102 protein-coding genes, 1 tRNA gene and 6 pseudogenes are annotated in these 101,841 nt (G+C 64.0%); 41 read left to right on the top strand and 68 right to left on the bottom strand.

Going from position 1 to position 101,841, the window contains the following annotated elements:
* Positions 1–25 precede the first annotated feature (25 nt).
* The 5 genes from queA to coaD form a co-directional block, all read right to left on the bottom strand.
* Positions 26–1,123, bottom strand: coding sequence for a tRNA preQ1(34) S-adenosylmethionine ribosyltransferase-isomerase QueA (gene queA / locus ALC15_RS31095; protein ID WP_050630583.1), 1,098 nt, complete (start codon positions 1,121–1,123; stop codon positions 26–28).
* Between the two features lie 136 nt (positions 1,124–1,259).
* Positions 1,260–1,724, bottom strand: a complete 465-nt coding sequence (locus ALC15_RS31090; protein ID WP_016846097.1) for a peptidylprolyl isomerase — start codon at positions 1,722–1,724, stop codon at positions 1,260–1,262.
* Positions 1,700–2,140, bottom strand: coding sequence for a hypothetical protein (locus ALC15_RS31085; protein WP_050630582.1), 441 nt, complete (start codon positions 2,138–2,140; stop codon positions 1,700–1,702). The genes ALC15_RS31090 and ALC15_RS31085 overlap by 25 nt, the downstream gene beginning before the upstream one ends.
* A gap of 6 nt (positions 2,141–2,146) precedes the next feature.
* Complete coding sequence (locus ALC15_RS31080; protein WP_050630581.1) at positions 2,147–2,710, bottom strand: peptidylprolyl isomerase; 564 nt, start codon at positions 2,708–2,710, stop codon at positions 2,147–2,149.
* A 48-nt stretch (positions 2,711–2,758) separates the two neighbouring features.
* The gene (gene coaD / locus ALC15_RS31075; RefSeq protein ID WP_050630580.1) at positions 2,759–3,256 is read right to left on the bottom strand and encodes a pantetheine-phosphate adenylyltransferase; all 498 of its coding nucleotides are present in this window, start codon (positions 3,254–3,256) and stop codon (positions 2,759–2,761) included.
* Between the two features lie 267 nt (positions 3,257–3,523).
* Between coaD and ALC15_RS31070 the strand changes: the two genes are divergently transcribed.
* The 4 genes from ALC15_RS31070 to ALC15_RS31055 all read left to right on the top strand — a co-directional run bounded on the left by ALC15_RS31070 (position 3,524) and on the right by ALC15_RS31055 (position 7,880).
* A complete protein-coding gene (locus ALC15_RS31070) occupies positions 3,524–3,781 on the top strand; it encodes a hypothetical protein (RefSeq protein WP_050630591.1) in 258 nt (85 codons plus the stop codon).
* 204 nt (positions 3,782–3,985) lie between these two features.
* The gene (locus tag ALC15_RS31065) at positions 3,986–5,884 is read left to right on the top strand and encodes a potassium transporter Kup (RefSeq protein WP_050630590.1); all 1,899 of its coding nucleotides are present in this window, start codon (positions 3,986–3,988) and stop codon (positions 5,882–5,884) included.
* A gap of 320 nt (positions 5,885–6,204) precedes the next feature.
* Positions 6,205–6,963 (top strand): SDR family oxidoreductase, encoded by a 759-nt coding sequence (locus ALC15_RS31060; protein WP_050630579.1) that lies wholly within the window; start codon positions 6,205–6,207, stop codon positions 6,961–6,963.
* Positions 6,960–7,880 (top strand): sigma-70 family RNA polymerase sigma factor, encoded by a 921-nt coding sequence (locus ALC15_RS31055; protein WP_050630578.1) that lies wholly within the window; start codon positions 6,960–6,962, stop codon positions 7,878–7,880. The genes ALC15_RS31060 and ALC15_RS31055 overlap by 4 nt, the downstream gene beginning before the upstream one ends.
* A gap of 141 nt (positions 7,881–8,021) precedes the next feature.
* Here the strand turns inward: ALC15_RS31055 and gyrA are convergent, their stop codons facing one another.
* The 3 genes from gyrA to ALC15_RS31040 all read right to left on the bottom strand — a co-directional run bounded on the left by gyrA (position 8,022) and on the right by ALC15_RS31040 (position 12,106).
* Positions 8,022–10,751 (bottom strand): DNA gyrase subunit A, encoded by a 2,730-nt coding sequence (gyrA, locus tag ALC15_RS31050; protein ID WP_050630577.1) that lies wholly within the window; start codon positions 10,749–10,751, stop codon positions 8,022–8,024.
* A gap of 212 nt (positions 10,752–10,963) precedes the next feature.
* Entirely contained in the window at positions 10,964–11,362 is a 399-nt protein-coding gene (locus ALC15_RS31045) for a DUF2306 domain-containing protein (protein WP_050630576.1), read from the bottom strand.
* Positions 11,363–11,614: 252 nt separating this feature from the next.
* Entirely contained in the window at positions 11,615–12,106 is a 492-nt protein-coding gene (locus ALC15_RS31040) for a single-stranded DNA-binding protein (protein ID WP_021081257.1), read from the bottom strand.
* Between the two features lie 448 nt (positions 12,107–12,554).
* Here ALC15_RS31040 and ALC15_RS31035 point away from each other — a divergent pair, with 448 nt between their 5' ends.
* The 5 genes from ALC15_RS31035 to ALC15_RS47990 all read left to right on the top strand — a co-directional run bounded on the left by ALC15_RS31035 (position 12,555) and on the right by ALC15_RS47990 (position 19,245).
* A complete protein-coding gene (locus ALC15_RS31035; protein WP_050630589.1) occupies positions 12,555–13,298 on the top strand; it encodes an outer membrane protein in 744 nt (247 codons plus the stop codon).
* 405 nt (positions 13,299–13,703) lie between these two features.
* Positions 13,704–14,363 carry an outer membrane protein gene (locus ALC15_RS31030; protein ID WP_050630588.1) on the top strand — a complete coding sequence of 220 codons (660 nt, stop codon included), beginning with the start codon at positions 13,704–13,706 and terminating at the stop codon, positions 14,361–14,363.
* 329 nt (positions 14,364–14,692) lie between these two features.
* Positions 14,693–17,680, top strand: coding sequence for an excinuclease ABC subunit UvrA (uvrA, locus tag ALC15_RS31025; RefSeq protein ID WP_050630587.1), 2,988 nt, complete (start codon positions 14,693–14,695; stop codon positions 17,678–17,680).
* A 2-nt stretch (positions 17,681–17,682) separates the two neighbouring features.
* Positions 17,683–18,201: an AlbA family DNA-binding domain-containing protein gene (locus tag ALC15_RS31020; RefSeq protein ID WP_094194215.1), complete on the top strand. Its 519-nt coding sequence runs from the start codon at positions 17,683–17,685 to the stop codon at positions 18,199–18,201.
* Between the two features lie 321 nt (positions 18,202–18,522).
* Positions 18,523–19,245 (top strand): cytochrome c oxidase assembly factor Coa1 family protein, encoded by a 723-nt coding sequence (locus ALC15_RS47990; protein ID WP_094194214.1) that lies wholly within the window; start codon positions 18,523–18,525, stop codon positions 19,243–19,245.
* Between the two features lie 138 nt (positions 19,246–19,383).
* On the opposite strand, the gene ALC15_RS31015 is transcribed toward ALC15_RS47990, so the two are convergent.
* Together ALC15_RS31015 and ALC15_RS31010 are read right to left on the bottom strand one after the other, a co-directional pair.
* Entirely contained in the window at positions 19,384–19,752 is a 369-nt protein-coding gene (locus tag ALC15_RS31015) for a VOC family protein (protein ID WP_050630574.1), read from the bottom strand.
* A 129-nt stretch (positions 19,753–19,881) separates the two neighbouring features.
* Entirely contained in the window at positions 19,882–20,214 is a 333-nt protein-coding gene (locus ALC15_RS31010; protein WP_050630586.1) for a PRC-barrel domain-containing protein, read from the bottom strand.
* A 218-nt stretch (positions 20,215–20,432) separates the two neighbouring features.
* Here ALC15_RS31010 and ALC15_RS31005 point away from each other — a divergent pair, with 218 nt between their 5' ends.
* Both ALC15_RS31005 and ALC15_RS31000 read left to right on the top strand, forming a co-directional pair.
* The gene (locus ALC15_RS31005; protein WP_050630573.1) at positions 20,433–20,993 is read left to right on the top strand and encodes a hemerythrin domain-containing protein; all 561 of its coding nucleotides are present in this window, start codon (positions 20,433–20,435) and stop codon (positions 20,991–20,993) included.
* 153 nt (positions 20,994–21,146) lie between these two features.
* Entirely contained in the window at positions 21,147–21,551 is a 405-nt protein-coding gene (locus tag ALC15_RS31000) for a c-type cytochrome (protein WP_244486335.1), read from the top strand.
* Positions 21,552–21,805: 254 nt separating this feature from the next.
* Here the strand turns inward: ALC15_RS31000 and ALC15_RS30995 are convergent, their stop codons facing one another.
* The 3 genes from ALC15_RS30995 to ALC15_RS30985 form a co-directional block, all read right to left on the bottom strand.
* A complete protein-coding gene (locus tag ALC15_RS30995; protein WP_050630572.1) occupies positions 21,806–22,744 on the bottom strand; it encodes a YVTN family beta-propeller repeat protein in 939 nt (312 codons plus the stop codon).
* A 2-nt stretch (positions 22,745–22,746) separates the two neighbouring features.
* Positions 22,747–23,286: an SRPBCC family protein gene (locus ALC15_RS30990; RefSeq protein ID WP_050630571.1), complete on the bottom strand. Its 540-nt coding sequence runs from the start codon at positions 23,284–23,286 to the stop codon at positions 22,747–22,749.
* 133 nt (positions 23,287–23,419) lie between these two features.
* Complete coding sequence (locus tag ALC15_RS30985) at positions 23,420–24,184, bottom strand: AAA family ATPase (RefSeq protein ID WP_050630570.1); 765 nt, start codon at positions 24,182–24,184, stop codon at positions 23,420–23,422.
* 82 nt (positions 24,185–24,266) lie between these two features.
* On the opposite strand from ALC15_RS30985, the gene ALC15_RS30980 reads away from it, so the two are divergent.
* Positions 24,267–24,590: a hypothetical protein gene (locus ALC15_RS30980; protein ID WP_094194213.1), complete on the top strand. Its 324-nt coding sequence runs from the start codon at positions 24,267–24,269 to the stop codon at positions 24,588–24,590.
* A gap of 243 nt (positions 24,591–24,833) precedes the next feature.
* Here the strand turns inward: ALC15_RS30980 and ALC15_RS30975 are convergent, their stop codons facing one another.
* The 4 genes from ALC15_RS30975 to ALC15_RS30960 form a co-directional block, all read right to left on the bottom strand.
* Entirely contained in the window at positions 24,834–25,709 is an 876-nt protein-coding gene (locus ALC15_RS30975; RefSeq protein ID WP_050630568.1) for a PCC domain-containing protein, read from the bottom strand.
* Positions 25,710–25,713: 4 nt separating this feature from the next.
* Positions 25,714–27,372 carry an acyl-CoA synthetase gene (locus ALC15_RS30970; protein ID WP_050630567.1) on the bottom strand — a complete coding sequence of 553 codons (1,659 nt, stop codon included), beginning with the start codon at positions 27,370–27,372 and terminating at the stop codon, positions 25,714–25,716.
* A 211-nt stretch (positions 27,373–27,583) separates the two neighbouring features.
* Positions 27,584–27,985, bottom strand: coding sequence for an SPW repeat protein (locus ALC15_RS30965; protein ID WP_050630566.1), 402 nt, complete (start codon positions 27,983–27,985; stop codon positions 27,584–27,586).
* A 182-nt stretch (positions 27,986–28,167) separates the two neighbouring features.
* A complete protein-coding gene (locus ALC15_RS30960) occupies positions 28,168–29,112 on the bottom strand; it encodes a tetratricopeptide repeat protein (protein ID WP_050630565.1) in 945 nt (314 codons plus the stop codon).
* A 101-nt stretch (positions 29,113–29,213) separates the two neighbouring features.
* Between ALC15_RS30960 and ALC15_RS30955 the strand changes: the two genes are divergently transcribed.
* On the top strand, positions 29,214–29,486 hold the full coding sequence (locus ALC15_RS30955; protein WP_050630564.1) for a GNAT family N-acetyltransferase: 273 nt from the start codon (positions 29,214–29,216) through the stop codon (positions 29,484–29,486).
* An 11-nt stretch (positions 29,487–29,497) separates the two neighbouring features.
* Here the strand turns inward: ALC15_RS30955 and ALC15_RS30950 are convergent, their stop codons facing one another.
* The gene (locus ALC15_RS30950) at positions 29,498–30,289 is read right to left on the bottom strand and encodes a fumarylacetoacetate hydrolase family protein (protein ID WP_050630563.1); all 792 of its coding nucleotides are present in this window, start codon (positions 30,287–30,289) and stop codon (positions 29,498–29,500) included.
* Between the two features lie 102 nt (positions 30,290–30,391).
* Entirely contained in the window at positions 30,392–30,805 is a 414-nt protein-coding gene (locus tag ALC15_RS30945) for a DUF3597 domain-containing protein (RefSeq protein WP_050630562.1), read from the bottom strand.
* A 288-nt stretch (positions 30,806–31,093) separates the two neighbouring features.
* On the opposite strand from ALC15_RS30945, the pseudogene ALC15_RS30940 reads away from it, so the two are divergent.
* Positions 31,094–32,004: pseudogene (locus ALC15_RS30940) on the top strand (DUF2189 domain-containing protein).
* 233 nt (positions 32,005–32,237) lie between these two features.
* Entirely contained in the window at positions 32,238–33,053 is an 816-nt protein-coding gene (locus tag ALC15_RS30935) for a lytic murein transglycosylase (protein ID WP_050630561.1), read from the top strand.
* 34 nt (positions 33,054–33,087) lie between these two features.
* On the opposite strand, the gene ALC15_RS30930 is transcribed toward ALC15_RS30935, so the two are convergent.
* On the bottom strand, positions 33,088–33,402 hold the full coding sequence (locus ALC15_RS30930; protein WP_162240526.1) for a DUF3574 domain-containing protein: 315 nt from the start codon (positions 33,400–33,402) through the stop codon (positions 33,088–33,090).
* Positions 33,403–33,499: 97 nt separating this feature from the next.
* Positions 33,500–33,682: a hypothetical protein gene (locus tag ALC15_RS42310; RefSeq protein ID WP_128089631.1), complete on the bottom strand. Its 183-nt coding sequence runs from the start codon at positions 33,680–33,682 to the stop codon at positions 33,500–33,502.
* A gap of 222 nt (positions 33,683–33,904) precedes the next feature.
* Between ALC15_RS42310 and ALC15_RS30925 the strand changes: the two genes are divergently transcribed.
* On the top strand, positions 33,905–35,038 hold the full coding sequence (locus ALC15_RS30925; RefSeq protein ID WP_210168611.1) for an AraC family transcriptional regulator: 1,134 nt from the start codon (positions 33,905–33,907) through the stop codon (positions 35,036–35,038).
* 133 nt (positions 35,039–35,171) lie between these two features.
* Here the strand turns inward: ALC15_RS30925 and ALC15_RS30920 are convergent, their stop codons facing one another.
* On the bottom strand, positions 35,172–35,453 hold the full coding sequence (locus ALC15_RS30920; RefSeq protein WP_050630559.1) for a hypothetical protein: 282 nt from the start codon (positions 35,451–35,453) through the stop codon (positions 35,172–35,174).
* Between the two features lie 732 nt (positions 35,454–36,185).
* On the opposite strand from ALC15_RS30920, the gene ALC15_RS42305 reads away from it, so the two are divergent.
* The 4 genes from ALC15_RS42305 (at position 36,186) to ALC15_RS30905 (ending at position 39,369) form a co-directional block, all read left to right on the top strand.
* Entirely contained in the window at positions 36,186–36,338 is a 153-nt protein-coding gene (locus tag ALC15_RS42305) for a DUF1127 domain-containing protein (RefSeq protein ID WP_016846063.1), read from the top strand.
* Positions 36,339–36,448: 110 nt separating this feature from the next.
* Positions 36,449–37,882, top strand: coding sequence for a methylenetetrahydrofolate--tRNA-(uracil(54)-C(5))-methyltransferase (FADH(2)-oxidizing) TrmFO (gene trmFO, locus ALC15_RS30915; protein ID WP_050630558.1), 1,434 nt, complete (start codon positions 36,449–36,451; stop codon positions 37,880–37,882).
* A 5-nt stretch (positions 37,883–37,887) separates the two neighbouring features.
* Entirely contained in the window at positions 37,888–38,991 is a 1,104-nt protein-coding gene (locus ALC15_RS30910) for a serine/threonine protein kinase (RefSeq protein ID WP_050630557.1), read from the top strand.
* Positions 38,992–39,084: 93 nt separating this feature from the next.
* Positions 39,085–39,369 (top strand): DUF1488 family protein, encoded by a 285-nt coding sequence (locus tag ALC15_RS30905; protein WP_050630556.1) that lies wholly within the window; start codon positions 39,085–39,087, stop codon positions 39,367–39,369.
* Here the strand turns inward: ALC15_RS30905 and ALC15_RS30900 are convergent.
* From ALC15_RS30900 to yajC, 5 genes are read right to left on the bottom strand one after another with little or no spacing between them, the layout of a single operon-like run.
* Complete coding sequence (locus ALC15_RS30900) at positions 39,366–40,229, bottom strand: phytoene/squalene synthase family protein (RefSeq protein WP_050630555.1); 864 nt, start codon at positions 40,227–40,229, stop codon at positions 39,366–39,368. The two genes, ALC15_RS30905 and ALC15_RS30900, sit on opposite strands and share 4 nt — an antisense overlap.
* Positions 40,226–40,609 (bottom strand): Mth938-like domain-containing protein, encoded by a 384-nt coding sequence (locus ALC15_RS30895; protein ID WP_050630554.1) that lies wholly within the window; start codon positions 40,607–40,609, stop codon positions 40,226–40,228. The genes ALC15_RS30900 and ALC15_RS30895 overlap by 4 nt, the downstream gene beginning before the upstream one ends.
* A gap of 5 nt (positions 40,610–40,614) precedes the next feature.
* Complete coding sequence (gene secF / locus ALC15_RS30890) at positions 40,615–41,643, bottom strand: protein translocase subunit SecF (protein WP_050630553.1); 1,029 nt, start codon at positions 41,641–41,643, stop codon at positions 40,615–40,617.
* 10 nt (positions 41,644–41,653) lie between these two features.
* Complete coding sequence (secD, locus tag ALC15_RS30885) at positions 41,654–43,258, bottom strand: protein translocase subunit SecD (RefSeq protein ID WP_050630552.1); 1,605 nt, start codon at positions 43,256–43,258, stop codon at positions 41,654–41,656.
* A gap of 41 nt (positions 43,259–43,299) precedes the next feature.
* A complete protein-coding gene (gene yajC, locus ALC15_RS30880) occupies positions 43,300–43,656 on the bottom strand; it encodes a preprotein translocase subunit YajC (RefSeq protein ID WP_050630551.1) in 357 nt (118 codons plus the stop codon).
* Between the two features lie 191 nt (positions 43,657–43,847).
* On the opposite strand from yajC, the gene ALC15_RS30875 reads away from it, so the two are divergent.
* From ALC15_RS30875 to ALC15_RS30865, 3 genes are all read left to right on the top strand, one after another.
* A complete protein-coding gene (locus tag ALC15_RS30875) occupies positions 43,848–44,831 on the top strand; it encodes an ATP-binding protein (RefSeq protein ID WP_050630550.1) in 984 nt (327 codons plus the stop codon).
* Between the two features lie 64 nt (positions 44,832–44,895).
* Positions 44,896–45,369 carry a CxxCxxCC domain-containing protein gene (locus ALC15_RS30870; protein ID WP_063781897.1) on the top strand — a complete coding sequence of 158 codons (474 nt, stop codon included), beginning with the start codon at positions 44,896–44,898 and terminating at the stop codon, positions 45,367–45,369.
* A 225-nt stretch (positions 45,370–45,594) separates the two neighbouring features.
* Positions 45,595–47,220, top strand: a complete 1,626-nt coding sequence (locus ALC15_RS30865) for a porin (RefSeq protein ID WP_050630548.1) — start codon at positions 45,595–45,597, stop codon at positions 47,218–47,220.
* Positions 47,221–47,346: 126 nt separating this feature from the next.
* Here ALC15_RS30865 and ALC15_RS30860 read toward each other — a convergent pair whose 3' ends face one another.
* Entirely contained in the window at positions 47,347–48,723 is a 1,377-nt protein-coding gene (locus ALC15_RS30860; protein WP_050630547.1) for a LysM peptidoglycan-binding domain-containing M23 family metallopeptidase, read from the bottom strand.
* Positions 48,724–48,831: 108 nt separating this feature from the next.
* Positions 48,832–49,488: a protein-L-isoaspartate(D-aspartate) O-methyltransferase gene (locus tag ALC15_RS30855; protein ID WP_050630546.1), complete on the bottom strand. Its 657-nt coding sequence runs from the start codon at positions 49,486–49,488 to the stop codon at positions 48,832–48,834.
* 372 nt (positions 49,489–49,860) lie between these two features.
* On the opposite strand from ALC15_RS30855, the pseudogene ALC15_RS30850 reads away from it, so the two are divergent.
* Positions 49,861–50,237, top strand: a pseudogene (locus ALC15_RS30850) (response regulator).
* An 81-nt stretch (positions 50,238–50,318) separates the two neighbouring features.
* On the opposite strand, the gene surE reads toward ALC15_RS30850, so the two are convergent.
* The 12 genes and pseudogenes from surE to ALC15_RS30790 all read right to left on the bottom strand — a co-directional run bounded on the left by surE (position 50,319) and on the right by ALC15_RS30790 (position 62,999).
* Entirely contained in the window at positions 50,319–51,086 is a 768-nt protein-coding gene (surE, locus tag ALC15_RS30845; protein WP_050630545.1) for a 5'/3'-nucleotidase SurE, read from the bottom strand.
* Between the two features lie 79 nt (positions 51,087–51,165).
* Positions 51,166–52,197, bottom strand: coding sequence for a hypothetical protein (locus tag ALC15_RS30840; RefSeq protein ID WP_050630544.1), 1,032 nt, complete (start codon positions 52,195–52,197; stop codon positions 51,166–51,168).
* Positions 52,198–52,213: 16 nt separating this feature from the next.
* Complete coding sequence (serS, locus tag ALC15_RS30835) at positions 52,214–53,545, bottom strand: serine--tRNA ligase (RefSeq protein ID WP_050630543.1); 1,332 nt, start codon at positions 53,543–53,545, stop codon at positions 52,214–52,216.
* Positions 53,546–53,741: 196 nt separating this feature from the next.
* Entirely contained in the window at positions 53,742–54,542 is an 801-nt protein-coding gene (gene tatC, locus ALC15_RS30830; RefSeq protein ID WP_050630542.1) for a twin-arginine translocase subunit TatC, read from the bottom strand.
* Positions 54,539–55,039: a Sec-independent protein translocase protein TatB gene (gene tatB / locus ALC15_RS30825; RefSeq protein WP_050630541.1), complete on the bottom strand. Its 501-nt coding sequence runs from the start codon at positions 55,037–55,039 to the stop codon at positions 54,539–54,541. The genes tatC and tatB overlap by 4 nt, the downstream gene beginning before the upstream one ends.
* A 161-nt stretch (positions 55,040–55,200) precedes the next feature.
* Complete coding sequence (locus ALC15_RS30820; RefSeq protein ID WP_050630540.1) at positions 55,201–55,434, bottom strand: twin-arginine translocase TatA/TatE family subunit; 234 nt, start codon at positions 55,432–55,434, stop codon at positions 55,201–55,203.
* A gap of 344 nt (positions 55,435–55,778) precedes the next feature.
* A pseudogene (gene scpB, locus ALC15_RS30815) lies at positions 55,779–56,484 on the bottom strand (SMC-Scp complex subunit ScpB); the annotation flags it as partial.
* A 22-nt stretch (positions 56,485–56,506) separates the two neighbouring features.
* Complete coding sequence (locus tag ALC15_RS30810) at positions 56,507–57,328, bottom strand: segregation and condensation protein A (RefSeq protein ID WP_050630538.1); 822 nt, start codon at positions 57,326–57,328, stop codon at positions 56,507–56,509.
* A complete protein-coding gene (gene nagZ / locus ALC15_RS30805; RefSeq protein ID WP_050630537.1) occupies positions 57,325–58,347 on the bottom strand; it encodes a beta-N-acetylhexosaminidase in 1,023 nt (340 codons plus the stop codon). The genes ALC15_RS30810 and nagZ overlap by 4 nt, the downstream gene beginning before the upstream one ends.
* Before the next feature lie 46 nt (positions 58,348–58,393).
* Positions 58,394–59,866, bottom strand: a complete 1,473-nt coding sequence (locus ALC15_RS30800; protein WP_050630536.1) for an SPOR domain-containing protein — start codon at positions 59,864–59,866, stop codon at positions 58,394–58,396.
* Positions 59,867–59,984: 118 nt separating this feature from the next.
* Complete coding sequence (argS, locus tag ALC15_RS30795; protein ID WP_050630535.1) at positions 59,985–61,781, bottom strand: arginine--tRNA ligase; 1,797 nt, start codon at positions 61,779–61,781, stop codon at positions 59,985–59,987.
* Positions 61,782–61,790: 9 nt separating this feature from the next.
* Positions 61,791–62,999, bottom strand: coding sequence for a deoxyguanosinetriphosphate triphosphohydrolase (locus tag ALC15_RS30790; protein WP_094194210.1), 1,209 nt, complete (start codon positions 62,997–62,999; stop codon positions 61,791–61,793).
* A gap of 139 nt (positions 63,000–63,138) precedes the next feature.
* Between ALC15_RS30790 and erpA the strand changes: the two genes are divergently transcribed.
* The gene (erpA, locus tag ALC15_RS30785) at positions 63,139–63,468 is read left to right on the top strand and encodes an iron-sulfur cluster insertion protein ErpA (protein ID WP_021081206.1); all 330 of its coding nucleotides are present in this window, start codon (positions 63,139–63,141) and stop codon (positions 63,466–63,468) included.
* 61 nt (positions 63,469–63,529) lie between these two features.
* On the opposite strand, the gene ALC15_RS30780 is transcribed toward erpA, so the two are convergent.
* A complete protein-coding gene (locus ALC15_RS30780) occupies positions 63,530–66,652 on the bottom strand; it encodes an efflux RND transporter permease subunit (protein ID WP_050630533.1) in 3,123 nt (1,040 codons plus the stop codon).
* A gap of 3 nt (positions 66,653–66,655) precedes the next feature.
* A complete protein-coding gene (locus tag ALC15_RS30775) occupies positions 66,656–67,786 on the bottom strand; it encodes an efflux RND transporter periplasmic adaptor subunit (RefSeq protein ID WP_050630532.1) in 1,131 nt (376 codons plus the stop codon).
* 169 nt (positions 67,787–67,955) lie between these two features.
* Between ALC15_RS30775 and ALC15_RS30770 the strand changes: the two genes are divergently transcribed.
* The gene (locus tag ALC15_RS30770) at positions 67,956–68,381 is read left to right on the top strand and encodes a GNAT family N-acetyltransferase (protein WP_050630531.1); all 426 of its coding nucleotides are present in this window, start codon (positions 67,956–67,958) and stop codon (positions 68,379–68,381) included.
* A gap of 43 nt (positions 68,382–68,424) precedes the next feature.
* A pseudogene (xth, locus tag ALC15_RS30765) lies at positions 68,425–69,221 on the top strand (exodeoxyribonuclease III).
* A 33-nt stretch (positions 69,222–69,254) separates the two neighbouring features.
* Here the strand turns inward: xth and ALC15_RS30760 are convergent.
* From ALC15_RS30760 to ALC15_RS30750, 3 genes and pseudogenes are all read right to left on the bottom strand, one after another.
* The gene (locus ALC15_RS30760) at positions 69,255–70,091 is read right to left on the bottom strand and encodes a tetratricopeptide repeat protein (protein ID WP_050630530.1); all 837 of its coding nucleotides are present in this window, start codon (positions 70,089–70,091) and stop codon (positions 69,255–69,257) included.
* Positions 70,078–71,801, bottom strand: a pseudogene (gene ilvD / locus ALC15_RS30755) (dihydroxy-acid dehydratase). The gene ALC15_RS30760 and the pseudogene ilvD overlap by 14 nt, the downstream one beginning before the upstream one ends.
* 510 nt (positions 71,802–72,311) lie before the next feature.
* A complete protein-coding gene (locus ALC15_RS30750; RefSeq protein ID WP_050630529.1) occupies positions 72,312–73,937 on the bottom strand; it encodes a sensor domain-containing diguanylate cyclase in 1,626 nt (541 codons plus the stop codon).
* Positions 73,938–74,306: 369 nt separating this feature from the next.
* On the opposite strand from ALC15_RS30750, the gene ALC15_RS30745 reads away from it, so the two are divergent.
* The gene (locus ALC15_RS30745) at positions 74,307–74,489 is read left to right on the top strand and encodes a hypothetical protein (RefSeq protein ID WP_050630528.1); all 183 of its coding nucleotides are present in this window, start codon (positions 74,307–74,309) and stop codon (positions 74,487–74,489) included.
* Between the two features lie 244 nt (positions 74,490–74,733).
* Here ALC15_RS30745 and ALC15_RS30740 read toward each other — a convergent pair whose 3' ends face one another.
* The 4 genes from ALC15_RS30740 to ALC15_RS30725 all read right to left on the bottom strand — a co-directional run bounded on the left by ALC15_RS30740 (position 74,734) and on the right by ALC15_RS30725 (position 80,528).
* A complete protein-coding gene (locus ALC15_RS30740; protein ID WP_050630527.1) occupies positions 74,734–75,648 on the bottom strand; it encodes a hydroxymethylglutaryl-CoA lyase in 915 nt (304 codons plus the stop codon).
* Positions 75,645–77,654: an acetyl/propionyl/methylcrotonyl-CoA carboxylase subunit alpha gene (locus tag ALC15_RS30735; protein ID WP_050630526.1), complete on the bottom strand. Its 2,010-nt coding sequence runs from the start codon at positions 77,652–77,654 to the stop codon at positions 75,645–75,647. The genes ALC15_RS30740 and ALC15_RS30735 overlap by 4 nt, the downstream gene beginning before the upstream one ends.
* Before the next feature lie 15 nt (positions 77,655–77,669).
* Complete coding sequence (locus ALC15_RS30730; protein ID WP_050630525.1) at positions 77,670–79,274, bottom strand: carboxyl transferase domain-containing protein; 1,605 nt, start codon at positions 79,272–79,274, stop codon at positions 77,670–77,672.
* Between the two features lie 81 nt (positions 79,275–79,355).
* Positions 79,356–80,528, bottom strand: a complete 1,173-nt coding sequence (locus ALC15_RS30725) for an isovaleryl-CoA dehydrogenase (RefSeq protein ID WP_050630524.1) — start codon at positions 80,526–80,528, stop codon at positions 79,356–79,358.
* Positions 80,529–80,720: 192 nt separating this feature from the next.
* On the opposite strand from ALC15_RS30725, the gene ALC15_RS30720 reads away from it, so the two are divergent.
* Together ALC15_RS30720 and ALC15_RS30715 are read left to right on the top strand one after the other, a co-directional pair.
* The gene (locus tag ALC15_RS30720) at positions 80,721–81,374 is read left to right on the top strand and encodes a TetR/AcrR family transcriptional regulator (RefSeq protein WP_050630523.1); all 654 of its coding nucleotides are present in this window, start codon (positions 80,721–80,723) and stop codon (positions 81,372–81,374) included.
* 2 nt (positions 81,375–81,376) lie between these two features.
* Entirely contained in the window at positions 81,377–81,877 is a 501-nt protein-coding gene (locus ALC15_RS30715; protein ID WP_050630522.1) for an Lrp/AsnC family transcriptional regulator, read from the top strand.
* A gap of 48 nt (positions 81,878–81,925) precedes the next feature.
* On the opposite strand, the gene ALC15_RS30710 is transcribed toward ALC15_RS30715, so the two are convergent.
* Positions 81,926–82,231, bottom strand: coding sequence for an ETC complex I subunit (locus tag ALC15_RS30710; RefSeq protein ID WP_021081192.1), 306 nt, complete (start codon positions 82,229–82,231; stop codon positions 81,926–81,928).
* A 257-nt stretch (positions 82,232–82,488) separates the two neighbouring features.
* Here ALC15_RS30710 and ALC15_RS30705 point away from each other — a divergent pair, with 257 nt between their 5' ends.
* Positions 82,489–83,652: an OpgC domain-containing protein gene (locus tag ALC15_RS30705; protein WP_050630521.1), complete on the top strand. Its 1,164-nt coding sequence runs from the start codon at positions 82,489–82,491 to the stop codon at positions 83,650–83,652.
* Between the two features lie 36 nt (positions 83,653–83,688).
* Here ALC15_RS30705 and ALC15_RS30700 read toward each other — a convergent pair whose 3' ends face one another.
* Positions 83,689–85,509, bottom strand: a complete 1,821-nt coding sequence (locus tag ALC15_RS30700; protein WP_050630520.1) for a carbamoyltransferase family protein — start codon at positions 85,507–85,509, stop codon at positions 83,689–83,691.
* A gap of 377 nt (positions 85,510–85,886) precedes the next feature.
* On the opposite strand from ALC15_RS30700, the gene ALC15_RS42300 reads away from it, so the two are divergent.
* The gene (locus ALC15_RS42300; protein ID WP_094194207.1) at positions 85,887–86,153 is read left to right on the top strand and encodes a hypothetical protein; all 267 of its coding nucleotides are present in this window, start codon (positions 85,887–85,889) and stop codon (positions 86,151–86,153) included.
* Between the two features lie 350 nt (positions 86,154–86,503).
* On the opposite strand, the gene ALC15_RS30695 is transcribed toward ALC15_RS42300, so the two are convergent.
* The 5 genes and pseudogenes from ALC15_RS30695 to ALC15_RS30675 form a co-directional block, all read right to left on the bottom strand.
* Complete coding sequence (locus ALC15_RS30695) at positions 86,504–87,280, bottom strand: cyclase family protein (protein WP_050630519.1); 777 nt, start codon at positions 87,278–87,280, stop codon at positions 86,504–86,506.
* 334 nt (positions 87,281–87,614) lie between these two features.
* Positions 87,615–87,691 (bottom strand) — tRNA-Pro (locus tag ALC15_RS30690).
* A gap of 115 nt (positions 87,692–87,806) precedes the next feature.
* Positions 87,807–88,286 (bottom strand): DUF192 domain-containing protein, encoded by a 480-nt coding sequence (locus ALC15_RS30685; protein WP_050630518.1) that lies wholly within the window; start codon positions 88,284–88,286, stop codon positions 87,807–87,809.
* 177 nt (positions 88,287–88,463) lie between these two features.
* Positions 88,464–89,125, bottom strand: a pseudogene (locus ALC15_RS30680) (cold-shock protein).
* Between the two features lie 199 nt (positions 89,126–89,324).
* Positions 89,325–90,041, bottom strand: coding sequence for an SIR2 family NAD-dependent protein deacylase (locus tag ALC15_RS30675; protein ID WP_050630584.1), 717 nt, complete (start codon positions 90,039–90,041; stop codon positions 89,325–89,327).
* 249 nt (positions 90,042–90,290) lie between these two features.
* On the opposite strand from ALC15_RS30675, the gene ALC15_RS44945 reads away from it, so the two are divergent.
* Positions 90,291–90,452, top strand: coding sequence for a hypothetical protein (locus tag ALC15_RS44945; RefSeq protein WP_167350181.1), 162 nt, complete (start codon positions 90,291–90,293; stop codon positions 90,450–90,452).
* A 139-nt stretch (positions 90,453–90,591) separates the two neighbouring features.
* Here ALC15_RS44945 and ALC15_RS30670 read toward each other — a convergent pair whose 3' ends face one another.
* From ALC15_RS30670 to ALC15_RS30660, 3 genes are all read right to left on the bottom strand, one after another.
* Positions 90,592–90,882, bottom strand: coding sequence for a hypothetical protein (locus tag ALC15_RS30670; RefSeq protein ID WP_050630517.1), 291 nt, complete (start codon positions 90,880–90,882; stop codon positions 90,592–90,594).
* Positions 90,883–91,178: 296 nt separating this feature from the next.
* Positions 91,179–91,364: a hypothetical protein gene (locus ALC15_RS43595; RefSeq protein ID WP_050630516.1), complete on the bottom strand. Its 186-nt coding sequence runs from the start codon at positions 91,362–91,364 to the stop codon at positions 91,179–91,181.
* 243 nt (positions 91,365–91,607) lie between these two features.
* Positions 91,608–91,955 carry a GrlR family regulatory protein gene (locus tag ALC15_RS30660; protein WP_050630515.1) on the bottom strand — a complete coding sequence of 116 codons (348 nt, stop codon included), beginning with the start codon at positions 91,953–91,955 and terminating at the stop codon, positions 91,608–91,610.
* Between the two features lie 167 nt (positions 91,956–92,122).
* Here ALC15_RS30660 and ALC15_RS44285 point away from each other — a divergent pair, with 167 nt between their 5' ends.
* The 5 genes from ALC15_RS44285 to ALC15_RS30645 all read left to right on the top strand — a co-directional run bounded on the left by ALC15_RS44285 (position 92,123) and on the right by ALC15_RS30645 (position 94,878).
* Positions 92,123–92,296 carry a hypothetical protein gene (locus ALC15_RS44285; protein WP_157860955.1) on the top strand — a complete coding sequence of 58 codons (174 nt, stop codon included), beginning with the start codon at positions 92,123–92,125 and terminating at the stop codon, positions 92,294–92,296.
* Positions 92,297–93,001: 705 nt separating this feature from the next.
* Complete coding sequence (locus tag ALC15_RS30655) at positions 93,002–93,250, top strand: hypothetical protein (RefSeq protein WP_050630514.1); 249 nt, start codon at positions 93,002–93,004, stop codon at positions 93,248–93,250.
* Positions 93,251–93,437: 187 nt separating this feature from the next.
* On the top strand, positions 93,438–93,890 hold the full coding sequence (locus ALC15_RS30650; protein ID WP_050630513.1) for a VOC family protein: 453 nt from the start codon (positions 93,438–93,440) through the stop codon (positions 93,888–93,890).
* A gap of 218 nt (positions 93,891–94,108) precedes the next feature.
* Positions 94,109–94,237 (top strand): hypothetical protein, encoded by a 129-nt coding sequence (locus ALC15_RS47335; protein WP_283806313.1) that lies wholly within the window; start codon positions 94,109–94,111, stop codon positions 94,235–94,237.
* Positions 94,237–94,878 carry a glutathione S-transferase family protein gene (locus ALC15_RS30645; protein ID WP_050630512.1) on the top strand — a complete coding sequence of 214 codons (642 nt, stop codon included), beginning with the start codon at positions 94,237–94,239 and terminating at the stop codon, positions 94,876–94,878. Before ALC15_RS47335 ends, ALC15_RS30645 begins: the two co-directional genes overlap by 1 nt.
* Before the next feature lie 56 nt (positions 94,879–94,934).
* Here ALC15_RS30645 and ALC15_RS30640 read toward each other — a convergent pair whose 3' ends face one another.
* Together ALC15_RS30640 and ALC15_RS30635 are read right to left on the bottom strand one after the other, a co-directional pair.
* The gene (locus tag ALC15_RS30640; RefSeq protein WP_050630511.1) at positions 94,935–95,186 is read right to left on the bottom strand and encodes a porin; all 252 of its coding nucleotides are present in this window, start codon (positions 95,184–95,186) and stop codon (positions 94,935–94,937) included.
* A 32-nt stretch (positions 95,187–95,218) separates the two neighbouring features.
* Positions 95,219–95,386: a PilZ domain-containing protein gene (locus tag ALC15_RS30635; protein ID WP_347336336.1), complete on the bottom strand. Its 168-nt coding sequence runs from the start codon at positions 95,384–95,386 to the stop codon at positions 95,219–95,221.
* A 429-nt stretch (positions 95,387–95,815) separates the two neighbouring features.
* Between ALC15_RS30635 and ALC15_RS30630 the strand changes: the two genes are divergently transcribed.
* The 3 genes from ALC15_RS30630 to ALC15_RS30620 are packed head-to-tail and all read left to right on the top strand — an operon-like array spanning position 95,816 to position 98,404.
* Positions 95,816–97,117 (top strand): site-specific integrase, encoded by a 1,302-nt coding sequence (locus ALC15_RS30630; RefSeq protein WP_244486333.1) that lies wholly within the window; start codon positions 95,816–95,818, stop codon positions 97,115–97,117.
* A gap of 12 nt (positions 97,118–97,129) precedes the next feature.
* Entirely contained in the window at positions 97,130–98,092 is a 963-nt protein-coding gene (locus tag ALC15_RS30625) for a hypothetical protein (protein ID WP_128089629.1), read from the top strand.
* A 45-nt stretch (positions 98,093–98,137) separates the two neighbouring features.
* On the top strand, positions 98,138–98,404 hold the full coding sequence (locus ALC15_RS30620) for a hypothetical protein (protein WP_050630508.1): 267 nt from the start codon (positions 98,138–98,140) through the stop codon (positions 98,402–98,404).
* Positions 98,405–98,793: 389 nt separating this feature from the next.
* On the opposite strand, the gene ALC15_RS30615 is transcribed toward ALC15_RS30620, so the two are convergent.
* The 6 genes from ALC15_RS30615 to ALC15_RS45580 all read right to left on the bottom strand — a co-directional run.
* Positions 98,794–99,768: a hypothetical protein gene (locus ALC15_RS30615; RefSeq protein ID WP_050630507.1), complete on the bottom strand. Its 975-nt coding sequence runs from the start codon at positions 99,766–99,768 to the stop codon at positions 98,794–98,796.
* A 612-nt stretch (positions 99,769–100,380) separates the two neighbouring features.
* Positions 100,381–100,593, bottom strand: coding sequence for a hypothetical protein (locus ALC15_RS30610; protein ID WP_050630506.1), 213 nt, complete (start codon positions 100,591–100,593; stop codon positions 100,381–100,383).
* Positions 100,590–100,841: a hypothetical protein gene (locus tag ALC15_RS30605; RefSeq protein WP_050630505.1), complete on the bottom strand. Its 252-nt coding sequence runs from the start codon at positions 100,839–100,841 to the stop codon at positions 100,590–100,592. Before ALC15_RS30605 ends, ALC15_RS30610 begins: the two co-directional genes overlap by 4 nt.
* On the bottom strand, positions 100,841–101,218 hold the full coding sequence (locus tag ALC15_RS30600) for a DUF1515 family protein (RefSeq protein ID WP_050630504.1): 378 nt from the start codon (positions 101,216–101,218) through the stop codon (positions 100,841–100,843). The genes ALC15_RS30605 and ALC15_RS30600 overlap by 1 nt, the downstream gene beginning before the upstream one ends.
* Complete coding sequence (locus ALC15_RS30595) at positions 101,215–101,541, bottom strand: hypothetical protein (protein WP_050630503.1); 327 nt, start codon at positions 101,539–101,541, stop codon at positions 101,215–101,217. The genes ALC15_RS30600 and ALC15_RS30595 overlap by 4 nt, the downstream gene beginning before the upstream one ends.
* The coding region (locus ALC15_RS45580) for a hypothetical protein (RefSeq protein ID WP_210168610.1) at positions 101,528–101,841 on the bottom strand (314 nt) is incomplete at its 5' end. The genes ALC15_RS45580 and ALC15_RS30595, both read right to left, overlap by 14 nt.

The following is a 101,841-nucleotide window of genomic DNA, read 5'->3' as shown; positions in this document are numbered from 1 at the left end:
CGAAGCCGTAACCCACCCTGCGCCGCTACAAATCTGAGTCTCCGTGCGGCTCACGCGCCCGAAACAACAGGCACGCATCGCCGTAGGAATAGAACCGGTAGCCGTCCCTGATCGCATGCGCGTAGGCGTTCTGCATGGTCTCGAGGCCTGAGAAGGCCGAGACCAGCATGAACAGCGTCGAGCGCGGCAGGTGGAAATTGGTCAGCAGGATATCGACCGCGCGGAAGCGATAGCCCGGCGTGATGAAGATCGAGGTTTCCGCGGCGAACGGCTGGACCTTGCCGTCCGGTGTCGTCGCACTCTCCAGCAGCCGCAGCGACGTGGTGCCGATCGCGACGATCCGGCCCCCCTTTGCGCGCGCGGCATTCAGGGCCGCTGCAGTCTCGGCGGTGATGCGGCCCCACTCGGCATGCATCTTGTGCTCGGAGGTTTCGTCCACCTTCACCGGCAGGAACGTCCCTGCCCCGACATGCAGCGTCAGCCGATGCAGCGTGACGCCGCGATCGCGCAGCGCGGCTTCCAGCGCCGGCGTGAAATGCAGCCCCGCCGTCGGCGCCGCCACCGCGCCCTCATTGGCGGCGAACATGGTCTGGTAGTCGCTGACGTCCTGGTCGTCGGGCGTGCGCTTGGAGGCGATGTAGGGCGGCAGCGGCGTGGCGCCGACATCCGCGATGGCCTGGTCGAGCACCGGGCCATGGAACGAGAATGACAGCGTCACCTCGCCCTCCTGCCCCTTGGCCTCGACCTCCGCATCGAGATTGCCGAGCAGGCAGACCTTGCCCTCATTGCCGAAGCGGATGGTGTCGCCCGGCGCGAGCTTCTTCGCCGGCTTCACCAGCGCCTGCCAGCGCGAGCCGTCGAGCCGCTTGATCAAGGTCGCCTCGATCTTGGGCTCGGTCTCGCGGCCGATGCGGCGGCCCTTGAGCTGTGCCGCGATCACCTTGGTGTCGTTGACGACGATCTGATCGCCCGGCTCCAGCCAGTGCGGCAGGTCGGCAATGGTGGCGTCGCGCAGCACGCCGTCCGGATGCACCACCAGCATCCGCGCGGCATCGCGCGGGCTCGCGGGCCGGAGCGCGATGCTCTCGGGCGGCAGGTCGAAATCGAAGAGATCGGTGCGCATGGCATACCCGCCACGAGGTTCCGGGGCGATGCGCAGCATCGAACCCGGAACCTCGAGATTGCGGCGCGAGATTCTCGGTGCGCAATTGCGCACCTGAGGGTTCACGCTCCGCGTGCCCCGGAATGACGCGAGTGACTTACGCCGCGTCGGCGGCCATGCGCGCCTTGACGATCTTGTCCGGATCCTTGACCGGCTCGCCGCGCTTGATCTTGTCGACGTTCTCCATGCCCTCGGTGACCTTGCCCCAGACCGTGTACTGGCCGTTGAGGAAGGAGGCGTCGTCGAAGCAGATGAAGAACTGGCTGTCGCCGGAATCCGGGTTGGCGGCGCGGGCCATCGAGGCGGTGCCGCGGACATGCGGCTCCTTGTTGAACTCGGCCTTCAGCTTCTTGCCGGAGCCGCCCATGCCGGTGCCCTGCGGGCAGCCGGTCTGCGCCATGAAGCCGTCGATCACGCGGTGAAACACGATGCCGTCGTAGAAGCCCTCGCGCACCAGCTCCTTGATCCGCGCGACGTGACCGGGTGCGAGATCCGGACGCATCTCGATCGTGACCGGGCCCTGGGTGGTTTCGAGGATCAGAGTATTTTCGGTAGCAGCCATGCTCGCTTCTCCTGGCTTCGGGGTGGATATTTCTTATTCCTGAACGGGATCGCGAATGGGCGGCCAGCCACTGCACCGCCCAGGCTCTCGGAAAATGGCATCGGCGTGCAGCGTTGCAACGCCTCCATCACCGCGACCCGGTACGCAATCCGGTCGTTGTCGGTCGCTTCCTGCGATTCATAGCTGATCCTGGGATGTCCGAGGATCGCGCCCTCGCGGTTGAAGCTGACAATGACGGTAATGTCGATCGGGCCTGCCTTGTCCGGCGGCGGCGGTCGCCAGCAGCGGTGGATCGCAAGTACAACGTCCCTGATCGAATTGAGTTGCTCCGGCTCGGCCGCCGCCGCTCCGGACAGCGCGAGCCATGCCACGAGCGGCGCGGCGAACCAGGCGAGTGGCTTGCTGCGCGCCGCCATCGCGGATCACTTGATGTCGGATGCGACCTGCACCTTCACCATCTTGTCGGGATCGGTGACGGCGCCGCCGGGGGAGCCCGCGGACGCCTTCTTCAGCTTGTCGACCACATCCATGCCCGACACCACCTCGCCGACTACGGTGTATTGCCCGTTCAGGCTCGGCCCGTCGGCGAACATGATGAAGAACTGCGAATTGGCGCTGTCGACGCTGTCGCCGCGCCGGGCCATGCCGACGATGCCGCGCTTGAACGGGACCTGCGAGAATTCCTGCTTCAGGTTCGGATATTTCGAGCCGCCGGTGCCGTTGAAGTTCTGGCCGTCGCCGGTCTGCGCCATGAAGCCGTCCATCACGCGATGGAACGGCACGTTGTTGTAGAAGCCCTCGCGCGCCAGCTGCTTGATGCGCTCGGCATGCTTCGGCGCGATGTCGGTGCGCAGCTTGATGACGATGCGGCCCTTGGTGCTGTCGATCACGATCGCATTGGCCTTGTCGAGATTGGCGGGCAGCGGCTGCGCGACCGCGGGCACGACGCAGAGCAGCGCGGCAACGAATGCAAGAATGCGGATCATGGAAACTCCGGATCTCTGTAACGTTCGGGATGTGGCAGGCCGCCGGGATCAGCCGGCGAACTTGGCCTTCAGGCTAGCGGCGACTGATGACGGCACGAATGCAGAGAAGTCGCCGCCCATCTGGGCGATTTGGCGCACCAGTGTGGCGGTGATCGGGCGGACCGCGACCGACGCCGGAACGAACACGGTATGCACCTCGGGCGCCATGGCCTCGTTCATGCCGGCCAGCTGCATCTCGTAGTCGAGATCGGTGCCGTCGCGCAGGCCGCGAATCATCAGTGTCGCCTTGGCCGCGCGCGCCGCCGCGACCGTGAGGTTGTCATAGGTCGCGCTTTCGAAGGCGCAGCCCGCCTTCTGGGCGATGGGGCCGAACACCTCATGGACCATGGCCAGCCGTTCCTCGGTGGAGAACAGCGGCTTCTTGCCGGGATGAACGCCGATGGCGACGATCAGGCGGTCGCAGAGGAAGACGGCCTGTCTCACCACGTCCAGATGGCCGTTGGTGACGGGATCGAAGGAGCCAGGATAGATCGCGATACGGGACATGGTCCCTCCTAACCCGCCCGGCTCGCCCCGGCAAGCCGCCCGGGTTCCCTCGACCGCGCGAAATAAATTCCGGCTCGCCCAGTGAACGAGCCCTGGGATGCCAGCGTCTACGAGGGTGAATGTTTCGTCGGCCGCTGGCGGACGAAACAAAGCCGGCCCGCGACGAAACCATTTTCGACCCTGGCGAAGACACCAGGAAACGCACGGCCGGTAGACATTGGACAACGAAACGACGGGCCCGGGGGGCTCGTTCATATGGGGACCGTCATGATCAAGGCACTTTCCGCTATCGCCGTTGCCGCGTTCATTGCCGCCGCGCTGACCGTTCTGCCGGGCTTTGCGCCGCAGGTCGAAGCCTCCACCCCGCAGCCGCTGGCCAAGGCGGACCGTCTCGACATCCACCCGGTCGGCAAGGACTGCTCGCAGCAGGCCTGGCCGAACTTCGAGGCCTCCTGCCTGCGCAGCGCCGGCAACAAGACGGTGGTCCGCGAGGCCCGTCTCGTCACTGCCGACCGCACCCCGTAGAACAAATTTCCAGGCGAGACGGATAACGGTTCGCGCGGAGACCGCGCGCAGCAACAAATCGTTCAGCCTCGCGTAAGGTCAGGCTGTCACGCAAATCCCATGGTAATTTGCGACGTCCCGTCGCAGACTATCGTCTAACGCGCCCGACCGGATGATCCGGCGGGCGCTAGCCATCGGGGGATTGCCGTGACCAGTACACCCGCCATCGTTTCTTCCGGCCATCCTCCAAGCAGTCCGATCCCTGTTGCCGTCACATTGGGTGCCCTGGGCGTCGTCTATGGCGACATAGGCACCAGCCCCCTCTACGCGCTGAAGGAAGCTGCCAAGGCCGCTGCGCATGGCGGTCCACTCACCCAGAGCGCAGTGCTCGGCGTGGTCTCGTTGATCCTGTGGGCGCTGATCCTCATCATATCAGTCAAATACGCCATGCTGATCCTGCGCGCGGATAACCGCGGCGAAGGCGGCATCGTCGCGCTGCTGGCGCTGCTCTCGGCGCGCAATGCGGCGCCCGGCACCTGGCGCTCCCATCTTCTGGTGGTCGGCCTGATCGGCGCCGCCCTGCTCTATGGCGACGGCGCGATCACGCCGGCAATTTCGGTGCTGTCGGCGATCGAAGGTCTGAAGGTCGACGCGCCCTCACTGACGCCGGCGGTGGTGCCGCTCACCGTCGTGATCCTGATCGGCCTGTTCTTCATGCAGAAGCAGGGCACGGGCTTCATCGGCAAGATATTCGGGCCGGTGATGCTGTTCTGGTTCGCCGTGCTCGCGGCGCTCGGCATTCATGGCATCGTCAAGGCGCCCGGCGTGCTGGTCGCGCTGAGCCCGTTCTATGCGTTCGATTTCCTGATCCATCAGGATTTCCACGTCAGCTTCGCCATCCTCGGCGCCGCATTCCTCGCCGTCACCGGCGGCGAGGCGATGTATGCCGACATGGGGCATTTCGGCCGCTTCCCGATCCGGCTGGCCTGGTTCGCGATCTGCCTGCCCGCGCTGGTGCTGAATTATTTCGGCCAGGCCGGCGAACTGATCAACGACCCGAACTCGATCGACAACCCGTTCTTCCAGCTTGCCCCGGACTGGGCGCATTACCCGCTCGTGCTGCTCGCGACCCTCGCCACCGTGATCGCCTCGCAGGCCATCATCTCCGGCGTGTTCTCGCTGACCCAGCAATCGATCCAGCTCGGCTTTCTGCCGCGGATGCACATCCAGCACACCACGAGCGATGCGATCGGACAGATCTACGTGCCGCTGGTGAACTGGCTGCTCGCGGCGGGAACGCTCGGCGCGGTGCTCGCCTTCGGCACCTCGGACGCACTCGCCGGCGCCTACGGCATCGCGGTGTCGCTGCTGATGGCGATCACCACGCTGCTCGCCGCGCTGGTCGCGATCCAATGGGGCTATTCGCCGATCCTCGTGATCGCGGTGAACGGCTTCTTCTTCATCATCGACGCGATCTTCTTTGCGGCAAACACCGAGAAACTGTTCGAAGGCGGCTGGTTCCCGCTGCTACTCGCCGCTGCGGTGGCGTTCCTGATGATGACCTGGCGCGGCGGCGTGAAGCTGGTCGAGAAGGCACGCGCCAAGCTGCGACAGCCCGAAGAGGATCTGATCGAGACCGCGGTCAACAAATGCAGCGCCCGCCTGCCCGGCACCGCCGTGTTCCTGGCATCGGCCCCCAGGGGAGTGCCGCTCGCGCTGACTCAATTCGTCAAGCACAATCACGTGCTGCATGAGCGCGTGCTGCTGGTCACCGTGCAGATCGAGGAGCTGCCACGCATCTCCGACGAGGACCGCGCCGAGGTCATGGAGATCAGCCCAGGCATCACCCGCATCATCCTGCACTATGGCTTCATGCAGTACCCGACGATCTATGAGGGGCTGCAGCTCACCTGCCGGCAGGGCAAGCTCCCTGGCATCGACCTCTCCGATGTGACCTATTACATCGGCCGCGAGACCATCATCCCGCGCGAGGACGTCCCGGGCATGTGGGTGTGGCGGGAATCGCTGTTCGCGTTCCTGCAGCGCAACGCCGAGCGCTCCGCAGCCTTCTTCGGCGTGCCGACCGGCCAGGTCGTGGAGTTCGGCACGGAGATCGAGATTTAGCACCGGACGCATGTGAGCAGTTCATTGGAGCCGGCGGCGCATGCGCTGCCGCCTCCGGACCAACGCCTGGCCAGGGCGGAACGTGACACTCGGTCTCGCCGCGATGCTGTTGTGGCCGGCCTTCACGTCGCTTTCCTACTGCTGACATTCTAAGCGCCATGTCACCCAGAAGAGGCGCGCTCATCCTGGGCCACAACTGGCTTTCGCGCGTCCCACGATCCGCCACTTCAGCTCAAACGCTGGAGCTCTGGTGCTATTAGTTCTGACTCTTTTCGGTGGTCTCGATCGTCTTGGCTTCATACGGACATGGGAGCCAGCAGATGAGCCTCGAGAAAAAAGTCGCAGTCGTCACCGGTGGGAGCCGCGGTCTCGGCCTAGGCCTGGTCGAAGCGCTTGTTGCCGAAGGCGCGAAAGTCACGGTCGTTGCACGCGGAACGGACTCGCTCAAGGCCGTCCGCGACCGGCTTGGCGTAGCAACGATCTCGGCGGACGTGACCGATCGCGCCGCCGCCAATCGCATCCTCTCCGACATCAAGCCGGATATTCTGGCGCTCAACGCCGGCATCACGCCGCCGATGGGCCGACTGGATCAATTGAGCTGGGAGGATTTTTCCGCCGTTTGGGAAACGGACGTCAAGGCGGGCCTGTTCTGGCTTCAGGCCGCCCTCAATCTCCCGATGAAGCCGGGCAGCACGGTTCTCGTGGGATCGAGCGGCGCCGCTGTCACGGGATCGCAGATGTCGGGCGGTTACGGCGGTTCCAAGCGAATGCTATGGTTCATGGCCAAGTATGCCAACGGTATTTCGCAGGAGCTCAATCTCGGCATCCGTTTTCAGGCCATCGTGCCACGGCAGATGATCCTCGGGACCGGGATCGGAGATGCCGCTGCCGGTGCCTATGCGGGCTCGATGGGGATTACGCCGGAACAGTTCGTCGCGCGCTTCGGCGCCCCCATGCCGCCCCGGAAATTCGGTGATCTGGTGATTTCAATTTTGAAGGACCAGCAATACGCCGACGGCATCGTGTTCGGACTCAACGGCGATGCCGGCGTGACCGTGATGGAGGGAGCGGCAGCTTGACCGGCGGTGAAGACCATTCGAGCACCAATCGGTGGGCCGCGCTTCTTGCACTCGCTGAGGAATTGCGGCCCGAGCTGCACCGCTATTGTTCGCGTCTGGTGGGCTCGGTGATCGAGGGCGAGGACGTCGTCCAGGACACCTTCGCCAAGGCCTTCGTCGCCCTGGAAGCAATGACCGAATTGCCCCAACTTCGCGCGTGGCTGTTCCGCATCGCTCATAACCGTGCCCTCGATGTCTTGCGCAGCAAGGCCATTCGCGCAGCCGAACCGATCGAGGCGGCGTACGATGTTGTCGACGGAGCAAGCCCTGATCCTGTGGAGCAGTTGATGCATCAGGAAGCGGTGCGGACAGCGGTATCGCGCTTTGCGGAGCTGCCAATTCTGCAACGCAGCGTGATCATCCTGAAGGATGTCCTCGATGAGCCCCTCGCCGACATCGCCTCGCTGCTCGATCTCAGCGTCGATGCCGTGAAGGCGCATCTTGCGCGGGGGCGTTCGCGCCTTCGTGAGATCAAAGCAGCCGCACCCCGGCCGCCGGACGCGAGATCGCCCTCCGCAGCGGTCATGCGGTATGTCACCCTGTTCAACCAGAAGGATTGGGACGGGTTGCGCGCGATGCTGGCGGATGACGTGAAACTCAATCAATCGGCTCACGCCGTCCGGACAGGACGGACGGATGTCGGGATGTTCTTCAGCATCTACGCGAAACATGACCGGGTGCGGCTGGCACCCGCCTGGCTGGAGGGCCGCGAAGTTATTGCGGTGTTCGAGGACGGCATGGAGACCAAGCCGAGCTACTTCATGTGGCTCGAGTGGCGCGGCGACGAAATTACGTTCATCCGCGACTACCGGTACGTCCGCTACATCATGGCGGACGCGGAGCTCACAGTCTCAACCGACAGCGGAACGCAAGCGTAGAGCACGGCGCGTCCCGGCCGACGGTCGTGCACAGTATGCGACTGCGGACAGGCCGAGACGCAATGTAACCCGACCCGATTGCTCCGGGGTGTAGCCTTGCAGCCCTCCCCGAAGCTCTTCGCGACCAAATCCGCGCGTCCGCTAGCCGCCGTTGCCGTTCTCGCCGTTTTCCTCTTCCGGAATATGCTCGACCGAGACCACGTGCTCGTCCTCGGCGGTGTCGAACACGATGACGCCCTGGGTCGAGCGGCCGGCGACGCGGATGTCGGCCACCGGGCAGCGGATCAGCTGGCCCTTGTCGGTGACCAGCATGATCTGGTCGGCGTCCTCGACCGGGAACGACGCCACCAGATTGCCGTTGCGGTTGTTGACGCTCATCGCGACGATGCCTTTGCCGCCACGGCCGGTGGTGCGGTACTCGTAGGACGAGGTCCGCTTGCCGTAGCCGTTGACGGAAACCGTCAGCACCACCTGCTCGGCCGCCGACAGCTCGGCATAGCGCTCCTGCGACAGCTGGATCGCATCATTCGCCGTCTCCTCACCCTCGGTCTCGACCGGCTCTTCGGTCGTGGCCTCGCCGGCCACCGCGCGGCGCATCTTCAGATACGCCGAACGTTCGTCCGATGTGGTCTCGACATGGCGCAGGATCGCCAGCGAGATCAGCCTGTCGGCCTCGGCCAGCGCGATGCCGCGCACGCCCATCGATGTGCGGCCGGTGAAGACGCGGACGTCGGGGACCGGGAAGCGGATGCACTGACCGCCGGCGGCGGTCAGCAGCACGTCGTCGCGCTCGGTGCAGATCTGCACGTCGACGATCGCCTCGCCCTCCCCGAGCTTCATCGCGATGATGCCGGAGCGGCGGACATCGACGAAGTCGGACAGCTTGTTGCGGCGAACGGTGCCGCTGGTCGTCGCGAACATCACGTCGAGATTGCCCCAGGAGGATTCGTCCTCCGGCAGCGGCATGATCGTGGTGATGCGCTCGCCCTGCTCCAGCGGCAGGATGTTGATCAGCGCCTTGCCGCGCGCGTTGGGCGCCGCCATCGGCAGCCGCCAGACCTTCTCCTTGTAGACCTGGCCGCGCGAGGAGAAGAACAGCACCGGCGTGTGCGTGGAGGCGACGAACAGGCGGGAGACGAAATCCTCGTCGCGGGTCTGCATGCCGGCGCGGCCCTTGCCGCCGCGGCGCTGCGCCCGGTAGGTCGACAGCGGCACGCGCTTGACGTAGCCGGCATGCGACACGGTGACGACCATGTCCTCGCGCTGGATCAGGTCCTCGTCCTCGACCTCGCCTTCCTGCTCGATGATCTGGGTCTTGCGCGGTGTCGCGAACTGCTGCTTCACCTCGGCGAGCTCGGTCTTGACGATGCCCTGCACCCGCGCACGCGAGCGCAGGATGTCGAGATAGTCGGCGATCTCGGCCGCGAGCTTGTCGAGCTCTTCGGAAATCTCGTCGCGCCCGAGCGCGGTCAGGCGCTGCAGCCGCAGATCGAGGATGGCCCTCGCCTGCTCCATCGACAGCCGCAGCGTGCCGTCCTCGTTGATGCGATGCCGGGGATCGTCGATCAGCGTGATCATCGCCTCGACGTCCCGCGCCGGCCAGTCGCGCGACATCAGGGTGTCGCGCGCGGTGTTCGGATCGGGCGAGGTCCGGATCACGCGGATCATCTCGTCGATATTGGCAACCGCGATGGCGAGGCCGACCAGGATGTGGGCGCGGTCGCGCGCCTTGCCGAGCAGGAACTTGGTCCGGCGGGTCACCACCTGTTCGCGGAACGCGACGAAGATGGTGAGCAGATCCTTCAGCGTCATCGTCTGCGGACGACCGGAATCCAGCGCCAGCATGTTGGCGGGGAAGTTGGTCTGCAGCGGCGTGAACCGGTAGAGCTGGTTCAGCACCACATCGGGCACCGCCTCGCGCTTCAGCTCGATCACGACGCGATAGCCGTCGCGGTCGGACTCGTCGCGGAGATCGCCGATGCCCTCGATCTTCTTCTCCTTCACGAGGTCGGCGATGCGCTCGACCATCGTGGCCTTGTTCACCTGATAGGGAATCTCGGTGATGATGATCGCTTCGCGGTCCTTGCGGATGGTGTCGATCGTCACCTTGCCGCGCATCACGATCGAGCCGCGGCCGAGATGATAGGCCGAGCGGATGCCCTGGCGGCCCAGGATGATGCCGCCGGTCGGGAAATCGGGGCCCGGGATGATGTCGATCAGTTCGTCGATCGAGAGCGCCGGGTTGTCGATCAGCGCCACGCAGGCGTCGACGACCTCGCCGAGATTGTGCGGCGGGATATTGGTCGCCATGCCGACGGCGATGCCGCCGGCGCCGTTGACCAAGAGGTTCGGGAACCGGGCCGGCAGGACCGACGGCTCCTGCTCGGAATTGTCGTAGTTCGGCTGGAAATCGACGGTTTCCATGTCGATGTCGGCCAGAACGGCGAGCGCCGCCTTGGTCAGCCGCGCTTCGGTATATCGGTAGGCCGCCGGCGGATCGCCGTCGATCGAGCCGAAATTGCCCTGGCCGTCGATCAGCGGCACGCGCAGCGAGAAGTCCTGCGCCATGCGGACCATCGCGTCGTAAATCGACTGGTCGCCATGAGGATGGTATTTACCGATCACGTCACCGACGACGCGGGCGGATTTGACGTATTTCTTGTCCGGCGTGTGCCCCTGCTCATGCATCGAATACAGGATGCGCCGGTGCACCGGCTTGAGCCCGTCGCGCGCATCGGGCAGCGCACGCGACACGATCACGCTCATCGCGTAATCGAGGTAGGACTTCTTCATCTCGTCGAGAATGGAAACGGGACGAATGTCAGAGGGCACCGGCGGCTCGCCGGGCTTGTCATCTTCGTTATCGGACAAAGGGGAAATCCGGTCAGTTTTACTCGGGAATCATATAGCCCATCGGGGGCCTGATAACCACCCCAGCGCGGTCCCGGCAAGCCGTTTTTCCCTTCGTTTTTTCATGCACTTACCAGCCGCATCGCAGACTTGCCGCGGGCCAGCTTCGCGCCGCGATCGCCGGCTGGCCGGGACCGGATGGAACCGGCCTCGCGACGCCCTCAATCGCCCAATCAGTGGCCGAAAATCACGGCGTGCATGATCCGCCCGGGCATCAAGGTGAACAGCCCGGCAATGACCAGCGCGCCGAAGAAAATGCCGATCATCGTGAACTTGTGGCTGCGGGCATTGTGGCTCCGCGCAGCCGTCACGCCGAGCACCAGCATGGCCAGCGAGAAGACCGACAGCAGGTGGATCGGGCTCCACGGCCCGACCAGGCGGATCTGATGGATCCAGAACGAGCTCCCGGCGACCACCAGCATCAGGATCACCCAGATCCAGCCCAGCGTCCGGTGCGGCAGCGTGCCCTTGGGTGCGGCGAGCTGGATGGAGCCGAGCACGAAGGCGGCCATCGCGGCGAAGGCATGGAGCGGGATCGCAGGCGCGGCGTCGAGCAGTGGCGCGAGGCTCATGGTGGCGGCCCTCGGGTGAAGCGCGCGGCCAGTCATCACCCGCCGCAGGCCAATGTAAATATCATTTACATCAGCCTGTGTCAAAGTCAGGGGAACTTGCGTCAGCCGCCCCCAGAAATTGAATACTGGACAATCAACTCTGCAGTTATCCTCATAATCCACATCAGGATCATGCCACCGTGCATCACAGCCCCACTCCGGGAAATGAATCTTCACGGAGCGGCGGCATGAGTGCGGGAATGCGACGTTCGATCAGAACGGGATGTCGTCGTCCATGTCGCTGTTGCGGCTGCCGCCGCCGGCGGCCACCGCGCGCCGCGGCGCCGAGCTGACCGGACCGGACGAGCCGAAGTCGCTGCCGCCGTCATCGGAGAAGCTGCCGCCTCCGCCGCCCCGCCCGTCGAGCATGGTCAGGTTGGAGTTGAAGCCCTGCAGCACGACTTCGGTCGAGTACTTCTCGACGCCGGACTGGTCGGTCCATTTGCGGGTCTGCAGCTGACCCTCGATGTACACCTTGGCGCCCTTCTTCAGATACTGCTCGGCGACCTTGCAGAGGCCCTCGTTGAAGATCACGACGCGGTGCCACTCGGTCTTTTCCTTGCGCTCGCCGGTGCCCTTGTCGCGCCAGGTCTCCGAGGTGGCGATGGACAGGTTTGCGATCGGACGGCCGTCCTGCGTCCGCCGGATTTCCGGATCCTTGCCGAGGTTTCCCACCAGGATCACCTTGTTCACGCTTCCTGCCATCGCATCATCTCCACTCAAAAACCGGGCGTCCGGACATCGGCCGCCGCTCTCAACCTTCGCCACTTACATCGCAGGCGTCGTGGATGACCCTATACGCCGGTGCCGGCTCGCCGCCTTTGCCCTCGCGCGGTTATCCACGATATTCGAGATATAGCATCGCAGCCGATCATGTTCCAGTTTTGTTCGCCACAACCTGCCGTAGCAGCGGCGAATGGCGATGGAACGGCGGCCGATTTCGATCCCGGCCGCTCGCGGGTTCGATCACTCGTTAAAAATACAAGACAAATCAATCGCTTGCCTCAACCCCACTTCTTCCGCGAGTGTGGCTTTTGGGAGACGGCGCTTCCGGTTGAATCAGCGTATAGCTACCACCCATGACGCGGGCGCTCGCGTCTGAGATCGGCTTCGGGACAAGTTGGAAGCCGATCGGGGAGCTGGGAGATTGATGATGAAGAAGTTTTTGCTCGGTACGGTTGCCCTGATTGCGTTCGCCGCGCCTGCTGCGGCCGCCGACCTCGCGGCGCGCCCCTACACCAAGGCGCCGCCGATGATTGCCGCCGTCTATGACTGGAGCGGCTTCTACATCGGCGCCAACGGCGGCTGGGGCTCGAGCCACAATTGCTGGGACCAGGTCCCGGGCGGCCTCTTCATTGGATCGGATGGTTGCCATGACGCGACCGGCGGCGTCGCCGGTGGCCAGATCGGCTATCGCTGGCAGGCCGGCGCCTGGGTGTTCGGCCTCGAGGCGCAGGGCGACTGGGCTGACCTGAAGGGCAGCAACGGCAGCGCGATCTTCCCGGGCCTCTTCACCAACCAATCCAAGATCGACGCGTTCGGCCTGTTCACCGGCCAGATCGGCTACGCCATCAACAACGTGCTGCTCTACGCCAAGGGCGGTGCGGCGCTGACCGACAACCGCTTCAACACCTACTTCACGCCGACCGGCGTGCTCGCCGGCAGCGCCAGCGACACCCGTTGGGGCGGCACCATCGGCGCCGGCATCGAAGTCGGCTTCGCGCCGAACTGGACCGCCGGTGTCGAGTACGACCACCTGTTCATGCAGGACAAGACCTACAACCTCACCACCCCCGCCGGCGCGCTGTTCAGCAGCATCCGCGACCGCCAGGACGTCGACCTCGTCACCGTCCGCGTGAACTACAAGTGGGGTGGCCCGGTGGTTGCGCGGTACTGATCGCGCGATCCGGTTTGATCCAGACCAAAGGCCGGCCTCGCGCCGGCCTTTTTGTTTGCCTCGTCTTGTTTGCCTCGCGGGTTTGAATTGCCGGGCCGGCCTGCGTGCGGCCGGCGGATCAACTACCACTTCAGTTCGCCAAGCCCGGTGGTGCCAGCGAAATACTGAGTTACCTGCGGCCGCGCGCCGCACCTGTGCAGCGAACACAAGAGCCGGCCGTGTGTCGGCGCTTTCGTTGCGGACAAGCGCACGGCTCGCATGGGCCGTTTTCCGTGCATTGTGGTTTCACGGATACACAACTTCCAAGATTTCTATGTAGAAACACGTGAGCGTCGCACGACACTGCTGTGACGTTCCCTTCAATGTTTGAAGGGACAACAAGAAAATGGGACTGGGACTTTGAAAATCAGGAATGTTTTGCTGGCCTCGGCCGGCATGTTTGCCCTCAGCGCAATTGCACCGGCAATGGCCGCTGATCTCGCCGCACGCGGCCCCTACGTGAAGGCTCCGCCGCCGGTCGCGATCTACAACTGGACCGGCTTCTACATCGGCGGCTTCGGCGGCTATGCCAGCGAGGATTCCGGCAATCCGAAGATGGAAGGCGGCTTCGCCGGCGGCACCATCGGCTACAACTGGCAGGCCGGCAACATCGTGTACGGCATCGAGGCCGACGGCGGCTGGGCTGACGTCAACGCCTCCGCCTCCGCGTTCGGCATCACTGCGACGAGCAAGATCGACGCGCTCGGCACCGCCCGCGGCCGCATCGGCTTCGCGGTCGACAAGGTGCTGTTCTACGGCACCGGCGGCTATGCCTGGGTCGACAACAAGCTCACCCTCAGCGCGGGCGGCGTGAGCGCCTCGCAGAGCAACTTCCACTCCGGCTGGACCGTCGGCGCCGGCATCGAGGCGTTCATCGCGCCGCAGTGGTCGATCAAGGGCGAGTACCTGTATCGCAGCCTCGGCGGCGAGACCTACTTCGGCGTTCCGTCGGCCGACATCAACCTGCACAGCGTCCAGTTCGGCGTGAACTATCACTTCGGCGGCCCGATCGTCGCGAAGTACTAAGAGAAAGACAGACCACAAGGTCTCGGAAAGGCCGGCCTCGCGCCGGCCTTTTTGCGTCAAAGCGTTTTCGAGCGAAGCCTGTCCCGGACTTGATCCGGGATGGATCCCGGTTCGCGTCAGGAAAACGCGTCAAAACAGAAATCTGGAACCGAACCTGCTGACGGCTGCTGCCAACAGCCAAACTATCCGTTGATGGACGCCATTCAGCACTGGAAATTGTCGGCCGTTCTTCCTACGTTCCAGTCTTCACACCCCATCGGCGCAAGCTCCCGGCATCACCGGCGATGCGCGCCCAAAAGGCGCCCAAGCATGCGCCCGGAACCGTCGCAATGGATGAAGTGCTCAAGGCGAAGCGCCAAAACAACGCCGGCTCCTCATCGCGCGCCATCACCATCCGCGGCGCGCGCGAACACAATCTGAAGAACATCGACGTCGAGATTCCGCGCGACAAGCTCGTGGTGTTCACCGGCCTGTCCGGATCCGGCAAGTCCTCGCTCGCATTCGACACCATCTATGCCGAAGGCCAGCGCCGCTACGTCGAGTCGCTGTCGGCCTATGCGCGGCAATTTCTGGAGATGATGCAGAAGCCCGACGTCGACCAGATCGACGGCCTGTCGCCGGCGATCTCGATCGAGCAGAAGACGACGTCGAAGAATCCGCGCTCCACCGTCGGCACCGTCACCGAGATCTACGACTACATGCGCCTGTTGTGGGCGCGGGTCGGCGTGCCCTATTCGCCGGCAACGGGACTTCCGATCGAGAGCCAGATCGTCTCGCAGATGGTCGACCGCGTGCTGGCGCTGCCCGAAGGCACCCGCCTCTATCTGCTGGCGCCGGTCGTGCGCGGCCGCAAGGGCGAGTACAAGAAGGAGCTCGCCGAATATCTCAAGAAGGGCTTTCAGCGCGTCAAGATCGACGGCACCTTCCATGAGCTGTCGGAGGCCCCCAGCCTCGACAAGAAATTCCCGCACGACATCGACGTCGTGGTCGACCGCATCGTGGTGCGCCCCGACCTCGCCCAGCGCCTCGCCGAAAGCTTCGAGACCGCGCTGAAGCTCGCCGAGGGCCTCGCGGTGATCGAGTATGCGGACGCGCCCGCCGCGGCCGCGCAAGACGAGAAGAAAGAGGACAAGAAGAAGACGGCAAAGATCCACGACAAGAGCGGCCCCGAGCGCATCCTGTTCTCGGAGAAGTTCGCCTGCCCCGTGTCCGGCTTCACGATCCCGGAGATCGAGCCGCGCCTGTTCTCGTTCAACAATCCCTATGGCGCGTGCCCGGCCTGCGGCGGCCTCGGCGTCGAGCAGCATATCGACGAGGACCTGGTCATCCCCGACAAGGAGCTGACCCTGCGCAAGGGCGCGATCGCTCCCTGGGCGAAGTCGTCCTCGCCCTATTACATCCAGACCCTGACCGCGCTCGGCAAGCATTACAAGTTCACGCTCGACACCAAGTGGAAGGACCTGACCAAGAAGGTCCAGAACGCGCTGCTGCACGGCTCCGGCGACGACGAGATCAAGTTCTCCTATGAGGACGGCGTCCGCTCCTACGACACCAAGAAGCCGTTCGAGGGCGTCATCACCAACATCAACCGCCGCTACCGCGAGACCGAGAGCGAGTGGGCGCGCGAGGAGCTCGGCAAGTATTTCTCCGACGTACCCTGCGAAGGCTGCCACGGCCACCGGCTGAAGCCGGAGGCGCTGTGCGTCAAGATCGGCGGCAAGCATATCGGCGAGATCTCGGAGCTCTCGGTGAAGCGCGCCGGCGAGTGGTTCGAGACGGTGCCGGAGGCGCTGAATGCGCAGCAGAACGAGATCGCGGCGCGCATCCTCAAGGAGATCCGCGAGCGCCTGACCTTCCTGCTCGACGTCGGCCTGAACTATCTGACGCTGTCGCGCTCCTCGGGCACGCTGTCCGGCGGCGAGAGCCAGCGCATCCGCCTGGCCTCGCAGATCGGCTCCGGACTGACCGGCGTGCTTTATGTGCTGGACGAGCCCTCGATCGGCCTGCACCAGCGCGACAATGCCCGGCTGCTCGACACACTGAAGCGGCTGCGCGACCTCGGCAACACCGTGGTCGTGGTCGAGCATGACGAGGACGCGATCCGGCTGGCCGACTATGTGCTCGACATCGGCCCCGGCGCCGGCATGCATGGCGGCCACATCGTCGCCGAGGGCACGCCCGACCAGATCATGCGCAACCCGAAATCGCTGACCGGCAAGTATCTGACCGGCGAGCTTTCGGTCCCGATTCCCGACCGGCGGCCGCCGAACCACCGGCGCACCATCAAGGTCGTCAACGCCCGCGGCAACAATCTGAAGAACGTCTCGGCCGAGATCCCGCTCGGCTTGTTCACCTGCGTCACCGGCGTCTCCGGCGGCGGCAAGTCGACCTTGCTGATCGACACACTCTACAAGTCGATCGCGCGCAAGCTGAACAACGCCAGCGAAGGCGCCGCGCCGCACGACCGCATCGAGGGCCTCGAGCACATCGACAAGATCATCGACATCGACCAGTCGCCGATCGGCCGCACCCCGCGCTCCAACCCCGCGACCTATACCGGCGCCTTCACCCCGATCCGCGAATGGTTCGCCGGCCTGCCGGAGGCGAAGGCGCGCGGCTACGAGCCCGGGCGCTTCTCCTTCAACGTCAAGGGCGGCCGCTGCGAGGCCTGCCAGGGCGACGGCGTCATCAAGATCGAGATGCACTTCCTGCCCGACGTCTACGTCACCTGTGACACCTGCAAGGGCAAGCGCTACAACCGCGAGACGCTGGAGGTGCTGTTCAAGGGCAAGAGCATCGCCGACGTGCTCGACATGACGGTCGAGGAAGCCGCCGAGTTCTTCAAGGCGGTACCGCGCGTGCGCGAGACCTTCCAGACCCTGCACCGCGTCGGCCTCGACTACATCCATGTCGGCCAGCAGGCCACCACGCTGTCCGGCGGCGAAGCCCAGCGCGTCAAGCTGGCAAAGGAATTGTCAAAGCGCGCCACCGGCCGCACGCTCTACATCCTGGACGAGCCGACCACCGGCCTGCACTTCCACGACGTCGCAAAACTGCTCGAGGTGCTGCACGAGCTGGTCGCCCAGGGCAACACGGTGGTGGTGATCGAGCACAATCTCGAAGTCATCAAGACCGCCGACTGGGTGATCGACCTCGGCCCCGAAGGCGGCGACGGCGGCGGCGAGATCGTCGCCTGGGGACCGCCGGAGGACATCGTCAAGGCGCCGAGGAGCTATACCGGCAAGTTTTTGGCACCGGTGCTGAAGAAGGCGAACAGCAAGCCGCGGAAGAGCTCAGCGAGCGAGGCGGCGGAGTAGTCGTGGCAATTGAAATAACTTCGATCTCAACTGCACAGTTCGCTGATCTGTTGGATCGTGGTGAAGGGCATTTCCTTGACTTTAAGGCGAAAGAGGTCTCTCCGGCAAAACTGACGAAATCTCTCTCAGCTTTTGCGAATGCGGACGGTGGCGAACTCTTCATTGGGGTGCTGAATAGCGGGGCATTCGCGGCAAAACGCTGGTCGGGATTTTCAGATGCGGAGGCCGCCAACGGGCACATCCAAGCCTTCGAACAGTTCTTCCCACTTGGGACTTACTTCAAGTACCAATTTCTGAAATGCGAAGGCCTACCCGGACTCGTACTCCACTGTGAAGTTCTGAAAACGCCCGACATTCGCGCCGCGAGTGACGGCGTCATGTATCTTCGGAGAGGCGCACAAAATCTGCCACAGACTACTGAGGGGCAGATATCGAGGCTCAAATTCAATAAGGGGATACCCGACCGTCCTCAAGCGAAAACAGGCTATCAGAAAGGACCGAACTTTCCGAAAGCGCGATAGATCAATTTGAAGCCCGGATAAGCGAAGCGACATCCAGGACTGTCGGCGGGACACGTTGGCCGCTCCCGCATGGTGGGTGCTCAGCACGCCGCCGGTCTTGATGATGGGCGTACGCCACCGCTCCTTGTGTTTGGCAAATAGTATACGCCGGTCATTCCGAAGAGCCAACGAAGCAAGTAGCCCGGATGAGCGAAGCGACATCTGGGGAGCAAAATGCGATGGACCGCCAACGAGCGGCAATCCTTGATTACGCTCAATCTAAGGTTACTCTTCCTATAGTTTGGCGCCACCTAGGGCGTCGCTTTGAGACGAGATGCGAAGATGAGTGGACCACGTGTTCCACCTCTCGATCCGAGAGTGGTCCCGCCAGAAATCGACCGCTGGAATTGGGGCGCATTCTTGCTCTCTTGGATATGGGGTGTTGGAAATAACACCTTTATTGCATTCCTAACGTTCGTTCCTTTTGTGGGCGTGGTCATGAGCTTCATGCTCGGGTTCAAAGGGAGCCAATGGGCGTGGCGCAACAAACGATGGGATAGCGTCGAGCATTTCAAGCGCGTGCAACGTTCGTGGGCAAGGTGGGGCGCAGTTCTCTGGATTGGCTCAATAGTGCTAGTCGGCAGTGCCTTGGGCTGGAGCCTCTATTCCCTCGGGCATTCTAAACCTTACGAGCTGGGCGCATTCGAACTACGGTTAAGCGCTAGAGCAGTCGATATCCTCGGCCAACCGATATCCACCGGCTTCCCTGTCGGTTCAATCTCGATCCCTAGTGCAGAGGGGCGCGCTATTCTCAGCTTCTCAGCGACGGGACCAAAGGCCAATGGGCGTGTTTTTCTCGAGGCACTCCAAAAAAGCGGAGTGTGGTCCTTGAGTCGACTCACACTTAAGGTCAACGGACGTGACGGCGTATTAGATCTCCTGGTCGTGCCAACGAGCGGTAAAAATGCGTTGGACCGCGCTCGGCCGGGGGCAGGTGTAAAGTGCGGAGGGTCCTTCTTCCCCGGAGGGCTTGGGGCCGTTCCAGGGATCAATTGCGACAAATAGCAACTAGCCCGCATGAGCGAAGCGATATGCGGGGTTTATCAGCCGGACACGCCGACTGGTCCCGCATGTCGCGAAGCACGCCATCGGGCGCGCGTTCGCGCAACCCGTTGGCTTTTACGGGCGACAACGATCGCTCCTTCACGTGCCCCGGTAGGTGGCGATTTGCCAGATGTTTGCCCAGGCATCCCGGACCATCGCGCGTCTGTCGCCATAGGGCGTATCCGCAGGAGTTTCGATCGATTCAGCGCCTGCAGCGATCGCACGCCGATAGGTCTCGTCCGTGTTCTCAACATAGACGTAGAGGAAGGCCGGCATGGCGTCACGCACGCTTCCGCCGTCGCTGATCAGGATGATCGAGTCTCCGATGCGGACTTCTGTTGGCGCGCCGGACCGGACTTCGCCTTCGGCACCGAAAACATCTCGCAGGAATCCAGCGAGCCCGATGAGGTCACGCGTGACAATTCTCGGGATGACGGAAGGCCAGCCGACGGGTTTGTATTGGGTCATGTGCCTGACTTTGACTCAGTAGGTAGCCCGCATGAGCGAAGCGATATGCGGGTCTATCGGCCGGACAGCTTCACTGCTCCCGCATGTCGCTTCGCTCATGCGGGCTACAACACCGCCCTCGCCTCCGCGCTACACCGCCCAATAGTTCGGGTGCGTATACGACTGCGAGCGGTCGCCCCAGTCGAATTCGTCGCCGTCGAACTCGGACGGCCCGGCGCGCAGATCCTCCAGCGTCACCTCGGCCTCGAACGCCTGCCGCGCCGGATCGAAGTGCAGTGCGGTCCATCTGACGGGATAGTGGTGATGGCTGCTCAGCACGCCGCCGGTCTTGATGATGGCGTAGGCCACCGTTCCGCTCACCTTGTCGAGCATCAGCCGCTCGATCGAACCGAGTTTTGAACCGTCGCGCCCGAAGACGCAGACATGCTCGACCCGGTCACTGGGCACCAAGGTATGATGCATGGCATCCTCCCTGTTTTCCTCGTATTTGCCGCGGATCATACGCCCCTCGGCCTGTTGAGCCAACCGGCAAACCCCGCCGCGGTGACCGGCTCGGGCGCATTCAGGCAGTGCTTTGCGTGAACCATCGAGCAGATTCGGGCTGCGCCTTGATCCAGCGCAAAGTTCGCGACGGTCTTTTCGTCTATTGATTAATCTAGTCTCCTGCCTGGATCAGCGCCATGATCATCGACATTCTGTCCCGGGAACACCGCAACATCGAGCGACTGCTCAACGTTCTCGAGCATGAGCTGGATATTTTCGATCACGCCGCGCCGGACTACGAAGTGATCGGCAGCATCATCGCCTATTTCGAGGTCTACACGGAGCTCTACCATCATCGCCAGGAAGATCTGATCTTCGCCAGGCTCAGGCAGCGCGATCCTGCGGCCGCGGCGAAAATGGGCGATCTCGCGCGCGAGCATCAGAAGGGCTCCGATGGCCTGCACCGCGTCGCCCATGCGGTTGCCAATGTCCGCGCAGGCGGCGAGATTCCGCGCGAGAACGTCGACGCGGTCATCCGCGATTTCCTGGCGTACGAGCGGCGGCACATCATGATGGAAGACCGCGATTTCTTCCCAGCCGCGGTCAAGGCACTGACGCCGCAGGATTGGGCCGACATCGCGTCCACCCTCTCGCCGCACAAGGACCCGTTGTTCAGCGATGCGACCGAGGCGCGGTTCGATGTGCTGCGCGCCCATATCATGGAGCTCGAGAAGGAGGCTGAAGCCGAGCGGCATTAGAGAACCGGAAAAGTCGAAACCGGTTCTCCCGCGCGACAAACGCGGAACGCGTTCGCGCGAAGATCAATGCTCAAACCAGGAAGTTGGATCGACCCGACATCCCGCCACCCGACATCCCGCCAATTGCAATCCAAACTGTTTCCGGAGAAATTCATGATGGGGACGAAATTCGCCGCGGCCTGCGCCGTCGGCAGCATGACGCTCGCCACCGCCCTGCTCGCGACATCGGCTGCGCCGGCCTGGGCCCTCGATGGTGACCCGATCGCGGGCCAGGCCATCTTCCAGCGCATTTGCCAGAACTGCCATTCGATCGATGTCGGCGTGAACAAGGTCGGCCCGAGCCTGTGGCACGTCGTCGGCCGCCAGCCGGCGTCGGTCCAGGGGTTTGACTATTCGGACGCGATGCGCGGCAACAAGACGCCTTGGGACGTGACGGCGCTGGATTCCTATCTCGCCGACCCCCGCGGCGACGTCCACGGCGTGAAGATGTTCTTCAAGGGGCTCGGCGACGCCCGCGACCGCGCCGACGTCATCGCCTATCTGCAAACCAAGCAGTGAGTCTCGGTATCGGGAGGCGGCTGGCAACTCGCCCGGATGCGCGAAGCGATATCCGGGCTGGTCGATCGGACGGATTGACCGCTCCCGCTTGTCGCGAAGCCCTTCCAGCGGGGCGCGCTCGCGTTATTTCGGAATAATAGAAACGTATCGCTGATTTGCCCGACGTGTCAAGCCGCTTGTTGTCCGACTGCCGACGGCAACCTGCTCCTTTGCATGGGGTTGTTTTCGATATTTTCGGGATGCGTAGCTTTGCCCTACTCCGTCCTCCTCAGGAACGCCCCGAAAGCCCTTGGGCCATCGCCGACCTTGATTTCGCCCGTGACCTTCATCTCGGCGGCATCGATCACGCTGAGCGTGTTGCTCTCCCAGTTCGCGACCACGATGTGCTTGCCGTCGGCGGTCGCCTCGATGCCCTCGGGGTAGTCGCCGACAGTGATCCGCTTCACCGGCTGCAAGGTCGCGAGATCGAACACGCTGACCTTGCCGTCATACTGGTCGGTGACGAAGCCGCGGCCCTGCGCCAGCGCCACCGCATAGGGGCGCAGGCCGACATGGACACGGCCGATTTCGTGCGCGGTCGCGATGTCGATCACCGAGACGTCGTTGGACCCGACATTGGCGGTGTAGGCGCGCTTGCCCTCGGCATCGACGGTGATGCCGAACGGACGGGTGCCGACCTTCACGATCCACCGCCGCTCATGCGTTGATGTGTCTGTTATGGAGACGCTGTCGTCATCGCGGTCGGCCGAGAGCAGCAGCCGCCCGTCCGGCGTCAACGCAAGCCCTGACGGCGATGCGCCGACTGCGAGGCTGGCGACGACCCGCTGCTCCTTCGCGTCGATCACCCGCACCGCCGCGGCGTACCAGTCGGCGACATAGACGGTCGCGCCGTCGGGTGCGACAGCGATGCCGAGCGGCCCGCCGCCGACATCGACCCGGCCGACCACCTTTCGCGCCGACGCGTCGACCACCGTGACCGCCTTGGCGTCCGGGCTCGTCACATAGGCGAAGCGGCCGTCATGGCTGACGGCCACGCCCGCGGGCTTGCCGCCGATCGCGATCGTCGCGAGCGGCTTTGCGGTCGCGAGATCGACCACCGTGAGATCGTCGCTGAGCTGGTTGGTGACGAAGGCCTCTTCGGCGCGCGCACCGCCGAGCCCGGCGAGCAGCGCCAGCAGCGCGACCGCGCGCATGCTCAGCTTCCGCTCTCGATCTTCTTCTTCAGCGCTTCCAGGCCGCCCTTGTAGAGCCCGCTCACCGCCTTGATCGCGGCCTCGTCGTTCAGCTCCGGCGGCGGATCGTTGTTCGGAAAGCCGCGGTAGAACGCGCCGGCCCATTCCAGCTTCGCCTTGCCGCCAGGCGCCGGTGACACCGACAGCGTCGAGGAATAATTGGTGACCGGCAGCACCTTCACGTCGACGGCCGTGATCCGGTACGAATAGCTCATCATCTCGGGCTCGTATTTGTAGAGCTCCTCGTCGATGGTGACGCCGGGCGCCAGCGTCAGCCGCCGCGTCGCGCCGATCTCGTTGCCCTTCTCGCCCTCGGTCTTGCTGACGCCGGCGAGCCAGCTCATGTCCTGGAAATTGCCGATCACCGCCCACACCTTGGCCTGCGGCGCGTCGATCTCGATGGATTCCCGCACCTTCTGGCGGGTGGGCCCATGCGCCCACGCGGCCCCCAACACGGCCAGCGCCGCCACCACGACGCCAGCCCTCGCGATCGTCCGCCTCATCCTTGTCTCCCCATTTTCCGGTCACCACGCCAGGCGCGTGCCGAAGCTTGTTTCGGTATTCTGGACCATATGGAAAGCGGCTTCTTGCACCAGAGCGAAGTCTGAACTTCGCCGTGGGACAAGCCTCTCCGCCTTACTGCTCGATCGCCGCCTCGACGAACCCCTTCGGGTCGTCGCAGAACTCCCGCATGACCTTGAAGTGATCCGTGTCCTTCAGGCTCACCGGTTCGAGGCCATACTTCGCCAGCCGCAGCAGTGTCGCGTCCGGATAGGCCATCAGGACCGGCGAATGCGTGGCCATGATCACCTGGCAGTGGCCGGTGCCGTTCATCCGGTGCAACAGCTTGAGGAATTCGATCTGCCGCGAGGGCGACAGCGCGGATTCCGGCTCGTCGAAGATGAAGATGCCCTGCCGCTGGCAGCGCTCCTCGAAGAAGCGCAGGAAGCCCTCCCCGTGCGAATGCGACAGGAAGTCCGGCGGCAGCCCGCCGGCGTCCCGCGCTGCCTCGTCCAGATACCTCGCGACCGAGAAGAAGCTCTCGGCGCGGAAGAACCAGCCGTTGGTGATCTTTGGCAGCCAGCTCGCGCGCAGCGCCGACGCAAGCGAGCCGCCCATTTTCTCCAGCGCACGGCCATGGTCGACCGCGCGATACCCCTTGCCGCCGCCGGCATCGTCATAGCCGGCCATCACGGCGATGCCCTCCAGCAGCGTCGACTTGCCGGTGCCGTTCTCGCCGACGATGATGGTGATCGCCTTGTCGAAGCCGAGCTCGAATTCGTCACGCAGCAGCGGCAGCACGAACGGATAGGCATCGCGATCGGGAATGCGCTCGGGATCGAGCCAGACGCGCTTCAGATACGGCGCGGGCATGTTGATCGGGCGGTTTCGTCTGGCCATGTGCACGGATCCGGGGAAACAACGGCGGGGCGCCCAGTTTATGATAGGAGCCCTCGGCAATCCTAGATGGTTCGATGTCCCAGTGCCCAGCAAGGCCTATGTCCTCCTCCGCGAGGCAATCCTCACCGAGCAACAGGTCGCCTGCACCTATGACGGCCGGCCGCGCGAGCTGTGCCCGCACATCATCGGCCACAACAAGAGCGGTGAAGAGGTCGTGCTGGCCTGGCAGTTCGCCGGCGCGAGCTCCGGCAAACTGCCGCAATGGCGCTGCCTGCGGCTTGCTCATGTCAGCGACATCAGTCTGCGCAGCGGCCGCTGGCACGAGGGTGGCTCGCATCGCTCCGAACAGACCTGCGTGAGCACGATCGACCTCGACATCAACATCCATGTTCGCAAACGGCGGTGATATCCCCTGCCGCCACGTCGCGAGAATGCGGACCTGTGTCTCACAAGCGACGCCACACCCTCAGTGTCGTCCCGGCGAAGGCCGGGACCCATAACCACAGGGGCGAGATGTCGAAAACAGCTGGTGCCCCAGCGTCGCTCAACCACCACCATTTGGGGTATTGGGTCCCGGCCTTCGCCGGGACGACAGCGGAGGACGCGGCGCGATATCGGCTCCAGCAAATGCAGCAATCGAGGCGACACCCTACGGCCGCTCCGCCTCCTCCAGCACTTCGAGCACCAGCTCCATCGTCATCAGCACCGGATTGTCGCCGCGCACCAGCCGGCCCTCGGCGATGCCGCCGAGATAGTCGACCAGCGCGATGTCGAGCTCGGCGTGCAGCAGGCCGTCTTCGTCGGCCGCGATCTGCCCGGCAGTCACCGCGAGTTCGGTCGCGAACGGCACCACGTTGTGGCCGTCGCTGAAGACCGCGCCGATGGTCGAACCGACCCCGCCATGCAGCCGCGCGCGCAGGATACCGTGGTGGCGGCAGAAGCCTTCCAGGGCGCAGGCGAAATCCTGGTTCGGGCGCAGCCGCAACGCGAAGGCATGGCTGGTGGTCTTCGCACCAGCGGGCGCGCGGGCGACCGGACCGAACAGCTTGAAATTGGTCTCGCTGTCGGGCTCGGCCAGGAAGGTCGCACCGTCGATCCCGAACGCGCTGACCTCGAACGGTTCGGCGATGATGGTCTCGTCGGGGAGCATGTGTCCGCCGTTGAAGCGGCCGTCGCCCTCGGTCCACAATCCGTGGCAATGAAAGAACGGCGCGCCGTCGCGTTCACCGAAGGTCAGCGCCGCGAACTTGAGCCGCGTCAAGCCGTCAGGGCGAAACGTGTCGCTGTAGAACGCCGCGTTGACGCCGTCCTTGGACAGCGCCGGCATCACATAGGCGAACGGCCCGAGCGCCCCGCCCGTCGCGCTCAGCACGCCGCCGGAAAAGCCTTCCGCCGCAAAGCCGCGGCGCACCGCTTCGAGCAAGGGAATGCCGGCCTCGAGCATGAAGGAAAAGGCGCGGCCGCGCGCGGCGACCCATTGGATGCGCTCGGGAAGCGGAGCGCCGGGCTGGGCGATGCTGCGCATCGCTCTACGCGCCCGGCGATTTGGCGATCACCTCGAGCAGCCCGCGCGCCTCGAGCTCGTCGCGGATCAGCCGCTTCGGCACCTTGCCATAACCGGACTTCGGCAGCGCCTCCCAGAAGAAGAAGCGCTTCGGCATCTTGTAGCGCGGCACCTTCGGCGCGAGATACGCCGCAAGCTCCGCCTCGGCGACCGCCTCGGTGCCCTCGCGGGCGACGCAGACCGCGATGCCGACCTCGCCCCAGAACGGATCGGGCACGCCGAGCACCGCGACCTCGCCGACCGCGGGATGGGTCAACAGCTTCTCCTCGATCTCGCGCGGATAGATGTTGGAGCCGCCGGAGATGTACATGTCGGAGGCGCGGCCGGTGATGTAGACGAAGCCCTCCTCGTCCATGTGGCCGAGGTCGCCGGTGCGGAACCAGCCGTCGCGGAACGCCTTCGCATTGGCATCCGGGTTTTCGTAATAGCCCGCGAACACGCCGGGCCCGATCACGCAGATCTCGCCGGTCTCGTGCGGCTTCAACTCACGGCCGTCGTCGCCCTGGATCGAGACCTGCATGCCTGTTCGTTCGAAGCCGCAGGTGCCGATCCGCGCATCCGGGCCGTCCTCGGGATCGTGCAGGCCGGGCGGCAGCACGGTGATGTTGCCGGTGACCTCGCCGAGGCCGAAATACTGCACCAGCACGCCGCCGAGTTTTGCCAAGGCGGCCTTCTGGTCCTCGCGATACATCGGCGCACCGGCATAGATGATGTAGCGCAGCGAGGAATGGTCGTGCTGGTCGGCCGCGGGATGCTCGACCATCATCTTCAGGATGGTCGGCACCGTGAACATGTTGCTGACGCGATGCTTGGCGATCAGGCGGAACGCCTCCGCGATGTCGAATTTCTCCGACGGCAGCAGGATGGTCGGCACGCCGCGCGCGCTCTGCACCAGTTGATGCACGCCGGCGCCATGCGACAGCGGCGCCACCACGAGCGAGGCGTCGTCCTCGGTGGTGCCAGGCATCAGGTCGGCGAGATGGTTGGTGATCACGAACGCCATCTGGCCATGGGTCAGCACCGCGGCCTTGGAGCGGCCCGTGGTGCCGGAGGTGAAGAAGAACCAGCAGGGATCGTCGTACTCGACGGCAACGTTCTCGATTGAGGCGCCCGCATGCCTGGCGATGACGTCACCGACGGTCGCCTCGCCGAACGTGCCTTGCTCGCCCAAGCTGTTTTGCTCGCCGATCCGCCAGACGAATTCGAGCGCCGGATTGGCGGCTGCCTTGGCGTGCTCGGGGAAATCGGCATGGCACAGAAACGCCTTGGCGCCGGAGGCGGTCGCCAGATAGGCGACCTCGTCCGGCATCAGGCGGAAATTGGTCGGTACCCAGACCGCGCCGAGCCGGAAGGCTGCGAACATCGACCAGAACATCTCGTCGCAGTTCTTGGAATGCACCAGGATGCGGTCGCCCTTGCCGATGCCACGCGCGGCCAGCGCCGCCGCCAGCGCCGAGACGTTCTGGTCGATATGGCGCCAGGACCAGGCCTTCTCGTTCCAGATGAAACCGGGACGATCGCCGTGGCGGCGGGCGTTCTGGGTCAGGATGTAGGCGAGATTCATCACCCGGCGCGACACCCGCGCGATCCCGCCGCGCGGCGCGGCAGCAGCCGTCCCGCTCATTGCCGCCCCGCCGATACGCACAACAGACAGGGCATGGTCAGGACGGTCATCGTGTGTTTCCTTGGTCAGAACCGGGCGTCTTCAAGCGCCGCAAGGGGTTGGTACCACCCGGTTTATCGCCAAGCGGCGCGCCTCGGCAAGGCCCGCCGGGCCCGGCGCGATGATACCGCGCCGGCGGCAGCGGCCAGCCCGATCTGTCCAGCTCCGACCGCTACTGCGGATACTTGGCCAGGTCCTGCTCGGTCAGGTTCCAGTCCTGCCAGAGCTGCAACGCGCCGATCAGCGCGACCAGCGCGCCGAGCAGGATGTGCCAGAGCTGCAGCGTCTGGTCTTCCGAATAGCCGAAGATACTCGGTGATGCCATCAGCCAGAGGCCGAGCAGGATGCTCGCCACCTCCTCCCAGCGATGCAGCGCGACATATTCGAGCTGGGCAAGGCCCAGCACCAGCATGCCGACTACGAAGCTGTTGAGGACGAGGTGGCTGCGCTCGACATCGACGACGTCGCTGACCTGCAGCGGAAACCAGGGCGAGACCATGATCAGCACGCCAAGCAGCATGCCGAGCCAGTCCTCCCAGGGGCGGTGTGTGCCGAAGAAACGATTGTCCGACATGACGAACCTCCTTGCGACAAGGGGCATACGTCAGCGGCCGGCCTTACCACTCCGTACCAGACGACCATCGGGCCGCATCACGGGCGTATGTCTCGCTCAAGCCTAATCGAATTGCATCGGCCCGCAAGGCCCGATCGGCGTGTGTGCGATGCGGCAGGATTGTTGGCCGCCGGAGCCGTGCATCACCGTGCCCCGTCGAGCCGCGCCAGCGCTTCCCTGGCGGTCTTCAGATCGGGCTGCAACTCCAGCGCCTTGCGGAGATCGGCCGCCGCGCCCTTCTTGTCGCCTAGCCGCAGCTTGGCCTGGCCGCGGTTGTTCCATGAATAGACGTCGGCGGGATCGTATTGCAGCGCCTTGTCGTAATCGGCGATCCCGCCCTTGTTATCGCCCTGAAACAGCCGCATCAGGCCACGGTTGCGCCAGCCGCGCGCATCGGTCGGTGCAAGCTTCGTGGCCTCGCCGTAGTCGGCGGCGGCACGATCGAGCTGCTCGGCATCGCGGTAGACATTGCCGCGATTGATGTAAGCAAGCACGTTGGGATCGAGCTTGATCTCGGCGCTGTAGTCGGCGATCGCATGCGCCGCGTCGTGCTTGCGGTAGTAGACGAAGCCGCGATTGCCATAGGCCGTGGAGAGCTGCGGGTTGTATTTGATCGCGAGATCGAGATCGGCCAGTGCGCGGTCGAGATCACCCTTGTTGAGCCAGGCATCGCCGCGATTGTTGTAGGCCATGGCAAAACCCGGATCGATCCGGATCGCCTCGCCGTAGTCGGCGATGGCATGATCGAGATCATTCTTGAAGGCGTAGACGCGGCCACGGTTGGTGTAGGCGCAGGCAAATGCCGGATCGAGCTTGATCGCCTCGTTGAGGTCGGCGAGCGCGGCGTCGAACTCGCGCTTCTCGGTCAGTCCATGGCCGCGGTTGCAATAGGCACCGGCCAGATGCCTGCCGGTCTGGGTCTTGCCGTCGATGACAGCCGTGCAGGCGGTCACGCGGTCGCCCGGCGCGGTCGTGGGGCCGATGCAGGTCTGCCAGCTCGGATCATCGGCTGCCGCGGCTTGCGGGGGATTTGGCAGCGTCAGGGCGGCGCCGAGCAATACGGCGGTCAGGCAGGCCAGGATGCGCATATCGTCAATCCACAAATGCCAATATGCGGGTTGGTCGCGACTTTGCACCGGCCGGTTCACGCGCTTAGATCAAGGCGGGTGAATCAAGTCAGGATTTTGCGATGGCCGCCGTGCGCGACAACAGGGATCAAAACCGCTTCGAGCTCGACACCGAGGGCGGTCTCGCCTTTGCGAACTACCGGCGGACGCCGGCGACCGTGATCATCACCCATACCGAGACACCGCGCGCCCTGCGCGGCCGCGGCATTGCATCGGAGCTGGTCAAGGGCGCACTCGAGCTGATCCGCGCCGACGGCCGCAAGGTGATCGCCGGCTGCGGCTTCGTGGTGGACTACCTCAACAAGCACCCGGAATATGCGGATCTCGCCGGCTAGCGCCGCTTTGGTCAGACGATCTTGATCGACATGTCGGGCAGGCCCTCGAGCTTGCAGAGCAGCACGTCACCCTTGACGACCGGGCCGACATTCTCCGGCGTTCCGGAATAGATGATGTCGCCGGCCTTCAGCTCGAACGCTTCTGAGAGCTTGGCGATCTGCTCGGCGACGCTCCAGATCATGTTCTTCAGATCCGAGCTCTGCCGCACCGTGCCGTTGACCGCGAGCGAGATCGCGCCCTGCGTGAAGTGGCCGGTCTTGTCAGCCGGATGGATCGGCCCGAGCACCGCCGCATGGTCGAAGCTCTTGCCGATCTCCCACGGCTTCTTCTCCGCGGCCATGCCGTTCTGCAAATCGCGCCGCGTCATGTCGAGGCCGAGCGCGTAGCCGTAGACGTGCTCGAGCGCCTTGTCGGCGGGAATGTTGCTGCCGCCGGACTTCAGCGCGGCGACCAGTTCGACTTCGTGGTGATAGTTCTTGGTCAGCGACGGATAGGGATGGTCGGCGACCGTGCCGATCGCGACATTCTGGATCGCATCGGTCGGCTTCTGGAAGAAGAACGGCGGCTCGCGGGTCGGGTCGGAGCCGCGCTCGATCGCATGGGCTGCGTAGTTGCGCCCGATGCAGTAGATGCGGCGGACCTGGAACACCTCGGTCGCACCGACGATCGGGATCGTCACCGCCGGTACCGGAAACATCGCCTTCGGCGCGGCCTCGGCCTGGGCCGGGGCGGATTGCGCGGCGGCGCCGGCCAGCGCGAGGGCGCCGGTCGCAAGCATCGTCCGGCGATCGAGATCAGTCATGGATGTTCTCCTTCTTGTTGACTGATCTATAGAGGCTTGCCGCTCCATAAAAAAGGGCCCGCGGTGGCGCGGGCCCTTTCCGTGTACGGGATGATGATCCCGTCAGTGCTTGATATCAGGGGGCAGCTTGCCGCCATTGGCCGCGAGCTTGGTCATCACCTGCTTGTGCAGCCAGATGTTCATGCTGGCGGAATCGTTGGTGTCGCCGCTGTAGCCAAGCTCCTTGGCGAGCTCCTTGCGGGCCGACAGGCTCGAGTCGATGTCGAGCGCCTTCATCAGGTCGACGATCGAGGTCCGCCACTCGAGCTTCTCGCCCTTCGCGGCAACCGCCTTGTCGAGGATGGGGGCGACGTCAACGGACTGCGCGGGCGCGGCACCGGCGGGCACTGCGGCGGGAGACGGCGACGCGCTGCCGGAGCCACCGGCGGGAGCTGCGCTTGTGGCCGTTCCGCCCGCGGGCGCGGCGCTGGCGCTGCTGCCGAAGATCGCGCCCATGATTTTTCCGAAAATGCTCATCGTTCGCTCCCAAGAGAGTTGAGATGTGAAGGCCACACGGCAATGCGCCGGCTGACCGCGGTCGCAGTTCAAGTGTATCGCCCCCTCAATACCTTGCCAATGCGACATTCACTTAAGCGTGAGTGCTTTTGGCGCGGTTTGGGAGTACCCTCACACAACAGTTCGCGACACGGCCAGTTCCCTGCTCTGTCTTTCGCGTCTGGCTTGCTCGTGATCGCTTCGAGAGGCGGTACGTTTGTGCCCGCGCGCCGGGCGCAGAATGCGCCCGCCCAGAGGGAGACAACGACCATGGCCACACCATACCAAGGCAATGTCACGTCGATGACGCAGGGCGGAGAAGATGCCGCATCTGCGCCCGTCATCCGCACCATCGGCCTGTCCGATTTGCACCAAGCACTGCGTCTCGGCTGGGAAGACTTCAAGGCGGTGCCGAGCCACGCCATCATCCTGTGCCTGATCTATCCGGTGCTCGGCATCGTTCTCGCGCGCACCGTGCACGGCTATTCCGTGCTGCCCTTGCTGTTTCCGCTGGCCGCGGGCTTTGCCCTGCTCGGCCCGTTTGCCGCGATCGGCCTCTACGAGATGAGCCGCCGCCGCGAAGACGGCGGTGAAGCCTCCGCGTGGGACGCCATTCAGGTATTCCGCTCGCCGTCATTCGGCGCAATGCTTGGCGTCGGAACGATCCTGTTCGCACTGTTCGTGACCTGGATTGCGACCGCGCAGGCGATCTACACGGCGGTGTTCGGTTATGCGGTTGCGGCTGACATTCCCGATTTCGCCGGCCGCGTGCTCACCACCCCGCAAGGCTGGTGGCTGATCGTGGTCGGCTGCAGCGTCGGCTTCCTGTTCGCGCTCGTTGCGCTTTGCATCAGCGTGGTCGCCTTCCCCATGATGCTCGACCGCCAGGCAACCGCCGGCGAAGCATGGTTACGTCGATGCGCGCCGTCGCGCAGAACCCGGTGCCGATGGCGGCCTGGGGCCTGATCGTCGCGGTGCTGCTGGTGCTCGGCACGATCCCGTTCTTCCTCGGACTTGCCGTCGTGATCCCCCTGCTCGGCCACGCCACCTGGCATCTCTATCGCGAGGTCATCGTCAAGGATCCGAACGCTCGGCCGGTATTCCCCGAGCCGCGCGAGCGCAAGCCCGCCGCCGACTTCCCCGCCAACCTGTTCCCCTGGCGGCGCAGCGATCGCGGATAGGCGCCGGTCACCCCTTACTCGTAAACGTCACGGCAACCGCCGGCCGATATGTTTCGGTCGGCGGTTTGTCGTCACGGACCGTCAAATGGATGTGAAATTGGCGTGGCATTTGCAGCGCGACCTGAGAAAAACGGCCCGATCACGAGCCTTGTTTTGGCCGCTGTTGCCGCGAACATACCCGCCGCCTTTCGCGACCAATCGCTGGTATCGCAGATTCCGGAGTGAAATTGCCTATGACCTCTCGCTTGTCCTTTCAAACGCTCGCCGTTGGGGCGTGGCTCCTGACCTCGACCGCGTCCGCGCTCGCCGCCCAATGCGGCACAGGCACGTTCGAGTCCTGGCTCGACGATTTCAAGAAAGAGGCCGCGACAAAGGGCATTTCACAGAACGCGATCCAGGCCGGGTTGAATGGCGTCACGCAGGACAAGGCGATCCTGGCGCGTGACCACTCGCAGCAGGTGTTCAGCCAGACCTTCGAGCAGTTCTCGGGCCGCATGGTGCCGCCGCGGCTCAATCGCGGCTCCGACATGATGAAGCGCTACGGTTCGGTGCTGTCGCGTATCGAGGAAGCCTACGGCGTGCCCGGCGAAATCCTGGTCGCGATCTGGGGCCTGGAAACCGATTTCGGCGTCAACACCGGCAAGTTTCCGACCCTGCGCTCGCTGGCGACGCTGGCCTATGATTGCCGTCGCTCGGACATGTTCAAGGCCGAGTTGATGGACGCGCTGCGCATCGTCGAGCGCGGCGATCTCGCCCCGCAGGAGATGCGCGGCGCCTGGGCCGGCGAGATCGGCCAGACCCAGTTCATGCCGTCGTCCTACATCAAGTTCGCGGTCGACTTTGACGGCAACGGCAAGCGCGACCTGCTGCACAACGTGCCGGACGTGCTGGCCTCCACGGCGAACTTCCTGAAGAGCTACGGCTGGAAGAAGGGCAAGGGCTGGGAGCCCGGCAGCGAGAATTTCGCGGTCATCCAGCAGTGGAATAAGAGCGAGGTGTACGCCAAGACGATCGGTTACTTCGCGACCCAACTCGCCAAGGCGCCATAAGGTATTTCGCCATATTTGCTGTTGCAGCGAGTGGTCAGAACGATGCGCAAGTGGTCGAGAGCGTGAGGCCAACCGACTGTTGGTGAAAGCGCTGCTTGTACGCGGAGCCGATCTCTTTCAAGCGTGCCAAGGTCTCCGGGGTTTCGGCAGCGATGATGCGCACAACAAAGGACTGCTCGCGTGCAATCCGGCCCGTGTCCGGATCCCGCCACTGGCCGGAAGCCCTGAGCAAGGTCAATCCATCTGGAAACCGCGGTGTCACCTCCCTCTTGAGGAAGTCCGACCATTGGGCCTCCGACACGCGGCCACGTCCGGCGATCTGACGTCCAAACATCAGTTCGGCCTGCATCATCGACTTGCCATTGATCAGCTGGCAGGAAGTTGCTGCGTCTTCGGCAGCGGATGGGTTGCTTCCCGCGACGAGGACAAGCCACGCGCGGCGTGGATCAGTGCGCGCATGAGTTTCGAACTGTGAGCTTTGCCATGCCGGCCGGCGACGACTTGGGTATTGCGTTCCGGTACAGGATCCGGGCAAGCGGCAGCATTTCGAGGAACGCGGCCTGCACGCCGACGATGCCCATGGCAACCCTGACGTCGCCGGGCACGACAACACGCAATAGTAGTGCCAAAGTCACCTCTTATCCTACTGCGAGCAGGTCAATCCTGCGCGATGGGTTCTAGTGATTTGTCAGCCCGCCGGCTAGGACAGGCACGACAGCGCATCGGCTGAAAACGACCTGACGGGTCGGCAATTCAATTTGTATGCGTTTCGGCCAATGGGAGGTGCGCTTTCCACCTCGAACTGCACCTGCCGCAGGGGCGGGCCGCGAATGGAACATATGTAGGGCGCTTTGACAGAGCCGAGTCATTGGCTAGAAGCCCTGCGTCGCGTGCGTTTGTTGCCGCCGAACCGGGTCATCCCGGTGAACGAGATGCGGCAATTCGCCGACACATGTTGCGACACCCTGAGTTTCCCGATGACCTCGACGGCTGACGACGTTGCACTTTCCCGGTTCTCCCTGGCGGATTTTGCCGAGCAGGACCGCATGGCCGCATGGCGCGACCTGTACGGCCGGCTGGTGCTGAAGGCCGATCTCGCGCCACTGCCGGATCATTCCTTGCATGCGGACGTGACCGTGCGGATGCTGCCCGGGCTGTCCATCACGTCAGCCAGCATGTCGGCGTTTCGCTACGAGCGGGGCGCCGAACAGTTGGCGGATGGCAACGACGGGCTTGTCCTGGTGATCGGTTCGCACGATGCCATGATGGTGCAGCGCGGACACGAGGTCACGTGGACCGCCGGCGACGGGCTGCTGCTCAGCTCGGCGGATCCGGTCGCGATGGTCTGCCCCTCCCCGGCAAATATTCTGTGCCTTCACGTTCCGCGGCCGGCGCTGGCGCCGCTGGTGAGCAGCATCGATTCCTCCGTGATGCAGCCCATTGCGCGCTCCACCGAAGCGCTGAAATTGCTGGTGGGCTATGTTGGAGCGCTGCAGGAGGATTATGCGCTTGCCACGCCCCAGCTACGGCACCACGTGGCCTCGCATGTGCACGATCTGATCGCTGTGGCGCTCGGCGCAACGAGAGATGCCGCGGCTCTTGCCGATGGGCGGGGCGTCCGCGCAGCGCGGCTGCGTGCCATCAAGGCCGATATCATCGACCATCTCAATCATGGTAATCTCACGGTAGCGGCTGTCGCGCGCCGGCACGGCGTCACCCCCCGCCAAGTGCAGCGGATGTTTGAAGGCGACGGGACCTCATTTTCACAATTCGTGCTTGAGCGGCGTCTCGCGCGAGCGCATCGATTGCTCGTCAATCCGCGCTACGCCGATCGGCCTGTAAGCGCGGTCGCCTTTGAAGTTGGTTTCGGCGACGTATCCTATTTCAACCGTACCTTTCGCCGGCAATATGGGGCGCCTCCCTCGGACGTGCGTGAATCGGCGCGAAGAGGGCTGATCATCGGCCACTCCATCCAGAACACGTGAAGGGCATTCGACCGGCGCTTCAAAGCTTGATCGCGAACGCTGGGTCCTGATTCAATCCCGCCGATCACGCTTGAGCCCAAATAAAAAGGGCCGATTGCCCCAGGCAATCGGCCCTTATCGTCATGATCAAAGCTTACTTCGCCATGCTGGCTTCGGCAGCCTTGCTGAGGTGTGCGCCGCATGCGCCCCACTTGTTGTTCAGCATCGCGTCCTGAGCGAGCGAGACTTCCTTCTCCGCCGCGAATTTGACCTCATTGTCAGCCATGGCTTCGACGGCCGCTTCAGTCTTGCCGAAATTGGCACCGCTGCAGCCGACGCCCATGTGGCGATGAGCGGCCTGAGCGGGAGCGACAGCGTAGACGACTGCAGCCATGGTGGTCGCTGCGATCAATGTCTTGATCATGGGATGTTCCATCTTTTGTTCTTGAACAGAAACCTGCGTGATTGCGGAATCTGCGGAACGATTATTCGCTGTTCCCGGCAGCGTTCAGAATGAACTTCACGCGATACGAATGTGATGAGCGCTGCGCGCGCATCGCGCATGCGTTGCATAGTGTTTTGATTACAAGCCGGTAAGGAAGCAACGCCGCATTAGCGTTGCTCGACGCGTTCACTTCAATCGAAAGATTTCTGATAATCAGCACTCAATGCCGCCCGACGCCGGCACCCGGCCGAAATCCGCGCCGCGCGCCCGTGCCGGATTACCCACCTGTCAATGCGGCTTATTGACACGCCGTCTGCCAAGCGCTCGTGCCGCCATATAGCGAACTAACATTCATTTCTAATGGCAAGACGTTGCATGCGAATCACGCATGGAACACATCGATGTGATGATTCACTCACAACGGCATTTCGGCTTGATCCCACGGTCTGAAATTACCACATAAGTGGCACCGCAGAGGTCAGGGCAATTCCCTTCAACTCACTGATCTGTAGATGATTTTATCAAGGACGACGAGGGCGACGGAACTTCCGTCTCCGGCCCTGCTCTCGATGCTCCAAACGGTTAACCGGAACTTACCTCCGCCATGCGTTTTGAGCTTAGCTGCATCGCAACATTGGAACTACCGCACTGCACTATATCATCTATATTCACTTCAACGATGAGGCTTTGGAAAAGCTGAATCTGAACTACTAGGAGACTACCATGTTGCTCTCGCTCATCCGCATGATCCAGGCTTTCCGGGATTATCAGCGCAATGTCAGCGAACTGTCCCAGCTCAGCGATCGCGAACTGGCCGATATCGGCCTCGACCGCTCGGACATTCCGCGCGTTGCCGCCGGTACCTACAACGGCTAACCGGCCGTAAGCCATCTAGTGAACGGATAACGCCCGCTCCTGCAGCGGGCGTTATCGTTTGTGGTGTGGTTTCAGATGCATATGATCTCGAAACGCGCTAACGCTGCGCGATGACACCGCATCACTCCTCTTCCCAACCCGTGCACATCGTGGGCGCGGGGCTCGCCGGCTCGGAAGCCGCCTGGCAGGTCGCCAATTCAGGCATCCGCTCCGTCCTGCACGAAATGCGCCCGCAGCGAATGACCGAGGCGCACCGGACCGAAGGCTGCGCCGAACTGGTCTGCTCGAACTCGTTCCGCTCCGACGATGCCGCCAACAATGCCGTGGGGCTGCTGCACGCCGAGATGCGGCGGCTGGGCTCGCTCATCATGCGCTCGGCCGATGCCAATCAGGTGCCCGCCGGCGGCGCGCTGGCGGTCGATCGCGACGGCTTTTCCGCCGCCGTCACCAAGGCGCTGAACGACCATCCGCTGATCGAGATCAGCCGCGAGGAAGTCGCAGGGCTGCCGCCGGCCGACTGGAGCAACGTCATCGTCGCGACCGGCCCCCTCACCTCGGCACCGCTCGCCGACGCCATCAGGCAGCTGACCGACGAGAACGCGCTGGCGTTCTTTGATGCGATCGCGCCGATCGTGCACAAGGATTCCATCGACATGTCGGTGGCCTGGTTTCAGTCGCGCTACGACAAGGTCGGTCCCGGCGGCACCGGCGCCGACTACATCAACTGCCCGATGACGAAAGAGCAGTATGATGCCTTCGTCGCGGCGCTGCTCGACGGCGAGAAGGTCGACTTCAAGGACTGGGAGACCAACACGCCGTATTTTGACGGCTGCCTGCCGGTCGAGGTGATGGCCGAGCGCGGCCATGAGACGCTGCGCCACGGGCCGATGAAGCCGGTCGGACTGACCAATCCGCATAATCCGACCGTGAAGCCCTATGCGATCGTCCAGTTGCGGCAGGACAACAAGCTCGGGACGCTCTACAACATCGTCGGCTTCCAGACCAAGCTGAAGCATGGCGCGCAGCAGCGCGTGTTCCGCACCATCCCGGGCCTCGAGAACGCAGAGTTCGCGCGCCTCGGCGGCCTGCATCGCAACACCTTCCTGAATTCGCCGAAACTGCTCGACGGGCAGCTGCGCCTGCGCGCGCAGCCGCGGCTGCGCTTCGCCGGCCAGATGACCGGCTGCGAGGGCTACGTCGAGTCGGCCAGCGTCGGCCTGATTGCAGGCCTCTGCGCCGCCGCCGACATGCGCGGCGCCGCGCTGACGACACCGCCGGCCACCACCGCGCTCGGCGCGTTGCTCGGCCACATCACCGGCGGCCACATCGAAACCATCGACGCCGGAACGCGCTCGTTCCAGCCGATGAACATCAATTTCGGTCTGTTCCCGCCGCTCGCCAGCGCTCCGACCAAGAAGCCGGACGGCTCGCGGCTGCGCGGCAACGAGAAGACCGTCGCCAAGAAGCAGGCGATCAGCGCGCGGGCACTTACCGACCTCGATCACTGGATCGCGGAGCACCTGCGCGTTGCGGCAGCGGCCTGACCATCATGAGCTTGCCGAAAGACGACGACGCCACCCTGTCGGCGCGATGGAGCCAGGGCGTGCTGCTCAAGCGCGATGTGTTCTCCACCGTCGAGCGCGGCCGTTTCCGCACCGATGACGGCGAGGTCGAGGGCGTGCTGCGCCGGCTCGATCAGGTGCCGTTCTGGTCGTTCGCGGTGGCGCTGCATCTGTTCTCGCGTGAACGCCGCGCGCTGACGCTGGCGCGCGACCTCGACGTCGGGCCCAAGCTGTTGTGGGCCGGCCGGCGCGCGCTGGTGCGCGGCTTCATCGACGGCGCGGCGCTGCATCTGGCGAAGCCGCATGGCGACGTCGCCTATTTCCGTTCCGCCAAGGCCGCATTGCGCAAGCTGCATCGCGCCGGCATCTGCCACAACGACCTCGCCAAGGAGCAGAACTGGCTGGTCGGCCGCGATGGCCGCGCCTATCTCACCGACTTCCAGCTCGCCGCCTGCTTCAAGACCCGAAGCCGGCTGTTCCGCATCGCGGCCTATGAGGATCTGCGGCATCTGTTGAAGCACAAGCGCAGCTACGCGCCGGAAGCGTTGACGCCTATGGAGCGCAAGGTGCTGGCGAAGAAGTCGGCGGTCGCCAGCGTCTGGCTCAAGACCGGCAAGAAGGTCTATCAGGCGATCACGCGCGGCATCTTCAATTTCACCGACCGCGAGGGCGGTGGCCGGCGGCTGGTCAACGACGCCCCGGTGCTGGTCGATTTGATTCGCCGGAATCCCGACGTGCGCGACACCGCGATCGTTGCGTTCGCTGACCGGCGCGTCGGCGTCGGGCTGTACGCCTTCGTCGAGGCGGACCAGTCCGCGCTGGAAAAGACGCTGCGCAACGAGCTCGCCGCGGCCAGGGGCGTCAAGCCGCCCGAACACATCCAGATCGTGCACGCGCTGCCGCGCGATGCGGCCGGCAAGCCGCGCACCGAAATCCTGCAGCTCGTCGCCATGAATCAGATCGACCTGATCGAGCCGATGATGCGCAGCGACGCCGATCGCGAGTTCCTCAAGGACATCCTCGAGCAACGCAAGAATCTACGCGACCGCTTCAATTTTGAAGTGGCAGAGATGGATCGGCCCGCCGGCTGATTTGCGCGCATCTCGTTATGTGCGTGGCCCTCGACAAACGCGGTGCGAAGCCCCACTCTTTGCGTGGGCTGGCGCGCTCAAGGGACAAGCTTAATGCCACTCACCCGTGGCCGTATCGGGGGATATGATTCTGAACGCCTGGCGTTCGGCTTCACCATGATGAACGGCGACCAGGAAGTTGAATGCCAAATCAGCGACGCTGCAATGGACGAGCTCGCCGGCACGCGTGGAACAGCGAGCATGGCGCGGCAGGCGCAATTCGTTGCGTTGCGCGACGCGATCGAGCAAATCGCATCCGACATCTATGACAGCGGCCCCATGGTCAGGGGCGTAACGGTCCGGATCTTCACCAAGCACATCTCGAGAGAGAGGAGCTAGCGACCGAACTCCTCGGTGCGCGCGGCTCGCCACAACGTCCAGAGCGTGCGCAGGCGCGAGACCGGCTTCGGCAGGAACGGATCGAAATCGCCCTTCCTCACCCGGTTGAGCTCGCGCCTGACGTGAGCGAGGGGCAGGAAGATCGGCCGAACGCCCGACGGCACATCCGCGAGCAGCCCGAATGCGGTCTTGAGATGGCCTTGTGCCTCGTCAGCAAGCTCGTCGATCGCAGCTCGGATGTTCGGCGTCGGCTTGCCGGCAAACACCTCTTCCTTGCTGCTGCCGTGCTGCTGCAGCAGCTGCAGCGGCAGGAACAGCTGCTGCCGCGATGCGTCGCGGCCGAGCGCCGCGATGACCTGCGCCATGCCCTGGGCAAGGCCGGCATGGCGGGCCAAGTGATCGATCGCCTCCGATGGCCGCGCCGTCACGCGCGTCGCCTGCGAGAACAGCACTGAGGCCGTCGCGTCGAGGTAGTCTTCGAGCGCGGCCAGCGACGGCATCGGGTCGTTGTAGAGATCGAACTGGTGCTCCTCGACCAGCTGTGAGAACGGCGAAACCGGCAAGCGGTGGTTGCGGATCGCATACAACAACTCTGCCGCGACCGGATTGCCTTCGACGCCGCCGTGCCCGGCGCCTGCCAGCATGTCGGTCCACCATTGCAGCCGCATCTCGCCGGGCAGCGGCTGGCTGACCTGCTCGTGCACGCGCGAAACCTCGATGTTGAAGGCGTAGATCGCGAGCAGCGCCCGGCGCTCCGGACCCGGCAGGAACAAGGTCGACGCGTAGCGCACGAAGTCATGGGTCCGCACCAGATCGGCGCAGAAGGCCGCGCCGTCCTTCGGCGCCTCCACCGCGCTCATGGTACCGCGATCAGCGCCGCCGCGACCCGGCGCTGCTCGCCCAGCATGATGTTGTAGGTGCGGATCGCAGGACCCGTCTGCATCGGGTCGAGCACCACGCGGACCGCACGCAAGGCCTCACGCAGGCCCTTGGGCGGCACCCAGACCTCGGTGCCGGTGCCGACGATCAGCGTGTCGATCGCGTTGGCGGCCGCGAACACCTTTTGCAGCGAATATTCGTCGATGTCCTGCGGCCTCGTGACCGGCCAGGCCCAGATCGAGTCCGGCAGGCACAACAGCGAGCCGCGATGCGACATATCGGCGAACGCGAAGCCGCCCTTGCCGTAAGCCTCGATCGGCGCCGACCTCGGAAGATGGGGAGCGTCCGAGGGGTTGCTCATGCCGGCTACTTCTTGGCTGCCGCCGCGTCCGGCTTCTTGGCCGGCGCATCCTGCGCCTCGCCCCGCGTGGTGTGGACGCCGAGATAGATCAGGATCGGCGCGGCGATGAAGATCGAGGTGTAGGTGCCGACCAGCACGACGCCGAACATCATCACGGCCGTGAAGCTGTGGATCGCCTGGCCGCCGAACAGCAGCAGCGCGAGCAGCGCCAGCGTCACGGTGACGTGGGTGATGATCGAACGCGACAGCGTCGAGTTGATCGATTCGTTGAGCAGCTGCGGCATCGGCATTTTCTTGTAGCGCCGCAGCATCTCGCGGATACGGTCGTAGATGACGACGGTGTCGTTGAGCGAGTAGCCGAGAATCGTCAGCAGCGCCGCGATGCTGGTGAGGTCGAAGTCGACCTGGGTGATCGACATGAAGCCGATCGTGAGCACGATGTCGTGGACGTTGGCGATCATGGCGCCGAGCGCGAACTGCCATTCGAACCGGAACCAGAGGTAGATCAGGATGCCGACGATCGCGAGCATCAGGCCGAGCATGCCGTAGGCAAGCAGCTCGCCGGAGACGCGCGGCCCCACCACCTCGACGCGCCGGTAGTCCACGGTCTCGCCGAGCGCGCCGCGCACTTTCGTCACCGCGTCCTGCTGTGCCTTGTCGCCGCCCGGCTGTTCGGCGACGCGGATCAGGACTTCAGCCGGACCGCCGAACTGCTGCAACTGCACCTCGCCGAGGCCAAGGCCGTTCAAGGTCGTGCGCATTGCGGCAATGTCGGCCGTGCCGGACTTCGACCGCACCTCAAGCAGCGTGCCGCCCTTGAAGTCGATGCCGAAATTCAGGCCGTGGGTGAAGAACAGCGTGATGGCGAGGATCGAGAGCAGCGCCGAGATCGGGAAACTGATGCGGCGAAAGCGCGTGAAGTCGAAATGCGTATCGTCGGGGACGATGCGCAGCGACGGCAGCAGGCCGAGCGCCGCGACCACGGTCAGCACGGCAATCAGGATGCCAAGGCCAATGAGAACGGTATGGGTCACGAGAGGCCTCTCAGATCGGCACGGTTTGCGGCCGCTTCCACCGCACCCATGCCGCGACGATCAGGCGCGTCATTGTGAAGGCGGTGAACACCGTGGTGATGATGCCGATGCCGAGCGTCACGGCAAAGCCGCGCACCGGCCCGGTGCCGATATAGAACAGCACGGCGGCGGCGATGAAGGTGGTGATGTTGGAGTCGAGGATGGTCGCGAGCGCCCGCTTGAAGCCGGCATCGATCGCCGAGATCGCATTGCGGCCGCCGCGCAGTTCCTCGCGGATGCGCTCGTAGATCAGCACGTTGGAGTCGACCGCGATGCCGACCGTCAGCACGATGCCGGCGATGCCGGGCAAGGTCAGCGTGGCGTTGAGCAGCGACAGCAGCCCGAAGATCATGGCGACGTTGATGGTCACGGCGATGTTGGCAAACACGCCGAACAGCCGGTAGGTCAGCAGCATGAACACGATGACCAGGATCGAGCCGACATAGGCGGCAAGCTCGCCCTTCTCGATCGAGTCCTGACCGAGGCCCGGACCGACGGTGCGCTCCTCGACCACGGTCAGCGGCGCCGGCAGCGCGCCGGCGCGCATCAGGATCGCCAGATCGTTGGCCGACTGCACGGTGAAACTGCCGGAGATCTGGCCTTGTCCACCGGTGATCGGCTCGCGAATCACGGGCGCCGAGATCACCTTGTTGTCGAGCACGATCGCAAACGGCTGGCCGACATTGTCGGCGGTCGCCTGCGCGAATTTGCGTGCCCCCGACGTGTTGAACTTGAAGCTGACGATCGCCTCGCCGGTGCGCTGGTCGAAGCCGGGCTGGGCGTCGGAGAGTTCGCCTCCGGACACCAGGACCTGCTTCTTGACGACATACGGAACCGGCGGCGGCGACGCGCTCGTCAGGAGTTCGGAGTCAGGCGGTACCCGGCCCTGCTGGGCCTGGTCCGGCGACACCGAGGTGTCGACCATCCGGAAATCCATCTTCGCAGTCTCACCGAGCAGCTTCTTCAGCCGCGTGGGGTCCTGCAGACCCGGCACCTGCACCAGGATGCGGTCGGTGCCCTGACGCTGGATCACCGGCTCGACAGTACCGAGCTCGTTGACGCGGCGCTCGACGATCTGAATCGACTGTTCGATGGTCTTGCGCATCCGCTCGATCATCGCGGGCTGCGACACGGTCATGCGGATCAGGCCGCCCCCGGCATCGGTCACATCGAGATCGCGCTGGCCGCTGGACCCAAGCAACCCGCCAATCGGCTGCGCAATCTCGCGCAGCTTGGTCAGCGCCGCCGGAACGTCGGCCTCCTTCGCGATCCGGGCCTCGACGGCGTCGTTGCGGATCGTGATGCCGCCAGTGAAGCCGATCCTGGCATCACGCAGCGCCTTTCGGGCGTCGTCGCGAACCTGCTCGAGCTTCTCCTTCTTCACGTAGTTGCCGTCGACCTCGAGCAGCAGGTACGAGCCGCCCTGCAAATCGAGACCGAGCACGAGGCGCCGCTGCGCCCAGGCCGGCCAGGTCTTCACCTGCGCTTCGGGGAAGAAATTGGGCACGGCGCACAGGCAGACCACCAGCGCTATCAGGATGATCCCCAGCGCTCGCCACCGCGTGAAATACAACATCGAATTGACCTGTCAGATTCGGCAAAAGGCTTCCGCGGCGATCAGCTCGCGGATGCCTCGTCCTTGGCGTCGCCCTTCGCCGGCTCACCCTTGGTCCGCACGCCCGAAATCATCTGCCGCATCTGCCGCACGCGGACGCCGTCCGAAATCTCGAACTCGATCTGGTCGTCGTCGACCACCTTGGTCACCTTGCCGACGAGGCCGCCCGAGGTCACCACGGTGTCGCCACGGCGGATGTTCTTCACGAGGTCCGCATGATCGCGCACCTTCTTCTGCTGCGGGCGCAGAATCAGGAAGTACATGATGACGAAGATCAGTGCGAATGGCAGCAGCGACATCAACATGCTGCTGGTGTCACCACTTGCTCCAGCCTGAGCAAACGCAGGAGTAATCAGCATTCGGACGATCCTCGGATAAGACGGGAAAGAACCGGCAGCACCCTCGACCTTCGGGGCGGTATGGCGGTCCGGACAAATTCGCGCGGACTATAGCGGCCGCGGTCCCAATTGCAACGTTAACGGACCTTCATTTAGGGCGCTTGCGGGACCGCCGCCAGCCCGATAAGGCTGCGCCGACAGGAACTGGACAAATGCCGAAAAAAGCCAAAAAAACCACCAGTAAAACAACCAGCAAAACCGCCCCCAAAGCTGCCGCCAAGCGTGCCGCAAACGCCGCGACAAAACGCCCGGTCATGCCGCTCGACGGCGCGGCCGCCGAGCGGATCGCGAACGCCCTGGAGGCCATCGCGAGCCGCCTTGCGGCCGCCTCCCCGGCCTCCGATCCGGCCCGCGCGTTCGGCGCCGCGGACGCCTTTGTCTGGCATCCGGACGGGCGCCTTGCCCCGGTGCCGCGCGTCAGCCGCGTCGAGATCGGCCTGCTCAAGGGCGTCGACCGGATGCGCGATATCCTGATGGAGAATACCGAGCGCTTCGCCAACGGATTGCCCGCCAACAATGCGCTGCTCTGGGGCGCCCGCGGCATGGGCAAGTCGTCGCTGGTCAAGGCCACCCATGCCAGCATCAATGTCGATCGCAAGCCGGCCGACCGGCTGAAGCTGATCGAGATCCATCGCGAGGACATCGAGAGCCTGCCCGGCCTGATGGAGTTGCTGCGCGGCTCCTCGTTCCGTTTCATCGTGTTCTGCGACGACCTTTCCTTCGACGGCAACGACGCCTCGTACAAGTCGCTGAAGGCGGTGCTGGAAGGCGGCATCGAGGGACGCCCCGACAACGTCATCCTCTACGCGACCTCGAATCGGCGCCATCTGCTGGCGCGCGAGATGATCGAGAACGAACGCTCGACCGCAATCAATCCGGGCGAAGCGGTCGAGGAGAAGGTGTCGCTGTCGGATCGCTTCGGCCTCTGGCTCGGCTTCCACCGCTGCAGCCAAGACGAGTACCTCGCGATGGTGAAGGGCTATTGCGACCATTTCGGCATCAAGATCGCCGAGGACGAGCTCGAGCGCGAGGCGCTCGAATGGTCGACCACCCGCGGCTCCCGCTCGGGCCGCGTGGCCTGGCAGTACACGCAGGAGCTCGCCGGCCGACTCGGCGTGCGGCTCGGCGGCGCATAGCGCGAGCGGCGCCTCGGGCCGTGCAGGCCTTCTGGATTCGGTGCGGCATGGCTACACTCGGCCCATGCCGGCCGACCCAAGCACGACTGCGAGACGATGTGGCGAGTGCACCGCTTGCTGTGACGGCTGGCTGAAAATCCGGATTCGCGACCACGACGTGCATCCGGGACAGCCGTGTCCGTTCAGCAGCGCGGGCAAATGCACGATCTACGCCGAGCGCCCGGTCGACCCCTGCCGGAATTTCGTCTGCGGCTGGCTGGCGCCGACGAGTCCGCTGCCCGAATGGATGCGTCCGGACAGATCCGATCTCATCTTTCTTCCCGCAAGCTTCGTCTGGCGGGCGATCCCGGTCGACGTCGCGGTTGCCGCCGGTCCGCGGCCGAAGGCAAAGGCGCGCGGCTGGCTCGAAGCCTTCAGCCGCGACATGCGACGGCCCCTCCTGCTGCAATCCGACGGCGAATGGCACGCCTACGGGCCACCGCAATTCTTGCGCGAGATGGTCGAGCAGATATCAGCCGGCCTAGACCCGACGCGGTAATGTCAAACCATCAATCGCATGCATACCTGCTCGAGATTGGCATGCATTATCCCAAGATCGCTGTGTGATGTTGCGTTGCGGTCATAACTTGTATTTTGTCACATGGCGTGTTTATCGTCCTCGGTGTATCCCACACCCGTGTATCTGGTATTTGGTATACCTTAGCATTTCCGCCCGTTTGCAGCCTCAGCACCCCGCCTAGGCGATTGGCAAATGGGGAAATGAATGAAGAAGAGACTTCTCGCAGGAACTGCTTCCGCAGCGATCTGTCTGGCGCTCACGCAAGGCCCGATCCACGCGGCAACACTCGACGACGTCATGGCGCGTCTGGATGCACTCGAACGCAACAACGCGAAACTCGCCAAGGAGAACGCCCAGCTCAGGGATCGCGTGAACCACATCGCGAGCCATCCGGCCCCGCCGGCGGCGGCCGCGTCGACGCCGAAGGGCAATCCGGTCCAGCACGCGGCCGTGGCGCCCTCCCCGACCCCACCTCCCGAACATGCCGTCGTCAGCATCGGTGGCGCACCGCTCTACACCAAGGCGACAGGCACCAATGCCTTCGTCGACAACACCACCGTGACCCTTTATGGCCACGTGGACCTCTCGGGCGACTTCTTCAACGCCGGCGTGTTCGATCAGGGCAACAAGTTCGGCGTTTCGAGCAACCTCACCTATTTCGGCGTTCGCGCCCGGCACAATCTCGAGCCGTATGGCTTCGCCGGATGGGCCGCGGTGGCGCAGTTCGAATCGCTGGTCGAGGTCGCGGCAACGCCAACCGAACGCGCTGCGCTCGGCACGCGCGACAGCTTCATCGGAATGGAAACACCGTGGGGTGCGATCAAGGCCGGCAAGGCCGATACGCCGTACAAGAAATCCACCGCCCAGTTCGATCCGTTCTCGGCCACGCTTGGCGACTACAATTCGATCATGGGCAACACCGGCGGCGACCTCCGCGCCGAGTTCGATTGGCGCGCCGCGCACGCGGTCTGGTACGAGTCGCCGATCTGGAACGGCTTCCAGGCGACCTTGATGGCTTCGCCGGGACAGAATACGGCGCGCGACAACAGCGACTTCGCGCTCGGCGACTTCAACTGTCCGGGCACCTCGGCCCGCGGCAGCGGCAGCGGCTTCCCGTTGACCGCGGCGCCGGAGGGCTGCACCGACGGCTCATACGGCAACCTCTACAGCGCATCGCTGACCTACAATCAGGGACCGTTCACCGCGGTCGCGGCCTACGAGATGCACGAGGGCACCAACCGCACCGGCGACGAGGCGGTGACGCCGCTCAGCAATGGCGGCGTATTGATCGTGCCGCCGGGCGCCGTCGGCATCGCCAACGAATGGGCCGCGAAGCTCGGCGCCGGCTATGGCTTCAACGACGGCATCGGCAAACTGCAACTCTACGGCATCTACGAGATCATGCGTCGCGAGAACACCGTTGCCGACTTCAACGAGCGGTCGCGTGACGGCTACTTCATCAGCGCCACGCAATCGGTCGGCGCCTGGGACGTCAGCGCATCATGGGCTCACGCCAACGCCTCGCCGGGCTCGCCCGGGACCGGCGTGTTCAACAACTACACCGTCACTCCGGCGGCTGGCTCGGCTGACTTCGCGCTCAACAGCGTGGACAGCAGCGCCGATCAGTACGCGGCGGGCGTCAAGTATCACTTCAGCCCGTTCGCGACCTGGTATCTCGTCGGCAGCTATCTGCGCAACGGCCCCGGCGCGCATTACTGCCTCGGCGTCAGCGGTCACGGCTACGGCGTGTGCGGACGCGACGCCAACAACAACGTGGTCGCCGGCAACAAGGCGAGCGCGGTCACGACCGGCATGACGTTCGACTTCTAGAGCACGCCGGAACAGCGCGATGACGATCCAACCTGATCGCATCGCCTCTTAGATCAAACAAAACGGGGGAGGCTTGCGCCTCCCCCGTTGTCTTTGTTGTGAGACTTGGAAGTCCCGGCGCGTAACTTATGCGCCGTTGAGGAACTGGAGCGGATCGACCGGAGACGATCCCTTGCGAATTTCGAAGTGAAGCTGCGGCGAGCCTGCTTCGCCGGTCTGGCCCGACTTGGCGATCACCTGGCCGCGCTTGATGGTATCGCCGCGCTTCACCAGGATCTCGCTCGCATGGGCATAGGCCGTGACGTAGCCATTGGAATGGCGGACGAGCACGAGATTGCCGTAACCCTTCAGCTCGTTGCCCGAATAGGCGACGACACCGTCTTCGGCAGCCTTCACCGGCGTGCCTTCGGGCACCGCAACGTTGATGCCGTCATTGACCTTGCCGTTGGTCTTAGAGCCGTAGGCGGTGATGACCTTGCCGCGCACCGGCCAGCGGAAGGTCGGCAGCGCGCTGGTGGTCTCGGCCGGCTTGGCCGCCGGCGTCTCCGCGACGGCTGCGGGCTGCTCGACAGTGGCGGTCGGCTGAACCAGCCGGGCGCTCTGCTGCGGCAGCGCGCTGGCGACCACCCTCGGGGCCGCCACGGCCGGTGCCGGAGCCAAGGTTGCGACCGGTGCAGCAGCAACAGGTTGCGCAACCGGCGCAGGAGCCGCCATCGCGGTTTTGGCGCCGGGCACCACGAGCTTCATGCCGAGGCTGAGCCGGGCCGACTGATCGAGATTGTTGGCGCGGGCGAGCTCGGCAACCGGGATGTGGTGCTGGCGCGCGATGCTGTGCAGCGTGTCGCCGCGATTGACATAGTGGACGCCGGCAGGCGCGGCCGCCACGGCAACGGGCCGCGTGGCCGGTGCGGCCATCGCAGGTGCCGCGGCAACTGCCCCTGGACGCGGGATGATCAGCTGCTGGCCGGGCGAGAGTGCGCGCGGCCCCTTGTAGCCATTGGCGCGCAGGATCTCGGCGGTCGAGACGTTGTAGCGGCGCGCCAGCACTTCGAGCGTATCGCTGGTGCCGACGATGATGGTGGTGCCGTTATGCGAAGCATGCGCGGCGGCGACCGAATGCGGCACGCTGCCGGTGGCCTCGATCTGCGGGCGCGCCGGCGGCGGCGTGTAGGACGACATCCCGCGCCCGCCTCCGGAGACGCCGGCATTGGCGACCGGGTAGGACTGCGGCGCCGCGACCGGCGGCGGCAAGGGCTGCGACTGATACTGCGAATATTGCGGCTGGGTCCGCGGCCGCGCGTATTGCGGCAACTCGCGCGGCGGCGCCTGCTGCACGGTGCCGGTCGGCTGCGGATCGAACGCAAACGGATTTTGCGAGTAGGAGTTTTGCGAGAAGCGCGACGACATGTCGGCGCTGCAACCGGCAAAAGCCATGGACATCAGCGTCAGCACCGCAACCTGCGGTACGCGACGCGAGCGAAGCAACTCAACAACCCCAGACATGGTTACTCACTCGTACGCAACAAAAGACTGTTTTGAGTAAACACGTCGCGAGTAAATAACCGCTTAACCCTGCGAATAAGGCGTTGGCGCCAAGCAGCAAATCGCCACTTACAATTCGCGCGCGATTCCCGGCAGGGCCGGCACAAAGCGGACGTCGACCAGTTCCTTGCGGTCGAAGCCGTTCTCGGTCCGCACCACGCGGACCAGGGTCTGGGTGCCCTGGTGCGGCCCGACCGGGGCGATCAGGATGCCGCCGGGATCGAGCCGGTCGAGCAGCTTCTCCGGGATCTGCTCCATCGCCGCGGTGACGATGATGCGGTCGAAATCGCCCGCCCCCGCCGGGACGTCGAAGCCGTCGCCGAGCAGCACCTCGATGTTGTAATAGCCGAGCTTTTCAAGGCGCTTGCGCGCACCGTCGGCCAGTGTCCGGTAGCGCTCGATGGTCAGGACCTGCTTGCACAGCCGGGACAGGACCGCCGCCTGATAGCCCGATCCGGTGCCGATCTCGAGCACGCGGTGATCCCTCTGCAGCTGCAACTGCTCGGTCATGTAGGCCACGACGAAGGGCTGGCTGATGGTCTGCCCGCAATCAATCGCAAGCGCGCTGTCGCGATAGGCCTCGTTGCGATCGCGCGGGTCGACGAAGACCTCGCGCGGCACCTCCTCCATGGTACGCAACACCGCCTGATCGCTGACCCCCCGCCGCCGCAGGGTGAGCTGAAACATCATCTTCTCGGTCGGATCGGGCTTCAGGGCCATGTTCATCAGCGTCTCTGGGCAGCAGCGCAGAATCTTGCTCCTGCTAGATGCCATTGAAATCCGAAATACCGCGTTAAGGAAAAATTTCCCGTCACCTTTTGTTCCCGGCCAGGAACCGGCGCTCCGATTTCCTGTTGGCGCCGGTCCGCAAGCTTCCCATATAATCGATTGCGATGCGCGGTTAGCGCCGGGGTGCGCGAACGACGGGTAGAGCCGTTGTCCCCGGTCAGAGGCTGGACGAATCTCGCGCAACGAGTCAGTCAAGACGATCCGGCGATGCAGCGGCGCGCGCCGGAAACCTACTAATTCCCAAACGTTTGCATTGCGCCTCGTAGTGTTATTTGCGAGCCTAATTGAGGGACGGGCAAGGATTCCATCATGACAGCGATACGGCCGGCGGGCTGTTCAGTTTTCCTCGTGGAGGACGAGGTCATGATCCGGATGATGGTCGCCGACATGCTGGAGGAGCTCGGCCATAGTGTCGCGGCCGAGGCCGGCGAAATCGGCGAAGCGTCAAGCTCGCTCAATCGACCGAATTCGACCTCGCGATCCTCGACGTCAACGTCAACGGCAAGGTGATCACCCCGGTCGCCGAGCTGATCAACGCCCGCAACCGTCCCTTCATCTTCGCGACCGGTTACGGCTCGTCCGGCCTGCCTCCGGAATATCGCGACCGTCCGGCGCTGCAAAAGCCCTTCCAGCTGGAAACGCTGGCGCAGGTGATCTCCAGCGCGATGCGGAGCGCGCCGGTTTAGATATCACCTGATCTGCAGGGAAGCCGTCCACGCATTGCGAGCGGCCCGGATTTCGCTTCACTCCATCCGGGCTACAAGAGATCACTTCAACGTATCAGTCAGCGTCTCCGAAAACGCCTCATCGGTGCGATCGAGCCGCAGCGGCGTCACCGAGACGTAGCGCGCGGCAAGCGCGGCAAGATCGGTGCCTTCGGCCGGCGTATCCATCATCGCGGCGCGCTCGAAGCCGATCCAGAAATACGGATTGCCGCGTCCGTCGTGACGGCGATCGATCTTCAGAAAACCCTGATTGCGCTTGCCCTGCCGCGTGATCCGGATGCCCTTGACGTCATCGGGCATGCACGACGGGAAGTTGACGTTGATCACGGTGTTCCTCGGCACGCCGGCCCCGATCACCTTGCGGATGATGTCGGGTCCGAACTTCAGCGCGGTGTCCCACAGCGGCGCGTTACGCGTCTCGATCGAGAATTCCTGCGACAACGCAAATGACGGAAAGCCCAGGATGGTGCCTTCCAGCGCACCGGCGATGGTGCCGGAATAGACCACGTCCTCGGCAACGTTGCGGCCCTTGTTGACGCCGCTCAGCACGAGATCGGGCAACTTGTCACCGAGGATGTGGCGCGCGCCCATGATGACGCAATCGGTCGGCGTGCCGCGCACCGCGAAGTGGCGCGGACTGACTTCGCGCAGCCGCAGCGGATCGTTGAGCGACAGCGAATGCGAGACGCCCGACTGGTCAAGCTCGGGGGCAACGATCCAGACGTCGTCGGAGAGAGCACGCGCGATCTGCTCAATGACTTTCAAGCCCGGAGCGTTGATGCCGTCATCATTGGTGCAGAGAATTCGCATCCGTCAAAGTGCCTTTTGTTCCGATTCGACGCGGGTTTCTTGAGTTGCAGCTTCTTGAGTCGATTGCCGTCTTAACCGGCTAGGGCCGTGGTGGCAAACCCGACGAAGGCCCGCGCCAACGCGCCGACGTCACGCGCCACGGCTGCAGGAATCTGCCGCTGCCGGCGATCTTGCGGACGAATACCGGCCAGGCCGGTCTCGCTCGCCCCGGCGGCGGCGGATTGCGAACGACCGCGACAACGGAGGGTGAAGGCGGCGGCACCGGCATCCCGGGCTTCTCGGCCGGAGCGGCCTCGCGCCGTTCGGACTTGGGAGGTTCAGGCCTGAGGCTGTCTGTTTTCTGAGCTTCGGACTCGAGAGCCTCAGGCGTGGCAAGTTCAGCTCTGGCAGGCTCCGCCTTGGGAGTTTCGACCTTGGGCGGTTCGACCATCCGAACATCAGACCTGGTCGGCTCGGGACCGATCGGTGCTGGTTGGCGAAGCTCCGGCCTGGTCGGCTCCGATCTGGCCAGCTCGGGCCTGATGGGATCGGCTATGCTAGGTGCCCGCGTGCGAGGCTCGGGCGCGATCGAATCCGCTTGGAGTGGTGCAGGCTTCGGTGCCTCTGGAAGCTCTGCATTCTCCGACCTGGGGAGCTCCGACTTGCGAATCTCGGACTCGGGAAGCTCGGCCGCAATGGTTTCGACCTTGCGCGGCTCAGGCCTTGTCGGCTCGGGCTTGAGCGGCGCCGGTGCGGGCGCCTCGGCCGGTTTTGCGACCGGCGCCGGTGCGGCCGATTTCGATTTCAGCCGGGCCAACAGCTCCTCGATCGAGGGCACCGATGTCGGCTCAAGCGGCGCAGCCCGGACTGGAGGCGGCGGCGCGACAGCCGCGGGCGGCGGCAGATCGGCCGGCGCAAGTTGCGCGAACTTGCCGCGCGCGATCTCCAGCGCCTTGTCGAAGTCGGGCCGGTCGATCCACGCCTTCGTTTGCACCTCGACCACGCGGGCTTCCCAGAGCCGCGCGGCCTCGATGTCGTAATAGCCCATCTGCTTCTGGTTGATCAGCTGCAGACCATGGCCGGTAACGGCCCATTGCTTGCCAAGCCAGTGGATGTCACGGTGCAGCGGCATCACACTGGCCCTCGCCTCACATGCCGTGCTCGATGACCTTGAGCCCGCCCATATAGGGCTGCAGCACATCGGGCACCGCGATCGATCCATCCTGCTGCTGATAGGTCTCCATTACCGCGATCAAGGCGCGGCCGACCGCCGTGCCGGAGCCGTTCAGCGTATGCACGAAGCGCGGCTTGCCGTCGGGGCCGCGGTAGCGCGCATCCATGCGGCGGGCCTGGAAGTCGCCGCACACCGAGCAGCTCGAGATCTCGCGATAGGCGCCGCCATCGCCCTGCCCCGGCATCCACACCTCGATGTCGTAGGTCTTCTGCGCGGAGAAGCCCATGTCGCCGGCGCACAGCGTCATCACCCGATAATGCAGATCGAGCTTCTGCAGAACCTGCTCGGCACAGGACAGCATGCGCTCGAGCTCATCCTTGCTGGCTTCGGGCGTCGTGATCGACACCAGCTCCACTTTCGTAAACTGGTGCTGCCGGATCATGCCGCGCGTGTCGCGTCCCGCAGCTCCCGCCTCCGCGCGAAAACACGGCGTCAACGCGGTGAGCCGCATCGGCAGCTCTTTCTCGTCGAGGATGGATTCGCGCGCGAGGTTGGTCAGCGAAACTTCGGCGGTCGGAATTAGGCCGAGACGCTCGCCGCGCAGGTCGGCATTCGGGGTGGAGAGCAATTCACCCTTGATCGCCCAGAACTGGTCATCCTCGAATTTCGGCAACTGGCCGGTGCCGAACATCACGGCGTCGCGCACCAGCAGCGGCGGGTTGATCTCGATGTAGCCGTGCTCGCCGGTGTGCAGGTCGAGCATGAACTGCCCGATCGCGCGCTCGAGCCGCGCCAGTCCCTTCTTCAGTACGACGAAGCGCGCGCCGGACAGCTTCGCCGCGGCCTCGAAATCCATATAGCCGAGCGTGGTGCCGAGATCGTCGTGCAGCTTCGGCGCGAAGCCGTAGTCGCGTGCCTTGCCGAACACATGGTGCTGCACGTTGCCGTGCTCGTCGGTGCCGTCGGGCACCTCGTCGAGCGGCAGGTTGGGAATCGACGACAGCTCTTTCGTCAGCTCGTCATCGGCTGTTTTCGCCGCTGCCTCGAGCTCGGGCATCGTGGTCTTCAGCTCGGCGACTTCGGACATCAGCTTGGCCGCGCGCGCCTCGTCCTTTGCCTTCTTGGCCTCGCCGATCTCCTTCGAGGCCGCGTTGCGGCGAGCCTGGGCCTGCTCGGACGCCAGGATCGCCGCGCGCCGCTTCTCGTCGATCGCCAGCAGCGACGGCGACAGCGCCCCCAATCCGCGGCGCTTCAGGCCGGCGTCGAAAGCTGTCGGGTTGTCGCGGATCGCTTTGATGTCGTGCATGGCAGTCCTGATGGCGGGCTTGCAGATAACGTCTTACGTCAACGCTTGCGTTGGATCTTTCCACTACCACGACCGTCATCGTCAGCGAAAGCGGGTGATCCAGCATTCCAGAGGCGTCGGTGTGTGACCCAAAGGCCGCAGCGTGCTGGAGACCCCGCCTTCGCGGGGTGACACCGGATGTGTGACGTAGACGGCCCTACTCGGCCGGATTGGTCGCCGAGCCCGACGAGGCGTTCGCGGTCGCGGCCTTCTTCTCCACCATGCGCACCGCGATGATGGCACCCTCATAGAGCGCGAGCAGCGGGATCGCGAGCGAGGCCTGGCTCAGCACGTCCGGCGGCGTCAGCACCGCGGCGATGATGAAGGCGATCACGATGAAATAGCGCCGCTTCTCCTTCAGCATCTTCGAGGTGACGATGCCGATGCGGCCGAGCAAGGTCAGGATCACCGGCAGCTGGAAGGCGATGCCGAAGGCGAAGATCAGCGACATCATCAGCGAGAGATACTCGCCGACCTTGGGCAGCAGCTGGATCTGCGCGGTCTCCGCGCCGGCGGCCTGCTGCATGCCGAGCGAAAAGCGGGTCAACATCGGGAAAACCACGAAGTAGACCAGCATCGCGCCCATCACGAAGAAGATCGGCGTGGCGATCAGATATGGCAAGAAGGCATTGCGCTCGTGCTTGTAGAGCCCAGGCGCCACGAACATGTAGACCTGTCCGGCGACGATCGGGAACGAAATGAAGGCGGCCCCGAACATTGCGAGCTTGAGCTGGGTGAGAAAATACTCCAGCAGCGCCGTGTAGATGAATTTCGAATTCTCCGGTCCCGCCACCCAGATGAACGGCCAGACCAGGACATTGAAAATCTGCTTGGCGAAGAAGAAGCAGATGATGAAAGCCACGGCGAAGCCGAGCAGCGCCTTGATCAGCCGCGAGCGCAGCTCGATCAGGTGATCCATCAAGGGGGCCTTGGAGGCCTCGATGTCTTCGGCGCTCATGACGCCCTCGCGTCCTTGAGCACGTCGGGCTCTGCCGGCGTGACGTCTTGAGGTGCCGGCTCGGGCTTCACCTCATTGGTGATCGCGAGCGGCTCGCCGGCGGCTGCGTGCGTCTCGGCTTCGACGAAGGTTTCCGGCGTCGGCTCGGCAGGCGTCGTGGGCGTCACGGGCGCATCGATCGCCGAGGCAACCTGCGCATCGACCGGCTTGTCGATCTGCAGGGCGTCAGTGACGTCCTTCTGCAGCGAGGTCATGATGTTGCCGCTGGTGATGCCGGTCGCGGCTTCCCTGACCTCGTCGAAGCTCTTCTTGAGGTCGGCCATCTCGGCCTCGCGCATGGCCTCCTGGAACTGGCCCTGGAATTCGGCGGCCATCTTGCGGGCCTTGCCCATCCATTGCCCGACCATGCGCAGCACGCCCGGAAGTTCTTTCGGGCCGATGGCGATCAGCGCGACGACCGCGATGACGACCAGTTCACTCCACCCGATATCGAACATGAATTGTTCCGCCTAAGCGCGCCGCCATCGGCCCCATCGCTCCCAACAGGATGTGGGGCTGCCGGCGCCTTTTCTCAATCGGCGTCCATAGCGCGTCTGTGCGACGGCGTCACCGTTTCGCGCGAAGAAAAACGTCGAAAATACACGTCAGTACAAGCGCGTTAGACGGCCTTGCTGCCGACGTCCTGGCGCGTCGCCGACGGCGTCGAATTGTGATCGATCGACTTGGTAGGCTCGGCCTTGTCCGCGACCTTGTCGTCGTCCTGCATGCCCTTCTTGAAGGCCTTGATGCCCTGGGCGACGTCACCCATCAGGTCCGAAATCTTGCCGCGACCGAACAGCAGCAGGACCACTGCGATCACGACGATCCAGTGCCAAATGCTAAGCGAACCCATCCTGCAACCCTCCAGAAATGGCCGGCGGACCGGCCTGAACATGGCCGGAAGTTAGGCCCGCGGGGTGTCAAAAACAAGGACCTCTGCCGCGGCAAATCGCTGTCGCGGCTACGTAATATTGCTAGGCTTAACCGGGAATATTCCGCCCTATTCGCCCTTCTCGGCGTCGTCGTGATCGCCCGCGTCGTCGGCGCGTTCGTCCGGCTCGTCGGCGTCGGGCTCGGCCGCGTCAGGTTCGCCTGCCTCCACCTCAATGATCACCTCGGCTTCCACGGCGATGGCTTCAACCTCGGCAGCGACCTCGGTTTCGGTCTCAACCTCAGACGTCGGTTCCTCGGCCTCCGGCTCGACGGCAGGCGCGAGCAGCAGTTCCAGCGTATCGCCGGGCTCGAGCGGCTCCTCGTCCTCGCGCAGCGTCGCATCGTCAGATGGCGACGGAACGGAGAAGCCGGTCGGCAGACGCGAGTCGAGCAGACCGGTGCCCTTCAGCTCCTCGAGCCCCGGCAGATCGCCGAGCGCTTCCAGGCTGAACTGCGACAGGAAGCCGTCGGTGGTTCCGAAGGTCAACGGACGGCCCGGCGTCTTGCGGCGGCCGCGCGGGCGGATCCAGCCGGTCTCCAGCAGCACGTCGATCGTGCCTTTCGACGTCACCACGCCGCGAATCTCTTCGATCTCGGCGCGGGTCACCGGCTGGTGGTAGGCGATGATCGCCAGCACCTCGATTGCCGCACGCGACAGCTTGCGGGTCTCGGTGCTCTCGCGCGTCATCAGCCAGGACAGATCGCCCGCGGTACGGAACGTCCACTTGTTCGCGACCTTCACCAGGTTGACGCCGCGCGGCGCATATTCCGCCTGCAACTGCGCGAGCGCCTGCTTGATGTCGACGCCGTCGGGCATCCGCTTGGCCAGCGTTGCCTGATCGATCGGGTCGGCCGATGCGAACAACAGGGCTTCCAGGAGCCGCAATTCCTCAGGACGCGCTACCGGATGATCCATAGGAGAAACCTCCTCCTCGGGCTCGTCTCTGCGCACTTCCGCCAAGCTTGCCATGGGCTTGCTCTCCTTCTTCCACTTACTCAACCGACAGGTCCGGCGCCGCCATGGCGGCCTGCGCTGGACGCTTTCGGAAATAGATCGGCGCGAACGCCTGCTTCTGGTTGATCTCCATCTCGCCCTCGCGGACCAGTTCGAGGGCCGCGGCGAAGCTCGATGCGAACACCGTCGCCTTCTGGGTCGGATCGGCGACGTAGTTCATCAGGTACTGGTCGAGGCAGCTCCAGTCCTCGGCAATGCCGACCAGCCGCTCCAGCGAGGCGCGTGCCTCGGCCAGCGACCAGACGGTACGCTTCTGCAGATGAACCGTGGTCAGCACGCGCGACTGGCGCTGCGTGGCATAGGCCGACAGCAGGTCGTACAAGGTCGCGGTGAACTTCGGATGCTTGATCTCGGCAATCGATTCCGGATTGCCGCGCGGAAAGATATCGCGCTGAAACTGGGGCCGGTTCATCAGCCGGTTCGCCGCCTCGCGGATCGCCTCCAGACGGCGCAGCTGGTTGGCCAGCGCGGTCGCCATTTCCTCGGCGCTCGGCCCCTCCGCGGTCGGCGGCTCGGGCAGCAGGAGCCGCGACTTCAGGAACGCAAGCCAGGCCGCCATCACCAGATAGTCGGCGGCAAGCTCGAGGCGAATCTTGCGCGCCGCCTCGATGAACGAGAGATACTGGTCGGCGAGCGCGAGGATCGAGATCTTCGACAGGTCGACCTTCTGCTGCCGCGCCAGCGTGAGCAAAAGATCGAGCGGGCCCTCATAGCCCTCGACGTCGACCACCAGCGCCGGTTCGCCATCAGCGAGGTCGGCCGGCCGCCCGGTATCAAACGATAGAATTTCAGCGGTCATGCCGTCCCTACCCGATCCAACAACGCATCCAGTTCAGCCCGTGCCGCCTGCCGGTCGAGCAGCTGGGGCCGCTTCCGCGCGGCAAGCGCAGCCTTGGCGCGCTCAAGCGCCTTGCCGGTGAGTTCCGGCGTCTCCCGCGCGACCTCGCGCATCTCGTCGATATTGCCGTTGCAGTGCAGAATCATGTCGCAACCGGCGGCGGCGATGGCGCGGGTCCGTTCGGCAATTGATCCGGCCAGCGCATTCATCGACACGTCATCACTCATCAACAAACCCTGAAACCCGATCAGGCCGCGAATCACCTGCTCGATGATTGTCGCAGAAGTCGTCGCCGGATGGACGGGGTCGAGCGCGCTAAACACAACATGTGCAGTCATCGCCATCGGCAGGTCCGCCAGCGGCTGAAACGCGGCGAAATCGGTCCGTTCCAGCTCGGCCCTGGCGGTATCGACCGTCGGCAGGCGGAAATGGCTGTCCGCCGTGGCCCGGCCATGGCCGGGTATATGCTTGAGAACCGGCAGCACGCCGCCCTGTTCCAGCCCCTCCGTGACCGCACGCGCAATCGCGGCGACCTTGTCCGGTTCGGTTCCATAGGCCCGGTTGCCGATGACAGCGTCCGCTCCGGCCACCGGAACGTCGGCCAAAGGCAGGCAATCGACTGTTATTCCGAGGTCGATCAGGTCGGCCGCAATCAGCCGGGAGCTGAGCCGGGCCGCTGTCAGGCCGAGCTCCGGGTCGATGTCGTAAAGCGCGCCAAAACTCGCGCCGGGCGGATAGACCGGCCAATGCGGCGGGCCGAGCCGCTGCACCCGGCCGCCCTCCTGGTCGATCAGGACCGGGGCGTCGTTCGCATCGGCCGCCAACCTGAGTTCCCCAACAAGAGCTGCCACTTGGGCCGGACTCTCGATGTTGCGCTTGAACAGGATGAAGCCCCACGGCCGCTCGGCGCGAATGAATTCGCGTTCGGCGTCGCTGAGGGTCAGCCCGGATATGCCCGTGATGAATGCGCGGATCGTCATTCGGCCGATTAGGCCGTATGCAGCTCACGGGTCAAGGAAACGGCCTTTAATTTCTTTGGATGAGGCACTGCGGCCCACCGGCCGACATCAGGCTCCGGCACAGTTGGTTGGCCTCTTCCGATGATGCGAACGGACCGGCAAAGGCGCGGTAGTAGACGCCCTTCTCACCGAGATCGACGCGCTTCACCACCAACGGCTGCGAACCGAGCACATTGCGATACTTGCCCTGCAGCGTCCGATACGACGCCTGCGCGTCCGCCTCGTTCTTCTGCGACGACACCTGGACCAGGTATCCACCGCCTCCGACCGAAGCTGTCGAGGTCGACGCCACCCGGGTCGGCGGTGCAGCCGGAGCCGCCGCCGCGTCAGCCTGCCCGGGAACCAGCGACATCGGCGCGTTCACGCTGGCATTGGCCGCCGAGGGATTGCCGCGCGACACTTGCTGCTTTGCGGCGGCAGGCGGCTTGGCCGGCACAGTCGCCGTGGCCTGCGTGCCATCGGGCGTGTCGCCCTTGACCGCGAGGGTGCGGATCTTGCGCGGCTCGTTGTTCGGCAGGGTCCCGTTGGCGGTGATCGGCGCCGGCGCGGGCTGCGCCGTCTGCACGCTGGCGGCCGGCGGCGGATTCGTATTGGCGTTCAGCGGCGGAAACACGACGCGCGGTCCGGCGGTCTTCGAATTGACGTCGACCGGGGTCTCTTCACGCGACACGATTTTTTCGGTGCCGTCACCCGTCGCCATGCGATCCGGCGTCTTGGCCGGCGCATCGGCCTGGGCCGGAATCACCTTGGTCGGCGTGTTGTCAGCCTTGATGATCGGCGGCTCACCGGTTCGCGGCGAGCCGACATAGTTGCGGTAGGCGAGCGCGCCGCCGGTGCCGACCACCGCGAGCGCCACCACCGCGACGACCGTCATCAGGCCGCTGCTCCGCTTGCGCGGTTCGGGTTCTTCCTCGTAGGCCTCGTAGGCGTAGGGATCGTCCGGATAGGACGGATCGCGTTGCAGGTCCTGCTCGCCGGCTTCCAACTGGCCGTAGAGCGCGTCGTCATAGCGCGACGAATCCTGCCCCTGATCGCCGTCCTGATAGTGCGGCTCCTCGTCGAAGGCCTCAGGCTGCCGGGGGGGCTCGACCGGCCGATAGGTGGCGACCGGCGCGGGCGCAGGCGGCTGCGCCTGCTGGGCCGCATAGCGGTGCAACGGATGCACCGGCTTCGGCTGATAGTCCTGCTCCGGCTCTTCGTATTCGGTGTGCTGCACGGGCGCCGGCGCGGCAGCTTCCTGCCGTGCGCGCTGCATCCAAGGCGGCGGGCCCGCGGGCGGGGTCTCGTCCTCTTCCGACTGCGGCTCATACTGTTGCGGCCGCGCATTGGCGCGCGACTGCAGCGGCCGCGGCGGCGGCTTGTTGGCGGCGCCGAATGGGTCCGTCTGCCCGATCAGCCGGGCCAGTTCGGCGAGCGGATCGCTCTCGGCCCTGGAGGCCGTGTCGGCGGAAAAATTTCGGTCCTGATATCGATCAGCCATTGTGATGATGCATCCCCTTCGGGACAGCGCCAAGATCGCCGGCACAGCCGGTCCGAACGAGTTGGCCCCTGCCAGATGCCCTCACAAATCCCCACTCGTGAGGGCCTAATGCCCCTGCCTACCGCATCTCGGTTGGAGCGTGGACGCCTAGAACAGCTAAGCCCGATGCCAGAACCGAGACGACGCCCTGAACCATTGCCAGTCGCGCCCTCGTGATCTCTGCATCATTATTGATAATGAAGCGTAAATAGGGCAAATCCCGCCCCTTGGTCCAGAGCGCATGAAATTCACTGGCCAAATCATATAGATAAAAAGCGATTCGGTGCGGCTCATGTGCCACCGCCGCAGCCTCGATCATCCGGGGATAAAGCGCAAGCCGCTTGAGCAGGTCGAGTTCGGCCGGATCGGTCAACCGTTCGACCACGGCGCTCCGCAGATAGGCCAGCCGGGCCTCGTCGGTCTCCGGCAGGTCCGGAACCGCCTCCTCCCGCGCGTTGCGGAAGATCGAATGGCCGCGGGCGTGGCCGTACTGGACGTAGAAGACCGCGTTGTCCTTCGACTGCTCGATCACCTTGGCGAGGTCGAAATCGAGCACCGCATCGTTCTTGCGGAACAGCATCATGAAACGCACGGCGTCGGAGCCGACCTCGTCGACGACTTCGCGCAACGTGACGAACTCGCCCGAGCGCTTCGACATCTTCACGGGCTCGCCGTCGCGCAGCAGCTTCACCAGTTGCACGATCTTGACGTCGAGTGTCGCTTTGCCCGCGGTCACCGCTTTCACGGCCGCCTGCATGCGCTTGATGTAACCGCCGTGATCGGCGCCGAACACGTCGATCAGATTGGTGAAACCGCGCTCGAACTTGTTGCGGTGGTTGGCGATGTCGGATGCAAAGTAGGTGTATGAGCCGTCCGACTTGATCAGCGGCCGATCGACGTCGTCGCCATAGGCGGTGGCGCGGAACAGCGACTGCTCGCGGTCTTCGTAATCCTCGACCGGCTTGCCCTTCGGCGGCGGCAGGCGGCCTTCGTAGATATCACCCTTGGCACGCAGGAAATCGATGGTCTCGGCGACCTTGTTGTTGCCCGAGGTGATCAGCGAGCGCTCGGAGAAGAACACGTCGTGATGGATGTTGAGTGCGGCGAGATCGCCCTTGATCATCTCCATCATCATGGCGATCGCCTTGTCGCGCACGATCGGCAGCCACGCGGCTTCCGTCATGTCGAGCAGCTTCTCGCCGTATTCCTTGGCGAGCGCGTCGCCGACGGGCACGAGGTAATCGCCGGGATAGAGCCCTTCCGGGATCGCGCCGATGTCCTGCCCCAGCGCCTCGCGGTAACGCAGGAATGCCGAGCGCGCGAGCACGTCGACCTGGGCGCCTGCGTCATTGATGTAGTACTCGCGGCAGACGTCGAAGCCCGCGAATTGCAGCAGGCTGCACAGCGCGTCGCCGAACACGGCGCCGCGGCAATGGCCGACATGCATCGGCCCGGTCGGGTTGGCCGAGACGTATTCGACATTGACCTTCTCGGCCTTGCCGATGTCGCTGCGTCCATAGGCTGAGCCAGCGGCCAGCACGGCGCGCAGCGCGTCCGCCCAGACCTGCGGCTTCAAGGTCAGGTTGATGAAGCCGGGCCCGGCGACGTCGACGGAGGCCACCAGCGCATCGGCGCGCAGCCGCTCTGCGATCTTGTCGGCGAGCTCGCGCGGCTTGGCCTTGGCGTCCTTGGCGAGCACCATCGCGGCATTGGTCGCCATGTCGCCGTGGCTGGCATCGCGCGGCGGCTCCACCACGACGCGGGACAGGTCGATGCCCACGGGCCAGTTGTCCTCGGCTCCGACCGCGGCACAGATCGCGTGCACGCGCGTCAGCATGTCGGCAAAAAGGTGTGGTGAAGCAGTGGTGTCGGCCATGGCAGGGCGCTAACGCAAATCCGGGGTCGAGTCAAAAAGCCTTTGGTGCTCGATCAGGGCGAAACGGTCGGTCATCCCGGCAATGAAATTGCCGATCCGCCTGTTCCGCGCGCTCGTGGTCTCCTGCACGCTGCCCTCGATCCATTCCGCCGGCAGGTCGCCGGGCGATTGCCGGTAGCGCTCGAACAGGTTGCGGACCACCTGCTCGGCCTCCCGCATCACAATCATCACCCGCCGGTGGCGGTACATCCGCCGGAACAGGAAGGCCTTGATCGCCGCCTCCTGCTCGGCCACCTCAGGCGGAAATGCGATCAGCGGCGCATTGTGGCGGCGCACGTCCTGGGCCGATTGCGGCTGGGCGACCGCGAGGCGCCGGCTCGCCTCGTTGAAGACCGCGCTGATGAAATGCGAGATCAGCTCACGCACCAGCTCGGCGCCGCGCCGGACCTCGTCGAGCCCGGGATAATGGCGGTCGATCTCGGAGATGATCTCGGATGTCAGCGGCATCTCCTTGAGATCGTCGACCGCGAACAGGCCGGCGCGCAGGCCGTCGTCGATGTCGTGCGCGTCATAGGCGATGTCGTCGGCGAAGGCAGCGATCTGCGCTTCGAGGGAGGCATAGCTCCAGAGCTCGAGGTCGTAGGTCCTGCTGTAGTCGGCGATCCCGACCGGAATGCCGCTGTCCAGGTAGCGGCCGGCCGGCGCGCCGTTGCGTTCGGTCAGCGGCCCGTTGTGCTTGACGATCCCCTCGAGCGATTCCCAGGTCAGGTTCAGGCCGCCGAACTCGGGGTAGCGATGCTCCAGCGAGGTGACGACCCGCAGCGCCTGCGCATTGTGGTCGAAGCCGCCATCTTCCTTGAGGCAGTCGTCGAGCGCCCGCTCCCCAGCATGGCCGAACGGCGGGTGGCCGAGATCATGCGCGAGCGCCAGCGTCTCGGTCAGGTCCTCGTCGACCCCGAGCTGGCGCGCCAGCGCGCGGGCGATCTGCGCCACCTCCAGCGAATGGGTCAGACGGGTGCGGTAATGATCGCCCTCGTGGAAGACGAAGACCTGGGTTTTGTGCTTGAGGCGCCGGAACGCCGTGGAATGGATCACCCGGTCGCAGTCGCGCCGGAACGGGCTGCGGGTCCGGCTCGGCGGCTCCGCGACCAGCCGGCCACGGCTGCGGTCGGGGTCGCAGGCATAAGGCGCGCGGGGGGCAGCCATTCCGACCGACACAGTATTTTAGTCCTTATCCATTTGATTCCATGGTCCGACGCACTTAACTATGACTGAGGCGGCCGACCAAATGAATTGGGTATGACGCCGGGCATGATCCGGATCAGATCATGTCCAGATAGGGTTTCGGAGACCGACCATGACTGCTGCCATCACCGTCAGCGAACGGGCCGCCCGCCGGATCGGGCAGATCCTCAGCAAGGAAGGCGACGGCGCCAAGCTGCGCATTTCCGTCGAAGGCGGCGGCTGCTCCGGTTTCCAGTACAAGTTCGATGTCGAGCGCACCCAGGCCGATGACGACCTCGTGATCGAGCGCGACAGCGCGGTGGTGCTGATCGATCCCGCCTCGGTGCCGTTCCTGGCGGGCTCGGAAGTCGACTTCGTCGACGATTTGATCGGCGCCTCGTTCCGCGTCGTCAATCCGAACGCCACCGCCTCTTGCGGCTGCGGCACCAGCTTCTCGATCTAACTCTTCCGTGTCCTGATCGGTTTTCCGGTGAGCCAGTCGTCGGCTCGCGCGGGACAATTGGCTATTCCGCCGCCACCACCTGCGGCCGTTCGACGTCGCCGTCCGCCTGCGGATCGAGCTTGCGGCGCAGCCTGCGGTCGATGCGGTCGAGATAGATGTAAATGACCGGCGTGATGAACAGCGTCAGCAATTGCGACACGCAGAGGCCGCCGACCACGGCGACACCGAGCGGCTGACGCAGCTCGGCGCCGGCGCCCGCGCCGAGCGCGATCGGCAGCGTGCCGAAGATCGCCGCGAACGTCGTCATCATGATCGGGCGGAAGCGCAGCAGCGCGGCTTCGCGGATCGCGTGCTCGGCGCTCAGCCCGACGCGGCGGCGCTCCAGCGCGAAGTCGACCATCATGATCGCGTTCTTCTTGACGATGCCGACCAGCATTACGATGCCGATCATCGCGATGACCGACAGCTCCATCCCGAACAGCATCAGCGTCAGGATCGCGCCGATGCCGGCCGACGGCAGGCCGGAGATGATCGTGATCGGGTGAATGAAGCTTTCGTAGAGAATGCCGAGGATCACGAAGGCCGCGAACACCGCGGCGAGGATCAGGACGCCCTGCCCGCGCAGCGAATCCTGGAACACCTGTGCGGTACCGGAGAAGCCGGTCGCGATCGTCGGCGGCAGGTTGGCGGTCTGCTCGAGTTCGGTGATCTTGTCGACCGCGTAGCCCAGCGAATTGCCCGGCGCGAGGTTGAACGAGATCGTCACCGCCGGCTGTTGGCCCTGGTGGTTGATCTGGAGCGGCCCGACCGTCGGCACCAGCTTGGCCACCGCATCCAGCGGGATGGTCTGCCCGTTCGCGGTCTTCATGTAGAGCTTCGAGAGATCGGACGGATCGACGCGGAACTGCGGCTGCACCTCGAGGATGATCTGGTAGTCGTTCGACGGCATGTAGATGGTGCCGACCTGCCGCGAACCGTAGGCGTTGTAGAGCTGGTTGCGGACCTGGTCGACGGTGACGCCGTAGACCGCCGCCTTCTCACGGTCGATGTCGACCGTCATCTGCGGGTTCTTGATGTAGAGGTCGGTGGTGACATCGAGCAGGCCCGGGATCTTCTCGATCTTGTCGCGCATTTCAGGCGCCAGCCGATACAGCGCCTCGGTGTCGCCGCTCTGCATCACGTATTGATACTGGCTCTTGGAGATGCGGCCGCCGATGTTGAGATTCTGGACGCTCTGGAAGAACGCCTGCATGCCCGGGATCTCGCGCGCCTTCTGGCGCAGCCGGCCGATCACCACGGCAGCGTTGTCGCGGGTCTTCTGCGGCTTCAGCGCGATGAACAGCCGGCCGTAATTGGTGGTCGGATTGGGACCGCCCGAGCCGACCGTCGAATTGATGTAATCGACCGCCGGATCAGTCCGCATCACCTCGACCAGCGCCCGCTGGCGCACCTTCATCGCCTCGAACGAGGTGTCGGTCGCCGCCTCCGTCACGCCGATCAGGAAGCCGGTGTCCTCCTGCGGGAAGAAGCCCTTCGGGACGATCATGTAGAGGTAAACCGTGCCGCCGAGCGTCGCGAGCGTGATCACCAGCATCAGCGCCTTCTTGGCGAGCACCCAGTCGAGCGCCCATTCATAGGCGCGCAGCCAGGCTTCGAACATCGCCTCGAACGCCCGCAGCACAATGTTCGGCCGCCTGGTCGTATCATGCGCGCGCAGCACGCGGGCGCACAGCATCGGCGTCAAGCTCAGCGACACGAAGCCGGAGACGATGATCGCGACCGAGATCGTGACCGCGAATTCGCGGAACACGCGGCCGACGATGCCGCCCATCAGCAGCACCGGGATGAACACGGCAATCAGCGAGAAGGTGATCGAGATGATGGTGAAGCCGATCTCGCGGGCGCCTTTCAGCGCCGCCTCGAACGGCTTCATGCCGTGCTCGATGTGGCGAACGATGTTCTCCAGCATGACGATGGCGTCGTCGACCACGAAGCCGACCGAAAGCGTCAGCGCCAGCAGCGTCATGTTGTTGATCGAGTAGTCCAGCGCGTACATCGCAGCACAGGTGCCGAACAGCGAGATCGGCACCGCGAGCGCCGGGATGAAGGTCGCCGACGCCGAGCGCAGGAAAAGGAAGATCACGAGGATCACGAGCGCGATCGCGATCAGCAGGGTCTCCTCGACGTCGCTGACCGCCTGCCGGATCGAGACCGAGCGATCCATCATGACCTGCATGGTGACCGACGGCGGGATCGCGGCGCGCAGCGACGGCAGTTTTGCGAGAACGGCGTCGACGACGGCGACGGTATTGGCGTCGGGCTGCTTCTGGATCGCCAGCACGATCGCCCGCTCGTCGTTCATCGAGGTCGCGATCTTGTCGTTCTCGACGCTGTCATAGACCTTGGCGATCTCGTCGAGCCGGACCGGCGAGCCGTTGCGCCAGGCGACGTAGATCTGGCGGTAGTCGGCCGCCTTGTCCATCTGGCCGGAGGCCTGCAGCGCGACGTCCTGCTTGGGGCCGTTCAGCGTGCCGACCGGGGTCGAGGAATTGGCGCGCGACACTGCGGCGCGGATGTCCTCCATCGAGACGCTGCGGGCGGCCGCCGCTTCCGGATCGGCCTGGACGCGGATCGCGAATTTCTGCGCGCCGTAGATCAGGACCTGCGCGACGCCCGGCAGCTGCGACAGCGCCTGCCCGATCGTGATGTCGCCGTATTCGTTGACCGCCGACAGCGGCAGCGTCGCCGACCCCAGCGAGACGAACAGCACCGGGAAATCCGCCGGGTTCACCTTCCGGAAGCTCGGCGGGATCGTCATCTCGATTGGCAGCCGGCGCTGCGCGATCGTTAGCGCCGTCTGCACGTCGAGCGCGGCGGCATCGATGTTGCGGTTGAGGTCGAACTGGATGGTGATGACGCTCGTTCCCTGCGAGGAGTTCGAGTTCATCGACGAGATGCCGGCTATGGTCGAGAGCTGGCGCTCGATGATCCCGGCGACCGAGGCCGCCATCGTGTCGGCGCTGGCGCCCGGCAGGGTCGCGGTGACCGCGATGGTCGGGAAGTCGACCTTGGGCAGCGCCGAGACCGGCAGCAGGCGGAAGCCGAACACGCCGAAGGCGATGATCGACGCCGTGATCAGCGTCGTCATGACCGGGCGGCGGATGCAGAGCTCGGACAGCGTCATCGGTCAGGCTCCGGCCTTGCGTGCCCGCAGCTCGACCCGCGATCCCTCCGACAGCAACAGCTGGCCGTCAACGACGACGCTTTCATCGCCCGCCAGACCGTCCGAGATCACCGATGAGCCCTGGAAGGTGCGATCGACCTTGACCGGCTGGACCTTGGCGACGCCGTCCTTGACGACGAAAACGAAATTGCCGTTCTGGCTGCGCTGGACCGCGACCGTCGGCACCACCACGGCGTCCTCGCTGCGGATGATCAGCTTGGTCTGCACGATGGTGCCGGGCCACAGCGTCTCGCTCGCATTGTTCATGATGCCGCGCACGGTCACCATGCCGGTGGTCGCATCGACGGCATTCTCGACCATCGCGACCTTGCCGCTCTCGGAGCGCTGGTGGCCGGGAATGGTCGCGATCACCTTCGGATCGGCCTTCCCCATAGCGTCGCGCAGATCGACCAGCGCCCGCTGCGGAATTGCGAAAGTGACGTAGACCGGCGCCATCTGGTTGATGACGGCGAGCGGCTGGGTGTCGGCGGGGCGGACGAAGTTCCCGACCTTGACATTGGCTGCGCTAATCCGCCCGGCGAATGGTGCGCGGATCACGGTGTAGCTCTTCTGGACGCGGAGATTTTCCAGCGCGAACTGGTCGGCCTTGATGGTGCCGATCAGGACATCGGACTGGGTCTTGGCGTTGTCGAGGTTGACCTGGGTGGTCGCGCCCTTGCCGACCAGCTCGGTGTAGCGGCGGAGGTCGCGCTGCGCACCCTCGAGCTGGGCCTGGTCTCGCGCCAGCACGCCCTCAGCCTGCTCGATCTGGGCATCGATCTGCCGCGCGTCGAGCATGAACAGCAAGTCGCCCTCGTTGACCTTGGCGCCGTCCTCGAAATGGACCGAGACGATGGTGGTCTCCAGCCGCGACTTCAGCGCGACGCTCGAGATCGGCGTGACCTGTCCGATCGCATCGACATCGACCGGAACCGATTTGCGTTCCGCCTTGGCGAGGTCCACCGAGATCACGCGAGGCCGCGGGGTCTGCGCGGTGGCGGCACCGCCACCCATCCATGAAGCGCGGGTCATGTAAGCCGCCCCGGCCGCAATGCCGAGAACAGCGACAGTCAGAACCAAATTACGTTTTTTCATACGCTTTGCACGTGCGCCGCCCGCTTCCCTTGAAGGTCGGACGCTTCGCAACTCCCCCGTCGGCAATTGTTACGCCTTGTTTCTAGAGAGGGTTACCACAGCGGGGCTGCACATGGTATGCCACCACAGTGAAAAACTGCGCCTCGTCGGGCGCTGCGAATCGCCGCCTATGTCCACCTCCGTCCTTATCTGCAGCTGGGAAGACGCCCGCGAACGCGCCGGCGCCATCCGCTACAATGTCTTTGTCGAAGAACAGGGCGTGCCGGTCGAACAGGAATGGGACGACATGGACGCGCCGAGCTGGCACGCGCTGGCATTTGTCGAGGACGGCACCGCCGTGGCGACGGGCCGTTTGCTCCCCGACGGCCATATCGGCCGCATGGCCGTGCTCAAAATGGCACGCAGCACAGGCGTCGGTGCCCGAGTGCTGGACGCGCTGATGGCCAAGGCGGCCGAACTCGGCTATCCCGAACTGATCCTCAACGCGCAGACGCACGCGGAGCCGTTCTATGCGCGGGCCGGGTTCGAACGGTGCGGCGACGAGTTCGAGGAAGCCGGCATCCCACACATCGAGATGCGGAAACGCTTGGGCTGAGCCGGGCGCTTGCCAACGCGCCGCGTCAAATAGAGGACTTCCGATGACAGTTCGCATCGCCACCTGGAACGTCAACTCGGTCCGGCAACGGATCGAGCTTCTGGTCGCCTGGCTGAAGGAGTGCTCCCCCGACATCGTCTGCCTGCAGGAGATCAAATGCGTCGACGACGCATTCCCGCGGCTCGAGGTCGAGGCGCTCGGGTATAATGTCGTCACCCACGGGCAGAAGACCTTCAACGGCGTCGCGCTGCTCTCCAAGCTGCCGTTCGACGAGACCAAATCGGGCCTCGCCGGCGACGACGAGGACGCCCACGCCCGCTTCCTCGAAGGCGTCGTCACGCTGAAACAGGGCGTGGTACGGGTCGCGTGCCTCTATCTGCCCAACGGCAACCCCGCAAATACCGACAAATATCCCTACAAGCTCAAATGGATGTCGCGGCTTCTTGAATACGCGAAGGAACGGCTTAAGGCCGAGGAGCCGCTGATCCTCGCCGGCGACTACAATGTCATCCCGGCAGCCCGCGACGTCTACAATCCGGCCGCCTGGGCCGACGACGCCCTGTTCCGCCCGGCGACCCGGGAGCCTTCCAGTCCCTGCTCGGCCTAGGCCTTACCGATGCACTGCGGGCGGTCAATGACGAGCCCGGCCAGTACACCTTCTGGGATTACCAGGCTGGCGCCTGGCAGAAGAACTGGGGTCTGCGGATCGACCATCTCCTGATGTCGCCGCAAGCGAGCGACCGGCTGATCGATGTCGGTATCGATAGCTATGTCCGCGCCTGGGAGAAACCGTCCGACCATGTCCCGGTCTGGGCCGATCTCGATTTTGAGACCGCCTGAGGCTTGAGTGCGCCCCAAGGGCCGCCTGGGATATCAGTCCCGGCGGCCTTGCACCCAGTGCTCGAGCATCTGTAGCGCCATCGCGCGGTCGTCTTCGGAAGCCTTGGCGATCGCCCGGTTGTAGCTTTCCTTGATCCAGGCCTCGTCGGGCGTGGCGCTGTCACGCGCCAGCGTTAGCCACATCAGGCCGCGTGCCCGCTGCGGCGGCAGCCGGTCGCCGTTGAACAGCATCTGGCCAAGCAGCGCCTGCGCCTGATGCTGGCCCTTCTGGGCGGCAAGGCCCAGCCAACGCGCGCCATAGCGGAAATCATCCCGCGAGGCGTCCGGCGTCTTCAAATACAGCCGGGCAAGGTCGTACTGGGCATCGGCGTTGCCGAAATAGGACGCCGCATAGGAGAACATCTCCCGCGCCCGCTCGGTGTCCGCCTTCACCTTGGAATTGGGAATGCCGCTCAGATAATAGCGGCCGAGCGCCACGAAGGCGTTGGCCACGATCGAGGCCTGCGGCGCCGACGGGGAATCCTCGGCATGCGCATTGGCGATCCGGCTGAAATACTCGAAGGCGCGCATGTCGTCCTGGATGACGCCATCGCCCTCGGCGTACATCTTGCCGAGCTTCCACTGCGCCACGGGGTGGCCGCCCTCGGCCTGGTACTGCAAGGTGCTGAAGGAGGAGGTCGGCGCGGTCGCTGTCGGGGCAACCGGCGTGGCGGCCCGCTTCAACGCAGCGGCTGAACCCGGCTGCGGCGCGACCACCGGAAGAACGGTATCCTGGGGGTTGACCGGCGCGCCGTCGAATCCGAATCCGGGGCCCGCCACCGGAATGGCCCCTAACGCAAACGCAAAAATCGTACGCCTAAACGTCCGCATAACACTGTTTCTCGTGCGCGCCACCCGGATGGGTGACTGCGCCATCCACCGCCGGCCCCACTTGCTCGGCGTACTTCCACAGCGCACCAGTTGTGTGGTTAGTCGCCCGAGGGGCCCATTTGGTCTTACGATTTGCGAGCTCGGCGTCGCTCAATTTTACGTTAAGAGTGCCGACGTCAGCATCGATCTCGATGATGTCGCCGTCCTGCAATAACCCGATCGGCCCGCCGACGGCCGCTTCAGGTCCAATATGTCCGATGCAGAAGCCACGGGTAGCGCCGGAGAACCGGCCATCGGTGATCAGGGCAACTTTGCCCCCCATCCCCTGCCCGGTCAGCGCCGCCGTGGTCGCCAGCATCTCCCGCATCCCGGGACCGCCCTTCGGTCCCTCGTAGCGGATCACGATGACCTCGCCTTCCTTGTAGGTGCGCTTCTGCACCGCCTCGAAGGCGTCTTCTTCGCGGTCGAAGCACCGGGCCGGACCGGTGAACTTCAGGTTAGACATTCCCGCGACCTTCACGATCGCACCCTCCGGAGCGAGATTACCCTTCAGCCCGACAACGCCACCTGTCACGGTGATCGGATTGTCGGCGGGCCGCACCACGTCCTGGTGCGGATTCCATTTCACGCTTTTGAGGTTTTCGGCGATCGTTCGGCCAGTGACGGTCAGGCAATTCCCGTGCAGGTGGCCATTGTCGAGCAGCGTCTTCATCAGCAGCGGAATGCCACCTACTTCAAACATGTCTTTGGCAACATAACGGCCGCCCGGCTTCAAATCCGCGACGTAAGGAGTCTTTTTGAAGATTTCGGCAACGTCGAACAAATTGAATTTAATGCCGCACTCGTGGGCGATCGCCGGCAGGTGCAGCGCAGCATTGGTCGAGCCGCCCGAGGCTGCGACCACAGCCGCAGCATTCTCAAGGGCTTCGCGGGTGACGATGTCGCGCGGCCGGATGTTTTTCTCGATCAGCTCCATCACCTTCTCGCCGGCCGCGGCGCAGAAGGAGTCGCGGATCTCATAGGGTGCCGGGGCCCGGCCGAATACGGTAGTGCCAGACCGATCGCCTCGGAGACGGTCGCCATGGTGTTGGCGGTGAACTGGGCGCCGCAGGCGCCGGCCGACGGGCATGCCACGCGCTCGATCTCGTCGAGGTCCTCGTCCGACATGGCGCCGACCGAATGCTTGCCGACCGCCTCGAACATGTCCTGCACGGTAACCGGCTGCCCGCGGAAGTTGCCGGGCAGGATCGAGCCGCCATAGATGAAGATCGAGGGCACGTTGAGACGCACCATCGCCATCATCATGCCCGGAAGCGACTTGTCGCAGCCGGCGAGCCCGACCAGCGCGTCATAGGCGTGGCCGCGGACCGTCAGCTCGACCGAATCGGCGATGCATTCCCGCGACGGCAGCGACGAGCGCATGCCGTCATGGCCCATCGCGATGCCGTCGGTGACGGTGATGGTGCAGAATTCGCGCGGCGTGCCGCCGGCCGAGGCTACGCCCTTCTTCACCGCCTGCGCCTGGCGCATCAGCGAAATGTTGCAGGGGGCAGCTTCATTCCAACATGAAGCAACGCCGACAAAGGGTTGATGAATCTGGGCTGTCGTCAGCCCCATCGCATAGAGGTAGGACCGATGCGGCGCGCGCTGGGGCCCCTCCGTCACATGACGGCTGGGCAGCCTGCTCTTGATGTTCGTCTTGGCGTCCATCGCGACCCTGTTCCGACGCTCTTTCCTCCATTAACGCCGGAACCCGCAAAAATGTCCCGTCGTCGGAGCGCTAGCCATTCAGCTAGGTGAATATCCTTTCATGTCAGGGTGTGGCCAAAAAGCGGCGCGACTACGGATGGGCTGCTTTTAGGGTTAAATGTTCAGGTATCGTTGCAATAACGCAACAATCGTGGCCTTCGCGCAACCATGTATTATCAGTCCTTATGGGAACCTGACAGGTGCCTGACGGAATAGACAAGAGATTGCTGTCCGGAGATGAAGCTCGCCTGAGTTGTGAGTCTGAAGGACCGGCGGAGGATGAGGCTTCGCAGCCTTCTCACCCACGTCATTCCGGGGCGCACCTCTTGGCGCGAGCCCGGAAGCCATTGGACCGCATGACCGATGGATCGATGGATTCCGGGCTCTCGCTTCGCGAGCCCCGGAATGACGAGTCTGTGAGATGAGCTGGGCGCTGCGCTACCCATCAGGGGCGGCGCTTCAATCCTCCACTTACTCCGCTGCCAGCTTCGGTGGCGCCAGAGGCATCCAGCACAGCGTACGATTTCGGCCACTCTCCTTGGCCTGGTAGAGCGCTGTGTCGGCGGCCTTCATCAACGCGTCGATCCCGGGCATGCTTGTGAGGGCCTCGGCAACGCCGATGCTCACCGTGAGCGACACCGCGCGGTCATCCGCTCCCAAGCGCAACGCTTCCACTCGCTTGCGGATCCGCTCGGCAACCGTTCGGGCGCGCGACAATGTGGTTTCCGGCAACAGGACGGCGAACTCCTCGCCTCCGACGCGGCCGACGACGTCGGACTTGCGTTTGCCGCGCGTGCAGATTTCGGCGACGGCCCTGATGGCCTCGTCACCGACCGCGTGACCGAACCGGTCATTGATGCTCTTGAAGTGATCGATATCGACCATCAGCACGGACACGGATCGATAGTAGCGCTGGAACCTACTCCACTCTGCATCCAACGTCGTCAGGAAGTGCCGGCGGTTGAACAGGCCAGTGAGCGGATCGGTGGTCGCCAGCACCTCAAGCTGTTGCGCGTTACGGACAAGGTCGGTGACGTCGACAAAGGTCAGCATCCGGCCCCCGTTTGCCATCGTCGAGCAATGGATCCTGATGTTGCGGCCGTCCGGCGTCTGCACGTCGCGCTTGTGATCTCCGGCCTTGATCTCCGCGATCCGCTTCGCCGGAAAGGCCTTGATCTGCTCCGCCGTCGCGCCGGCCGGGACCGCGCGGCGGTTGCGTGTGATCAGCGTGGCGTAGGGCGGATGCCGTGTGACCTCCTCCTCGCTCACCTCCCAGAATTCCCGCATTCTGCGATTGAGGAAGACCGCATTGAGATCGCGATCGAGCAGCACGACGCCGTCCTCGACATTCTCGAGCGCGCCGGTCAGCACCTTCAGCTTGTCCGACGCGCGCACGATGTCGGTCACCGGCGTATAGCTCACCATCCGTCCGCCGTCGGGCAACGGCGTGCACTGACAGCGAACTACATCGCCGTTGCTGCGCCTGAGATCGATCGGGTTTGCATCCCCGACGCTGACGAGGCGGACGCGCTCGGCAACATAGGCTTGAAGCTGCTCAGCCGGCAGTTCATAGGCCATCGTCTTGCAGCCGTGATGCATCAGATCGGTGAAGCTGGGGTTGCGCTCGGCAACCGCATCCGGAAGCACCCACATCTTCCGGAACGCACGGTTGATGAACAGGGCTTTCAGCTCCGCGTCCAGCAGCAGAATTCCGACCGGGATCTGATCGAGCGCCGCGCGCAGCGCCAGCATGTGCCCGCGCAGGATATCGCCGCTGCGCCGCTCGGGAATGGCGGCAGGTGGGGGAGCGGAAGGAGCGGCGGGCGCCGCAGGCGCGGCGCTTGCCCGCTGCTCCTCAAAGGCAAGGCCGAGCTGCCGGTCCGATTGCCACAGCCGTTTGCATGGCCTCACCTGGTTGGTGCCGACAAGCAGCAGCTGGACTTGGTCGGGAATGCCGATCGTGGTTTCGAGTTCGACCGTCGCGCCGGCATCGGTGAGCTGCCGGACCGTGCAATCGAAGGCAGAGCGGCCGAAGTTGAAGACGATCTTTCCGGCCAGGAACGTTCGGCCGCGCGAAGCTGACACCTGTCCGGACATGGCGAGCCACCTGGAGCAATTGCGAGCCCCCTCACCTCAACACCTTTGAGTCACCAAGCCATGAACGGTTTTGCCGGATTTTGAATCGGGAACCGGGGACGATCGCTGTGTGCGCTGCACAAACAGGTCCATCCCGTGACCAGCACAGCCACACAGGGGAAACCTCGCTCCACGATCTCGCCGCCGCAGCGGAGCGCGGGATCACGACCGATCGGATCAGCCGCCTCCCCGGTCAGCGCAATCACGATCAATCGGTCAAGGTCGCTGTCAGGAAGAATTTGGTTCTAGCCGGTAATTATGCTGGCGCTAGATGCAGTCGAAGGAGTAGCGTCCCAACGCCCTAAAGTAACAGTCAGGGAAACGCCCGCCATGTCTGCTCTTCAAGCAAAGCTGGAACGATTTGAGATCCTCGCCAACGAATGCGCGCTGATCGCGAGCAGGACGCTGGATGGGACCAATCGCGAACTGTACGAGCGGCTGGGCGGGCACTATCGCGAACTGGCGACCGATATGAGGACCATGATCGCGACCATCGACGCGTCGACATCGTAAGAAAAAGGGCCGCTCGAAACAACAAGCGGCCCAAGTCTAGGGAGGAAACGCCCTCAAGAGGGCGGCGACAGCGCGAAGCGCTGCCGCACAAGACGGATATGGGTTGAGAATTCGGCTTCGGCAGCCCTGATTGCGCAAGCCAGGGGCGCGACTTGAGCGCCTTGAATCTACGCCTTGCAGCGCATAGCTCGAAGCGCGACCGCCACTTTGCCGCGGCCCATTCGCAGCGCTCACTCACCCACAACTACAAACCGCTGAGCCGCTTCCGCTTCGCGTTCAGCGCCGATGCGACGCGGCTCACCGGCGGACGGCCGAGCAGACCGGCAACCTCGTTTGTCGCGGCCAGCAGCTTCTCCATATCGACACCGGTATTCACGCCCATGCCTTCGAGCATGTAGACGACGTCCTCGGTCGCGACGTTGCCGGTGGCGCCGGGGGCGTAGGGACAGCCGCCGAGGCCGCCGGCGGCGGAATCGATGACACGGACGCCCTCCTCCATGCCTGCATAGAGATTGGCGAGCGCCTGGCCATAGGTGTCGTGGAAATGCATCGCAAGGTTGGCCACCGGAAGCTCGGCGCCGACCGCACGCAGCATCTCTCTGGCCTTGAGCGGCGTGCCGACGCCAATGGTGTCGCCGAGCGAGATTTCATAGCAGCCGAGATCCCACAAGGTCACCGCGAGATCGGCAACTGCCTTGGGCTTGATCTCGCCGTCGAACGGGCAGCCGAGCACGCAGGAGATATAGCCGCGCACCTTGACGCCATCGGTCTTGGCGCGCGCCAGCACCGGCTTGAAACGCTCGATCGACTCCGCGATCGAGCAATTGATGTTGGCGCGCGAAAAACCTTCGGAGGCGGCCGCGAACACCGAGACGACCTGGGCGCCGGCCGCACGCGCGGCGTCATAGCCCTTCTCGTTCGGCACCAGCACGTGGAATTCGGCGTCCTTGATATGGCCGGCGCCGCGCAGCACCGCGTCGGAGCTCGCCATCTGCGGGATCGCCTTCGGCGAGACGAAGGCGCCGACTTCGACGGTGTTGAGCCCTGCCGCAACCAGTGCCTCGACGAAGGCGATGCGCGCCTCGACGCTGACCGGCGTCTTCTCGTTCTGCAGGCCGTCGCGCGGCCCCATTTCGACGATATGGACCTGATTGCTCATGACGCAGCCTGCGGCTCCACCTCGGCAAGCTCGACGCCCTCGCCGACGATGTCGCCGACCTTGCATTTGAGCTTCTTCAGCACGCCGGCGTAGGGCGCGCGCAGGGTCTGCTCCATCTTCATCACTTCGAGCGTGAGGATCGGTGCGCCCTTCTCCAGCGTCGCGCCCTCCTCGGCCAGCAGCGCGACCACGGTGCCGGGCAAGGGAGCGACGATCTTGTCCTCGCCAACCTGCTCCTCGCTTTCGCCGCCGAACGGATCGACCCAGTGCAGGTCGAAGCGGCCGTTGCGGGTGCGCAGGTAAAGCTCGTGGCCCTCGATGACCGACGCGACGCGCGACTTGAGGCCGTTGAGCGTCAGGTCGAAGCCATCCTCGCCGGCAGACGAGATCGCGAAGGCAAGCTCGCGCCCGCCGATCGACAGCGTCGACGGGCCGTTGCCATAGTGCAGCGTGATGGTTTGCGGCGGCTCGTGGCCCTGACGGAACGAGAACACCCGTTGGCGTCGGCCGACCGGCATCCAGCCGAACGCCTGCCACGGAGAGTTCGCCTCGCCCCGCGCCGCCTTCTGCTCATCATTGACGATCGCAGCCACCGCCGCACACAGCTCGAACTCGCCTGCGGCACCGGTGCCGGCCGTCAGGTTCTTCAGCTCGCGCTCGATGAAGCCGGTGTCGATCGCATTGGCCCTCGTCGCCGGATGCGTCACCAGTGCCGACAGGAACGGGATATTGGTGATGATGCCGCGGACGTCGGTCTGCTCCATGCCGCGATTGAGCTTCTCGATCGCGCCCTCGCGGGTCGGCGCCCAGGCGATCACCTTGGCGAGCATCGCGTCATAGTATGGCGAGACGTTATCGCCGCTGCGATAGCCGGCATCGATCCGCAGGCCGTCGCCCTCTGGCGGCGTCCGCCAGGTCCTGATGCGGCCGACCGAAGGCATGAAGTTCTTCTGCGGATTCTCGGCGTAGACACGCGCTTCGATGGCGTGGCCGTTCAGCTTGATCTCGTTCTGCTTCAGCGGCAACGCTTCGCCGAACGCGACGCGCAGCTGCCATTCCACGAGATCGACACCGGTGATCAGCTCGGTGACGGGATGCTCGACCTGCAAGCGGGTGTTCATCTCGATGAAGAACACGTCCCTGCCGTCGGAGACGAACTCGATGGTGCCGGCGCCGACATAGTTGACTGCGCCGGCAGCCTTGCGGGCGGCCTCGCAGACGGTGTCTCGCTGCGCGGCGTCCAGGGTCGGCGACGGCGCCTCCTCGATCACCTTCTGGTGGCGGCGTTGCAGCGTGCATTCGCGCTCCCACAGCGAGAGCAGATTGCCATGGCTGTCGCCGATGATCTGCACCTCGATGTGGCGCGGGTTCTGCACGTATTTCTCGATCAGCATGCGGTCGTCGCCGAATGCCGCCTTGGCCTCGCGCTTGGCGCTGGTGATCGCGGCCGCGAGCTCAGCCGCTGAATTGACCACGCGCATGCCGCGGCCGCCGCCGCCGGCCGACGCTTTCACCAGCACCGGGAAGCCGATCCGGTTGGCGGCCTCCGCCAAAATCGCCTCGTCCTGGGCCTCACCGTGATAGCCGGGCACCAAGGGCACGCCGGCCTTCTCCATCAACGCCTTGGAGCCGGACTTCGAGCCCATCGCCGTCATCATCTCGGCGGTCGGCCCGACGAACACCAAACCGGCGTCAAGGCAGGCCTGCGCGAATTCCGCGTTCTCAGACAGGAAGCCGTAGCCGGGATGCACCGCCTCCGCGCCGGTCTCCTTCGCCGCGGCGATCACGCGCTCGATGTTGAGATAGCTGTCACGCGCCCGCGCCGGGCCGAGCAGCACGGCCTCGTCGGCGAGCGCAACATGCATGGCGTCGCGGTCGGCCTCGGAATAGACCGCGACGGTGCGCAGCCCCATGGCGCGCGCCGAGCGGATGACGCGGCAGGCGATCTCGCCGCGGTTGGCGATCAGCAGCGTGCGGAAACGCCGGTAGAGTTTTGAGCGGTCCATGATCAGATCCCTGGCTCACATCCTGAACAAGCCGAATTTGGTCGGCTCGATCGGCGCATTGGCGGCGGCCGACAGCCCGAGCCCGAGCACGAGGCGGGTGTCGGCCGGATCGATCACGCCATCGTCCCAGAGCCGCGCAGTGGCGTAATAGGGATTGCCCTGCTTCTCATATTGGGCGCGGATCGGCTCGCGGAACTTGTCCTCCTCTTCCGCCGACCAGCTTTCACCCTTGGCCTCGATGCCGTCGCGCCGCACCTGGCTCAGCACCATCGAGGCCTGCTCGCCGCCCATCACCGAGATGCGGGCGTTCGGCCAGAGCCAGAGGAAGCGCGGGCTGTAGGCGCGGCCGCACATGCCGTAATTGCCGGCGCCGTAGGAGCCGCCGATCACGACGGTGAATTTCGGCACGCCTGCGGTCGCAACCGCCGTCACCAGCTTGGCGCCGTCGCGCGCGATGCCGCCGGCCTCGTATTTCTTGCCGACCATGAAGCCGGTGATGTTCTGCAGGAACACCAGCGGGATGCCGCGCTGGCAGCACAGCTCGATAAAATGCGCGCCCTTCAGCGAACTCTCGCTGAACAGGATGCCGTTGTTGGCGATGATGCCGACCGGATAGCCCCAGATATGGGCGAAGCCGCAGATCAAGGTGGTGCCGTAGAGCTTCTTGAACTCGTCGAATTCGGAGCCGTCGACGATCCGCGCGATGATGTCGTGGACGTCGAACGGCTTGCGGCCGTCGGCGGAGACCACGCCGTAGATCTCCTCGGCCGGAAACAGCGGCTCCTGGACGGCACGCATGTTGAGCGGTGCCTTCGCCGGCTGCTTCAGCGTGCCGACGATGCGGCGCGCGATCCCGATCGCATGGGCGTCGTTCTGCGCGTAGTGATCGGTCACGCCCGACTGGCGGGAGTGGACGTCGGCGCCGCCGAGCTCTTCGGCGGTGACGACCTCGCCGGTCGCCGCCTTCACCAGCGGCGGGCCGCCGAGGAAGATGGTGCCTTGATTGCGCACGATGATGCTCTCGTCCGACATCGCCGGCACATAGGCGCCACCTGCGGTGCACGAGCCCATCACGATCGCGATCTGGGGAATGCCCTGCGACGACATCTGGGCCTGGTTGTAGAAGATCCGGCCGAAATGCCGCTCGTCGGGAAAGATCTCATCCTGCAGCGGCAGGAAGGCGCCGCCGGAATCGACCATGTAGACGCAGGGCAGATTGTTCTGCCGCGCAATGTCCTGGGCGCGCAGATGCTTCTTCACCGTCAACGGATAGTAGGTGCCGCCCTTGATGGTCGCATCATTGGCGACAATGATGCATTCGCGGCCCGCGATGCGTCCGACGCCGGTGATGACGCTGGCCGAATGCACATCACCGCCATAGAGGCCGTTGGCGGCGAGCGGCGACAATTCGAGGAACGCGGTGCCCGGGTCGACCAGGAGATCGACGCGGTCGCGCGCCAGCATCTTGCCGCGCGAGGTGTGGCGCTTGCGCGAGGTCTCACCACCGCCGCCTGCCACCTGCTTGAGTTTTTCGCGGAGCTCCGCGACCAGGCCCCGCATCACGTCGGCGTTGCGGGCGAATTCGGAGGATGTCGGATCGATCGTCGAATGAAGCGGCATCGGTGTTGCACGTTTCGTTGGAGGAGCTGACAGGATCGGGGACGTCGGGCGATCGCGCCGTGGCGCGATCGCGCGCGAAACTCAGGCTGTCTTGGCGAACAGCTCGCGGCCGATCAGCATGCGGCGGATCTCGCTGGTGCCGGCGCCAATCTCGTAGAGTTTTGCGTCGCGCAGCAGGCGGCCGGTCGGATACTCGTTGATGTAGCCGTTGCCGCCAAGCAGCTGGATCGCATCCAGCGCGCATTGGGTGGCCTTCTCCGCAGCATAGAGGATGGCACCGGCGGCGTCCTCGCGCGTGGTCTCGCCGCGGTCGCAGGCCTTCGCCACCGCGTAGACATAGGCCCGCGAGGCGTTCATCGTGGTGTACATGTCGGCGATCTTACCCTGCACCAGCTGGAACGAGCCGATCGGCTCGCCGAACTGCTTGCGCTCATGCACGTAAGGCAGCACGACATCCATGCAGGCCTGCATGATGCCGATCGGCCCGGCCGCGAGCACCGCGCGCTCATAGTCGAGACCGCTCATCAGGACGTTGACGCCGCGACCGACTTCGTTGAGCACGTTCTCCTCCGGCACCTCGCAATCCTCGAACACTAGTTCGCAGGTGTCGGAGCCGCGCATGCCGAGCTTGTCGAGCTTCTGCGCGGTGGAGAATCCCTTCATGCCCTTTTCGATGATAAAGGCGGTCATGCCGCGCGGGCCGGCATTGGCGTCGGTCTTGGCGTAGACCACCAGTGTCTCGGCGTGCGGACCGTTGGTGATCCACATCTTGTTGCCATTGAGGATGTAGCGATCGCCCTTCTTGTCGGCGCGGGTCTTCATCGAGACCACATCCGAGCCGGCGCCGGGTTCCGACATCGCCAGCGAGCCGACATGCTCGCCCGAGATCAGCTTCGGCAGATATTTGCGCTTCTGGGCCTCGTTGCCGTTGCGGCGGATCTGGTTGACGCAGAGATTGGAATGGGCGCCATAGGCCAGCCCGACCGAGGCTGACGCCCGCGAAATCTCCTCGACTGCGATGCAGTGCTCGAGATAGCCGAGGCCCGAGCCGCCATACTCCTCTTCGACCGTGATGCCGTGCAGGCCGAGCGCACCGATCTTGGGCCAGAGGTCGCGCGGGAAAGTGTTGGAGCGATCGATCTCGGCGGCGCGCGGCGCGATCTCGTTGGTCGAGAAATCATGCACCGTCTCGCGGATCGCATCCGCGGTCTCGCCAAGGTCGAAATTGAAGATTGCCGCCCGGTTCGAGGCCATGATCCCTCCCATGAGATTCATCTTGCAATTAAACGATCATACGTTTTTTTCTTGGCTTCGCAAGCGACTGTGCTATGGTTTGCGCATGAAATCGGCAGCTCATTGAATCTGCAGCGATTTCATGCGATATACATACGGTCGTTCGCTTGTTTCCTGCACTCCCTGGCAAGCCAACACCCCTCCGAGGCCCCGATGGCACGCACGATCGGCTCACACGGCCCCACGACGCTGGAGGCGATCCGTAAGGCCGGCGTGCGCCTGATCTTCGAGCACGGCTATGAAGCGATGAGCCTGCGCCAGCTCGCCGCGGAAGTCGGCATCCAGGCAGGCTCACTCTACAACCATATCTCAACCAAGCAGGACCTGCTGTTCGATCTGGTGCAGGACCATATCAACGATTTGCTGCGCGAGCTTGATCTGGCGCTGGAGGGCAAGGCCGATCCAGTCGAACGGCTGCGCGCCTTCGTGGCCTTCCACGTCACCTATCACATGACCCGCAAGCGCGAGGTCTTCATCGCCAATTCCGAGCTGCGCAGCCTCGATGCGAAGAACTACGACGCCGTGGTGGCGCTGCGCGGCGCCTATGAGCAGCGGCTGGCCGAGATCCTTGCCGATGGCGTGGCCGAGGGCGTGTTCGAGGTCGTCGACATCCAGGTCGCGACCTTTGCGATCATCGCGCTCTTGACCGGGCTGTGCACCTGGTATCGCCCCGGCGGTCGGCTGACCCGCGACGCCATCATCGCGGCGCATGAGAAGCTGGTGCTGTCGGGGGTCGCGCCGCGGACCGCGATCGGCGAGCTCCGCAGCGGCGGCAATAGCCCGCGGACCGCAGTGGCCGGCTCGTGACTGTGACAGAACGCCCACAGCTCGATGACATCGATCTGCGGATCCTGTCCGAGCTGCAACGCGACGGCCGGATCAGGATCAACGAGCTCGCCGAGCGGGTCGGCATCACGGCCCCACCCTGCTTGCGGAGGGTCCGCGCGCTACGCAGCCGCGGCGTGGTGCAGGCGATCCGCGCCACGCTCGACGAACGGCTGCTTGGCTATGAGGTGACGACCTTCGTGCTGATTCAGCTCGACAGCCAGAACCTGGTCGCGATCGAGGCGTTCGAGGCCGCCGTGGCGGCGGTGCCGCGCTTCCTGCAATGCTGGCGGATCTCGGGCGACGCCGATTTCATGCTGAGATGCGTTGCGCCTGATGTCAACGACATGCGCCAGCAGCTTTTGCAATTCGCCGGCCTGCCGAACGTCCGTAAAATCAGAAGCTTTCCGGTGCTCGGTGTCTCCAAGGATGCGCCGCTGCCGATTCCCGGCGCTGCGGGCGCCAAGCCAGGCGCGCTGATCTGATTGCCGGCCGGCTTGGTCCAACCAGTGGGTTCAGTCAGTCGGGACCGACTAGTGGGTCCACGGCTCCCAACGGCGGAACGCAAAATTGTCGGCGTAGGCGATCTGTCGGTGCGCTGAATCCTTCGGCTCGATCACCTGGTAAGCGATGCCCTTGCGCTCGCAATAGGCCACCGCCTCCTCCTTGGTCTCGAAGTGCAGCGTGAGCTGCTGCTTCATGTCGGACGACGAGGTCCAGCCCATCAGGGGCTCCACGGTGCGCGGCTGCTCCGGCTCGTAGTCGAGCTGCCACGCCTTGGTCTTGGCACGTCCCGATTGCATCGCGTTTTTGGCGGGCTTAAAAATGCGTGCGGTCATGGATGGTCGGCCCCGTGGGATGTGCAACATGGAAGCGATTTGAAGGAAACCGTCGGGATAGTATAGAGACACCGTTCAACGATCTGATCGGTGATTCCTCGATCTCGGAGGTCATCTTCGCCGGACCGGTATAGTCATTCTGCCGTGCTGTGACAATCTGGCCCGGGGGCCCAAGGGAGAGCCTCCGGAGAACCCCCGGGCCAGATTGTCACAGCGCGGTCTTCTCGACAGCATCACCTCGAGGAAGCGGCGCCCCCATGGAAATCCACGCTCATTTGCCCGAAAAAGGACGTGACCTCCGGCTCGACCTGTTCCGCGGGATCGCGAACTGGGCGATCTACCTCGATCACATCCCCGACAACATCGTGAACTGGATCACGACGCGCAATTACGGCTTCAGCGACGCCGCGGACCTGTTCGTCTTCATCTCCGGCTACACCGCGTCCTTCGTCTACGCCCGCATGATGCTGGAGCGGGGCTTCGTCGTCGGCGCGACCCGGCTGACCAAGCGGGTCTGGCAGCTCTACGTCGCCCACATCATCCTGTTCGTGATCTACATCGCCTCGATCAGCTATCTCGCGCTGCGCTTCGGCGATTCCGAGATCATCAACGAGTTCAACGTCGCCGGTCTCGTCGACAACGCCACCGAGACGCTGCGCCAGGGGCTGTTCCTGAAATTCAAGCCGGTCAATCTCGACGTGCTGCCGCTCTACATCGTGCTGATGGGCCTGTTTCCGCCGGTGCTGTGGATCATGCTGCGGCAGCCGAACTGGACCATGCTGGCCTCGCTCGCGCTGTGGCTGGTCTCGCGCCATTTCGGCTGGAACCTGCCCGCCTACCCGGCCGGGACCTGGTACTTCAATCCGTTCGCCTGGCAGGTGCTGTTCGTGTTCGGCTCATGGTGCGCGATGGGCGGCGCGCGCGCCAACATGCACATCATCAATTCGCGCTACACGCTATGGTTCTGCGTCGCCTATCTGATCTTCGCGCTGATCATGACGATGGCCGGCCGCTTCCCGGATTTCGGCGCGATGTTCCCGCACTGGCTGTATTCGGCCTTCAACCCGAACGACAAGACCAACCTCGCGCCCTACCGCTTCCTGCACTTCGTGGTGATCACGGTGCTGGTGATCCGCTTCGTTCCTAAGGACTGGTCGGCGCTGGAGTGGCGGGTGTTCGACCCGCTGATCGTCTGCGGCCAGCAGTCGCTCGCGGTGTTCTGCGTCGGCGTGTTCCTGTCCTTTGTCGGACATTTCGAGCTCTCGATGAGCTCGGGCTCGCTGTTCGCGCAGATCTTCGTCAGCATCTCCGGCATCGCGATCATGACGATCGTGGCCTATTACATCTCGTGGTCGAAGCGGCAGGACAAGCCGGTCAAGCCGCCGGCGCCGAAACCCGCGGCACCAGTGAAGGCTGCCTGACCCGAACGATGAGAGCATGGCCTACCGGGCCATGCTCTAACCGCCGCCCCGGCTACCGTCCTGGGTGGTCGAGGAGACGATGGTGGCGACGTCGCCGAACGTCGTCATGACAGGCGTAACCACCTTGTGCATCGCGGTCTTCGACACCAGCGTGTCGTGCAGCACGAGGTTGTCGATGCCGGTGGTGAGGAAGCAGCTCACCGCATCCTGCGGCGTCTCGATGATCGGCTCGCCCTTGACGTTGAACGAGGTGTTGATCAGCACCGGGACGCCGGTCAGCGCCTCGAATTCCTTGAGCAGGCGATAGAGCATCGGGTTGGTTTCTTCCCGCACGCTTTGCACCCGCGCCGAACCGTCGACATGCACGATCGCCGGAATCCTGTCCCGCCATTCCGGTCGCACCGGCTTTGCGATCAGCATATAGGGCGAGTCCTCCTCGCCCTCGAAGATCTCCTTCATGCGCTCGGCCAGCACGATCGGCGCGAACGGCCGGAACGCCTGGCGATGCTTGACGCGGCTGTTGAGGATGTCCTTCATCTCGGCCTTGCGCGGATCGGCGATCAGGCTGCGATTGCCGAGCGCGCGCGGACCGAATTCGGACGGTCCCTGAAACCAGCCGATCACGCGCTGGTCGGCAAGCAGCCTCGCGGTGTCGCGGCAGATATTGTCGCTGCGCTTCGCATCGATCTGGATGCGCACCAGGAAGCTTTGTAGCGCGGCCGCCACCTCCGCGTCGCTGTAGCGCCGGCCGACATAGGCGTGCTCCATCACGAACAAGCGACGTTGTTTCAGAATCTCCAGCCAGCCATAATAGGCGCAGCCGATGGCGATGCCGTCATCGCCGGCGGCGGGCTGGATCCAGATGTTCTCGAAGCCGGCCTCGCGCGCGATCCGCCCGTTGGCCACGCAGTTCAGCGCGACGCCGCCGGCGATGCAGAGGTTCTTGGCGCCGGTGCTCTCGCGCAGCCAGCGCGCCCGCTCAAGTAGCACGTTCTCGGTGTCGTCCTGCACCCGCCAGGCGATGTCCTCCCAATGCCGCATCGTCGGGCTCTTGTCCCAGTTGCCGCTGTCGAGCACGAAGGGCTGCTGGTTCTCGGCGCCCCAGAACGGCACGTGCAGCCTGCCGTCCTTCATCTCGAGCAGATGGCCGACCTGCTCGTGGCGGCCATAGGGCGCAAGCCCCATCAGCTCGCCGCACTTATTCCAGTCGCCGAAAACATAGGTCGAGACCCGGCTGTAGAGCGCACCGAGACCGGGCATGTTGTAGAACTCGTCCGACAGCAGCCCACGCGCCGGCTCCATGAAGACCTTCTTCAGGCATTCGAGCCTGGTGTCGTCGAACCTGTAATAGCTCTCGGACTCGCGGGCGAGCGGCGAGGCCCCATCCTTCGGATAGGACTCCATCGCATCGGCCTCGTAATTGCCGACGCCGTCGACGATCATCACGACGCCATCCTTGAACGGCGACACCGCGAACGCGCTGTAGGCATGCGCGAGGTGGTGCGAGATCGACACCACCTTGTCGGATTTGGAACGAAACAGCGGATGCTTGATTGCCTCGTTGCGCTCGGCGATCGGCAGGAAGCCCGGCATGTCCTGGTGGAGCATCCGCTCCTCCATCTCCGGCACCGGCAGGATGTAGCTGTTGCGCACCACGAGATCGACGTCGTCGAGCGTGATGCCCTCGGCGGACAGGCAGTAGTCGATGACTTCCTTGTAGAAGCCGGAGGCGTGCTTCTCACGGGTGATGCGCTCCTTGGAGATCGCGTAGGCGATCGCACCGTCACGCAGCAGGCAGGCGCTCACGTCATGGTCGTAGACGTTGAGACCAAGGACGTAGGTGTGTTGTTTCGGCATGGGCACTCTTCAGGGAGGATTCTCAACGCTCAGAGAACATGATCGTGTCGACTTCAAGTTCTCGACGGCACTTTCCGTGCATCGCAAATCTCTGCTTCTGCGATGCACAAATCAGATCGACGCCAAGTCGATGCAATGCAAGATGAACAGAATGAACGGCGGATGAACGACAAGATGAGCGCAGCAACCGCATCGTCCTATGCAGGCGGGGACTGTAACTTGACCTTACCTGTTGGTCTCAATAGAGTCGTTAAAGCTCGCAAGAACCTTAGTGAAAATATTGTCTTAGCATGCTCGAACCGGACGCCGGTCTCGCGCGTCTAAGCGAGACAGCCAGCATCAGTTCAGATGTTTGGAAGTGACTGGAGATCTTCAGAATGACTAAACGCTACAATATCCTGACTCGTTGCCTCGCAGCAGTCGCTTTGTTGTTCGTCTATGTCGCAAGCACCTCTGCCATCCTGGTCGGCGTCACCACAGCGCCTGCGCAAGCCTGGCGCGGACGTGGCGGTGGCTGGGGCTATCGCGGCGGCTGGGGCCGCGGCCGCGGTTGGGGCTATGGTCGTGGCTATGGCTACTATGGCGGTTATGTCGGTCCTCGTTGCTGGTGGACCCCGCGTGGTGTTCGCGTTTGCCGGTGGTAACAACCACCCGGCCGACACAAGCGATATTGAAGACATGAATCAGGTGCGTCGGTTTCGGCGCACCTGATTTTCTTTTGGGCATTATTTTTTGGGATCAGGCTCGCCGGCGCGCGGCAACCTGTGGCGCGCAAGAAAGAGCCCCGGGAGACGCCGGGGCTCTAGTCACGGGAGAGAACGCTTCGGAAATCGGGACGCGAGGAGGAGCCGTCGGCCCGATCACCTAATGCATCTACTACGTGCATCAAAGCAGATTCGGCCCCCTCAGGCTGTAGCAGTGCCGCAACAATCTGGGGGAATGAACAGCCTGTCCACCGGTTCCCTCGCCCGCCGAAAACCGCCTGAGCCCTGCTCTAACCGTCGAGGATGGCGACCGCCCTCGTCCATCCCGCCGACGCGCGCTCGATCTTCACCGGGAAGCACGACACCATGAACCCGGTCGAGGGCAGCAGCTCGAGATTGTGCAGCTTCTCGATGTGGCAGTAGCCGATGTGGCGACCGGCCTTGTGGCCTTCCCAGATCAGGCTGGCGTCTTTCGTCTCGGCATATTTCTTCGCGGTGAATACGAACGGCGCATCCCAGCTCCAGCCGTCGATGCCGGTCAGCCGCACGCCGCGCTCGAGCAGATACATCGTCGCCTCATAGCCCATGCCGCAGCCCGAATTGACGTAGTCGGGCTGGCCGTATTTCGCGCCGGCACTGGTGTTGACGACGACGATCTCGAGCGGCGACAGCGTATGCCCGATACGCTTCAGCTCGGCTTCGACATCGCCGGCGGTCGCGACATAGCCATCGGGCAGATGCCGGAAGTCGAGCTTCACACCCGGCTGCAAGCACCACTCCAGCGGCACCTCATCGATGGTCCATGATCGCTCACCGCGGTTCATGGTCGGATGGAAATGCCAGGGCGCATCGAGATGCGTGCCGTTATGTGTCGAGAGCGACACCTGCTCGACGGCCCAGCCCTGCCCATCGGGCAGATCCGCGGCCTTCAAGCCATCGAAGAATTGCAGCATGCGCGGCAGCCCCTGCTGATGGTCGATGTACTGGATGGTCGGGTGGTTGCCGGGCGGATCGGCCGGAACATCGTTCTGCAGGGGAACGGAGATATCGATCAGTCTGCGCGCCATGGTGCCTCCTCGCGGATTGGTCTTGTCAGGCTGGACTACCCTGCCAGCCCGCGCGCGTGATCGGCAAGCCGCATCCGCTCGGGGCTGCTGACGTCAGGAGTGGACTGCGACAAGGCGGCGCAAGGTTGAACCTATTTCCCGCCGGGGCGACCCATGGGCACTGGGGATTTCAGGGCCCAGTATTCGACGGCGCCGTCCGGACGAAGATATTCCGTTCGGGCGGCGTTGTTGCGCCAGGCAAGATAATCCCGATCGAAGTTTATTCGCACGAAGGCCCCCGCGACCAGGCCACGGCCTGCCCGGTCAGCTCGTTCGATCAAGGTTTGCGATGGGATGGTCGGGGCAGCTGGATTCGAACCAACGACCTGCAGTACCCAAAACTGCCGCGCTACCAGGCTGCGCTATACCCCGACATTTCCGAGAGGCCCCGTGGATACACGCTTCAGCCAGCGCCAGCAAGGCACCGGTGCGGGGCTTCCAGCGGCGAGATCGGCAGCGGTTTCAGTGCCGAAATCGCGTCAGAAACCTAGTGGCCGCCGAACAGCGGGTGGCCGACCCGGTCACCGGGCTGGATGCCGTATTTCTGCGCCGTCCCGGCAATCACCTCGAGGACGCCCTTGGCGAGCCCCCGCGACGGAATGATCTTGGTCGACAACGGCTCGGTATTCTCGGCGATCCGCAGGATGCGCCCGTCGGCGCGGATGAAGATCATGTCGAGCGAGATGTAGGTGTTCTTCATCCACATCGACACTTCCTGTTCCGGCGTGAAGTCGAACAGCATGCCTTTGCCGTCCGCGAGCTCCTTCCGGTACATCAGGCCGGTCTCCTTCTCCTGCTCAGTGGTCGCCATTTCGACGGAGAAGACGTGCACGCCTGACTTGGTGACGATCTCGAGTGGCTGGACGCTGGCAGCCTGCGCGGCCGGCGCCAGCAGCGCGCCGAACATCATGACGAGGGAGGCCGCCAGCCAGGGGCGAAGCCGCCCAATCATGCGATCGAAATTCATCGACAAATACTCACACCGGGGAAGATTTTCCGGCGGACCCTAACCCGATGATTGCGGCAAATGCCAGAGCCCTGGAGGCTCGCCGGCGGCTCACGTTTCCGTCAGGGCAGGTAACCGGAGGGTCTTGTTTGAGCATGATCTATTCGGAGAACCGCTTCGCAGTTTTCCGGATCATGCTTAGTGCGACGACAGCGCCGAGGGGCCGGTCTCCGGGTGGATCTCGGCGGCCATCATGCCCTTGGAGCCGGGCCCGAACCGCACCAGCACATACTGGCCGGGGCGCAGCTCGGTCATACCGAAGCGGCGCAGTGTTTCCATGTGCACGAAGATATCGGGCGTCCCCTCGCCGCAGGTCACGAAGCCGAAACCGCGCAGCCGGTTGAACCACTTGACCTGCGCGCGCTCAAGTCCGCTGGTCGCAGTCACCGTGACATGGGTGCGCGGCGGCAGCATCTGCGCGGGATGGATCGCGGTCGACTCATCCATCGAGACGATGCGGAAGGCTTGGTAGCCCTTGGCGCGCTGCACGCATTCGACGACGAGACGTGCGCCTTCATATGCAGTCTGATAGCCATCGCGCCGCAGCACGGTCACATGCAGCAGGATGTCGGGCCAGCCATTGTCGGGGACGATGAAGCCGTAGCCTTTCGAGGCATCGAACCATTTGATGACGCCGGAGACTTCGACGAGGTTGGCCGCGGCATCGCCGAGACCGGAGAAAGCATCCATCGCCGGATCGCGCGGCGCGCTGCCATACTCGCCCTGTGCAATCCTGCTTTGCCCAACTCCGCCGATCGCGGTCCGCCGAGCTTCTTGGACTCAAATCCGTCCGACCCCATGACCCCGGACCCCACACATCAAATGCAGATCGCCGACATTGCGGCGCACCCTGTACACGCTGCTCTCCATCACCAACTCGTTTGGACGCTGCGCGAATCTCTCAACCAAAAGATAACACTCCCGCTTGCGGGGCATAGCTAAAAAACGATTCTATCGGGAACTATGAACAGTCTTGCACAGCCGCGAATCAATCAGGCATCAGTTGCCTACGAAAGGACCAAGCGTGTCGCCGATGTCGTGGCGGATCACCAGGTCGGCGATCTCGTCCTGATCGGTCGGCTCGTTGTTGATGATCACGAGCCGCGCGCCGCTCTCCTTGGCCATCATCGGAAAGCCTGCCGCGGGCCACACCACGAGCGATGACCCGATCGCCAGCAACAGGTCGCAGTCCCTGGCGAGTTCCGCCGCGCGACGCATCGCATCCTCGGGCATCGACTGCCCGAACGAGATCGTCGCGGTCTTCACCGGATCACCGCACTCGGCGCAGTCGGGGGCGCCGCCGGTCTTGTCGAAGTGCTGCTTCACCCACGAGAGCTCGTAGGCCTTTCCGCAACCAATGCAGCGGGCGTAGGTGGTGTTGCCGTGCAGCTCGATCACGTCATCGGCCTTGAAGCCCGACGCCTGATGCAGATTGTCGATGTTCTGGGTGATGATGCCGGGAACCTTACCTGCACGGTACAGCGACGCGAGCGCACGATGCCCGCGCCCGGGCTTCGCTGCCGCAAATGTCGGTTCCATTGCGAAGCGGCGGCGCCATGACTCGTCGCGCGCCTCCTGACTGGCAACGAACTCGTCGAACGGGATCGGCCGGTTGCGGGTCCACAGCCCGCCGGGCGAGCGGAAGTCGGGAATGCCGCATTCGGTGGAGATGCCGGCCCCCGTAAAGGGTACGATCGACGATGCCTCGGCAATCATGTTGCCGAGCCGCTCGACGCCGCTGCGCAAGTCTTTTGCAATCGAGTCTTTGGCGATCACTGGAAATTTTCCGGTTGGCGGCCGCGACTATAGCACGGCTTGACCGATTGCGAGCTCGGGGGCGACGGCATCGACCCGGTCGCCGCCGCCCCAGCATCATCACATTCCTGCACGGCCTGCTCCGCATTGACGCCCAATTCGCCGATGCCAATGCGCGCGGGGATAGGACCATTACGACGAGGATGGGCAGTGACCGATCGGGAAGACAGTGCCGCGCGTGAGCGCGAAGAGATCGTCGCACGCGTTGCCAGCTTCAGGGCCACGCAGCAGAAGTTCGAGCGCGATCGCCAGGAATTCTACGACAACACGCTCGGCAATGTCTGGAGTGGATTTCAGCGCAAGAGCGCGTGATGCCCCACACCCTCGCCCGGCAATCGCACAGCGAGCCGAGGGCAAAGCCAACGGACACCAAGCGAACGGATTGGCGCGCGATCAGATCGTAACGCTCGATTGCAAAAGCCCGGAGCGATGTGCTCCGGGCTCGTCGCCGTTACCAATAATGACGATAGTAGTGGTGCCGATAGTACGGGCCGCGATAATAGGCGTAGCCGGGGCCGCCGTAGTAGCCATAGCGCGGACCATAGTAGTAACCCGGATCGTAGCCGGGCCCGTAATAGCGTGGGCCGTAGTACGCACCGGCCGCGCCCGCGGCGAGTGCACCGGCCGCCAGACCGAAAGCCAGGCCGGGACCGATACCGCGCGCCTGCGCCTGCGCCGGCGCCGTGACCATCGTTGCACCAACCGTCGCGACGGTCGCCAAAACTGCCAATGTCCTTTTCATGCCAACCTCCTCACGTGGTGATGTGCACCAACGCGGGCGGATGGGGATGGTTGCTGCAAAAGCCTGTGCCGGTTCCCCAGCCATGCGATAGCGCAAAGCTACCATCGGTTAGCGATGGAACAAAAACACAACCTCAGTGATTAGGTGTGATGTGAGCGAGGTTGGCATCGATGCCGGCGTGGATGGAACTGCTGTTGAACGTGATGGGCTTTGCCGGCTTTATCGGCATCGCGATGTATCACAAGCATCCGAACGGGAAGCTGCCGGACTGAGCACCGGCGTCGCCCGCAGCCTGCTCAATTTGCCTTGCGCGCCTCTCCTGCCGTCCGGACCAGCCGGTCCGCCTTCACGAGCACCTTGCCGCTCTCCGGCGGCGCCCGCAGCCAGAAGCTGATCACCACAAAGGCGGAACAGAACAGCAAGCCCACCACCATCACACGCCGGTGGGTCGGTCGATCTGCGCTATGGAACGATGGCGTCATGGCTGTCACCTGCAGCCATCTCAACTGCAATCGCAGGTGGTGGCAACGCCATACCACTCTTAACCTAACTCGGTAGGGTTAGCGGTGGTCCGGTACGGCGCAGGCGGGATGCCTTCAACGCCGGCCTGCCGTGGAATCCACAGCATGTCCCGCGCTTGTCCGCAGCAAATCCACAGGGGTGGCAGCCCCATTTCCTCAGCAGGCATCAGCTCTTGCTGCGCACCCGTCCACAGCCTCGCCCGATCAGGCGTCCGCCAGGCGCTTCAGCGTTGCCTGGAAGCCCAGGCTGCGGGTTCCGACCAGCACAGTCCCGAACACCTCGGCCTGGTCGCCGCTGAATGTGCCGGTGAAGCCGCTCGTCACCTCCTGCCCAGCGAATAGCGGCCGCGTGAACGGGTCGGAGAACGGGGAATGCTGGTTGGTCCTGAGGTGCCCCTTCCAGGTGCCCTCGCCGGCCGTGTAGGCGCCGATCGACCAGAAATACGGCCCGCCGCCGATCAAGAGACCGTCCCGCAGGATCAGGACACCGCTATCGCGGCCGCGCACGCCGTCGGTCATATGGATATGGATCGAATAGAGCCCGTTCCGCATCGATCACGCCGTCCGGTCCTGAAGGGCCGCAGTATGACGCCAAGCCGGGCGGCGCGCGAGCACGCCGATACCGTCCGGCCACCGATTCGGGCCGAAGGCGCAGAACCGGACGCTAACAAGTCGTTAAGAAAGCCCTGACAAGGTTCGACCGCCGGAGGGAGAGAGCCATGCTCATTTACCCCGTACCTGCCGAAGTGACGCAAGCCCGGGTGCAGCTCGTCGTCGATCAGACGGCGAAGGAGCAGCCACGCATCATCAGCGCAGATGTTCTTGACGTCTTCGCCGCCAAGAACAAGGCCGACCGTGATGCCGTCGAAACCATGCTCGACATCAAGGTGTGAGGTCGCAATCGGGCAAAGGCGCTTGCAGACGTCGCGGCGCGTGCCTTGCACAATCGCACGTGATCCGGGACGCGCCATCTGCAGGCCTCCGATGCCCGCACAAAATCCGCACGCCGGGTTTTTCCGTTGAACCTTTTGCATCGCGCGAAGACCTAAAAGCGCTGGGGATTTCAGGGCCCAGCGTCTGGCGCAGCGCTGTGGGGCGAGCATATTCCGTCTACGCGGCGCTGTTGCATTTTACAAATTCAACCTTAAGTTTGATCCCAACAGTTGACGGCTCACGCCCTGAGAGATCCCCAGTCCGTCAGCTGGGAAAGCCCCGCATCCAGCCTGCGGGGCTTTCTATTTCTGCGCTGGTGGAACCTTCCGCCGCGAGCAGCGTTAGCTGTCCCGTTGCCGACACGATCTCCCCAAGGCCGGTCGGCATCAGACCTCGCGAGCCCTCTCGCGGGGTTTTTGCTTTTTAGAGAATGTCCAACCTCGCGCGTCCTTGATTGGCGGTCGCGGGCTTTCGATGGGATAGAGGCGAGTGCCTCCAAGGCTCGACCACGAAAGCCCCGTTCCGGAATTTTCCCGGGCGGGGCTTTCTCGTATCGCTTGCGGCACACGCTTGCGGCGATGCGGCCGCGCATAAAGCTTTAGCTACCGCGCCAATCGGGCGGCAACCCCTCGAGTGCTAGCAAGGCGCGGCATCAGGGGCAGCACATGTCAGAAGACCAGTCGTCAGCCGATCTCGCGCCGATCATGTGGAAATGGTTGGTGCGGCTGATCTGGTTCGGCAGCATCGGGTTCTTTCAGTTCGCCGAGATCGAGCGATGCCTGAGCAGCAACACCTACCGTCCTTTCTTCGGCCTGTACGCCGGCCTGGTGTTCGCTCTCGTCATCTGGTTCATCGCCTGCGCGATCCGGAACATCGCCCAGCGCGCTGAGGCCTGGCAAGGCCCATCGGGCTGACCCGTTGCTCAGGGATCAACCTTCACGCAATCGCGATCACGAATGGCGGAAAAGCGCGAATGTCAGCGTGGCAGATCCGCAGGTTTAGCGCTGCCCCTCGATGCGATTTGCTGCTATTTTCCCTTCCGGACCATCCCGCCCAAACAAGCATCTCTGCAAGACTCTCTGAATCTGCCAGGAGGAAAACATGCGCTATCTGCACACCATGCTGCGCGTCCGCAGTCTCGATGTCGCGATGAAATTCTATCAGGACGCGCTCGGGCTCAAGGAAGTGCGCCGCATCGACAACGACAAGGGCCGCTTCACGCTGGTGTTTCTCTGCGCGGAGGAAGACCTCCATCTGCTCAAGTCCCTGCCGCAAACCCGCGGCGCGCCGCTGGTCGAGCTGACCTACAATTGGGACGAGGAGAAATACGGCGAGGATCGCCATTTCGGCCATCTCGCCTACGAGGTCGACGACATCTACGCGACCTGCGAGAAGCTGATGAAGATGGGCGTCACCATCAATCGTCCGCCGCGCGACGGCAACATGGCGTTCGTCCGCTCGCCCGACCTGCACTCGATCGAGATCCTGCAGAAGGGCGATCCGAAAGCGCCGGCCGAACCGTGGGCCTCGATGCCCAATACCGGACACTGGTAAACGCCGCGCCCACGCACACGTTCCTATGCCCCATCCCGTAATGGTGCGCGGCGCGATCGTTAGGAACGTGACGCGGCCGTTGACGTTGCCTCCCCACACGAGGAATGCGAGGAGGCAACGGAGATGGGAAAGGGAATTTTGCTTTGGCTGTTGGGCGTGCCGATTCCGGTGATCATCGTGCTGTGGTTGTTGTTCGGTCACTGACGGCGCTTTAACGCGTGCATATCGACGAGGCTCTGCCGCAACGCGGCGGAGCCTTCTTTTTTGATCTCGATACAATTCATCCCGCGCTTTTTCCCGGCGCTTCGGCTAAGAACGCGCGCAAAGCAGCGGGAAGAATCGCGTGATGGACAGCAAGCCGCAACTGACGATCTGGGGCCGGGCCAATTCGGTCAACGTGCAGAAGGTGCTCTGGTGTCTCGCCGAGCTCGACCTGCCCTATCAGCGCATCGATGCCGGCATGCAATTCGGCAAGAACGATCAGCCCGACTATCTCAGGATGAATCCGAACGGCCGCGTCCCGACGCTGGTCGACGGCGACTATGTGCTGTGGGAATCCAATTCGGTGATGCGCTATCTCTGCATGGCCTACGGCCAGAGCTCGTCGATCTATCCGCAGGCGCCGAAGGCGCGCGCCGCGGTCGACCGCTGGCTCGACTGGACACTGTCGACATTGCAGCCGGTCGACCGCCCGGTGTTCTGGGCCTTGGTGCGCACGCCGCCGGAGCAGCGCGACATGGTCAAGATCCAAAAGGACGCCGATGCCGAGGCCGTGGTGTGGCGCGTCGTCGAGGCGCAGCTTGCGAACCGCCGGTACGTCGAGGGCGATCAATTCACCCTCGCCGACATCGCGCTCGGCGCCTTTGCGCGGCGCTGGTTCGGTGTCGAGGGCGTCACCAAGCCGAAGCTGCCCCATCTCGAACGCTGGTACGGCGAGATCGCGCAGCGGCCGGCCTTTGTGCGCGTCGTCGCGCCGCCGATGTCCTGAGCGGCCAGGCGGTTAAAGCATAATCTTTTCGGAAAACCGCTTCGCACTTCTCCGGATCATGCTTCACGTCCGCTCGACATCCCCGCGCCGACACTGACGGCACCGCCGAGCTTCACGCAGGTGTCGGTGCCTTCGACCTTGACGAAGCCCGCTCCATACGACGCACAGGGATTGCCGCGCGTCGCGGATTTTGACGGCAAGGTCCTGCCGGCGTCCGGTGGCATCTGGAAATTGCGGCGATCGCCGGCTTGCGCGAACGCTACGGCGGGAAGCAGGAGGGCGATGACGGTGAAACAGGTCTTGCGCATCCATCCCTTTTATCGCGCGCGCCCGAATGAGGCTAGCGCACGAATTTGACGCCGAACGTCCTGCCCTCGCGCCAGACCACCTCGCAGGCGCGCCCGGTGCGGGCGTCGCGCGAAAACGCCAGCCGCAGCTTGGCCGGCAGCGTGTTGTTGTCCTGGACCGTGATTTTTGCGCCCGTCGTGGACATGTCCTCGAGACGCAGGGCCGCGCGGCGAATCCGCCGTCGAGCGTGATCCAGCCGGACTGACGCAGCGATTTGCGCGTTTCGCGCTTCTTGGACCCAAGAGCCATCTCATCATCCCCGCGATCACGCCTATCGCCGCTGGCTTACCAAAGGGTTGCCAAACCGCCTCGTATTGCAGCGATTGCGCGGGTTGTTCACACCCGCCGGAACGCCCGGCGAAAGCCGTCCGCCCGAGGACGATCATCAAGTTGGCCGGATTTTCGATTTTGCGCTGATGGCGCTCCCTAGCGGAGCGAGCGAGGTGTTCGGCGAACCTGTTGAAAACTCGGGATAATCGCGAATTTATTGACTTTTTACTAAAACTGCCCGGATGTTGATGTGCAACAGAACGTCCAACAGGGGCCGATGCCGGAGCGTCTTACCAAAAGAAACGGACATTGGCATTTCGTGCGTCGGGTACCGCCCGAATTCGCTGCGGTCGACACCCGCGGGATCGTCAAACAGTCGACCAAAATCCGCGTCGCCGACGATCGGTCGGGCATCCGCGCCGGGAGGGTTGCTGACCGACTCAATATCGACCTAGAGGCGTCCTGGAGAGCCGCCACGGGCCAGGGAACTCGCAATGCCGTCGTCGCGCTCGAGGAAGCTCGGCAGCGCGCGCAGGCCCTGCAACTCACATACAGACCGGTTGACGACGTCGCGAAGGAGGCCCTCGCGGAGATCCTTCGCCGGATCGACGCGCTCGCGGTGGGCGATCGGCGGCACGATCCCGCCACGGCCGCGGCGACCTTCGGCGGCGTTGACCTGCCGGAGATCATGCTATCCAGGCTGGTCGACGAATTCGAGGTCACCAAGAAAACCACGATCGCGAAGATGTCGGCTGGCCAATTCAAGAAATGGAAGAACGGAAAGCTACGCGCGATCGAGCTGCTGATCACTGTCATCGGCGACAAGGCCATCACGCGGCTGACGCGCGACGATGCCCTGAAATATACAGACCACTGGACCGAGCGCGTCGTCGACGGCGAGGTAATGGCGGCGACAGCCAATCGAAACCTGACGCATATCACCGGCATGCTGTCGGCCGTCTCAAAACGGCACCGGCTGAACCTCGATCGCGTGTTCGCCGGCGCTCGGCTTGAGGGCGATAAATCGAAGCCGCGACCGCCCTTCTCGCCGTGGTGGATCGTCAACCGCATTCTGGCGGCCGGCGCGCTGGAGACGATGAATGACGAAGAGCGCGCGGTCGTGATTGTGATGATCAACACGGGCGCTCGGCCAAGCGAGATCATCAATTTGCGCCGCAAGCATATCGTGCTCGATGCGTCCATCCCGTTCATCCGCGTGCGGCCGGACGATCGAGTCCTGAAAACCGCCTTCTCCGATCGCGACATTCCACTTGTCGGGATATCACTCGACGCGATGCGGCAATTCCCGGACGGCTTTCCGCACTACCGCGACAAGGGCGACACGCTCTCGGCCGCGGTGAATGCATATTTCTCCGATCACGGGCTGCGCGAGACCGAAAGCCACACGCTCTATTCGCTCCGGCATGGTTTCAAGGATCGCTTGCGCAGCGTCGAGACGCCAGACGAACTCAAGGACGAGTTGATGGGCCACGACACCCGAAAGCCCAAATATGGTGACGGTCATGGGCTAGATTTGAAGTCGAAATACATCCAACTGATAGCATTGGCGCCTGGAATGCACGTTCCGGCACCGCTGCAGCTAGTAGCCGCGACAGCCTAGAACGAGGTCGATGTGACTGAAGCCGAACGGTTCCCGCCAGTCGCTCAATCGACCGATATGAGATATTCGATCTCTGGATTCCCTGAACCGGAAGGGACGAGAATATACGACATCATCGCAGGTGTGATTAGAGCGGTAAGTGATGCCGGCATGGACATAACAGCGCTGGAGGGCGTTACCGTCACCCCAAATTATCACGAAGACCTTTCTCGTTTTGATACCGGGTTGCCGAACCAGCCGACCCCCACTTCAGAACAATTTGGGCGCGGAAGCGCAATGTCGGTAAATTGCAAGAGAGGTGACGTCTTCAAGTCACATCTATTTCTAGACGCTGGTATAGCGGCAGACTTCCTCTTGAATGAAGCCGATCCAGCGAGAGCGATTGCAACCAATATTCTGCTTCACGAGCTTGCTCACGTCTTCGATTATGGACGACTTTGTAGGGATCTACTGGATACTTCGTTTCCCAACCACTTATCTCGATGGCTCTTCTTCTTGACCAATGCCACGTGGTCCGAGTTTTTCGCTTGCTTTGCAACGGCAGGATCCGACGCATCGCTCGATGACTATGTAACTCTCTTTACGAGCGCTCTGAGGGAATGCCCCAAGCAAGTTCGCGCGGAGCTAGTCGGCGGCAAGATACGTGACATTACCGAGCTGATGGATTTTGTTAAGAATCGGTTCGGCTTGATGTTCAAGTTCGCCGGCTACGTTTTGGGGAATCTAGCCGGAACGCAACGGAAGCTATCCGACACACATCCTGCGGTCTGGCAGGAAATTGTGGAAGTCGGCTTTGCAGACACATGGCATCAGCTTGATGTTGCCTTGCGCCAGATGCTGGACTTTGAAGCGTGGAAAGACAGCTCAATCTATGATGGTTTGGGCCGGTGCGCCATAAGCTACTTGGCAACGCAGGGCTTTCTACTTGAAGATGCAGGCAACGATTTTCGGGTTAAAATACTTCCGTTGTCCTAATCAGACATCACATCGGCTTTAGGAACACATCAGGAGCGAAATCTTATGAACGACAAGACCGTTCGCACGGAGGAACTCGATAATGTGAAGAAGGCGACCGCAATGATGATTGCCGCGCTTGTCGACACCCTTGTCGGGACAGACTCGAAGCAAGCCGAGATTTTCGTATCGAACATTGACAAGCTATACGCGAGAATTCGCAACGAAAGCGATGACCTCAATGCACTTGAGTTGCTGACTTGGACACGAACGATGATTACAGGTTTCAGTTTCACGGAGGGGCAAGGCACTCCGCTGATGAAGCAGCTTTAGCTTAGTTCTCCTTCGGCCAGCCCCGACAGCTGTGGAGCCACGAAAGGTCGGGCTTATCCTTCGGTTTTTTAGGGCAGCTTGCTCGTCTGATCGACGGCGTTCGCTTTAAACGCGCAACAGAAAGCCGCCCGTGATGCGCTGCTTTCGAAGCGATGGACGGACAGCGCAAAGCAAACCTCCTCGCAGATCGCGGCCAGACCTTCGGCGACTACGATCAAAACTAACCAACAAAACGAGGCCTCCGGATACGGAGGCCTCACTGCGCTGCCCCTGACAGGATTTGCGCCATGTGCGTTTACGATCTAATGCAGCAGCGCGGCGGTCTCTCGCAGACCGAGGCCGGCCGAATTCCAAGGCGTGCGCCTCGATACCGTCAAATCCTGGTGCATCTATTTCCTACGCTCCCGCTTGTATGGATTTGCTTCGCTGGCAGTCCGGTAGTGATCCAGATTGCCGCCTAGAAACAGGCGCTCAGTCTCTTGGGTTGGCGTTCTGCCCAGCGAGCACATCAGATCCACGTCCGCATCGATATTGTCTTGATCCTCGGCATTCATTCCGAGGCCAATAGTGCTCAGGATATGGTCTGGCGTCCAGACCGCGGACGTCGGTACCGTGTAGGTGTGCAGCATGCTTGCATTATTGGCGATCGCTCTCGCCCAGTGGTCGCGCGAAACGACCAGCCTTGAGGGATCTTCAACCAACGACACGAAGGCAGATGCTATTGTCTTGCCCCGCATATGCCATCCAGCTTGGCGCGCCCGATCCAAAGGATATCGCTCCAGATGATCTCCAACGGAAGAATGCTCCCGCGCCGTATTGCGGACATGCGATATTGCGCTCGTATTCTCTTCCGTGCGTGGCTTGCAATCGCCATCCTGGTTCTGAAAGCGACGAAGCTTTACGTAAGACGAGGCCACCACCTCGTTGAAAATGCGATCACGATCGAAGCCGTCGTCGGACGCCCCAGTCGCGCACGACCAGCGCCCCGATTGCTGCTCCGCCAGTCCGATCTCATTTTTGAGCGCCTCAAGAGTGGCACCGGTCAGCGTTGCCGCAAGCCGGGCGCGTGCTCTCGCAAATGATGCGGCCGGGCAGCGTTCGTTTTTGGAGGTGGTCTCGTTCAGCGCACCCGAGGATGTGCCAGCTCCGGAATCTGGCTTAGCGGGAGCCGAAAACGATGTTTGCTGGCCTGAATGCATATCACTTAACTGCTGCTCAAAATCTCGTTGATCCGCGGAAGAGTATGACGGTGAGCCAGTCTGTGCGCTTAGCTCACCCGGTTGTTGGTCCGCCCGGTGCGGCTGCGGTAGGAGATCGTGTGCGTCAATTGGGCAATATCCGGCATTCCGTCGATCGATGTTCATTCGCCTCGCCTCGAGTAGAGGTGCTTGGTTTGCATCTGTGGCGGGAAGAGCTTACATCAAGCTGACGAGCCGGGAAAGAGACGAGCCCAGCTCCGTCTCCTTGCCTAGCCGTATTCTTTAATCAAACTGCGGATCCGGTTCTCGATATCTAGTAGGTGCCAACCGAACTCGGAGCGAAGATCATGGCCGATTACGCGCCTCAGAAAATTCAATACCGTTGCGTTGAGGATGACGCGCCGCGCTACGGAACGGCAATAAGGTATGAAGGCAAGCTTTGGCTCGTGCCGTCGTGGGATGCAGGGCCAACCGAAGGCAATGTAAGGCCAGTCCGAATAATATGCTTGTCCCGCTTTCCTGTAGGTCCCGTAGGCACGCCATCTGGCGATCTGGTACTAACAACGATGTTGAGTAGACCCGTCCTTGAGGGCCAATCAAAAGGGCAAAACCCAACTGTGATTGAGCGTCCGAACATTCTTTTAGACTACGATCAACTGCCGTGATTGCTCATTCGCCGCACCTTTGATGCGGCTACTGCCTGGTCACCGCCGCTGCAAGCCGCCTCGCCCGCCGGTGCGCAATGTCGTGACGCTTGGAGCCGCCAGGGCGAGCTCGTTAAATCAGCCCCCACCAAATGCCGATGCCGAGCCAGGCGGCGACGCCGATCGCTGCGACGACCAGGCTCGACCAGACGACGAGCTCGAGCAGCTTGTATTCCGCGGCCCATAGCGCCAGCAGGACGAGCGCGACGATCGCCAGCGCAATTCCCGCATTGTTGAAAACGCCCTGCAGCGCAGCTGCGTCATAGGCGAGCCGGATCTCGTTCATCTTGCCTCCGATGGATCGACGATGATGAAACCGGCAAGCGATCGCGCATGCAGGCGCGTCAGGCCGCCGCCGGAATTGGAATCATGAGCGAGCCAGATCTCGGCCACGAGCTGCTCGAAAAGGACGAAAACGTGATGCCGGCGGACTGCCGCCACGCGCGGCGCCGGCCAGGCGCGCGCCAAGCGTGGCCGCGCCTCGGTCGTCGCGCTCGGGCAGATCAGCGCGAGCGCGACGACGATGCGAAACATCAGCGCTTGAGATGGATGTCGACGAAGTTGGTCACGATCCAGCCGACGCCGCCGCTCAACCCCACGGCGGCCCAATACAGCCAGCGGCTAGCGTTGCGCACGCCGGTCGCCTGCACCTGGACATTCTGGACGGCCTGGACGGTCGGCTTCATCTCGGCGATGTCCTTGGTCGCTGCCGCGACTTCGCCCCGCATGGTCGTCACCTCCGCCCGCAGCGCCTCGACCTTCTGGTGCAGATCCTTGCGGCCCTCGGAGGCCTTCGCCTCCATTTGCGTCCAGGTATGCAGCAGCGTCGCGACCGTGGACTCGAGGCCGCCGATCTTGGCGGCCATCTGCAGCAAGGCGGCATTCACGCTCGCCATTTCGTCGCCGCTCATTTCGCCTTCTTTCGCTTGAACAGGCCGAGGCGCGGCGCCGGCTTTTCCGCCGGCGCGATGTTCTCGCAGGCGACGCCGTCGACGCGACCAATGCCCTCGCGGACGTCCTGGTATTGGCAGACGGCGCGACGCAGGCAGGCATTGACCTTTGCCAGCGCGGCGCGGTCGGTTTTCCAGAGCCGCTCGATCTCGCCGGCGTCGAGCTCGCGGTCCGGCGTATCGACCGGCGCGCGCTCACAGGCCGGGACGTCCGCAGGCAGCGCCGGGATGTTCGGCGCATCCGGAGGCGGAGACTGCAGCTTGTCAAGGCTACCGGACCCCACGCACCCGGCGAGACATGTCGCGAGTAAAACACTTGGTAGGATTAGCCGGCGTTGCATCGATTGCCCCCTGGTTGGATTTGAGCTGCTCCTCGGCCGCCGCAGCGCGCTTGGCGTCGCGCTGCTGCAGGGCGTTGGCGAAAACGAGCTGGCGATCCTTCTCCTCGAGGCGCGCCTGTAATTGAGCATTCTGCGCGGCGACCTGCGCCGCCTCGCACTTGTCGTCCGCCGAGCGATATCCGGCGTGTAGAGATGCACGGCGCCGGCGATCGCGCCGCCGCCGGCGAGCAGCGCCAGGCCGCC

This window comes from Bradyrhizobium viridifuturi, assembly GCF_001238275.1.
Taxonomy (GTDB): Bacteria; Pseudomonadota; Alphaproteobacteria; order Rhizobiales; family Xanthobacteraceae; genus Bradyrhizobium; species Bradyrhizobium viridifuturi.
The sequence above is the reverse complement of the archived record's forward strand: the minus strand, read 5'-3'. Positions and strand labels throughout refer to the sequence as shown.

Excerpts from the sequence above, each read along its gene's own strand:
- queA (WP_050630583.1), bottom strand. The coding sequence starts at position 1,123 with ATGCGCACCGATCTCTTCGATTTCGACCTGCCGCCCGAGAGCATCGCG.
- ALC15_RS31090 (WP_016846097.1), bottom strand. The coding sequence starts at position 1,724 with ATGGCTGCTACCGAAAATACTCTGATCCTCGAAACCACCCAGGGCCCG.
- ALC15_RS31085 (WP_050630582.1), bottom strand. The coding sequence starts at position 2,140 with ATGGCGGCGCGCAGCAAGCCACTCGCCTGGTTCGCCGCGCCGCTCGTG.
- ALC15_RS31080 (WP_050630581.1), bottom strand. The coding sequence starts at position 2,710 with ATGATCCGCATTCTTGCATTCGTTGCCGCGCTGCTCTGCGTCGTGCCC.
- coaD (WP_050630580.1), bottom strand. The coding sequence starts at position 3,256 with ATGTCCCGTATCGCGATCTATCCTGGCTCCTTCGATCCCGTCACCAAC.
- ALC15_RS31070 (WP_050630591.1), top strand. The coding sequence starts at position 3,524 with ATGATCAAGGCACTTTCCGCTATCGCCGTTGCCGCGTTCATTGCCGCC.
- ALC15_RS31060 (WP_050630579.1), top strand. The coding sequence starts at position 6,205 with ATGAGCCTCGAGAAAAAAGTCGCAGTCGTCACCGGTGGGAGCCGCGGT.
- ALC15_RS31045 (WP_050630576.1), bottom strand. The coding sequence starts at position 11,362 with ATGAGCCTCGCGCCACTGCTCGACGCCGCGCCTGCGATCCCGCTCCAT.
- ALC15_RS31040 (WP_021081257.1), bottom strand. The coding sequence starts at position 12,106 with ATGGCAGGAAGCGTGAACAAGGTGATCCTGGTGGGAAACCTCGGCAAG.
- ALC15_RS31035 (WP_050630589.1), top strand. The coding sequence starts at position 12,555 with ATGAAGAAGTTTTTGCTCGGTACGGTTGCCCTGATTGCGTTCGCCGCG.
- uvrA (WP_050630587.1), top strand. The coding sequence starts at position 14,693 with ATGGATGAAGTGCTCAAGGCGAAGCGCCAAAACAACGCCGGCTCCTCA.
- ALC15_RS47990 (WP_094194214.1), top strand. The coding sequence starts at position 18,523 with ATGAGTGGACCACGTGTTCCACCTCTCGATCCGAGAGTGGTCCCGCCA.
- ALC15_RS31015 (WP_050630574.1), bottom strand. The coding sequence starts at position 19,752 with ATGACCCAATACAAACCCGTCGGCTGGCCTTCCGTCATCCCGAGAATT.
- ALC15_RS31010 (WP_050630586.1), bottom strand. The coding sequence starts at position 20,214 with ATGCATCATACCTTGGTGCCCAGTGACCGGGTCGAGCATGTCTGCGTC.
- ALC15_RS31005 (WP_050630573.1), top strand. The coding sequence starts at position 20,433 with ATGATCATCGACATTCTGTCCCGGGAACACCGCAACATCGAGCGACTG.
- ALC15_RS31000 (WP_244486335.1), top strand. The coding sequence starts at position 21,147 with ATGATGGGGACGAAATTCGCCGCGGCCTGCGCCGTCGGCAGCATGACG.
- ALC15_RS30995 (WP_050630572.1), bottom strand. The coding sequence starts at position 22,744 with ATGCGCGCGGTCGCGCTGCTGGCGCTGCTCGCCGGGCTCGGCGGTGCG.
- ALC15_RS30990 (WP_050630571.1), bottom strand. The coding sequence starts at position 23,286 with ATGAGGCGGACGATCGCGAGGGCTGGCGTCGTGGTGGCGGCGCTGGCC.
- ALC15_RS30985 (WP_050630570.1), bottom strand. The coding sequence starts at position 24,184 with ATGGCCAGACGAAACCGCCCGATCAACATGCCCGCGCCGTATCTGAAG.
- ALC15_RS30975 (WP_050630568.1), bottom strand. The coding sequence starts at position 25,709 with ATGCGCAGCATCGCCCAGCCCGGCGCTCCGCTTCCCGAGCGCATCCAA.
- ALC15_RS30970 (WP_050630567.1), bottom strand. The coding sequence starts at position 27,372 with ATGAGCGGGACGGCTGCTGCCGCGCCGCGCGGCGGGATCGCGCGGGTG.
- ALC15_RS30965 (WP_050630566.1), bottom strand. The coding sequence starts at position 27,985 with ATGTCGGACAATCGTTTCTTCGGCACACACCGCCCCTGGGAGGACTGG.
- ALC15_RS30960 (WP_050630565.1), bottom strand. The coding sequence starts at position 29,112 with ATGCGCATCCTGGCCTGCCTGACCGCCGTATTGCTCGGCGCCGCCCTG.
- ALC15_RS30955 (WP_050630564.1), top strand. The coding sequence starts at position 29,214 with ATGGCCGCCGTGCGCGACAACAGGGATCAAAACCGCTTCGAGCTCGAC.
- ALC15_RS30950 (WP_050630563.1), bottom strand. The coding sequence starts at position 30,289 with ATGACTGATCTCGATCGCCGGACGATGCTTGCGACCGGCGCCCTCGCG.
- ALC15_RS30945 (WP_050630562.1), bottom strand. The coding sequence starts at position 30,805 with ATGAGCATTTTCGGAAAAATCATGGGCGCGATCTTCGGCAGCAGCGCC.
- ALC15_RS30935 (WP_050630561.1), top strand. The coding sequence starts at position 32,238 with ATGACCTCTCGCTTGTCCTTTCAAACGCTCGCCGTTGGGGCGTGGCTC.
- ALC15_RS30930 (WP_162240526.1), bottom strand. The coding sequence starts at position 33,402 with ATGCAGGCCGAACTGATGTTTGGACGTCAGATCGCCGGACGTGGCCGC.
- ALC15_RS30920 (WP_050630559.1), bottom strand. The coding sequence starts at position 35,453 with ATGGAACATCCCATGATCAAGACATTGATCGCAGCGACCACCATGGCT.
- ALC15_RS42305 (WP_016846063.1), top strand. The coding sequence starts at position 36,186 with ATGTTGCTCTCGCTCATCCGCATGATCCAGGCTTTCCGGGATTATCAG.
- trmFO (WP_050630558.1), top strand. The coding sequence starts at position 36,449 with ATGACACCGCATCACTCCTCTTCCCAACCCGTGCACATCGTGGGCGCG.
- ALC15_RS30910 (WP_050630557.1), top strand. The coding sequence starts at position 37,888 with ATGAGCTTGCCGAAAGACGACGACGCCACCCTGTCGGCGCGATGGAGC.
- ALC15_RS30905 (WP_050630556.1), top strand. The coding sequence starts at position 39,085 with ATGCCACTCACCCGTGGCCGTATCGGGGGATATGATTCTGAACGCCTG.
- ALC15_RS30900 (WP_050630555.1), bottom strand. The coding sequence starts at position 40,229 with ATGAGCGCGGTGGAGGCGCCGAAGGACGGCGCGGCCTTCTGCGCCGAT.
- ALC15_RS30895 (WP_050630554.1), bottom strand. The coding sequence starts at position 40,609 with ATGAGCAACCCCTCGGACGCTCCCCATCTTCCGAGGTCGGCGCCGATC.
- secD (WP_050630552.1), bottom strand. The coding sequence starts at position 43,258 with ATGTTGTATTTCACGCGGTGGCGAGCGCTGGGGATCATCCTGATAGCG.
- yajC (WP_050630551.1), bottom strand. The coding sequence starts at position 43,656 with ATGCTGATTACTCCTGCGTTTGCTCAGGCTGGAGCAAGTGGTGACACC.
- ALC15_RS30875 (WP_050630550.1), top strand. The coding sequence starts at position 43,848 with ATGCCGAAAAAAGCCAAAAAAACCACCAGTAAAACAACCAGCAAAACC.
- ALC15_RS30870 (WP_063781897.1), top strand. The coding sequence starts at position 44,896 with ATGCCGGCCGACCCAAGCACGACTGCGAGACGATGTGGCGAGTGCACC.
- ALC15_RS30865 (WP_050630548.1), top strand. The coding sequence starts at position 45,595 with ATGAAGAAGAGACTTCTCGCAGGAACTGCTTCCGCAGCGATCTGTCTG.
- ALC15_RS30860 (WP_050630547.1), bottom strand. The coding sequence starts at position 48,723 with ATGTCTGGGGTTGTTGAGTTGCTTCGCTCGCGTCGCGTACCGCAGGTT.
- ALC15_RS30855 (WP_050630546.1), bottom strand. The coding sequence starts at position 49,488 with ATGAACATGGCCCTGAAGCCCGATCCGACCGAGAAGATGATGTTTCAG.
- surE (WP_050630545.1), bottom strand. The coding sequence starts at position 51,086 with ATGCGAATTCTCTGCACCAATGATGACGGCATCAACGCTCCGGGCTTG.
- ALC15_RS30840 (WP_050630544.1), bottom strand. The coding sequence starts at position 52,197 with ATGCCGCTGCACCGTGACATCCACTGGCTTGGCAAGCAATGGGCCGTT.
- serS (WP_050630543.1), bottom strand. The coding sequence starts at position 53,545 with ATGCACGACATCAAAGCGATCCGCGACAACCCGACAGCTTTCGACGCC.
- tatC (WP_050630542.1), bottom strand. The coding sequence starts at position 54,542 with ATGAGCGCCGAAGACATCGAGGCCTCCAAGGCCCCCTTGATGGATCAC.
- tatB (WP_050630541.1), bottom strand. The coding sequence starts at position 55,039 with ATGTTCGATATCGGGTGGAGTGAACTGGTCGTCATCGCGGTCGTCGCG.
- ALC15_RS30820 (WP_050630540.1), bottom strand. The coding sequence starts at position 55,434 with ATGGGTTCGCTTAGCATTTGGCACTGGATCGTCGTGATCGCAGTGGTC.
- ALC15_RS30810 (WP_050630538.1), bottom strand. The coding sequence starts at position 57,328 with ATGACCGCTGAAATTCTATCGTTTGATACCGGGCGGCCGGCCGACCTC.
- nagZ (WP_050630537.1), bottom strand. The coding sequence starts at position 58,347 with ATGACGATCCGCGCATTCATCACGGGCATATCCGGGCTGACCCTCAGC.
- ALC15_RS30800 (WP_050630536.1), bottom strand. The coding sequence starts at position 59,866 with ATGGCTGATCGATATCAGGACCGAAATTTTTCCGCCGACACGGCCTCC.
- argS (WP_050630535.1), bottom strand. The coding sequence starts at position 61,781 with ATGGCCGACACCACTGCTTCACCACACCTTTTTGCCGACATGCTGACG.
- erpA (WP_021081206.1), top strand. The coding sequence starts at position 63,139 with ATGACTGCTGCCATCACCGTCAGCGAACGGGCCGCCCGCCGGATCGGG.
- ALC15_RS30780 (WP_050630533.1), bottom strand. The coding sequence starts at position 66,652 with ATGACGCTGTCCGAGCTCTGCATCCGCCGCCCGGTCATGACGACGCTG.
- ALC15_RS30775 (WP_050630532.1), bottom strand. The coding sequence starts at position 67,786 with ATGAAAAAACGTAATTTGGTTCTGACTGTCGCTGTTCTCGGCATTGCG.
- ALC15_RS30770 (WP_050630531.1), top strand. The coding sequence starts at position 67,956 with ATGTCCACCTCCGTCCTTATCTGCAGCTGGGAAGACGCCCGCGAACGC.
- ALC15_RS30760 (WP_050630530.1), bottom strand. The coding sequence starts at position 70,091 with ATGCGGACGTTTAGGCGTACGATTTTTGCGTTTGCGTTAGGGGCCATT.
- ALC15_RS30750 (WP_050630529.1), bottom strand. The coding sequence starts at position 73,937 with ATGTCCGGACAGGTGTCAGCTTCGCGCGGCCGAACGTTCCTGGCCGGA.
- ALC15_RS30745 (WP_050630528.1), top strand. The coding sequence starts at position 74,307 with ATGTCTGCTCTTCAAGCAAAGCTGGAACGATTTGAGATCCTCGCCAAC.
- ALC15_RS30740 (WP_050630527.1), bottom strand. The coding sequence starts at position 75,648 with ATGAGCAATCAGGTCCATATCGTCGAAATGGGGCCGCGCGACGGCCTG.
- ALC15_RS30735 (WP_050630526.1), bottom strand. The coding sequence starts at position 77,654 with ATGGACCGCTCAAAACTCTACCGGCGTTTCCGCACGCTGCTGATCGCC.
- ALC15_RS30730 (WP_050630525.1), bottom strand. The coding sequence starts at position 79,274 with ATGCCGCTTCATTCGACGATCGATCCGACATCCTCCGAATTCGCCCGC.
- ALC15_RS30725 (WP_050630524.1), bottom strand. The coding sequence starts at position 80,528 with ATGGCCTCGAACCGGGCGGCAATCTTCAATTTCGACCTTGGCGAGACC.
- ALC15_RS30720 (WP_050630523.1), top strand. The coding sequence starts at position 80,721 with ATGGCACGCACGATCGGCTCACACGGCCCCACGACGCTGGAGGCGATC.
- ALC15_RS30710 (WP_021081192.1), bottom strand. The coding sequence starts at position 82,231 with ATGACCGCACGCATTTTTAAGCCCGCCAAAAACGCGATGCAATCGGGA.
- ALC15_RS30705 (WP_050630521.1), top strand. The coding sequence starts at position 82,489 with ATGGAAATCCACGCTCATTTGCCCGAAAAAGGACGTGACCTCCGGCTC.
- ALC15_RS30700 (WP_050630520.1), bottom strand. The coding sequence starts at position 85,509 with ATGCCGAAACAACACACCTACGTCCTTGGTCTCAACGTCTACGACCAT.
- ALC15_RS42300 (WP_094194207.1), top strand. The coding sequence starts at position 85,887 with ATGACTAAACGCTACAATATCCTGACTCGTTGCCTCGCAGCAGTCGCT.
- ALC15_RS30695 (WP_050630519.1), bottom strand. The coding sequence starts at position 87,280 with ATGGCGCGCAGACTGATCGATATCTCCGTTCCCCTGCAGAACGATGTT.
- ALC15_RS30685 (WP_050630518.1), bottom strand. The coding sequence starts at position 88,286 with ATGAATTTCGATCGCATGATTGGGCGGCTTCGCCCCTGGCTGGCGGCC.
- ALC15_RS30675 (WP_050630584.1), bottom strand. The coding sequence starts at position 90,041 with ATGATTGCCGAGGCATCGTCGATCGTACCCTTTACGGGGGCCGGCATC.
- ALC15_RS30670 (WP_050630517.1), bottom strand. The coding sequence starts at position 90,882 with ATGAAAAGGACATTGGCAGTTTTGGCGACCGTCGCGACGGTTGGTGCA.
- ALC15_RS43595 (WP_050630516.1), bottom strand. The coding sequence starts at position 91,364 with ATGACGCCATCGTTCCATAGCGCAGATCGACCGACCCACCGGCGTGTG.
- ALC15_RS30660 (WP_050630515.1), bottom strand. The coding sequence starts at position 91,955 with ATGCGGAACGGGCTCTATTCGATCCATATCCATATGACCGACGGCGTG.
- ALC15_RS44285 (WP_157860955.1), top strand. The coding sequence starts at position 92,123 with ATGCTCATTTACCCCGTACCTGCCGAAGTGACGCAAGCCCGGGTGCAG.
- ALC15_RS30655 (WP_050630514.1), top strand. The coding sequence starts at position 93,002 with ATGTCAGAAGACCAGTCGTCAGCCGATCTCGCGCCGATCATGTGGAAA.
- ALC15_RS30650 (WP_050630513.1), top strand. The coding sequence starts at position 93,438 with ATGCGCTATCTGCACACCATGCTGCGCGTCCGCAGTCTCGATGTCGCG.
- ALC15_RS30645 (WP_050630512.1), top strand. The coding sequence starts at position 94,237 with ATGGACAGCAAGCCGCAACTGACGATCTGGGGCCGGGCCAATTCGGTC.
- ALC15_RS30640 (WP_050630511.1), bottom strand. The coding sequence starts at position 95,186 with ATGCGCAAGACCTGTTTCACCGTCATCGCCCTCCTGCTTCCCGCCGTA.
- ALC15_RS30620 (WP_050630508.1), top strand. The coding sequence starts at position 98,138 with ATGAACGACAAGACCGTTCGCACGGAGGAACTCGATAATGTGAAGAAG.
- ALC15_RS30615 (WP_050630507.1), bottom strand. The coding sequence starts at position 99,768 with ATGAACATCGATCGACGGAATGCCGGATATTGCCCAATTGACGCACAC.
- ALC15_RS30610 (WP_050630506.1), bottom strand. The coding sequence starts at position 100,593 with ATGAACGAGATCCGGCTCGCCTATGACGCAGCTGCGCTGCAGGGCGTT.
- ALC15_RS30605 (WP_050630505.1), bottom strand. The coding sequence starts at position 100,841 with ATGTTTCGCATCGTCGTCGCGCTCGCGCTGATCTGCCCGAGCGCGACG.
- ALC15_RS30600 (WP_050630504.1), bottom strand. The coding sequence starts at position 101,218 with ATGAGCGGCGACGAAATGGCGAGCGTGAATGCCGCCTTGCTGCAGATG.